The sequence below is a fragment of the Variovorax sp. V35 genome (genome assembly GCF_041154465.1).
GTDB lineage: Bacteria > Pseudomonadota > Gammaproteobacteria > Burkholderiales > Burkholderiaceae_C > Variovorax > Variovorax boronicumulans.
In genome coordinates, this window is sequence record NZ_AP028666.1 from 5,131,522 (window position 1) to 5,239,947 (window position 108,426).

General features: G+C 69.5%; 109 protein-coding genes and 1 pseudogene (1 of these 110 only partly in view). 69 read left to right on the top strand and 41 right to left on the bottom strand.

What is annotated here, in order from left to right:
* Positions 1–63 precede the first annotated feature (63 nt).
* Positions 64–936: a helix-turn-helix domain-containing protein gene (locus tag ACAM42_RS23540; protein ID WP_369629593.1), complete on the bottom strand. Its 873-nt coding sequence runs from the start codon at positions 934–936 to the stop codon at positions 64–66.
* A 92-nt stretch (positions 937–1,028) separates the two neighbouring features.
* On the opposite strand from ACAM42_RS23540, the gene ACAM42_RS23545 reads away from it, so the two are divergent.
* Positions 1,029–1,688, top strand: coding sequence for a glutathione S-transferase (locus tag ACAM42_RS23545; RefSeq protein WP_369629594.1), 660 nt, complete (start codon positions 1,029–1,031; stop codon positions 1,686–1,688).
* Here ACAM42_RS23545 and ACAM42_RS23550 read toward each other — a convergent pair whose 3' ends face one another.
* Together ACAM42_RS23550 and ACAM42_RS23555 are read right to left on the bottom strand one after the other, a co-directional pair.
* Positions 1,689–4,085: a PepSY domain-containing protein gene (locus tag ACAM42_RS23550; protein ID WP_369629595.1), complete on the bottom strand. Its 2,397-nt coding sequence runs from the start codon at positions 4,083–4,085 to the stop codon at positions 1,689–1,691. It lies immediately after the preceding gene.
* A 55-nt stretch (positions 4,086–4,140) separates the two neighbouring features.
* The gene (locus ACAM42_RS23555) at positions 4,141–6,261 is read right to left on the bottom strand and encodes a TonB-dependent siderophore receptor (RefSeq protein WP_369629596.1); all 2,121 of its coding nucleotides are present in this window, start codon (positions 6,259–6,261) and stop codon (positions 4,141–4,143) included.
* Positions 6,262–6,483: 222 nt separating this feature from the next.
* Here ACAM42_RS23555 and ACAM42_RS23560 point away from each other — a divergent pair, with 222 nt between their 5' ends.
* Positions 6,484–6,801, top strand: coding sequence for a hypothetical protein (locus tag ACAM42_RS23560; RefSeq protein WP_070062553.1), 318 nt, complete (start codon positions 6,484–6,486; stop codon positions 6,799–6,801).
* A 139-nt stretch (positions 6,802–6,940) separates the two neighbouring features.
* Entirely contained in the window at positions 6,941–7,306 is a 366-nt protein-coding gene (locus ACAM42_RS23565; protein ID WP_157755147.1) for a hypothetical protein, read from the top strand.
* 15 nt (positions 7,307–7,321) lie between these two features.
* On the opposite strand, the gene ACAM42_RS23570 is transcribed toward ACAM42_RS23565, so the two are convergent.
* A complete protein-coding gene (locus ACAM42_RS23570; RefSeq protein ID WP_369629597.1) occupies positions 7,322–8,224 on the bottom strand; it encodes a LysR family transcriptional regulator in 903 nt (300 codons plus the stop codon).
* Positions 8,225–8,352: 128 nt separating this feature from the next.
* Here ACAM42_RS23570 and ACAM42_RS23575 point away from each other — a divergent pair, with 128 nt between their 5' ends.
* Positions 8,353–9,684, top strand: coding sequence for an MFS transporter (locus ACAM42_RS23575; RefSeq protein WP_369629598.1), 1,332 nt, complete (start codon positions 8,353–8,355; stop codon positions 9,682–9,684).
* Between the two features lie 46 nt (positions 9,685–9,730).
* On the top strand, positions 9,731–10,834 hold the full coding sequence (locus ACAM42_RS23580) for a M14 family metallopeptidase (RefSeq protein ID WP_369629599.1): 1,104 nt from the start codon (positions 9,731–9,733) through the stop codon (positions 10,832–10,834).
* 16 nt (positions 10,835–10,850) lie between these two features.
* On the opposite strand, the gene ACAM42_RS23585 is transcribed toward ACAM42_RS23580, so the two are convergent.
* A complete protein-coding gene (locus tag ACAM42_RS23585) occupies positions 10,851–11,648 on the bottom strand; it encodes an enoyl-CoA hydratase/isomerase family protein (RefSeq protein WP_369629600.1) in 798 nt (265 codons plus the stop codon).
* A 77-nt stretch (positions 11,649–11,725) separates the two neighbouring features.
* Complete coding sequence (locus ACAM42_RS23590) at positions 11,726–12,160, bottom strand: hypothetical protein (protein ID WP_369629601.1); 435 nt, start codon at positions 12,158–12,160, stop codon at positions 11,726–11,728.
* Positions 12,161–12,296: 136 nt separating this feature from the next.
* Between ACAM42_RS23590 and ACAM42_RS23595 the strand changes: the two genes are divergently transcribed.
* A complete protein-coding gene (locus ACAM42_RS23595; protein WP_095948954.1) occupies positions 12,297–12,512 on the top strand; it encodes a hypothetical protein in 216 nt (71 codons plus the stop codon).
* Between the two features lie 26 nt (positions 12,513–12,538).
* Here ACAM42_RS23595 and ACAM42_RS23600 read toward each other — a convergent pair whose 3' ends face one another.
* A complete protein-coding gene (locus ACAM42_RS23600) occupies positions 12,539–13,456 on the bottom strand; it encodes a DUF808 domain-containing protein (protein ID WP_070062547.1) in 918 nt (305 codons plus the stop codon).
* 90 nt (positions 13,457–13,546) lie between these two features.
* A complete protein-coding gene (locus tag ACAM42_RS23605; protein WP_062477596.1) occupies positions 13,547–14,065 on the bottom strand; it encodes a GNAT family N-acetyltransferase in 519 nt (172 codons plus the stop codon).
* 86 nt (positions 14,066–14,151) lie between these two features.
* Between ACAM42_RS23605 and ACAM42_RS23610 the strand changes: the two genes are divergently transcribed.
* The 3 genes from ACAM42_RS23610 to ACAM42_RS23620 are packed head-to-tail and all read left to right on the top strand — an operon-like array spanning position 14,152 to position 14,871.
* Entirely contained in the window at positions 14,152–14,298 is a 147-nt protein-coding gene (locus ACAM42_RS23610) for a hypothetical protein (RefSeq protein WP_167395057.1), read from the top strand.
* Positions 14,299–14,302: 4 nt separating this feature from the next.
* Positions 14,303–14,590 carry a VF530 family DNA-binding protein gene (locus ACAM42_RS23615; protein ID WP_369629602.1) on the top strand — a complete coding sequence of 96 codons (288 nt, stop codon included), beginning with the start codon at positions 14,303–14,305 and terminating at the stop codon, positions 14,588–14,590.
* Positions 14,587–14,871, top strand: coding sequence for a 2Fe-2S iron-sulfur cluster-binding protein (locus ACAM42_RS23620; protein ID WP_369629603.1), 285 nt, complete (start codon positions 14,587–14,589; stop codon positions 14,869–14,871). The genes ACAM42_RS23615 and ACAM42_RS23620 overlap by 4 nt, the downstream gene beginning before the upstream one ends.
* Positions 14,872–14,874: 3 nt before the next feature.
* On the opposite strand, the gene ACAM42_RS23625 is transcribed toward ACAM42_RS23620, so the two are convergent.
* On the bottom strand, positions 14,875–16,071 hold the full coding sequence (locus ACAM42_RS23625; protein WP_369632800.1) for an MFS transporter: 1,197 nt from the start codon (positions 16,069–16,071) through the stop codon (positions 14,875–14,877).
* A gap of 128 nt (positions 16,072–16,199) precedes the next feature.
* Between ACAM42_RS23625 and ACAM42_RS23630 the strand changes: the two genes are divergently transcribed.
* On the top strand, positions 16,200–16,871 hold the full coding sequence (locus ACAM42_RS23630; protein ID WP_369629604.1) for an RluA family pseudouridine synthase: 672 nt from the start codon (positions 16,200–16,202) through the stop codon (positions 16,869–16,871).
* On the opposite strand, the gene ACAM42_RS23635 is transcribed toward ACAM42_RS23630, so the two are convergent.
* The 4 genes from ACAM42_RS23635 to ACAM42_RS23650 form a co-directional block, all read right to left on the bottom strand.
* A complete protein-coding gene (locus ACAM42_RS23635) occupies positions 16,858–17,298 on the bottom strand; it encodes a universal stress protein (protein ID WP_056579296.1) in 441 nt (146 codons plus the stop codon). The two genes, ACAM42_RS23630 and ACAM42_RS23635, sit on opposite strands and share 14 nt — an antisense overlap.
* A 130-nt stretch (positions 17,299–17,428) precedes the next feature.
* Positions 17,429–18,178 (bottom strand): 2OG-Fe dioxygenase family protein, encoded by a 750-nt coding sequence (locus ACAM42_RS23640; protein WP_062477608.1) that lies wholly within the window; start codon positions 18,176–18,178, stop codon positions 17,429–17,431.
* Entirely contained in the window at positions 18,175–18,459 is a 285-nt protein-coding gene (locus ACAM42_RS23645; protein ID WP_056579293.1) for a DUF427 domain-containing protein, read from the bottom strand. The genes ACAM42_RS23640 and ACAM42_RS23645 overlap by 4 nt, the downstream gene beginning before the upstream one ends.
* Positions 18,460–18,598: 139 nt before the next feature.
* Positions 18,599–19,525, bottom strand: a complete 927-nt coding sequence (locus tag ACAM42_RS23650; RefSeq protein ID WP_070062541.1) for a LysR family transcriptional regulator — start codon at positions 19,523–19,525, stop codon at positions 18,599–18,601.
* A 207-nt stretch (positions 19,526–19,732) separates the two neighbouring features.
* Here ACAM42_RS23650 and ACAM42_RS23655 point away from each other — a divergent pair, with 207 nt between their 5' ends.
* From ACAM42_RS23655 to ACAM42_RS23700, 10 genes are read left to right on the top strand one after another with little or no spacing between them, the layout of a single operon-like run.
* A complete protein-coding gene (locus ACAM42_RS23655) occupies positions 19,733–20,530 on the top strand; it encodes a 5-oxoprolinase subunit PxpA (RefSeq protein ID WP_369629605.1) in 798 nt (265 codons plus the stop codon).
* A gap of 43 nt (positions 20,531–20,573) precedes the next feature.
* On the top strand, positions 20,574–20,822 hold the full coding sequence (locus tag ACAM42_RS23660) for an acetyl-CoA carboxylase (RefSeq protein ID WP_369629606.1): 249 nt from the start codon (positions 20,574–20,576) through the stop codon (positions 20,820–20,822).
* A gap of 11 nt (positions 20,823–20,833) precedes the next feature.
* On the top strand, positions 20,834–22,228 hold the full coding sequence (locus ACAM42_RS23665; RefSeq protein WP_369629607.1) for an acetyl-CoA carboxylase biotin carboxylase subunit: 1,395 nt from the start codon (positions 20,834–20,836) through the stop codon (positions 22,226–22,228).
* The gene (locus tag ACAM42_RS23670; protein WP_369629608.1) at positions 22,225–23,124 is read left to right on the top strand and encodes an allophanate hydrolase subunit 1; all 900 of its coding nucleotides are present in this window, start codon (positions 22,225–22,227) and stop codon (positions 23,122–23,124) included. Before ACAM42_RS23665 ends, ACAM42_RS23670 begins: the two co-directional genes overlap by 4 nt.
* Positions 23,114–24,091 (top strand): biotin-dependent carboxyltransferase family protein, encoded by a 978-nt coding sequence (locus ACAM42_RS23675; protein ID WP_369629609.1) that lies wholly within the window; start codon positions 23,114–23,116, stop codon positions 24,089–24,091. Before ACAM42_RS23670 ends, ACAM42_RS23675 begins: the two co-directional genes overlap by 11 nt.
* A 52-nt stretch (positions 24,092–24,143) precedes the next feature.
* Positions 24,144–25,226: a TMAO reductase system periplasmic protein TorT gene (torT, locus tag ACAM42_RS23680; RefSeq protein ID WP_095948962.1), complete on the top strand. Its 1,083-nt coding sequence runs from the start codon at positions 24,144–24,146 to the stop codon at positions 25,224–25,226.
* Between the two features lie 7 nt (positions 25,227–25,233).
* Positions 25,234–26,742 carry a sugar ABC transporter ATP-binding protein gene (locus tag ACAM42_RS23685; RefSeq protein ID WP_369629610.1) on the top strand — a complete coding sequence of 503 codons (1,509 nt, stop codon included), beginning with the start codon at positions 25,234–25,236 and terminating at the stop codon, positions 26,740–26,742.
* Positions 26,739–27,785 carry an ABC transporter permease gene (locus tag ACAM42_RS23690; protein ID WP_369629611.1) on the top strand — a complete coding sequence of 349 codons (1,047 nt, stop codon included), beginning with the start codon at positions 26,739–26,741 and terminating at the stop codon, positions 27,783–27,785. Before ACAM42_RS23685 ends, ACAM42_RS23690 begins: the two co-directional genes overlap by 4 nt.
* A gap of 35 nt (positions 27,786–27,820) precedes the next feature.
* Positions 27,821–29,092: a 4-aminobutyrate--2-oxoglutarate transaminase gene (gene gabT / locus ACAM42_RS23695; protein ID WP_369629612.1), complete on the top strand. Its 1,272-nt coding sequence runs from the start codon at positions 27,821–27,823 to the stop codon at positions 29,090–29,092.
* Positions 29,093–29,104: 12 nt separating this feature from the next.
* Positions 29,105–30,568, top strand: a complete 1,464-nt coding sequence (locus tag ACAM42_RS23700) for an NAD-dependent succinate-semialdehyde dehydrogenase (RefSeq protein ID WP_369629613.1) — start codon at positions 29,105–29,107, stop codon at positions 30,566–30,568.
* Between the two features lie 4 nt (positions 30,569–30,572).
* On the opposite strand, the gene egtD is transcribed toward ACAM42_RS23700, so the two are convergent.
* Together egtD and egtB are read right to left on the bottom strand one after the other, a co-directional pair.
* A complete protein-coding gene (egtD, locus tag ACAM42_RS23705; protein WP_095747679.1) occupies positions 30,573–31,571 on the bottom strand; it encodes an L-histidine N(alpha)-methyltransferase in 999 nt (332 codons plus the stop codon).
* Positions 31,572–31,597: 26 nt separating this feature from the next.
* On the bottom strand, positions 31,598–32,863 hold the full coding sequence (gene egtB, locus ACAM42_RS23710; RefSeq protein WP_139705683.1) for an ergothioneine biosynthesis protein EgtB: 1,266 nt from the start codon (positions 32,861–32,863) through the stop codon (positions 31,598–31,600).
* Between the two features lie 138 nt (positions 32,864–33,001).
* Between egtB and ACAM42_RS23715 the strand changes: the two genes are divergently transcribed.
* Both ACAM42_RS23715 and ACAM42_RS23720 read left to right on the top strand, forming a co-directional pair.
* On the top strand, positions 33,002–34,348 hold the full coding sequence (locus tag ACAM42_RS23715) for an NAD(P)/FAD-dependent oxidoreductase (RefSeq protein WP_095747680.1): 1,347 nt from the start codon (positions 33,002–33,004) through the stop codon (positions 34,346–34,348).
* Positions 34,349–34,367: 19 nt separating this feature from the next.
* Positions 34,368–34,619, top strand: coding sequence for a hypothetical protein (locus ACAM42_RS23720; protein ID WP_070062528.1), 252 nt, complete (start codon positions 34,368–34,370; stop codon positions 34,617–34,619).
* Positions 34,620–34,658: 39 nt separating this feature from the next.
* Here the strand turns inward: ACAM42_RS23720 and ACAM42_RS23725 are convergent, their stop codons facing one another.
* The 3 genes from ACAM42_RS23725 to ACAM42_RS23735 form a co-directional block, all read right to left on the bottom strand.
* On the bottom strand, positions 34,659–36,584 hold the full coding sequence (locus ACAM42_RS23725) for a PhoX family phosphatase (RefSeq protein ID WP_369629614.1): 1,926 nt from the start codon (positions 36,582–36,584) through the stop codon (positions 34,659–34,661).
* A gap of 60 nt (positions 36,585–36,644) precedes the next feature.
* Positions 36,645–37,217: a thermonuclease family protein gene (locus ACAM42_RS23730; RefSeq protein ID WP_369629615.1), complete on the bottom strand. Its 573-nt coding sequence runs from the start codon at positions 37,215–37,217 to the stop codon at positions 36,645–36,647.
* A gap of 96 nt (positions 37,218–37,313) precedes the next feature.
* Positions 37,314–38,345 (bottom strand): LacI family DNA-binding transcriptional regulator, encoded by a 1,032-nt coding sequence (locus ACAM42_RS23735; protein ID WP_369629616.1) that lies wholly within the window; start codon positions 38,343–38,345, stop codon positions 37,314–37,316.
* A gap of 130 nt (positions 38,346–38,475) precedes the next feature.
* Here ACAM42_RS23735 and ACAM42_RS23740 point away from each other — a divergent pair, with 130 nt between their 5' ends.
* The 6 genes from ACAM42_RS23740 (at position 38,476) to ACAM42_RS23765 (ending at position 43,456) form a co-directional block, all read left to right on the top strand.
* A complete protein-coding gene (locus ACAM42_RS23740; RefSeq protein ID WP_369629617.1) occupies positions 38,476–39,342 on the top strand; it encodes a dioxygenase in 867 nt (288 codons plus the stop codon).
* A gap of 22 nt (positions 39,343–39,364) precedes the next feature.
* Entirely contained in the window at positions 39,365–40,132 is a 768-nt protein-coding gene (locus ACAM42_RS23745) for an SDR family NAD(P)-dependent oxidoreductase (RefSeq protein WP_095746212.1), read from the top strand.
* Positions 40,129–41,037 (top strand): 3-keto-5-aminohexanoate cleavage protein, encoded by a 909-nt coding sequence (locus ACAM42_RS23750; RefSeq protein WP_369629618.1) that lies wholly within the window; start codon positions 40,129–40,131, stop codon positions 41,035–41,037. Before ACAM42_RS23745 ends, ACAM42_RS23750 begins: the two co-directional genes overlap by 4 nt.
* Positions 41,034–42,029 carry a zinc-binding alcohol dehydrogenase family protein gene (locus tag ACAM42_RS23755; RefSeq protein WP_369629619.1) on the top strand — a complete coding sequence of 332 codons (996 nt, stop codon included), beginning with the start codon at positions 41,034–41,036 and terminating at the stop codon, positions 42,027–42,029. Before ACAM42_RS23750 ends, ACAM42_RS23755 begins: the two co-directional genes overlap by 4 nt.
* Before the next feature lie 18 nt (positions 42,030–42,047).
* Positions 42,048–42,404: a cupin domain-containing protein gene (locus ACAM42_RS23760; protein WP_062482150.1), complete on the top strand. Its 357-nt coding sequence runs from the start codon at positions 42,048–42,050 to the stop codon at positions 42,402–42,404.
* 62 nt (positions 42,405–42,466) lie between these two features.
* A complete protein-coding gene (locus tag ACAM42_RS23765) occupies positions 42,467–43,456 on the top strand; it encodes a Bug family tripartite tricarboxylate transporter substrate binding protein (RefSeq protein ID WP_369629620.1) in 990 nt (329 codons plus the stop codon).
* A gap of 18 nt (positions 43,457–43,474) precedes the next feature.
* On the opposite strand, the gene ACAM42_RS23770 is transcribed toward ACAM42_RS23765, so the two are convergent.
* The 7 genes from ACAM42_RS23770 to ACAM42_RS23800 form a co-directional block, all read right to left on the bottom strand.
* Complete coding sequence (locus ACAM42_RS23770) at positions 43,475–43,837, bottom strand: DUF3325 domain-containing protein (protein WP_369629621.1); 363 nt, start codon at positions 43,835–43,837, stop codon at positions 43,475–43,477.
* A complete protein-coding gene (locus tag ACAM42_RS23775; protein WP_369629622.1) occupies positions 43,834–45,459 on the bottom strand; it encodes a PepSY-associated TM helix domain-containing protein in 1,626 nt (541 codons plus the stop codon). The genes ACAM42_RS23770 and ACAM42_RS23775 overlap by 4 nt, the downstream gene beginning before the upstream one ends.
* Positions 45,456–45,758, bottom strand: coding sequence for a DUF3649 domain-containing protein (locus ACAM42_RS23780; RefSeq protein WP_095948980.1), 303 nt, complete (start codon positions 45,756–45,758; stop codon positions 45,456–45,458). The genes ACAM42_RS23775 and ACAM42_RS23780 overlap by 4 nt, the downstream gene beginning before the upstream one ends.
* Positions 45,759–45,849: 91 nt before the next feature.
* Positions 45,850–48,330, bottom strand: a complete 2,481-nt coding sequence (gene fhuE / locus ACAM42_RS23785) for a ferric-rhodotorulic acid/ferric-coprogen receptor FhuE (RefSeq protein WP_369629623.1) — start codon at positions 48,328–48,330, stop codon at positions 45,850–45,852.
* A gap of 70 nt (positions 48,331–48,400) precedes the next feature.
* Positions 48,401–49,447, bottom strand: a complete 1,047-nt coding sequence (locus ACAM42_RS23790; protein ID WP_369629624.1) for a FecR domain-containing protein — start codon at positions 49,445–49,447, stop codon at positions 48,401–48,403.
* A gap of 61 nt (positions 49,448–49,508) precedes the next feature.
* The gene (locus ACAM42_RS23795) at positions 49,509–50,012 is read right to left on the bottom strand and encodes a sigma-70 family RNA polymerase sigma factor (protein WP_070062515.1); all 504 of its coding nucleotides are present in this window, start codon (positions 50,010–50,012) and stop codon (positions 49,509–49,511) included.
* Between the two features lie 105 nt (positions 50,013–50,117).
* Entirely contained in the window at positions 50,118–50,867 is a 750-nt protein-coding gene (locus tag ACAM42_RS23800; RefSeq protein WP_369629625.1) for an SDR family oxidoreductase, read from the bottom strand.
* 102 nt (positions 50,868–50,969) lie between these two features.
* On the opposite strand from ACAM42_RS23800, the gene ACAM42_RS23805 reads away from it, so the two are divergent.
* Positions 50,970–51,875 (top strand): AraC family transcriptional regulator, encoded by a 906-nt coding sequence (locus tag ACAM42_RS23805; RefSeq protein ID WP_369629626.1) that lies wholly within the window; start codon positions 50,970–50,972, stop codon positions 51,873–51,875.
* A gap of 13 nt (positions 51,876–51,888) precedes the next feature.
* Here the strand turns inward: ACAM42_RS23805 and ACAM42_RS23810 are convergent, their stop codons facing one another.
* A complete protein-coding gene (locus tag ACAM42_RS23810; RefSeq protein WP_369629627.1) occupies positions 51,889–53,586 on the bottom strand; it encodes a long-chain fatty acid--CoA ligase in 1,698 nt (565 codons plus the stop codon).
* A 209-nt stretch (positions 53,587–53,795) separates the two neighbouring features.
* Here ACAM42_RS23810 and ACAM42_RS23815 point away from each other — a divergent pair, with 209 nt between their 5' ends.
* The 3 genes from ACAM42_RS23815 to ACAM42_RS23825 all read left to right on the top strand — a co-directional run bounded on the left by ACAM42_RS23815 (position 53,796) and on the right by ACAM42_RS23825 (position 55,935).
* Positions 53,796–54,356 (top strand): CHRD domain-containing protein, encoded by a 561-nt coding sequence (locus ACAM42_RS23815; protein WP_369629628.1) that lies wholly within the window; start codon positions 53,796–53,798, stop codon positions 54,354–54,356.
* 109 nt (positions 54,357–54,465) lie between these two features.
* Positions 54,466–54,906 carry an OsmC family protein gene (locus ACAM42_RS23820; RefSeq protein WP_062475918.1) on the top strand — a complete coding sequence of 147 codons (441 nt, stop codon included), beginning with the start codon at positions 54,466–54,468 and terminating at the stop codon, positions 54,904–54,906.
* Positions 54,907–54,948: 42 nt separating this feature from the next.
* Positions 54,949–55,935, top strand: a complete 987-nt coding sequence (locus tag ACAM42_RS23825) for a tripartite tricarboxylate transporter substrate binding protein (RefSeq protein ID WP_062475921.1) — start codon at positions 54,949–54,951, stop codon at positions 55,933–55,935.
* A gap of 13 nt (positions 55,936–55,948) precedes the next feature.
* Here the strand turns inward: ACAM42_RS23825 and ACAM42_RS23830 are convergent, their stop codons facing one another.
* Positions 55,949–56,677: a Crp/Fnr family transcriptional regulator gene (locus ACAM42_RS23830; protein WP_307696097.1), complete on the bottom strand. Its 729-nt coding sequence runs from the start codon at positions 56,675–56,677 to the stop codon at positions 55,949–55,951.
* Between the two features lie 142 nt (positions 56,678–56,819).
* Here ACAM42_RS23830 and ACAM42_RS23835 point away from each other — a divergent pair, with 142 nt between their 5' ends.
* From ACAM42_RS23835 to ACAM42_RS23875, 9 genes are all read left to right on the top strand, one after another.
* The gene (locus ACAM42_RS23835) at positions 56,820–57,320 is read left to right on the top strand and encodes an ester cyclase (RefSeq protein WP_223301409.1); all 501 of its coding nucleotides are present in this window, start codon (positions 56,820–56,822) and stop codon (positions 57,318–57,320) included.
* Entirely contained in the window at positions 57,317–58,090 is a 774-nt protein-coding gene (locus ACAM42_RS23840) for an SDR family NAD(P)-dependent oxidoreductase (RefSeq protein WP_369629629.1), read from the top strand. The genes ACAM42_RS23835 and ACAM42_RS23840 overlap by 4 nt, the downstream gene beginning before the upstream one ends.
* Positions 58,091–58,134: 44 nt before the next feature.
* Positions 58,135–59,208 (top strand): hypothetical protein, encoded by a 1,074-nt coding sequence (locus ACAM42_RS23845; RefSeq protein WP_369629630.1) that lies wholly within the window; start codon positions 58,135–58,137, stop codon positions 59,206–59,208.
* 47 nt (positions 59,209–59,255) lie between these two features.
* Positions 59,256–60,593, top strand: a complete 1,338-nt coding sequence (locus ACAM42_RS23850) for an MFS transporter (protein ID WP_369629631.1) — start codon at positions 59,256–59,258, stop codon at positions 60,591–60,593.
* Positions 60,594–60,681: 88 nt separating this feature from the next.
* Positions 60,682–61,440, top strand: coding sequence for a GntR family transcriptional regulator (locus tag ACAM42_RS23855; protein WP_159275933.1), 759 nt, complete (start codon positions 60,682–60,684; stop codon positions 61,438–61,440).
* Entirely contained in the window at positions 61,437–62,234 is a 798-nt protein-coding gene (locus ACAM42_RS23860; RefSeq protein ID WP_369629632.1) for a transporter substrate-binding domain-containing protein, read from the top strand. The genes ACAM42_RS23855 and ACAM42_RS23860 overlap by 4 nt, the downstream gene beginning before the upstream one ends.
* 15 nt (positions 62,235–62,249) lie before the next feature.
* Positions 62,250–62,912, top strand: coding sequence for an amino acid ABC transporter permease (locus ACAM42_RS23865; protein WP_062475944.1), 663 nt, complete (start codon positions 62,250–62,252; stop codon positions 62,910–62,912).
* Between the two features lie 18 nt (positions 62,913–62,930).
* Positions 62,931–63,584 carry an amino acid ABC transporter permease gene (locus ACAM42_RS23870; protein ID WP_354343738.1) on the top strand — a complete coding sequence of 218 codons (654 nt, stop codon included), beginning with the start codon at positions 62,931–62,933 and terminating at the stop codon, positions 63,582–63,584.
* The gene (locus tag ACAM42_RS23875; RefSeq protein ID WP_369629633.1) at positions 63,568–64,353 is read left to right on the top strand and encodes an amino acid ABC transporter ATP-binding protein; all 786 of its coding nucleotides are present in this window, start codon (positions 63,568–63,570) and stop codon (positions 64,351–64,353) included. The genes ACAM42_RS23870 and ACAM42_RS23875 overlap by 17 nt, the downstream gene beginning before the upstream one ends.
* 15 nt (positions 64,354–64,368) lie before the next feature.
* On the opposite strand, the gene ACAM42_RS23880 is transcribed toward ACAM42_RS23875, so the two are convergent.
* Together ACAM42_RS23880 and idi are read right to left on the bottom strand one after the other, a co-directional pair.
* A complete protein-coding gene (locus ACAM42_RS23880) occupies positions 64,369–64,695 on the bottom strand; it encodes a LysR family transcriptional regulator (protein WP_369629634.1) in 327 nt (108 codons plus the stop codon).
* Between the two features lie 397 nt (positions 64,696–65,092).
* Positions 65,093–65,638, bottom strand: coding sequence for an isopentenyl-diphosphate Delta-isomerase (idi, locus tag ACAM42_RS23885; RefSeq protein ID WP_369629635.1), 546 nt, complete (start codon positions 65,636–65,638; stop codon positions 65,093–65,095).
* A 523-nt stretch (positions 65,639–66,161) separates the two neighbouring features.
* On the opposite strand from idi, the gene ACAM42_RS23890 reads away from it, so the two are divergent.
* From ACAM42_RS23890 to ACAM42_RS23940, 11 genes are all read left to right on the top strand, one after another.
* Positions 66,162–66,659 carry an AAA family ATPase gene (locus ACAM42_RS23890; RefSeq protein WP_369629636.1) on the top strand — a complete coding sequence of 166 codons (498 nt, stop codon included), beginning with the start codon at positions 66,162–66,164 and terminating at the stop codon, positions 66,657–66,659.
* Positions 66,660–66,685: 26 nt separating this feature from the next.
* Positions 66,686–67,174: a GNAT family N-acetyltransferase gene (locus ACAM42_RS23895; protein ID WP_369629637.1), complete on the top strand. Its 489-nt coding sequence runs from the start codon at positions 66,686–66,688 to the stop codon at positions 67,172–67,174.
* A 72-nt stretch (positions 67,175–67,246) separates the two neighbouring features.
* Positions 67,247–67,828, top strand: a complete 582-nt coding sequence (locus ACAM42_RS23900) for a DUF1439 domain-containing protein (protein ID WP_369629638.1) — start codon at positions 67,247–67,249, stop codon at positions 67,826–67,828.
* Positions 67,825–68,832, top strand: a complete 1,008-nt coding sequence (locus ACAM42_RS23905) for a glycerophosphodiester phosphodiesterase (RefSeq protein WP_369629639.1) — start codon at positions 67,825–67,827, stop codon at positions 68,830–68,832. The genes ACAM42_RS23900 and ACAM42_RS23905 overlap by 4 nt, the downstream gene beginning before the upstream one ends.
* Complete coding sequence (locus tag ACAM42_RS23910; RefSeq protein ID WP_070062497.1) at positions 68,829–69,104, top strand: hypothetical protein; 276 nt, start codon at positions 68,829–68,831, stop codon at positions 69,102–69,104. The genes ACAM42_RS23905 and ACAM42_RS23910 overlap by 4 nt, the downstream gene beginning before the upstream one ends.
* Positions 69,105–69,144: 40 nt before the next feature.
* Positions 69,145–69,555 carry a hypothetical protein gene (locus ACAM42_RS23915; RefSeq protein ID WP_369629640.1) on the top strand — a complete coding sequence of 137 codons (411 nt, stop codon included), beginning with the start codon at positions 69,145–69,147 and terminating at the stop codon, positions 69,553–69,555.
* 77 nt (positions 69,556–69,632) lie between these two features.
* Entirely contained in the window at positions 69,633–71,132 is a 1,500-nt protein-coding gene (locus tag ACAM42_RS23920; RefSeq protein ID WP_369629641.1) for a TolC family protein, read from the top strand.
* 1 nt (position 71,133) lies between these two features.
* Positions 71,134–72,522: a multicopper oxidase family protein gene (locus ACAM42_RS23925; protein WP_095948997.1), complete on the top strand. Its 1,389-nt coding sequence runs from the start codon at positions 71,134–71,136 to the stop codon at positions 72,520–72,522.
* Positions 72,523–72,555: 33 nt separating this feature from the next.
* Positions 72,556–73,074, top strand: a complete 519-nt coding sequence (locus ACAM42_RS23930; protein ID WP_369629642.1) for a plastocyanin/azurin family copper-binding protein — start codon at positions 72,556–72,558, stop codon at positions 73,072–73,074.
* A 21-nt stretch (positions 73,075–73,095) separates the two neighbouring features.
* A complete protein-coding gene (locus ACAM42_RS23935) occupies positions 73,096–73,545 on the top strand; it encodes a DUF411 domain-containing protein (protein ID WP_369629643.1) in 450 nt (149 codons plus the stop codon).
* Positions 73,546–73,593: 48 nt separating this feature from the next.
* On the top strand, positions 73,594–73,884 hold the full coding sequence (locus tag ACAM42_RS23940; RefSeq protein WP_062475985.1) for a copper-binding protein: 291 nt from the start codon (positions 73,594–73,596) through the stop codon (positions 73,882–73,884).
* Between the two features lie 3 nt (positions 73,885–73,887).
* Here the strand turns inward: ACAM42_RS23940 and ACAM42_RS23945 are convergent, their stop codons facing one another.
* Positions 73,888–75,189: an NAD(P)/FAD-dependent oxidoreductase gene (locus ACAM42_RS23945; RefSeq protein ID WP_369629644.1), complete on the bottom strand. Its 1,302-nt coding sequence runs from the start codon at positions 75,187–75,189 to the stop codon at positions 73,888–73,890.
* 40 nt (positions 75,190–75,229) lie between these two features.
* Between ACAM42_RS23945 and ACAM42_RS23950 the strand changes: the two genes are divergently transcribed.
* The 3 genes and pseudogenes from ACAM42_RS23950 (at position 75,230) to pabB (ending at position 79,446) form a co-directional block, all read left to right on the top strand.
* On the top strand, positions 75,230–76,258 hold the full coding sequence (locus tag ACAM42_RS23950; RefSeq protein ID WP_369629645.1) for a P1 family peptidase: 1,029 nt from the start codon (positions 75,230–75,232) through the stop codon (positions 76,256–76,258).
* 27 nt (positions 76,259–76,285) lie between these two features.
* Positions 76,286–77,665 carry a TAXI family TRAP transporter solute-binding subunit gene (locus ACAM42_RS23955; RefSeq protein ID WP_062475995.1) on the top strand — a complete coding sequence of 460 codons (1,380 nt, stop codon included), beginning with the start codon at positions 76,286–76,288 and terminating at the stop codon, positions 77,663–77,665.
* Between the two features lie 24 nt (positions 77,666–77,689).
* Positions 77,690–79,446, top strand: a pseudogene (gene pabB, locus ACAM42_RS23960) (aminodeoxychorismate synthase component I).
* Positions 79,447–79,521: 75 nt separating this feature from the next.
* Here the strand turns inward: pabB and ettA are convergent.
* Positions 79,522–81,183: an energy-dependent translational throttle protein EttA gene (gene ettA, locus ACAM42_RS23965; protein WP_062475998.1), complete on the bottom strand. Its 1,662-nt coding sequence runs from the start codon at positions 81,181–81,183 to the stop codon at positions 79,522–79,524.
* Positions 81,184–81,477: 294 nt separating this feature from the next.
* On the opposite strand from ettA, the gene ACAM42_RS23970 reads away from it, so the two are divergent.
* Positions 81,478–83,271 carry a DEAD/DEAH box helicase gene (locus ACAM42_RS23970; RefSeq protein ID WP_369629646.1) on the top strand — a complete coding sequence of 598 codons (1,794 nt, stop codon included), beginning with the start codon at positions 81,478–81,480 and terminating at the stop codon, positions 83,269–83,271.
* 195 nt (positions 83,272–83,466) lie between these two features.
* On the opposite strand, the gene ACAM42_RS23975 is transcribed toward ACAM42_RS23970, so the two are convergent.
* A complete protein-coding gene (locus ACAM42_RS23975; protein WP_369629647.1) occupies positions 83,467–84,855 on the bottom strand; it encodes a hypothetical protein in 1,389 nt (462 codons plus the stop codon).
* Positions 84,856–84,985: 130 nt separating this feature from the next.
* On the opposite strand from ACAM42_RS23975, the gene ACAM42_RS23980 reads away from it, so the two are divergent.
* The gene (locus ACAM42_RS23980; RefSeq protein ID WP_369629648.1) at positions 84,986–86,035 is read left to right on the top strand and encodes an endonuclease/exonuclease/phosphatase family protein; all 1,050 of its coding nucleotides are present in this window, start codon (positions 84,986–84,988) and stop codon (positions 86,033–86,035) included.
* Between the two features lie 9 nt (positions 86,036–86,044).
* Here ACAM42_RS23980 and ACAM42_RS23985 read toward each other — a convergent pair whose 3' ends face one another.
* The 5 genes from ACAM42_RS23985 to ACAM42_RS24005 form a co-directional block, all read right to left on the bottom strand.
* Positions 86,045–87,244 carry a mandelate racemase/muconate lactonizing enzyme family protein gene (locus ACAM42_RS23985; protein ID WP_062476010.1) on the bottom strand — a complete coding sequence of 400 codons (1,200 nt, stop codon included), beginning with the start codon at positions 87,242–87,244 and terminating at the stop codon, positions 86,045–86,047.
* 86 nt (positions 87,245–87,330) lie between these two features.
* A complete protein-coding gene (locus tag ACAM42_RS23990) occupies positions 87,331–88,341 on the bottom strand; it encodes a TRAP transporter substrate-binding protein (protein WP_062476013.1) in 1,011 nt (336 codons plus the stop codon).
* Between the two features lie 61 nt (positions 88,342–88,402).
* On the bottom strand, positions 88,403–89,704 hold the full coding sequence (locus ACAM42_RS23995) for a TRAP transporter large permease (RefSeq protein WP_070062487.1): 1,302 nt from the start codon (positions 89,702–89,704) through the stop codon (positions 88,403–88,405).
* Positions 89,701–90,252 (bottom strand): TRAP transporter small permease, encoded by a 552-nt coding sequence (locus ACAM42_RS24000; protein WP_223301408.1) that lies wholly within the window; start codon positions 90,250–90,252, stop codon positions 89,701–89,703. Before ACAM42_RS24000 ends, ACAM42_RS23995 begins: the two co-directional genes overlap by 4 nt.
* A 54-nt stretch (positions 90,253–90,306) precedes the next feature.
* On the bottom strand, positions 90,307–91,056 hold the full coding sequence (locus ACAM42_RS24005; RefSeq protein ID WP_062476018.1) for a FadR/GntR family transcriptional regulator: 750 nt from the start codon (positions 91,054–91,056) through the stop codon (positions 90,307–90,309).
* A gap of 215 nt (positions 91,057–91,271) precedes the next feature.
* Here ACAM42_RS24005 and ACAM42_RS24010 point away from each other — a divergent pair, with 215 nt between their 5' ends.
* From ACAM42_RS24010 to ACAM42_RS24030, 5 genes are all read left to right on the top strand, one after another.
* Positions 91,272–93,011 carry an IlvD/Edd family dehydratase gene (locus ACAM42_RS24010; RefSeq protein ID WP_062476021.1) on the top strand — a complete coding sequence of 580 codons (1,740 nt, stop codon included), beginning with the start codon at positions 91,272–91,274 and terminating at the stop codon, positions 93,009–93,011.
* Between the two features lie 296 nt (positions 93,012–93,307).
* Positions 93,308–94,219, top strand: a complete 912-nt coding sequence (locus ACAM42_RS24015; protein WP_369629649.1) for a 2-dehydro-3-deoxygalactonokinase — start codon at positions 93,308–93,310, stop codon at positions 94,217–94,219.
* Positions 94,216–94,857, top strand: a complete 642-nt coding sequence (locus tag ACAM42_RS24020) for a 2-dehydro-3-deoxy-6-phosphogalactonate aldolase (RefSeq protein WP_070062485.1) — start codon at positions 94,216–94,218, stop codon at positions 94,855–94,857. Before ACAM42_RS24015 ends, ACAM42_RS24020 begins: the two co-directional genes overlap by 4 nt.
* Positions 94,858–94,901: 44 nt before the next feature.
* Positions 94,902–95,639, top strand: a complete 738-nt coding sequence (locus tag ACAM42_RS24025; protein WP_369629650.1) for an aldolase — start codon at positions 94,902–94,904, stop codon at positions 95,637–95,639.
* 113 nt (positions 95,640–95,752) lie between these two features.
* Complete coding sequence (locus ACAM42_RS24030; RefSeq protein ID WP_095746254.1) at positions 95,753–96,079, top strand: hypothetical protein; 327 nt, start codon at positions 95,753–95,755, stop codon at positions 96,077–96,079.
* A 6-nt stretch (positions 96,080–96,085) separates the two neighbouring features.
* Here ACAM42_RS24030 and ACAM42_RS24035 read toward each other — a convergent pair whose 3' ends face one another.
* The 4 genes from ACAM42_RS24035 to ACAM42_RS24050 all read right to left on the bottom strand — a co-directional run bounded on the left by ACAM42_RS24035 (position 96,086) and on the right by ACAM42_RS24050 (position 100,180).
* The gene (locus ACAM42_RS24035) at positions 96,086–96,793 is read right to left on the bottom strand and encodes an SDR family oxidoreductase (protein ID WP_369629651.1); all 708 of its coding nucleotides are present in this window, start codon (positions 96,791–96,793) and stop codon (positions 96,086–96,088) included.
* A gap of 38 nt (positions 96,794–96,831) precedes the next feature.
* The gene (locus ACAM42_RS24040) at positions 96,832–98,256 is read right to left on the bottom strand and encodes an MATE family efflux transporter (RefSeq protein ID WP_095746256.1); all 1,425 of its coding nucleotides are present in this window, start codon (positions 98,254–98,256) and stop codon (positions 96,832–96,834) included.
* A 15-nt stretch (positions 98,257–98,271) separates the two neighbouring features.
* The gene (locus tag ACAM42_RS24045; protein ID WP_369629652.1) at positions 98,272–99,615 is read right to left on the bottom strand and encodes an MFS transporter; all 1,344 of its coding nucleotides are present in this window, start codon (positions 99,613–99,615) and stop codon (positions 98,272–98,274) included.
* A gap of 109 nt (positions 99,616–99,724) precedes the next feature.
* A complete protein-coding gene (locus tag ACAM42_RS24050) occupies positions 99,725–100,180 on the bottom strand; it encodes a MarR family winged helix-turn-helix transcriptional regulator (RefSeq protein ID WP_139702871.1) in 456 nt (151 codons plus the stop codon).
* A gap of 75 nt (positions 100,181–100,255) precedes the next feature.
* On the opposite strand from ACAM42_RS24050, the gene ACAM42_RS24055 reads away from it, so the two are divergent.
* The 7 genes from ACAM42_RS24055 to ACAM42_RS24085 all read left to right on the top strand — a co-directional run.
* Positions 100,256–100,822: a PaaI family thioesterase gene (locus tag ACAM42_RS24055; RefSeq protein WP_369629653.1), complete on the top strand. Its 567-nt coding sequence runs from the start codon at positions 100,256–100,258 to the stop codon at positions 100,820–100,822.
* 225 nt (positions 100,823–101,047) lie between these two features.
* Positions 101,048–103,306, top strand: coding sequence for a hypothetical protein (locus ACAM42_RS24060; RefSeq protein WP_369629654.1), 2,259 nt, complete (start codon positions 101,048–101,050; stop codon positions 103,304–103,306).
* Positions 103,303–103,587 (top strand): hypothetical protein, encoded by a 285-nt coding sequence (locus ACAM42_RS24065; protein ID WP_369629655.1) that lies wholly within the window; start codon positions 103,303–103,305, stop codon positions 103,585–103,587. Before ACAM42_RS24060 ends, ACAM42_RS24065 begins: the two co-directional genes overlap by 4 nt.
* A gap of 283 nt (positions 103,588–103,870) precedes the next feature.
* Positions 103,871–104,932, top strand: a complete 1,062-nt coding sequence (locus tag ACAM42_RS24070; RefSeq protein ID WP_062480133.1) for a Fe(3+) ABC transporter substrate-binding protein — start codon at positions 103,871–103,873, stop codon at positions 104,930–104,932.
* Between the two features lie 35 nt (positions 104,933–104,967).
* Positions 104,968–106,653 carry an iron ABC transporter permease gene (locus ACAM42_RS24075; protein ID WP_070062476.1) on the top strand — a complete coding sequence of 562 codons (1,686 nt, stop codon included), beginning with the start codon at positions 104,968–104,970 and terminating at the stop codon, positions 106,651–106,653.
* Positions 106,650–107,333 carry an ABC transporter ATP-binding protein gene (locus tag ACAM42_RS24080; protein ID WP_369629656.1) on the top strand — a complete coding sequence of 228 codons (684 nt, stop codon included), beginning with the start codon at positions 106,650–106,652 and terminating at the stop codon, positions 107,331–107,333. The genes ACAM42_RS24075 and ACAM42_RS24080 overlap by 4 nt, the downstream gene beginning before the upstream one ends.
* 14 nt (positions 107,334–107,347) lie before the next feature.
* On the top strand, positions 107,348–108,426 hold the 5' portion of the coding sequence (locus tag ACAM42_RS24085; protein ID WP_369629657.1) for a hypothetical protein. Its footprint extends 178 nt past the window's final position; 1,079 of the gene's 1,257 nt are visible here — the first part of the coding sequence; it begins with the start codon at positions 107,348–107,350; its stop codon lies beyond the right edge, outside the window.

Consider the following 108,426-nt stretch of genomic DNA (forward strand, 5'->3'; position numbering starts at 1 on the left):
TGTCGTTGCTCCTTCGTTCGGTGAGGGTCCTTGGGCAGGACAAGCGGCCACGATAGGCCGGCCTCAGCGCGCCGTCTTGGAAGAAACCGAAACCCGGCGCCCGAGGAACTCGGTGGGCGTCACGCCGCACAGGGCGCGAAACTCGTTGACGAGGTGCGACTGGTCGTAGAACCCGTGGTCCAGCGCCATGTCGGCCCAGGCCGGCGCGCTGTGCAGGCGCAATGCGCGCAGGCAGGCATGCAGCCGCGCGAGCCGACCCCAGGCGCGCGGCGACAGCCCGACGTGCGCATGAAAGAGCTGCTGCAGCCGGCGCTCGCCCACGCCGACCGCCTGCGCCACCTCGCGCAATGCCTGGCGCCCGTCGGCAGCGGCGATGAGCCGCGCGGCGTGCATGGCGGCGGCCGGTGGCGTGCCGTCCCCGGCTTTCTGCAGGCGCTTCATCAGGGCCTGCTGCAGCAGTTGCGCGCGTGCGACATCGCCGTGCGCTTCGGCCATGCGTGCGAGCAGCGTCGTGCCTTCGCCGCCCCAGAGTTCGTCGAGGTGCACCGCGCGGCCTGCGATCTCGCCGGCTGGCACGCCGAGCAACGCCGCCGCCGCTCCGGGGCGCAGCGCCACCGACAAGCCCTCCACCGTGTCGCGCATCCGCACCACGGCGGGTGCGGCGAAAGCGCCGATGGCTTCGACCGCCTGTCCCGGCGCGTCATCGGCCGAGGGCGCATCGCCGAAGTTGAAGACCAGCCGGATCGCGCCGTCGGGCAGCACGCGCTCGCGCACCTCGTGGCCGGGCGCGAAGGTCTCGCGGTACATCAGCAGGTGCGAGACATGCGACCGCAGGGCCGGTGCGATCGGCAGCACCTGCAGCGTGCCGTCGGGCACGCCAGACTCCGGCCCGTGCAGCGGGTCGTCGTGGAGCCGGAGGAAAAGACGTTCGCCCATGGCGGTCGATTGTGAGGAAAAACCCGCCGCCGCGCGACCCGGCAGATACGGGCCGACAATCGGCCGGCTCCGCTTGTTCACCTGTCGTTCGCATGCCCGATTTCGCCCTCCCCGTGCTCTATTCGTTCCGCCGCTGTCCGTATGCGATGCGGGCCCGGCTCGCGCTGGTGGCGAGCGGGCAGCACTGCGAGTTGCGCGAGATCGAGCTGAAGCGAAAGCCCGCCGAGATGCTCTCGGCCTCGCCCAAGGGCACGGTGCCCGTGCTGGTGCTCGACGGCGGCGCGGCTGTGCTGGAACAAAGCCTGGACGTGATGCTGTGGGCGCTGCGCCGCCACGACCCGCTGCGCTGGCTGGCGCCGGAGCGCGGCACGCTCGACGACCTGCTCGCACTGATCGCCGCCTGCGACAACGGCTTCAAGCCGCTGCTCGACCGCTACAAGTACCCGGCGCGTTACCCCGCGTCGGAAGACTCGGCGCGCGACGAGGGCGCGCGCTTCCTGCAAGGGCTCGAAGACCGGCTCGCGATGTCGGCGCAACTGGCCGGTGCCCACGCCACGCTGGCCGATGCGGCGCTCATGCCCTTCGTGCGCCAGTTCGCGATGGTCGATGCGGCGTGGTTCGACACGCAGCCCTGGCCGCGCCTGCAGGCCTGGCTCGCGGGCTGGACCGCATCGGACATGTTCGCGCGCATCATGACCAAGTACGCGCCGTGGCAGGCGGGCGAACCGGGCGTGAGCTTTCCGCCCGCCTGATCAGTAGACGTCGCGGCGGTAACGGCCTTCGGCGATGAGCGCGTCCATGCCGCTCTCGCCCAGCACCTCGGTGAGCGCCGCATCCACGCCCGGCGCCATGCCTTCGAGGCTGCCGCACACGAAGACGATCGCGCCCTCTTCGTCCACCCACTGCTTCAGCGCCTCGCCAGCCTCGCGCAGGCGGTCCTGCACATACACGCGCTGCGCCTGGTCGCGCGAGTAGACGAAGTCCGCACGCGCGACCAGACCACCGGCCTGCCATGCCGCGACCTCGTCCGCGCCGAAGCCGTCGTGCGTCGCCTGCCGCTCGCCGAACACCAGCCAGTTGCGGCCGTGCCCGCGGCGTGCACGCTCGCGCAGCAGTGCGCGCAGGCCCGCAAAGCCCGAGCCGTTGCCGATGAAGATGCAGGGCCGCGCGTCGTCGGGCAGCGCGAAGCCGGGGTTGGCGACGAGGCGCAGCGCGAGTTCCGTGCCCATCGGCGCGCCGACCGTGAGCCACCCCGAGGCCACGCCCAGGCCGTTGTCGTGCCGTGCCTGGCGCACCAGCAGCTGGATGGCGCCGTCGGACGGAATCGACGCGACCGAATAGCTGCGCGGCGCGGGCGCCGGGGCGCCGTCGTCGTGCATCTGGCGCGGCACGATCTCGACCAGTGCGCCGGGCACCCAGTCCATCGCGCCACTGCCATCGACGCGCCGCAGCTCGATTTCGAACAGCGGATCGCCCTGGCTGCCCGCATTGAGCAGCCGCCGGCCGTCGAGCCGCCAGGCTTCCAAAGCCGGCGCGGTCGACACGGGCCACGCGGCATCGCGCACCCCGAAGGTCTCGCTCAACGCGTCGTGCCAACGCGCGAGCGCTGCCGGGTCTTCGCCGTCCACCTCGATCATGGGGAACAGCGGCTGCGCACCCTGGTTGTGCAGGTCGTGGTCGAGCTTGCGGCCGAAGCCGCAGAAGGTCGCGTAGTGACGGTCGCCCAGCGCGAGCAGGCCGTAGCGCAGATGGCGCAAGCCCGGGCCGCTCTGCCGCGCGAACGCACGGGCGAAGGCACGCGCGCTGTCGGGCGGCTCACCCTCGCCGAAGCTGCTGGCCACCCACAGCACCTGGCGGAAATGCAGCAGCGCATCGGCACTCAGCGCGGACACAGGCCGCACCACCGCCGCGACGCCGGCGGCCTGCAACGCGCCGGCCGTCTGCAGCGCGAGGCGCTCGGCATGGCCGGTCTGGCTCGCGAAGGCGACCAGCACCTGGCCCGCATCGCCCGCCGTGGCGGGCACGGCGGCCGCATCGAGCCGCGCGCGCTCGGCGCGCACGGCCTTCGCGGTGCGGCGGCGGCCGAGGTACATCATCCAGCCGCTGATCGCGAACAGCGCCAGCCCCAGGCTCGTGAGCATCATCACGATGCGCCCCGGCAGGCCCCAGTAGGTGCCCATGTGCAGCGGGTAGATGCTGTTCACGAAGCGGCCCAGGGGCGGCTTGTCGGCATAGCGTTCGTGGCGCAGCGTCTCGCCGGTCGCGGCCTGCAGGTACAGGCGGTTGCGCGCGCGCTCGTGCTCGGCATGCATGCGCAGGTAGACGGCCTCCACCTGTGTGCCGTTGCGCGCGGGCAGCCGCAGCGTCACCTGGGTCCAGTCGCCGCCCGTGGTGTCGACGAAGGCCTGCCAGACGCGCGCCAGGTCGAGCGTCACCGGGGCATCGGCCGGCGCGCGTTCGGCGCGCACCACGCGGCCCTCGCCGACCGCGCCGTCGACCGCCTTGCGCAAGCCGTCGAAGGCCCAGTACATGCCGGTGGTGGTCGACACCACGTAGGCCAGCAGCGCGACGGTGCCGACCACCGCATGCAGGTTCCACAGGAAGGCACGGCCGCGCAGCGCGAAGTCGATGCGCAGCCACTGGCGCCACGCGAAGGGCCGGCGTGGCCAGCGCAGGTACAGGCCCGACAGCGCCAGCAGCAGCAACAGGCCGGCCAGCGAGCCGGTGATGGGCTTGCCGTCGTCGCGCGGCAGCAGCAGCCAGCGGTGCAGCTCCTCGACGAACTCGAAGAAGTGCTCGCCCACCGGATCGGGCAGCAGCGCGCCGGTGGCGGGATCGGCGAAGCGCGTCTCGCCGCGCCGCTCGCCCGGCGGCGGCGCGAACCCGATGCGCGCGGCGCGCCCGGGCTCGGTCGACACGGCGACGGTCGCGATGCGCCGCCCGGGCATCTCGGCCTGCACGCGCGCAACGAGCGCAGGCGGTGCCAGTGCGGGCGCGGCCGAGGCCGCCGGGATCGGGTTCAGCAGGTCGGTGATCTCGGCGCGGAACGACAGCATCGCCCCGCTCAGGCCGATGACGACCAGCACGCTGCCCGCCGTGATGCCGATGAACCAATGGATCTGGAACCAGACGCGTCGCAGCAAAGCCATGAAAAACAGAAGAAAACGAGAAACAGGAAGCCCCGCCAAGGCGGGGCGCGCGGGTTCAAAGATCGATCTTGACCAGGGCCTTGATCGTACGCGGCGTGCCGACCGCCAGCCGCGTGCCGGCCGCCGACCAGTAGCGCTTGTCGCCCACGTTGTCGACGTTCAGCTGGAAGGTCGTGCGCTTGCCCATGAGCTGCGCCACGTAGCGCGCGCCGAGACCGAAGACCGTCGCACCGCCGATGAAGCCCTGGTTCAGGTCGTCGACAGGACGGCGCCCCGTGAAGTACGCCCCACCGTTGACCGACAGCCCCGGCACCGCCGCGATGTCGTACGAGAGGAAGGCGCTCGCCGTGGTGCGCGACGTGTTCTCGGGCCGCTTGCCGTCGTACTGCGCGTTGATGCGGCGGAACTCGGCATCGAGCCACTGGCCCGAGAGCTGCCACACCAGCGCGGGCGTGAGCCGCCCCTGCGCCGACACCTCGAGGCCGCGGTAGCGCTGGCGCCCGCTGGCCACGAAGGTGTTGGCGCTGTCGGTGTAGGCGCCGGGCCGCTCGATGTCGAACAGCGCACCCGACAGCAGCGTGCCGCTGCCGGTCAGCCAGCGCAGGCCGATTTCCTTCTGCCGGCTCAGGCCGGGCGGCATGCGCGTGTTCTGGTTGGCGGTGCCGGCGGGCGCCACCTCGCCCTCTTCCACGCCCTGCGAGTACGACACGTAGGCCATGAGGTCGGGCGTGAACTTGTAGCTCAGCGCCGCCAGCGGCGTGGTCTTGCGCACGCTGTAGTCCAGGGCCGGCAGCGTGGCGCTCGCGCCTTGCCAGCTCTGGTAGCGCGTGTGGCGCAGGCCGGCCACCAGCTGCCACTGCGGCGAGAAGGTGATGCGGTCGAGCGCGTACAGGCCGAGCTCCTCGCTGTCCTGCGCGCCCGAGGTGGGCCGCGACGGCATCGCGCTCAGCGCCAGCGCGCCGATGGGCACCGGGTTGTAGAGGTTCTGCAGCGTGGTCGCACCGCCGTAGTTGCGCTGGAACACGGGCGCCTGCGTCTTGTCGCTGCGCGCCGCGCCGAGCGTCAGCTCATGCTGCAGCGCGCCGGTGGCGAAGGCGCCGAACAGCTCGGCACGCAGCAGGTCGGAACGCTGCTCGAGGTGCTGCACGTTGCCCGTGAGACGGCCCAGGCCGGTGCGCACGTTGTAGGTGCCGAACTGCGCCAGGCGCCGGTCGCGCTCGGCCTCGGAATGGCCGGCTTCCACGCTGAGCGCCCAGTTGTCGCTCAAGGCGTAGTCGGCGCGCAGTTGCGTGTTGGTGACCTCGGCTTCGAACACGGCCCAGGGCGGCGCGATCAGCTTGTGCGGATCGGGCAGCGCCGGCAGCGCGATGACGCCGTTCACGGCCGCGAGCCGTGCGATGCCGGCCTGCTCGGTGATGCGCTTGCGGTAGTGCTCGATGTCGGCCTTCAGCGTGAGCCGCCGGTTCACGCGCCAGTCGAGCGCGGCCGAGACGAAGCTGCGCTTGCCGTCCACGCCGTCGATCGTCGAGCCCAGTGAGCCGCCAGCCGCGTTCAGGCGCAGCCCGAACTGGTCGTTCTCGCCGAACTGGCGGCCGATGTCGACCTGGCCCTGCAGCCCGCCCTGGTTGTCGACGCTCATCCCGAGCGTGGTCACGGGCGTGCGCCCCGCGCGCTTGGTGACGAAGTTGATCACCCCCGCCGGCGTGGTGAAGCCGTAGTACAGCGCCGACGCGCCCTTGAGCACCTCGACGCGCTCCTTGTTCTCCATCGGAATTTCCGACACGTTGGGGATCGCGAGCGCGCCGTTGAGGCGGTAGTTGGTGCGGTTCTCCACGGCGATGCCGCGGATGACGAGCTGGTCGAAGGTGTCGCCGCCGTTCTGCTGGCGCGTCACGCCGGCCGTGTTGCGCAGCACGTCGTACACGCCCGCCGCGCCCTGCAGCTCGATCACCTCGCGCGTCACGGTGTTGACCGTGGCCGGCACGTCCATCACGGACGCGCCCCGGAACGTGCCCGCCTCGACCGTCTCGGCCAGGAAGCCGTTGGCGCGCGAGGCCTCGACGTTGACGGTGCTCAACTCGCTTGCCCGCGATTCGGGGGCAGCGGACGCAGGCACGGATTGCGCCTGCGCTGCCTGTACGGCGGCGAGCGCGAGGCCCACACAAACTCTCTTCATTCAGATCCCTTGGATGTTCTTCTGGCGGCGCGCCTCCCGGCGGCCTGGTGACGCTTCCGGCGTGCGGAAGCGGGAGGGATTATGGATGAGAGGAGTTCTCATTTAACAACAGTTGCCGGACCCTGCCGATAGGATCGGACGCCAGAGCGTTCCATGTCGAAACGCCATCAAGGAGGAATTCATGACTGCCAGTGAAACATCGACCAGACGGGAGGCCCTGCGATGAAGACGGCCGGACGCCTGGCGCTCGGCGTGCTCGCCTGGGTCACCGTGGTCCCGCTGCTGGGACTTCTGTGCATGTGGCTGGGCCCGTCGGTCCTTGACTCGCCCGAAGCCTCGCGCGTCACCATGTATGCAGTCCAGGCCATCAACCTCGGCGCGGCCGCGCTGCTCTACTGGTATGCCGTGCCGAGCGTGCCGCACTGGGGCCGACGCGTGGCCTACTTCGTCGCCTTCGTGGTGCTGATGGTGGTCGCCAGCGCCCTCGTGGCCTTCGGCGTCAAACTGCTTTTCGTGGCGCTGGTGTTGTTCTGGCGTTGAGCTGGGGCCAGGGAAGCTTGGCCCGGCGGCTTGACGGGAATGAGCGGAAGCCTCATTTGAGAACAGTGTTTTGGCGCTCGCGCCCCTAGCATCGCCTCCAGAGCGTTCCATTTCGAAACGCCAATCAGGGAGGAAATTCATGACTGCCAACGAGCATTCGGCGCCGAAATCAATGCTGTACGAAGGCCACCCAATGAAAACGGCGGGCCGCCTCGCACTTGGCGTGCTCGCTTGGGCGGCCTCGATCCCGCTGACGGGATTCCTCGGTATCTGGCTGTACCAGTCGGTCCTTTTTCCTCCCGAGATCGCGATCTTCTTCGTCCGTCTATTCGCGGGAGTGCTGATCCTCGCGGCCGCGCTGATCTATTGGCGTTGCGTACCGAGCGCGCCGGATTGGGGGCGACGCATGATCTACCTCGTCGGCTTCGCGCTGCTACTGACAGGCGTCGGCTACCTGGCCGCCTACGCCGGCATCGCTCTCGTGGTGCTGCTGCTCTGGAGTTGAGCCGCCCCGCCTCCGCTACACCTTCATCGCCGCCGCCGACGCCCGCTGGATGCACTCGATGAAGTGCTGCGCCGCCGGCGTCGACGGTTGCCCGCGCCGGCGCACCACGCACACGTTCAGCACCGGCAGCGTCTCGCACACATCGACGCGCCGGATGCCGTGGCGCTTGAAGCTCAGCCCGGCCAGCGGCTCGACGAAGAGGCCGATCAGGTCCATGTGGCCCACCAGCGCGAGCGCCACGGTGACCGAGTGGCCCTGCAGCACGCGCGTGGGCGGCGACAGCCCGAGCGGGGTGAACAGCGGCGCCACGGCGTTGGTTCCGCCGTGGTCGTCGCCCGGCAGGACCCATTCGGCGGCATAAAGGTCGTTCAGCGAGCGCGCGTTGCGCAGCGGATGGCGCTCGCGCAGGCCGACGACCAGCTGCACCGGGAACAGCTCCAGCGCCTCGAACTGCGGATCGAGCGTGCCGGGCACGATGTGCGCCACCGCGAAGTCGAGATACCCGTCGCGCAGCCGCGCGAGCATCCACGGCAGCACGGCCTCGCTGAACTGCACGTCGACCGCCGGCAGGCGGGTGTGGAAGTCCTTGAAGGCGGCGGGCAGCACGGTGAGCGCGAACGAGGCGCTCACGGCCAGCGAGACGGAGCCGGTGGCGCCGTCGCGGATCTGCGCAATTTCGTCGCGGGCGCGTTCCATGTCGGCCAGCAGCAGCCGCGCGCGCGGCGCGAAGGCCAGGCCGAACTGCGTGAGCCGCACGCCTTTCACGCTGCGCTCCACCAGCGGCGCGCCGACCTCGCGCTCCAGCTCGCGCACGATCTTGGTCACGGCCGGCTGCGAAATGCCGAGCACGCGCGCGGCGGCGCGGATGCTGAGCTGCTCGACCACGGCCACGAAGGCATGCAACTGATTGGGTTTCATCTTTGGATTGACAACCAAAAGTTATCGTTGACGCCCAATTATTGTCTTTTCATGACAGCGGCGAGTCTCTAGCATCCGCCGCGGTTCGGGCCCACGCGGCCTGCGCCCCCGATACACACAGGAGACACATGAACACCCCCGCTTCCCAGCCCTCGCCCACATCGCCCTCGTCGCCGGCCCGCCGGCGCCAGACCATCGTGGCCACCACCATCGGCAACGGCCTGGAATTCTTCGACTTCACCGTCTACGGCTTTCTCGCGCTGGTGATCGGCAAGCTGTTCTTCCCCACCTTCAGTTCCTACGGCCAGCTGCTGCTGACGGTGGCGAGCTTCGGCGTCGGCTTCATCATGCGACCGCTGGGCGGCATCGTGATCGGCGCGTACGCCGACCGCGCAGGCCGCAAGAAGGCCATGACGCTCACGATCTTCCTGATGGCGCTGGGCTGCGCGCTGATCGCCTTCACGCCGACCTACGCGAGTATCGGCGTCGCGGCGCCGATCGTGATCGTGCTGGCGCGCCTGATCCAGGGCTTCTCGGCCGGCGGCGAGGTGGGCGCATCCACCACGCTGCTGGTGGAGCACGCCACGCCGGCCAACCGCGGCTACATGGCGAGCTGGCAGTTCGCGAGCCAGGGCCTGGGCGTGCTGATGGGTGCCGTGGTGGTCGGCGTGCTGACCATCTCGCTGTCCGCCGAAGCCATGCAGAGCTGGGGCTGGCGCGTGCCCTTCGTGCTCGGCATGCTGATCGCGCCGGTGGGCATGTACATCCGCCGCCACCTGGAGGAGTCGCTGCACATCGCGCCCGAAGACGCGAAGGCGCCGCGCGAGAGCAGCCTGAAGATCGTCTGCACGCAGCACGGCAGGACGGTGCTGGCCGCCATCCTCGCGCTGGTGGGCGGCACCACGGCGGCCTACGTGGTCACCTTCTACATGCCGACGTACGCGGTGCGCGAGCTGGGCCTCACGCCCTCGGTGGCGCTGTTCGGCGCGGCGCTCACGGGCCTGCTGTCGTTCGCGCTCGCGCCCTTCGTGGGCAAGTGGTCGGACATCGTGGGCCGCAAGACGCTCATCCTGTGGAGCCGCATCGTGATGGCGGTCCTGATCTACCCGGGCTTCCTGTGGCTCAACGCCTCGCCCACGCCTGGGGTGCTGTTCACCGTGCTCGGCGTGCTGAGCATCGGCCTGGTGGTGCAGACGGTGCCGGGCATCACGATGCTGCCGGAGATGTTTCCCAAGCGCGTGCGCGCCAGCGGCATGTCGCTGGTCTATAGCGTCGGCGTGGCGCTCTTCGGCGGCTTCGCGCCTTTCGTCAGCACCTGGCTGGTCAACGCCACCGGCAGCAAGCTGGCGCCGGCCTGGTACCTGGTGGGGATGACGCTGGTGTCGCTGCTGGGCCTGCTCTGGCTGCGCGACCACACGGGCCGCGACATCAATGCCGCCAACGCCCACGCGCCGGCCTGATACCGTCTTCCTCCTTCCCGCCTTCATGCACAGGAATCTTCCCGCCATGTCCCAGCCTGCCACCGCCGCCACCCGCCACTTCTCGGGCACGTACGTCGAAGCCCGCGCCAAGTTCCTCGAGGCCGCCGCCGCGCGCGGCGCCACCGTCGAGTCGTTCGTGCACCCGACGCACCGCGGCGCGCTCGGCGAAGAACTCGCCACCGACGTCGCGCTGATCGGCGCGGCCGACGCGAAAAAGGTGCTGCTCGTCACCTCGGGCACGCACGGCCCCGAGGGCTTCTGCGGCTCGGGCGCGCAGGTGGCCACGCTGAACGACGCCGACCTGCTCGCGCGCCTCGAACGCGCGGGCGTCGCGCTGCTGCTGGTGCACGCGGTGAACCCGCACGGCTTCTCGCACCTGCACCGCACCAACGAAGACAACATCGACCTGAACCGCAACCACATCGACTTCAGCGCGCCGCTGCCGGCGAACGCCGAGTACGCCGACGTGGAGCCGCTGGTGCTGCCCGCCAGCTGGCCGCCGACGCCGGCCGACGACGCGGCGGTGGCCGCCTACATCGCCACGCACGGCATGACCGCCTTCCGCGCGGCCGTCACGCGCGGCCAGTACACCTCGCCCGACGGCCTGTTCTACGGCGGCACCGCGCCATCGTGGAGCAACCGCACCATCCGCGCCATCCTGCGCGGCTATGCGGCCTCGGCCACGCACCTGGGCTGGATCGACGTGCACACGGGCCTGGGCCCCTACGGCCACGGCGAAAAGATCTACCCGGGCCGGAACACGCCCGAAGACCTCGCGCTGGCCCATGCCTGGTGGGGCGCCGACGTGTTCGCGCCCTTCGCGGGCGACTCGGCCTCGGCCGACGTGTCGGGCCCGGTGATCTCGACGGCGTACGACGAATGCCCGAACGCGCGCGTCGCGCCCATGGGCCTGGAGTTCGGCACGCTGCCCGACCTGGAAGTGCTCGACCGCCTGCGCGCCGACACCTGGCTGCGCCGCCATCCCGAGGCGCCCGAATCGCAGAAGCGCGAGATCCGCCGCCGCCTGCGCGACGCGTTCTACTGCGACAACGACGAGTGGAAGGGCATGGTGCTGGGCCAGACGCGCGTCGTGCTGCTGCAGACCTTGCAAGGGCTGAGCAAGGCCTGACCCGGCGGAGGTCGGCTCAGCCGAAGTTCGGCGCGCGCTTCTCGCGCAGCGAGGCCACGCCCTCGCGCACGTCGGCGCCCGCGAAGCCCATGAACTCCAGCGCCAGCGAGGCGTCGAAGGTCGGCCCGGCCTGGCGCAGCCAGTTGTTCAGCGCGTACTTGGTGAAGCGGATCGCGCTCTGGCTGCCGGCCGCGAGGCGGTCGGCGATCTCGTAGGCGCGCGGCAACAGGTCGGCCTCCTCCACCGCCAGCGACACCAGGCCGATGCGCTCGGCCTCCTCGCCGCTCACCGGCTCGCACAGCAGCAGGTGGTACTTGGCCTTGGCCATGCCGCACAACAGCGGCCACACGATGGCCGCATGGTCGCCCGCCGCCACGCCCAGGCGCGTGTGACCGTCGACGATCTTCGCGTTCTTGCTTGCAATGGAAATGTCGGCCAGCAGCCCTGCCACCAGCCCCGCGCCCACGGCCGGGCCGTGCATGGCGCTCACGATGGGCTTGTCGCAGTTGATGATGTTGTAGACCAGGTCGCGCGCTTCCTTCCACACGCGCTGGCGCACGGTGTCGTCGGTGGTCATGTCCTGCACCATGCCCAGGTCGCCGCCGCCCGAGAAGCCCATGCCCTCGCCGCGCAGCACGGCGCAGCGCACCGTGTCGTCGGCCGCCACGTCGCGCCAGATCTCCGCCAGCTCGCGGTGGCCGTCATGGCCGGCCGTGGGCAGCTTGCCGTTGGCGGCGCGCATCTGGATGTCGAGCACCGCGCCGTTCGCGCCGCGGCGCGTGAGGGCGAGGGTCTGGTAGCGGGAGTAGTCCATGCGTGTGTCTCCGCCCCGCACGCACGGCCATGGCGCGGGGACTTCGTTCGGTGAGAGGAAGGACGAAAGGCCGGGGCCTATTTTTGCGCGGCCAGCTCGCGGCAGCGCTTCACGTTCGCATCGAAACGCGGCGCCAGGCCCGGCTCGCAGGCATCGTCGGCGGGGTTCAGCCGGCACATGCCGACCACCGCGTAGTCCATGACGGCCGCCGTGCACATCGGGTAGGCGGCCAGCTCGGGGTTGGCCTTGGCCTTGAAGCCCCAGCGCTCGGAAAACTGCACCATGCGCGTCATCGCGCCGAGGAAGAAGCTGCGGTCCTTCGCGGCGATGGCCGCTTCCATGCGCGGCAGCTCCTCGTTGAGGTAGCCGACCGAGTCCAGCGGAAAGCCGGCGGGGTCGGGCAGCGGCTGCGCGAAGGCCGTGGCGGCCAGCAGGGCCAGCGAGGCGCCCACGCAGGCGCGTCGGAGCGGGAGGAAGAAGGCGGAACCGGTGGGCAGGTGGCGATGTGGCATGGCCTGCGATTCTGCAACGTTTGGAAGCATTTTTGCGCGCCGAGCGATGCGCGCACGCGACGTTTTGAGGCGACTGCCGGCCTCCCCGCGCAGCGCGGGACAATGGCCGCTTCCGTTTTCCCTTGCAAAGACCCCCATGGCCCGACGCCCCCAACGACAGCTGCGCACCATCGAGCGCGGCATCCTCTGCCTCCTGATCGGCGTCGCCGTGCTGCTGGGGCCGCGCTTCCTGCAGGGCACGCGCTGGTTCGACATGGTGGCCGGCGCGTACCTCGTCGGCTGGTTCGCGCTCGCGCTGGGGGTGGCGCTGGTCGGCGTCGGCCTGTTCCAGCGCGGCAAGCCGGACCGCTGAGGCCCGGCCGCAAGGTCAGCAGGCGCTCAGTGCGCCGCCGCCTTCTTGCCGCGCAGCTTGCCGACGAGTTCCACCACGGCCAGCACGACGGCGCCGGCCACGATGCCCACGACGGCGTTGACGCCCATCGAGCCCAGCGTGCCGAACACGCCGCCCGTGGCCTTGGCCCAGTCTTCGACCGCATGGCCGAACGCCGGCACGCCGTGCACCAGGATGCCGCCGCCCACGAGGAACATGGCGGCCGTGCCGGCCACCGACAGGCCCTTCATGAGCCAGGGCGCCGCCGCCAGGATGCCGCGGCCCAGGGCGCGCGCCGCCGCGCTGCTGCGCTGGCTCAGGTACAGGCCCGCGTCGTCCAGCTTCACGATGCCAGCCACGAGGCCGTAGACGCCCACCGTCATGATCAGCGCAATGCCGACCAGCACGCTGAGTTGCGTCGTGAACGGCTGGCCCTGCACGGTGCCCAGCGTGATGGCGATGATTTCCGCCGAGAGGATGAAGTCGGTGCGCACCGCGCCCTTGATCTTGTCTTTTTCGACCGCGACCACGTCGACCGTGGTGTCGGCCACGGCCTTCTGGTGACGCGCGGTGTCGGCCTCGTGCTCCTGCTTGTGCAGGAACTTGTGGACCAGCTTCTCGGCGCCCTCGAAGCACAGGAACGCACCGCCCACCATGAGCAGCGGCGTCACCAGCCAGGGCAGCCAGGTGCCGATGGCCAGTGCGGCCGGCACCAGGATGGCCTTGTTGACGAGGGAGCCCTTGCACACGGCCCACACCACCGGCAGCTCGCGCTCGGTGCGCACGCCGGTGACCTGCTGCGCGTTCAGCGCGAGGTCGTCGCCGAGCACCCCGGCGGTCTTCTTGGCAGCAACTTTGGTGAGGACGGAGACGTCATCGAGCACGGTGGCGATGTCGTCGAGCAGCAGGAGCAGGCTGGTGGCCATGGGCGAAAGTCAGGCTGTGGAAGAAGCGGCGAGCTTATCCGCAGCCGATGGCCGCGCCGGTGAAGACCGTACGCGGCATCCGGGGGTGGATCAGTCCACCGCCCGCTTCAGGCGGATTTCTTCGACGCGGACAGTGCCGAGCGCCGTGGTCTTGGCGGTCTTCATCTCGCGCTTGAAGCCGGCGAGTTCGTGGAAGCGCATGGCGCGGTCGTTGCGCAGCGGCACCCAGATGGTGACCGTGGTGCAGCCTTCTTCGGCCAGGCCTTCGCGGGCGGCGTCCCAGAGGGCCACGCCGGCGCCCTTGCCCCAGTGCTCGGGCTTGACGTAGATGGCCCAGATCTCGCCCGTGGTGGGCGGCGTCTTGGGGTCGCGCGAGCGGTCGAAGCCCACGAAACCGACGATCTCGCTGCCGTGCGTCACCACATGGACCTGGGGTTCGCTGAACTCGATGGCCTCGCGCCACTTGGCCTCGCGCGAGGCGGGGGCCAGCACGCGCAGGTCGTCTTCGGACAGGATGCCTTCGTAGGCAGCCTTGGCAGAGAGGGCATGGACTTCGGCGACGGCCTTGGCGTCGCGCATCGTGGCGGGGCGAACTTCGTAATCGGACATGAAAGCGGAAAAACGTGTGGAACCGGCTATTGTCGCCGCACCGCTAAACTCCTCCCGCATCCGCACGTATCAACTGGAGAAAGCACATGGCCAAGGGTCAGCAACGCACCAACAAGGAAGCGAAGAAACCGAAGAAGGACACCTCGCCGCCGAAGGCCCCCACCGGCGGCATCGAGCCCGTGCGCACCGTCACCACGGCGGTGATTCCGCGCGGCAAGCTCAAGAACAAGTGACCGAGTGACCGACGTCCCCGCGCCCGCCCCCAAGCCGGCGCAGCCGCGCAACCCGTTGCATGGCCTCACGCTGGAGGCCATCGTGACCGCGCTGGCCGATTACTACGGCTGGGAGCAGCTGGGGCACCTGGTGCCGATCCGCTGCTTCATCAGCGAGCCCAGCGTGGGTTCCAGCCTCAAGTTCCTGCGCAAGACCCCCTGGGCACGCGACAAGGTCGAGAGCCTGTACCTCTTCATGCTGCGCGAGCAACGCCGCGAACAGCAACAGCAGCAAGAACCTCCGACGCGATGAAGGTCCGTCTCGAACCGTCGGGCCTCGAATTCGAGGCCGAGGCGGGCGTCACGCTGCTGCATGCGGCGGAGGCGGCCGGCATCGAGCTGCCCAGTTCGTGCCGCAACGGCACCTGCCGCACCTGCATCTGCCAGCGCCTCTCAGGCGAGAGCCACCACCTCATCGAATGGCCGGGCCTGAGCTTCGACGAAAAGATCGACGGCTGGATTCTTCCGTGCGTGGCCGTGGCGCAGAGCGACCTCACGCTCGACGTGCCGCAGGCGCGCGCCCTCTTCGACTGACGATCAGGGCCGCGCCGAAGCCGGCGCCGCCACCACCAGCCGGTCGCGCTGCGCCAGCGACGGGAACAGGCGGAACCACGTCAGCGCCACCAGCATCGTTCCCACGCCGCCGAGCACCACCGAGCCGACCGGCCCCAGCAGCGCCGCGGTGGCGCCCGATTCGAACTCGCCGAGCTGGTTGCTCGCACCGATGAAGATCGAGTTGACCGCGCTCACCCGCCCGCGCATGGCGTCGGGCGTTTCCAGCTGCACCAGCGTCTGGCGGATCACGACGTTGACCATGTCGGCCCCGCCCGACACCGCGAGCGCAATGAGCGAGACGAGAAAGCTCTTCGACAGCCCGAACACCACCATGCAAAGCCCGAACGCCCCCACGGCCAGCAGCAGCGTGCGCCCCACGTTGCGCTCGACCGGCCGGCGCGTGAGCGCGATCGACATCACCAGTGCGCCCACCGCCGGTGCGCTGCGCAGCAGGCCCAGGCCCCAGGGGCCGGTGTGCAGGATGTCCTTGGCATAGATCGGCAGCAGCGCCACGGCGCCGCCCAGCAGCACGGCGAACAGGTCAAGCGACACGGCGCCCAGCACCGGCTTGCGCTTCCAGATGAAATTGACGCCCGCGAACACCGTGGCCAGCGTGACCGGCTCGCGCGCGGCCGGGGCGTGGTCGTAGCGCAGCCGCAGCACCAGCACGCAGGCCACTGCGAAGCACAGCACGCTCGCGCCGTACACCACCGCCATGCCCGCCACGAACAGCAGCCCGCCGAGCGCGGGGCCGCCGATGATCGCGCCCTGCATGCCGGCCGAGCTGAACGCCATCGCGCGCGACAGCAGCAGCGGCGGCACCAGCAGCGGCGTGAGCGCCTGCTGCGCCGGCATCTGGAAGGCGCGCACCGCGCCGAGCACCAGCGACAGCCCGAGCAGCAGCCCGCGCGTGTCGTTCTTGTGCAGCACCGCGAACAGCAGCGCCAGCGCCACGGTGCCCTGCACCGCGAAGCACACCGCCACGATGCGGCCGCGGTGGTGCCGGTCCACCACGTGGCCGGCCAGCAGCGCGAGCAGCAGCGCAGGCACGAACTGGTACAGGCCGACCAGCCCCAGGTCCCACGCGCTGCCGGTCAGCTCGTACATGTGCCAGCCGATGGCCACGAGCATCATCTGCGAGGCGGCGGTGCCGAACAGGCGCGCCACCCACAGCTGCATGAAGGGGCGCTCGCGCCTCAGGTCGGTGAACGTTGGAGACAAGGGAGGAGGAGCGGCGCCGGGCATATCGGTCGAGGATATCCGAGGCTTCTTCGGCCTTTCTGAGCCTCTCTACACTCGCTGTCCCCATGACCGCTTCGCCGCCCGACCTGCTTCCCGTTCACGAAGACGCCCACCTGCTGGTGCTCGACAAGCCCGCCGGCCTGCTGTGCGTGCCCGGGCGCGGCGAGGACAAGCAGGACTGCCTGAGCGCACGCGCCCAGCGCCAGTGGCCCGACGCGCTCATCGTGCACCGGCTCGACATGGGCACCAGCGGCCTCGTGGTGATGGCGCGCGGCCTGGAGATGCAGCGCGCCCTGAGCGCAGCCTTTGCCGACCGCGAGGTGCACAAGCGCTACGAAGCCGTGGTGGACGGCGTGATGCCGCAACGCGACGACTGGTCGCTCATCGACGCCCCGCTGATGGCCGACTGGCCGCGCCGGCCGCTGCAGAAGATCGATCCGGCGGGCAAGCCCAGCCTCACGCGCTGGCGCGCACTGGCCAGCGTGTCGCCGCCCGGCGGCCCTGCGGCCACGCACGTGCTGCTGGAGCCGCTCACCGGCCGTTCACACCAGCTGCGCGTTCACCTGCTGTCGATCGGGCACCCGATTTTGGGCGATGCGCTGTACGGCGATGCCGCGCTGCAGGCACGCGCGCCGCGCCTGCTGCTGCATGCCAGGGAACTGGGGTTCGTGCATCCCGCGACGCGGGAGCCGTTGCACTTCGAACGTGCGGCGGGCTTCGTGCTCAGCGGCCCTTGACGACGAGCACCGGCATGGTGGCGTCCTGCAGCACGCGCTGCGTCACGCTGCCCAGCAGCAGTTTCTCGATGCCGCTGCGGCCGTGCGAGCCCATCACGATCAGGTCGGCCGCGATGGCGATGGCGGTGTCCACGATGCCTTCGTGCACCACGTGGCCGTCGATCACGCGCTGGTCGCTGTGCAGGCCTTCGGCCGCCAGGGCGGCCACGCCGCGTGCGAGCGCCGCGTTGGCGCTGGCGGTGGCCGCGGCGAGGTATTCGTTCTGGCCGAGCGCGTAGTCCGCGCCCACGCCGATGAAGGGGTAGTTGTCGATCACGTGGATCAGCGTGATGCGGCTGCCGAAGGCCAGGGCGAGACCGCTGGCCTTGCTGACCGCGAGCATGGAAGTTTCGGAGCCGTCGATGGGGACCAGGATGTGATTGAACATGGCGGGACCTCGCTTAGCGTTCGCAGACAGACAGACTGACGGACCCGGTTCGCACCGGGTCGGGCCCCGAATTTAACCGCTATGCAGAACCCGCCCTGTAGGACTCCGACCAGCGAAGTCCGCAGGCGTCTCAATCCCCCTGGAAACCCTCAGACCGGCAGGTGACCACCAGCGTGTCGCGCCACCCATCGCCGCCCTCTTCCAGCGGCTGGATCGGCGTCGATTCGTGGATCACGCGCGCGTCGTCGAGCAGCAGCAGCGTCCACGGCTCGGTCATGGTGAAGCGCTCGCCGCGCCGGCCGTTGGCCTCGAACACGCGCGTCTCGCCGCCCTTGATGCCCTGGCGCCCGATCAGCACCACCGCCACCAGGTCGACACCGTCGCGGTGCGCGCCTTCGGGCGTCGGGCGGCCGATGCCGCCGGCGGTGTCGATGCGGAACTGGTGCGCTTCCACGAACCAGCGCTGCGGTGCGCCGCGCATGTCGCTGCTGACCTGGCCGAGCTGCTGCATCAGCCGCTGCCACACGGGCTGCGCCACCGTGGCCTCGAGCATCGGCGCAAACCAGCGCTGCATGCCGCCGTGCAGCGCGTTGTATTCCACCGGCTGCCAGTGCGCGCGGTGCGGCACCTGCGCCAGCGTGGCGTCGGCCTCGACCGTGAAGCAGGCGTGGCGCCGCGTGCGGTAACGCCCGCCGTCCTTCAGGTACTCGTCGGGCGGCAGGTCGTTCCAGTCGGCGTGCAGCGCTTCGAGCTGCGCCAGCGGCACGCCGAGCCAGTCGCACACACCCTGCGGGCTGAGCACCGCGTAGCCGTGTTCGCGCAGTGCCCCGGCCAGTTCGGCCGGCGGCGTGAACGGGGGAGCGAAGGCGGCGGTGCTCACTGGGCGCTGACCTTCACGTCCTTCCAGAACGCGACACGGTCACGGATTTCCTCGGCTTCGGGCTTCGGGTCGGGGTAGTACCAGGCGGCGTCGGCGTGCAGTTCGCCGTTGACCAGCAGCGAGTAGTAGTTCGCCGAGCCCTTCCACGGGCAGGTGGTCTTGTGGTTGCTGAAGGTGACCACGTCGCGGTTGAGCGAACTCATCGGGAAGTAGTGGTTGCCTTCGACGAGCACGGTGTCGTCGCTTTCGGCGATGGTGACGCCGTTCCAGGTTGCTTTCATGGGATCGATCTCCGGGGAGGTGCAAGGTGCCGATGCCGCATTGCGCGCTCGGGACAGCGGCTATTGTGACGCTGGCGCGACGTGCTTTCCTTGCGCCGGGTCATCCCGGCCCGATGCCGGCAGGGTTTCCCCCGCAACCTCAGCCGCGACCGCGCCCCGTGCGCCCCGACGCCGGCTCGAGAAACAGCTGCCGAAAATAGTTGCGGAACGCGGTCATCGCCGGCGAAAACTCCACGCCCTGCTTCCACCCCAGGCCGATGTTCATCGTGGGCACCGCGTCGCGCAGGTTGATGGTCTCGATGCGCTTGCCCTCCAGCGACCACGGGCGGTAGACCATGTCCGACAGCACCGTCACACCCAGCCCGTTGGCCACCGTGCTGCGCACCGCCTCCACCGAACTCGTGCGCAGCCGGATCTGCGGCTGGTGCGGCGTCTTGCTCCAGTACTTGAGCGCGGTGGCCGCGGCCTCGTCCACCGTGAGCATGATGTAGGGCTCGGCCGCCACGTCGGCCAGCGTCACCTCGGCCTTGTCCAGCAGCGGATGCTTGGCCGGCACCCACAGCCGGCGCTGCGAGCCGAAAAAAGTTTCGAGCGACAGCTCGCGCAGCACCACGTTCGACGTGAGCACCACGCCGATGTCGTAGCGCTGCGTGATCAGGCCTTCTTCGATGGCCTCGCGCGCCACCTCGTGCACCTTCACCGTCACCTGCGGATGCAGCTGTTCGAAGCGCTGCAGGTGGTGCGGCAGGAAGTAGCCCAGCACCGTGTAGCTCGCTGCGATGGTGAGCGAGCCCTCGACGTTCTCGCCCTCGTGCGGCATGCGCACCGCCTCGTCGGCCGCCGACAGCACCGCGTAGGCGTGGCTGAGAAAGCGGCGCCCGGCCTTGGTGAGTTCCACGCCGTGCGGGTGCCGCTCGAAGAGCTGCTGCCCCATCAGCTCCTCGAGCTCGCGGATGGCGGTGGTCACGGCCGACTGCGAGATGTTCAGCTGCAGCGCCGCGTGCGAGATGCGCCCCACCTCGGCCACCGCAGAGAAGTACTTGAGCTGGCGAAGGGTCAGGGACATGGCGCCGTCTTCCTAGGGTATTTACGGATACGCGCTGCCCGCCTCGGGCGAAAACCCGATACCGCGCGATCGCTTCCCTCCAGCGTAGCGCCCAATCCAGCCGCTTGCAGCATCTGTTTTTCAGATATCGGACCGCCTGAAAACAATGCTTTTCGGCCTTTCGACTGCTGGCTAACCTTCGCGCCAACCTGCACCGCCCCCTTGGCGATGCGCACCACACAAAGGCGGGACGACGTGACGAAGACAACGCGGATCGATCTGAATTCCGACATGGGCGAAGGCTTCGGCCCCTGGACCATCGGCGACGGCGTGGACGCGCAGCTCATGCCGCTGATCAGCTCGGCCAACATCGCGACCGGCTTCCATGCCGGCGACCCGAACATCATGCGCAGGATGGTGCTGCTGGCCCGCGAACATGGCGTAGGCATCGGCGCGCACCCGGGCTTTCGTGACCTCGTGGGCTTCGGGCGCCGCCACATCACCGCGCCGGCCGACGAGCTGGTGAACGACATGGTCTACCAGCTCGGCGCGCTGCGCGAGTTCGCGCGCCTGGCCGGCATGACGCTGCAGCACATCAAGCCGCACGGCGCGCTGTACATGCATGCGGCGCGCGACGAGGCGCTGTCGCGCGCCCTCGTCACCGCGCTGCAGCAGATCGAACCCACGCTGCGCCTGTTCTGCATGGAATCGTCCGTCACCTTCCAGGTGGCGCGCGAGCTGGGCCAGCCGGTGGTGCGCGAGTTCTATGCCGACCGCGACTACGACCTGAGCGGCTCCATCGTCTTCACGCGCCGCGTCGGCGCGCTCGACCCCGAGGTCGTGGCCGCCAAGGTGCTGCGCGCCTGCACCGAGGGTGTGGTGCGCACGGTCGAAGGAGAAGACGTCGCGATCGGCTTCGACTCGGTCTGCATCCACAGCGACACGCCCGGCGCGCTCGCGCTGGTGCAGGCCACGCGCCGCGCGCTGGCCGACCACGGCATCGAAGTTGCGGGCCTGGCGGCCTGAGCGTTTTCTTTCTTGTTTCTGATCTTGTTCCAGGAGTGCCCCGATGCCCGCTACCCATGACGTCCTGAGCCCGCTGCCGGGCACCTTCTACCGCCGCTCGGCGCCCGACGCGCCGCCGTTCAAGGCCGAAGGCGACACCGTGGTCGTGGGCGACGTGCTCGGCCTGGTCGAGGTGATGAAGCAGTTCAGCGAAGTCACGGCCGACGCCGCGGGCCGCCTGGCCAGCTTCGCCGTCGAGAACGGCGAGCCGGTCGATCCGGGCCAGCTGCTGGCCGTCATCGAAACGGCCTGAGGCAACCGCCCATGACCGCCGCATTCGACACACTGCTGGTCGCCAACCGGGGCGAGATCGCGGTGCGCATCATCCGCGCCGCCAAGGAACTGGGGCTGAAGACCGTCGCCGTCTACAGCGACGCCGACGCGCAGAGCCTCGCCGTGCGCATGGCTGACAAGGCCGTGCGCATCGGCCCGGCGCACGCCACCAAGAGCTACCTGAGCATCGACGCGATCCTGCAGGCCGCCGCCGACAGCGGCGCCGGCGCGGTGCATCCGGGCTACGGTTTTCTTTCGGAGAACGCCGCGTTCGCCGAGCGCGTCGAGGCCGCGGGCCTGGTGTTCGTGGGCCCGACGCCGCATGCGATCCGCACCATGGGCGACAAGGCCGCGGCGCGCGCCGCCGCCCTGCGCGCCGGCGTGCCGACCGTGCCCGGCAGCGCGGGCGTGGTGACCGACCCCGACACCGCCGTCGAAGTCGCGAAGGACATCGGCTACCCGATCATGATCAAGGCCTCGGCCGGCGGCGGCGGGCGCGGCATCCGCGTGGCGCACGACGAGGCCGAGCTGCGCCAGCAGTTCGCCACCGCCACCGCCGAAGCACAGGCGGCCTTCGGCAATGGCGAGGTGTACCTCGAACGCTTCATCCGCCAGGCGCGCCACATCGAGGTGCAGATCCTGGGCGACGGCGAGCGCGTGGTGCACTGCTTCGAGCGCGAATGCTCGCTGCAGCGGCGCCGCCAGAAGGTCTGGGAAGAAGCGCCCTCGGCCGCCATCAGCGAAGCCACGCGCGCCGCGCTGTGCGAATCGGCACTGCGGCTCGCACGCGCCGTGGCCTACCGCGGCGCGGGCACGCTCGAATACCTGTACGACGACGACACGCGCGAGTTCTTCTTCATCGAGATGAACACGCGCATCCAGGTCGAGCACCCGATCACCGAGATGGTCACCGGCGTCGACCTCGTGAAGGAGATGCTGCGCATCGCGCTGGGCCAACCGCTGCGCCTGCAGCAGGACGACATCCGCCTGACCGGCGCGGCCATCGAGGTGCGCATCAACGCCGAGAACGCGGCGAAGAACTTCATGCCCAGCCCTGGCCTCGTGTCGCAGCTCGTGGTGCCGGGCGGCCCGGGCGTGCGCTTCGACACCTTCCTGTTCCCCGGCTACACCGTGCCCGCGTACTACGACTCGCTGCTCGGCAAGCTCATCGTGCACGACACCGACCGCGCCAGCGCCCTGGCCCGCATGCGCCGTGCGCTCGACGAGTTGCAGGTAGAAGGCATCCATACGACGATCCCACTGCACCGCGCGCTGTGCGAGGACGCGGATGTCGCCAAGGCCGAGTTCCACACCGGTTTTCTCGAAACCTGGCTCGCGGCAAATCCACTCGCCGACGCGCCTCCCATGTTGAAGGTGGCCGCATGACCGCTGCAAGCACCCTCCCCCCGCAAGCCCGCTACAGCTTCGGCGGCGACGAGCACCTGTTCGTCGAGATCAGCGAAGAGATGTCGCTGCCCGCCTTCTTCAAGGGCATGGCGATCTGCAACGAACTGCGCCGCCGCGCGCTGCCCGGCGTGACCGAGATCTGCCCGGCCAACGCCGCGTACCTTGTGCGCTTCGACCCCGATGCGATCGCGCCCGACGCGCTGCTCGCCACGCTGAAAGAGATCGAAGCGGGCCTGGGCGATGCCGACCTGCAGATGCAGACGCGCATCGTCGAGATCCCGGTGCTCTACAACGACCCGTGGACGCACGAGACGCTGATGCGTTTTCGCGAACGCCACCAGGACCCGTCGAGCACCGACATCGAGTACGCCGCACGCATCAACGGCCACGCCTCGGTCGAGGCCTTCATCGAGGCGCACTCGTCGGCACCGTGGTTCGTGTCGATGGTCGGCTTCGTGGCCGGCCTGCCCTTCCTGTTCCAGATGGTCGAACGCCAGCGCCAGATCCAGGTGCCCAAGTACCTGAGCCCGCGCACCGACACGCCCAAGCTCACGCTGGGCCACGGCGGCTGCTTCAGCTGCATCTACTCGGTGCGCGGCGCGGGCGGCTACCAGATGTTCGGCGTCACGCCCGCGCCAATCTTCGACCCGGCCCAGCGGCTGTCGTACCTGAAGGACCTGATGGTGTTCTTCCAGCCCGGCGACATCGTCAAGTGGAAGCCCATCGACCGCGCCGAGTACGACCGTCAGGTGGCGCAGGTCGAGGCCGGTACCTACGCGCTGCGCATCGCGCCGGTGTCGTTCTCACTCAACGATTTCCTGGCCGACCCCGACGGCTACAACCAACAACTGCTGAAGGTGCTCCATGGCGATTGACGTGCTCAAGCCCGGCCTCGCGACCAGCGTGCAGGACGCCGGCCGCCCCGGCTACTACCACCTGGGCATTCCGCTGTCGGGCGCGCTCGACCAGCAAAGCCTGGTGCTCGCGAACCTGCTGGTGGGCAACGACGAAGGCGCGGCCGTCATCGAAAGCACGCTGCTCGGTCCCGAGCTGCAGTTCGACGCACCCGCGCTGGTGGCGGTGACCGGTGCCGACGCGAAGGTCAAGCTCAACGGCAACGAAGCGCCGCGCAACACCTCGTTCACGGTGCAGGCCGGCGACAAGCTGAGCTTCGATTTCATGAGGCTCGGCGCGCGCATGTGCATCGCCGTGGCCGGCGGCATCGACGTGCCGGTGGTGCTGGGCAGCCGCTCGACCTACGGCCTGGGCGCGTTCGGCGGCTTCAACGGCCGCAAGCTGCTGGCCGGCGACAAGCTCCCCGTGGGCACGCCTTCGGCCAGCGCCCGCGCGGGCCGCACGGTCGACGCCGCGCTGCTGCCGGTGCTCGAGAAGGAAGTGGCCCTGCGCGTGCTGCCGGGCATCTACTTCCACCGCCTGCAGGAGGTGTCGGTGCAAAGCTTCTTCGCCGACACCTGGACCGTCGGCTCCGAGGCCGACCGCATCGGCTACCGCTACAAGCACGGCACGCCGCTGAAGTTCCAGGAACGCACGCCGCCCTTCGGCGCGGGCGACGACCCGTCGAACATCGTCGATGCGGGCTACCCGTATGGCTCCATCCAGGTGCCGGGCGGGCGCGAGCCGATCATCCTGCACCGCGACGCGGTGTCGGGCGGCGGCTACGCCATGGTCGGCACGGTCATCAGCGCCGACATGGACCTCATCGCCCAGATGCAGCCCAACCACAAGGCGCGCTTCGTCGAGGTCGACATGGCGCAGGCGCTCGAAGCCCGCGCCGAACGCCGACGACGGCTCGATCGCCTGCGGGCCGCACTCGCGGCCTGACGCGCGCCCGTCCTTCCCTTTTTCTTCACCGCTGTCACCCAAGGAGTTCTTCATGAACAGCTCACCCCTGCGCGTTTCATTGATCGCCGCTTCGCTCGCCGCCGCCCTGGCGTGGCACGCCCCGGCCTCGGCCGCCGACTGGTTTCCCTACAAGGCCGAGGCCACTGAACCCGCCTTCTCGGCCGAGGGCACGAAGAAACCCATCGACTACACGCCGCTGGCCAAGGCGTCGAAGAAGTGGGACATCTGCGTGTCGTTCCCGCACATGAAGGACGCCTACTGGCTCGGCGTGGACTATGGCGTGATCGAAGAGGCGCGCCGCCTGGGCGTGAAGCTGCAGGTGGTCGACGCGGGCGGCTACACCAACCTGAGCAAGCAGGTCTCGCAGATCGAGGACTGCGTGGCGCGCGGCGCCAACGCGGTGGTCATCGGCGCGATCTCGGGCGACGGGCTCAACAACGTCATCAAGGCCACGGCCGCGAAGAAGGTGCCGGTGATCGACCTCGTGAACGGCATCAGCTCGCCCGACCTGTCGGCCAAGTCGCTGGTGTCGTTCTACACGATGGGCCAGTCGACCGGCGAGTACCTCGCGAAGAAGCACCCCGCGGGCTCGCCGCCGGTGAAGGTCGGCTGGTTCCCCGGCCCGGCCGGCGCGGGCTGGGTCGAGGCCGCGCACAAGGGCTTCATGGAAGCGATCAAGGGCAGCGCCGTGACGGTGCTCGACCCGAAGTACGGCGACACCGGCAAGGAGGCGCAAGCCAAGCTGGTCGAAGACGTGCTGCAGGGCAACCCCGACCTCGCCTACGTGGCCGGCACGGCAGTGACCGCCGAGGCCGCCACCGGCATCCTGCGCGCACGCAACCTCGACAAGAAGGTGCAGGTGCTCTCGTTCTACATGACGCCGGGCGTGTACGAAGGCATCCAGAAGGGCCGCATCGTGGCCGCGCCGGCCGACTCGATGGTGATCCAGGGCCGCATCGCGGTCGACCAGGCCGTGCGCCTGCTCGAGAACAAGGACGTGGTGAAGCACGTCGGCCCGAAGATCTTCGTGGTCGATGCCGGCAACATCAAGACCGTGAAGCAGGCCGACATCCTGCCGCCGACCGGCTTCAAGCCGGTATTCGAGGTCAAGTAGGCCGGCCATGGCTCCCGTGCTGCTGCAGACCCTCGGCCTGGGCAAACGCTACCCCGGCGTGCTCGCGCTCGATGCGATGGACTTCGAGCTGCGCGCCGGCGAGGTGCACGTGCTGTTCGGCGAGAACGGCGCCGGCAAGTCGACGCTGATCTCGCTGCTGGCCGGCGCCAATGTGCCGACGGCGGGCGAGATCCGCATGCACGGCGCGCCGGTGAAGTTCGCCAACGTGCACGACGCGCGGCGCCACGGCATCAGCGCGGTGTTCCAGGAGTTCTCGCTGATCCCCACGCTGTCGGTGGCGCAGAACCTGAGCCTGGGCGAGGAGCCGTCCCAGCGCGGCCTGCTCGACCGCGCGGCGGTGCGCGAACGCGCCCGCACGATGCTGGCCGACCTGGGCTTCGAGATCGATGTCGACGCGCCCGTGGCGGGCCTCACGCGCGCGCAGCAGCAGATGGTGGAGATCGCCAAGGGCCTGCGCGGCGAGGTGTCGGTGCTGATCCTCGACGAACCCACCGCCTCGCTCACCGACACCGAGACGCAACGCCTGTTCGAACTGGTGGCGCGGCTGAAGGCGCGCGGCGTGGGCATCGTCTACATCTCGCACCGCATGCAGGAGATCGCGCAGATCGCCGACCGCATCACGGTGCTGCGCGACGGCCGCAAGGTCACGACGGTGGACGCGCATGCGACCAGCGCCGACCGGCTCATCGAGCTGATGAGCGGGCGCGCCATCGACAACATCTACCCGCGCATCACGGCCAACCCCGGCGAGGTGGTGCTGCAGGTCGAAGGGCTGGCCTCGCCCAACGGCGTGCGCCACGCCAGCCTCACGGTGCGGCGCGGCGAAGTGGTCGGACTCGCGGGCCTCGTGGGCTGCGGCAAGTCGGAGCTGTTCCGCGCGATCTACGGGCTCGACCCCGTGAGCGAAGGCCGCGTGCTGTTCAAGGGCCAGCCGCGCACGGGCGCGACGGTGCGCCAGCTGCTCGACGACGGCCTCTTCTACCTGCCACCCGACCGCAAGGGCGAAGGGCTGGTGCTCGGCTTCACCTCGCGCGCCAACATCACCTTGCCGCTGGTGCACGGGCCGCTGCGCGGGCGTGGCGGCTGGCTGCGCAAGCGCCTCGGGCGCCGGCTTTCCACGACGGCCGCCGAGCGCGTCGAGCTCGCGCCGCGCAACCTCGAACGGCCCGTGGGGCTGCTCTCGGGCGGCAACCAGCAGAAGGTGCTGTTCGGCAAGGGCATGACGCGCGACGCCGTGCTCTACGTGTTCGACGAGCCCACGGTCGGTGTCGACGTGGGCACCCGCAGCGCGCTGTACGAGGTGATCCGCAAGCTCTGCGAAGGCGGCGCGGCGGTGGTCGTGATCTCGTCCGACCTGCCCGAGGTGCTGCACCTGAGCCACCGCGTGTACGTGATGTGCCGCGGCGAGATCGCCGGCGAGCTGCACGGCGACGCCATCCAGGAAACCGCCGTGCTCAACCTGTTTTTCGGCCCCAGCGAGAACCCCTCCTCATGACTTCGCCTTCCCTCACCGCCGCCCCGGCGGCCCCCACGCCCGGCCTCGTCGGGCGCGCCCTCGGCCTGCTGCGCAGCCTCTTCCTGCGCCTGGGCGTGCTGCCCTTCATGCTGGTGATCGCCTGCGTGGTGTTCGCCACGCTGTCCGACCAGTTCCTCACGGTGCAGAACCTCGTGAACCTGCTGCGCCAGTCGGTCTACCTCATCCTCGTGTCGCTGGGCCAGATGCTGGCGCTGGTCACCGGCGGCTTCGACCTCTCGGTGGGCACGGTGATGGCAATCACCTCGGTGGTCTCGGCGCTCGCCATGCAGGCGCTGGGCGCGGCCTTTCCCGACGCGGCCTGGATGGTGGTGCTCGTGGGCTGCGCCTGCGGGATGCTCGCCGGGCTGGTGGTGGGCCTGGTCAACGGCTTCGGCGTGGCGGTGATCGGCGTGTCGCCCTTCATCGTGACGCTGGGCGTGCAGTCGATCGGCTTCGGCTTTGCGCTGTTCCTCACGGGCGGCGTGCCGGTGTCGGGCATGCCGGCGCAGTTCAGCGAGCTGTTCGGCTTCGGCACCGTGCTCGGCGTGCCGGTGCCGATCCTGGTGACGGCCGTGTGCGTGGCCGGCATGGGCGTGCTCATGGGCCGCCTGCCGACCGGCACGCACCTGCTCGCGGTGGGCGGCAACGCCAAGGCCGCGGCGCTGTCGGGCATCGACACGCGCCGCGTGCTGCTCATGGCCTACCTGCTGTGCGCGGGCCTGGCGGCCGTGAGCGGCCTGCTGCTCACGGCGCGCGTGGAAACCGGCGAGGCCAACCTCGGCGGCACCGTGGCGCTCGAATCGATTGCGGCCTGCGTGATCGCCGGCGTGAGCCTGCGCGGCGGCATCGGCCGCGTGCCCAACGTGGTGATGGGCGCGATCTTCATCGGCCTGGTGCAGAACGGCATGAACCTGGCCAGCGTGGGTTCGTACCTGCAGATGGTGGTGCTGGGCGCCCTGCTGATCGTGGCCGTGGTCGCCGACCAGATTCGCCATCGCATGGTGGCGCCGGGCAGCCACTGAGCCTCAACCCAACACAAGCAACGAAGGAACCTCGCATGACAACCAAGACCAACGCCGCCATCGACGCGCGCCGCATCGCCGCCACGCCGCGCGGCGTCGGCATCGGCTTTCCCATTTACGCCGAGCGCGCGCTCAACGCCGAGCTGTGGGACGTCGAAGGCCGGCGCTACATCGACTTCGGCTCGGGCATCGCGGTGCTCAACACCGGCCACCGGCATCCGCGCGTGGTGGAGGCCATTCGCGCGCAGCTCGAGTGCTTCACCCACACGGCCTACCAGGTGGTGCCGTACGAAAGCGTGGTGTCGCTGGCCGAGCGCCTGAACCGCCTCACGCCCGGCACCCACGCCAAGAAGACCGCCTTCTTCACGACCGGCGCCGAAGCGGTCGAGAACGCCATCAAGATCGCGCGCGCCGCCACGCGCCGGCCCGGCGTGATCGCGCTGGGCGGCGGCTTTCACGGCCGCACCTTCATGGGCATGGCACTCACGGGCAAGGTGGTGCCGTACAAGACCGGCTTCGGGCCCTTTCCCGGCAGCATCTTCCACGTGCCCGCGCCGATCGCGCTGCACGGCGTGTCGGTGGACGATTCGCTGCGCGCCATCGACAAGCTGTTCAAGGCCGACATCGAGCCCGAGCAGGTGGCCGCCATCATCCTGGAGCCGGTGCAGGGCGAAGGCGGCTTCTACGCCGCGCCGCCCGCCTTCATGCGCGCGCTGCGCGAGATCTGCGACCGCCACGGCATCCTGCTGATCGCCGACGAGATCCAGACCGGCTTCGCGCGCACCGGCAAGTGGTTTGCCATGGACCATCACGACGTGGTGCCCGACCTCATGACGATGGCCAAGAGCCTGGCGGGCGGCACGCCGCTGTCGGCCGTGTGCGGGCGCGCCGAGATCATGGACGCGCCCGCCCCCGGCGGCCTCGGCGGCACCTACGCCGCCAATGCGCTGGCCATTGCGGCGGCACATGCGGTGCTCGACGTGATCGAGGACGAACGCCTGTGCGAGCGCGCGCAGGTGCTGGGCGACCGGCTCAAGGCGCGCCTCGAAGGCCTGCGCGCGAAGGTGCCGCAGATCGCGGACGTGCGCGGCCTGGGCGCGATGGTGGCGGTCGAGTTCGCCGGTGCCGATGGCGCGCCCGACCCCGAGTTCACGAAGCAGGTGCAAACCCGAGCGCGCGACGCGGGTTTGCTGCTGCTGACTTGCGGCGTGCACGCCAATGTGGTCCGCTTCCTGTTCCCCCTGACCATCGAAGACGCGGTGCTCGGCGAAGGCCTCGACATCCTCGCCGCCGCATTGCAAGCCTGAGACAAACCACCCATGCCACTGAAACTCCAAGACCCGACCCTGCTGCGCCAGCAGGCCTGCATCGCCGGCGCCTGGGTGAATGCCGACAACGGCACCACCGTCGCCGTCACCAACCCCGCCACCGGCGAGCAGATCGGCACCGTGCCCATGTGCGGCACCGAGGAAACCGTGCGCGCCATCGCCGCCGCCGAAAAGGCGCAGAAGGCCTGGGCCAAGGTGCCCGCCAAGGAACGCTCGGCCATCCTGCGCAAGCTCAACGACCTGATGCTGGCGAACGTGGACGACCTCGCGCTCATCATGACCGCCGAGCAGGGCAAGCCCCTGGCCGAAAGCCGCGGCGAGATCGCCTACGCCGCCTCGTTCATCGAGTGGTTCGCCGAAGAAGCGCGCCGCGTGTACGGCGACACCATTCCCGCGCCGCAGGCCGACCGCCGCATCCTGGCGCTGAAGCAGCCCGTGGGCGTCACCGCCGCCATCACGCCCTGGAACTTCCCCACCGCCATGCTCACGCGCAAGGCCGGGCCCGCGCTCGCGGCCGGTTGCGCCATGGTCGTGAAGCCGGCCACGCAGACGCCGTTCTCGGCGCTGGCCTTTGCCGTGCTGGCCGAACGCGCGGGCGTGCCCAAGGGCCTGCTGTCGGTGCTCACCGGCTCGGCCAGCCAGATCGGCGGCGAGATGACGCGCAGCCCCATCGTGCGCAAGCTCACCTTCACCGGCTCGACCGAGGTGGGCCGCACGCTCATGAAGCAGTCGGCCGACACGATCAAGAAGCTGTCGCTCGAACTGGGCGGCAACGCGCCCTTCATCGTGTTCGACGATGCCGATGTGGATGCCGCAGTCGAAGGCGCGATGGTCTCCAAGTACCGCAACACCGGGCAGACCTGCGTGTGCGCCAACCGCCTCTACGTGCAGCGCGGCGTGCTCGAGGCCTTCACGCAGAAGCTCGTGGCCAAGGTCAACGCGCTGAAGGTCGGCAACGGCACCGAGGCCGGCGTCAACCAGGGCCCGCTGATCGACGCCAAGGCGGTCGAGAAGATCGAGGAGCACGTGGCCGATGCCGTCGCCAAGGGCGGCACCGTGCTCGCGGGCGGCAAGCGCCATGCGCTGGGCGGCCTGTTCTACGAGCCGACCGTGATCGGCGGCGCCACGCCCGACATGCTGTTCGCGCGCGAGGAAACCTTCGGCCCGCTGGCGCCGATCTTCGCGTTCGACACCGAGGCCGAGGCCATCGCCGCGGCCAACGACACCGAGTTCGGCCTGGCCGCGTACTTCTACAGCCGCGACATCGGCCGCATCATGCGCGTGGCCGAGGCGCTCGAATCGGGCATCGTGGGCGTGAACACCGGTCTGGTGTCGACGGCCGAGGCGCCGTTCGGCGGCGTCAAGCAGTCGGGGCTGGGGCGCGAAGGTTCGAAGTACGGGCTCGACGACTTCCTCGAAGTGAAGTACGTCTGCCTGGCGGGGCTGGACAGCTAGCGCGTCAGCTCAGCAGCCAGTGCACGCTGAACAGCCGCTCGGGGTCGGTCCACACCGCCCCGACGCGGAAGCCCGCGCGCACCGCCAGGGCCTGCAGGCCCTCGACGGTGAACTTGTGCGAGTACTCGGTGTGCAGGGTCTCGCCTTCCTCGAACGAGAAGCGCTCGCCGCGCAGTTGCACGCTCTGCGCCCGCCGGCTCACGAGGTGCATCTCGATGCGCCGCATCGGCGCGTTGTAGAAGGCCGCGTGCGAGAAGCCGTCGAGATCGAAGTCGGCCGACAGCTCGGCGTTCGCGCGCCGCAGCAGGTTGAGGTTGAACGCCGCCGTCACGCCCTGCGCGTCGTTGTAGGCCGCATGCAGCCGGTCGGGGTCTTTCACCAGGTCGACGCCGATCAGCAGGCCGCCGCCGCGCAGCATGCGCGCCGCGAGCTGCAGGAACGCCAGCGCCTCGTCGGGCTCGAAGTTGCCGATGGTCGAGCCCGGAAAGAAGCCCACGCGCCGGCCCGCCCCGGCCAGGGGCGCGGGCAACACGAGCGGCATGGTGTAGTCGGCCGCGATGGGCTGCACCGCCAGCGCCGGGTAGTCGGCCTTCAGGCGCGCCGCCGCGGCTTCGAGGTGCTCGCCCGAGATGTCGATCGGCAGGTAGCGCTTGGGCGATTCGAGCGCGTCGAGCAGCAGCCGCACCTTGGTGAGCGAACCCGCGCCGAACTCGACGATCTCGGCGTTCGGCCCGATCTGCGCGGCGATCTCGCCGGCGCAGGCGCCCAGGATGCCCAGCTCGGTGCGCGTGGGGTAGTACTCGGGCAGCTCGCAGATGCGGTCGAACAGCTGCGAGCCCGCCACGTCGTAGAAGAACTTGGGCGAGATGTGGCGCGGCGTGCGCGCCAGGCCGGCCTGCATGGCGCGGCCGAACTCGGACCACGGGGCGGTGTCGGGCGGGGTCGCTGCCTCCTGTCGCTGCAGGTGGCTGGCGAGGGCGAACGGGGCGGTCGGATTGCGCATGGTGCTCGGCTCCATCGAGGTGTCGGTCAAAGGTCTTTCGCGAGCCGCAGCCCCGAGAACTGCCAGCGTGCCGCCGGCGGAAAGAAATTGCGGTAGCTGGGCCGCGTGTGGCCGGCCGGCGTGGCCACGCTGCCGCCGCGCAGCACCAGCTGGCCCACCATGAACTTGCCGTTGTATTCGGCCGCGATGCCGGGCAACGGACGAAAGCCCGGGTACGGGTCGTACGAGGAACGCGTCCATTGCCAGACATGGCCGCTCATCTGCGCGATGCCGGGCGCGTCGAAGGCGGCCTCCCATTCGAATTCGGTGGGCAGCCGCGCGCCGGCCCATTCGGCGTACGCGGCGGCCTCGTAGAAGCTCAGCTGGGACACGGGCGCGTCGGCCTCCATCGGCCGCACACCGTGCAGGCCGAACACCTGCCAGCCGCCGGGCGCGGCAGGGCCGCCGCCCGCGCCGAGGGTGGCGATGCGCGGGTCGTCGGCCTCGAGCCAGTAGGCGGGGTGGCGCCAGCCCTGGGCCTGCACCGTGGCCCAGCCGTCGGACAGCCACAGCTCGGGCCGCCGGTAGCCGCCGTCGGCGATGAACTGCGCGTAGTCGCCGCAGTTCACGAGCCGGTCGGCGATGGCATAGGGGCGCAGCAAGGCGGCGTGGCGCGGCGTCTCGTTGTCGAAGCAGAAGCCCTCGCCCGCATGCCCGACCTCGACCGTGCCGCCCGGCTGTTCCAGCCAGCGCACCTCGGCCGGCACGGCGGCCAGCCGCCGCGCGGGGCCGCTCGCGGGCTTGTACGCCGGCAGCAGCGGGTTGCACGACAGCGCATGCAGGATGTCGGTCAGCAGCAGCTCCTGGTGCTGCTGCTCGTGGTTCAGCCCGAGCGCGACGATGGCCTCGATGGCCGCCCAGTCGAGCGCCTCCGGCGCCGCCAGCAGCGCGAGCACCGCCTCGTCGACATGGCGGCGGTAGGCGTGCACCTCATCGAGCGACGGCCGCGTGAGCAGCCCACGCTGCGGCCGCGGGTGACGCGGCCCGAGCGCCTCGTAGTAGGAGTTGAAGAGGTAATGAAAACGCGCATCGAAGGGTTGGTACCCCGCCGCATGCGGCTGCAGCAGCACGGTCTCGAAGAACCACGTCGTGTGCGCCAGGTGCCACTTGGTCGGGCTGGCGTCGGGCATCGACTGGATGCACTGGTCCTCGGCGGACAGCGGCGCGGCCAGCGCCACGCTGGCGGCGCGCACCGTGCGGAATTGCTCGCGCAAGGCGCTCGCCACGGGGGCGATCGGCCGGGAAAACGTCATGGTGTCTCCAGTCGGGTGAGCCGGAAGTTTTAGCCCATTCGGGCGACAAAAGCACGTAGGACAAGACGCCGCCGCCGCGCCGCCACGGGAGCCCGTCCTGCGCCTGGACGCCCCGGCCCGCTGCGTATGATCCGGGCGATGCAAACCCCCTCTCCTTCGGCCAGGCCCCACGTTGTCATCATCGGCTGCGGTTTCGGCGGACTCGAGGCAGCGCGCAAGCTGCAGCGGGCCGACGTCGATGTGACGGTGATCGACAAGACCAACCACCACCTGTTCCAGCCCCTGCTGTACCAGGTGGCGACCGCCGGGCTCGCGGCGCCGTCGATCGCGGCGCCGGTGCGCGCCCTGTTCCGCAAGCAGGCCAACGTGACCACGCTGCTGGCCGAGGTGACGGGCATCGACCCGGCCGCGCGCACGGTGCAACTGGCCGATGGCAGCCAGGTGGCCTACGACCACCTGATCGTGGCGGCCGGCGCCACGCACAGCTATTTCGGGCACGACGAATGGGCGCCCGCCGCGCCGGGCCTGAAGACGCTGGCCGACGCCTTCGAAATCCGCCGCCGCGTGCTGATGTCCTTCGAGACGGCCGAGACCACCGCCGACCCCGAGCGCCGCCGCGCGCTGCTCACCTTCGTGGTGATCGGCGCCGGCCCGACCGGCGTCGAGATGGCCGGCACGCTGGCCGAGATCGCCAAGCACACGCTCGCGGGCGAGTTCCGCCGCATCGACCCCGGCAGCGCGCAGGTGCTGCTGGTCGAGGGCGGCCCGCGTGTGCTGCAGGCCATGCCCGAAAGCCTGAGCCAGAAGGCGCTCGAACAACTGGAACGGCTCGGCGTGGAGGTGCGGCTGAACGCGCGCGTCACCGCCATCGACAACGCCGGCCTCGAAGTGCAGACCGGCGGCGGCCCCGACGGCGCGCCGCTGCAGAGCTACCGCATTCCCAGCAGCTGCGTGGTGTGGGCGGCCGGTGTCGCGGCCTCGCCGCTGGGGCGGCTGCTCGGCAGCGCCACGGGCGTCGAGTGCGACCGCGCGGGCCGCATCAAGGTCGAGCCCGACCTGAGCCTGGCCGGCCATCCCGAGATCAGCGTGGTGGGCGACCTGGCCGCCGCGATGAGCCACGCGCCCGGCAAACCGCCCAAGCCGGTGCCCGGCGTGTCGCCCGGCGCCAAGCAGGCCGGCCGCGCGGCGGCGGCGAACATCCTGCGCCGCCTGGCGGGCCAGCCCACGGTGCCGTTCCGCTACGCCGACTACGGCAACCTGGCCACCATCGGCCGCAACTCGGCCGTGGTCGACCTGGGCACGCCCTTCGGCCCGCTGCGCTTCAGCGGCCGGCCCGCGTGGCTGTTCTGGCTGTTCGCGCACGCGTACTTCCTCATCGGTTTCCGCAACCGCGTCGTCGTGATGTGGGACTGGGCCAGCGCCTACTGGAGCTTCCAGCGCAACGCGCGCGTGGTGGCCGACGTGCAGGGCCGCAGCGAGTCGTAGACACCTCCCACGCCGCACGATGACGTTGCTCTGGTGGGTCGTCTTTCATGCGCTCGATGCGCTGTTCTGGCTCTGGATCCTGCGCTGGGGCGGCGCGGCCTGGCTCGAAGGCACCTTCCTCTCGGGCTTTCTCGTGAGCATCTTCGCGCCGCGCTGGGGCGCCGAGGGCCTGCGCATGTTCGCGCTGCTGATGCTGGTCGTGTGCGCGATCAGCTTCGTCTGGGGCCTGCTCATGCCCGAGATGCGCTGCTGGTACTCGGGCCACTGCTGAAGCCCCGAGGGCGCCCCGCGAGGCGCCCCCTTGGCTGCGTCAGCTGCCGATCACCCCGCCGTCGATCTTCGTGATGACCACGGTCGCCGAGCGCGGCCGGCCCGCGCCGTCGGGCCACTTCGACACCGCGAGCGGGCGCTCGGGGTCGCTGCGCTCGTTGGCCGGCTCGCCCGGGTGCTGGATGTTGATGAACAGCGTGCGCAGGTCAGGCGTGGCCGAGAGGCCGGTGATCTCGCAGCCGGCCGGGCCGAGCAGGAAGCGGCGGATCTCGCCCTTCGTCGGATCGCAGGCCAGCATCTGGTTGTTCGGCAGGTTCGTGTAGTCGCCCTTGCCCAGCGTGGAGGTCGACACGTCGGTCTGGATCCACAGCACGCCGCGCGCATCGACCATCAGGCCGTCGGGGCTGCCGAAGGCGTCGCCCTTGACGTTGCCCTGCGCTTCGTAGCGCGTCTGCTTCGGGTCGCCCGCGAGCACGAGGTGGTTCCACGCGAACTTCGTGGCGTCGAGGTCGCCGCTTTCCTTCCAGCGAATGATCTGGCCCATCGTGTTGTTGGAACGCGGGTTGGCCGCGTCCATGAAGGGCTGGCCCGGCGCGCCGCGGTTGCTGTTGTTGGTGAGCGTGCAGTAGACCTCCTTCGTCAGCGGATCGACGGTGGTCCACTCGGGGCGGTCCATCTTCGTGGCACCGAGGATGTCGCTGGCCTGGCGCGACTTGATGAGCACGTCGCCCTGCGTGGCGAAGCCCTTGTCGGCCACGAGCCCGCCCTTGCCTTGCTCCAGCGGCAGCCATTCACCCGTGCCGTCGACGTCGAAGCGGCCCACGTACAGCGTGCCGTGGTCGAGCAGGTCGCGGTTGGCGGCGGCGCCGCCGGGGCGGACCTTGTCGCGGCTCACGAACTTGTAGATGTACTCGAAGCGCGAGTCCTCGCCCATGTAGACCACGGCGCGGCCATCGTCGGTGAGTGCCACGGCGGCGCCTTCGTGCGCGGCGCGGCCCAGTGCGGTGCGCTTGCGCGGCGTCGAGCCCGGGTCTTGCGGATCGATCTCGACCACCCAGCCGTAGCGGTTCGATTCGTTCGGGTGCTTGGCCACGTCGAAGCGCTCTTCGTGCTCATGCCAGCGGTACTTGGCGCCGTTGCCCTTCTTGAGGCCCCAACGCTTCTGGTGCGCGTCGGGCGTGGCCGTGCCTTCGAAGTAGTCGGCGAAGTTTTCCTCGCAGGTCAGGTAGGTGCCCCACGGCGTCTGGCCGTTGGCGCAGTTGTTGAAGGTGCCGAGCACCTGCGTGCCCGAGGGATCGCCCGCGGTGCGCAGCATCGGGTGGCCGGCCGCGGGGCCGGTGAGCGTCATCGGCGTGAGCGCGGTGATGCGGCGCGCGAAACGCGAAGGCAGCACCTGCTGCCAGGCCGCGCCGTCGCGCTGCAGCTCGATCACCGACACGCCGTGCGCGTGCATCGACTTGCGCACCTTCGCGGCGCTCCAGGTCTTCATGCCGTCGGTGTGCAGCAGGCCGTCGTCCACGTACTCGTGGTTCAGCACCAGCAGGCCGCGGTTCGATCCGTCCAGCGGAAAGAAGGCCATGCCGTCGTGGTGCATGCCAGCCTGCAGCGCCTGGTCGTCGGCGGTGTCGGAAGCGTCGGTCTTGAAGGCGGGCATGCGGCCCGCGATGCCGGTGGGGTCGCCCCAGCGGTACAGCACCTGCGTGCGGTAGCCCTCGGGCACGACGACCTGGTCGACCGCCGCCATGGGCACGCTCTTGAAACCGATGGCGCGGCCCAGGCCGCTCACTGCGTTGCTGCTACCGCCGCTGCCCGTGCTGGCACAGCCGGCCAGCGGACCGAACAGGCCCGCCACGGCCGCCGCCAGGCCGCCGCGCACGAAGACCCGCCGCTGCGGATCGGACACGTCGTGGACGGTGGGATTGCCGGAGGGGTTCGAGTCCTCCATGCGCGCGAAGTCTTTGGCCATGTCCTGGGGGTCCGTGGGAATCGTGGGAGCCTGCGATGCTCCCGCGCGCCCATGAAGCCGTCATGACAGGGGTTCGAAGCGCACGTCGCCCCAGGGCCGCGAGCCGCCGTGGTTGTTGTTGCCGCGCGGCTGCTCCCGGCGTTCGCGGCGCCAGTCCCACGGCGGCGTCGGCGCGGTGTCGGCCCACAGGCCGATGTGCTGCGCACGCGCCGCGGCTTCGAGGCGGAACAGGTCGCCGCCGCGCTTCTTCGCGATGCCGTGGTAGTCGTACACCCAGGCCCAGCCCTCGGCCACCAGGCGGCGGCCGGCGTCTTCGCCGTTGCATCGCACGTCGGCCACGGTGCGGCCGTAGCGGTCGGTGTCGCGCTCGGTGATGACGGCCTTCTCGGCGTAGCACAGGCGGCTCAGCGCCTGGCGGCTGCGCTGGCCGTAGGGCTGCGCCTTCTCGGGCGCGTCGATGGCGGCGATGCGCACCTTGACCTGCTCGTAGGCGCCGCTGCGGCCGCAGCGCGCGGTGAGCGTGTCGCCGTCGCTCACGCCCACGACGAGGCAGGTGCGCGGCGACGCAGCGTGGGTCAGCAGCGGGAGGGAAAGGCCGAGGGAAAGGAGCAGGAAGACGGGACGAAAGCGCATGCAAGAAGGAAGCGGAACACGGGGCCGGGAATGGCCGACGATTCTCGGCGCGAAGTGCGCGCTTCGCCCTGCGGATGCATTTGTTTTCGTCTTCGTTCAGCGCGCGGCCGGCGCGGCCGTCGACTTGCGCACCACCAGCTCCGGGCGCAGCACCACGGTGGAGGCCGAGAGCGCCTGCCCATCGATTTCGGCGAACAGCATCTCGGCCGCGCGCCAGCCGAGTTCGCGGTGCGGCAGCCGGATGGTGGTGAGCGGCGGATCGACCATGTCGACCAGCGGCATGTCGTTGTGGCCGGTGATGGAGATGTCTTTCGGCACGCGCAGGCCGGCCTCGCGCAGCGCGTCGTAGGCGCCCAGTGCCACGAGGTCGTTGCAGCAGACCACGGCCTGCGGCGCGGCGCCGGCCGCGAGCATCTGCTTCATCGCGGCCGCGCCCGCTTCGCGGCTGTAGCTGGCGCACTCGACGATGCGCGCCGGTTTCATGCGGTGGTCGCGCAGCGCCTGCTCCACGCCCAGCAGGCGGCCCACGCCGGTGGGGATGGTCTGCGGCCCCGCCAGATGCGCGATGCGCTTGTGGCCCAGGCCCACGAGGTGATCGACCGCGAGCTTCATCGCCAGCCGGTCGTCGCTCACCACGGCGGGCAGGCGGCCGGTCTCGTCGGCGCGGTTGACCAGCACCGCGGTCATGCCCGCCTTGGCGACGAAGTCGACCAGCGGGTCGTCGCGCGTGGCGGTGGCCAGGATCACGCCGTCCACGCGCTGCGCCAGCATGCGCTCGAGCACCGGCCGCGCCAGCGCCGGGTCGACCACGTTGGTGACGAACACGAAGTAGCCGCGCGCGGCCGCGCTGGCCTCGATGCCCTGCAGGATCGGCGGGAACACCGCGTTCGTGATGTCGGGCACCAGCACGCCGATGGTGTGGGTGCGCCCCGTGCGCAGCGCCGAGGCCGCGCGGTTGGGCCGGTAGCCCAGGCGCTGCGCGGCTTCCTCGACCACGCGCAGCACCTCGTCGCTGATCAGCGAGCGCTTCTCGGGGCTGAGCGCGCGCGACACGGTCGACACATGCACCCCGGCGGCACGGGCGACGTCGCGGATGGTGACGGGGCTGGAAGGGGGATGGGTGCTCATTGGTGCAAACGATTGTTGGGCATCCGGTGCGCCACGGCTGGCGAATTCCCATTCTGGCATCTCGGATACCCGCCATTTTACTTTTTGGGAATCTGCCTTAAGATCATGCAAACGATTGCAAGGATTGCAGATGAACATTGCCACCTCCCCCGATTCGGTGCTCGGCTTTGCGCTCGACGCCATGCAACGCACCCCCGACCCGCGCCTGCGCACCGTGATGGACGCGCTCACGCGCCACCTGCACGCCTTCGTCCAGGAGGTGAAGCTGACCGAGGAGGAGTTCGAGCAGGCGCTCGAATTCATCGTCGCCATCGGCCACGCCACGGGCGAGACCAAGAACGAGGTGGTGCTGGCGGCCGACATCCTGGGCGTGTCGACCGTGGTGGCGCTGCAGAACAACCAGGACCCGCACGGCGAATCGCCGGCCGCCCTGCTGGGCCCCTTCTGGCGCGCCAACTCGCCGGCCTGCGCGGCGGGCGAAAGCATTGCGCGCTCGGGCACGCCCGGCACGCCGCTGGAGGTGACGGGCACGGTGCGCGACCTGGGCGGGCAACCGATGGCCGGCGTCACGGTCGACGTGTGGCAGGCCTCGCCGGTCGGGCTCTACGAGAACCAGGACCCGGAGCAGGACGACATGAACCTGCGCGGGCGCTTCACCACCGATGCCGAGGGCCGCTTTCATTTCCGCAGCGTGCGCCCCGCCGGCTACCCGGTGCCTACCGACGGGCCGTGCGGCGTGCTGCTGCGCGCGCAGCAACGCCACCCCAACCGGCCCGCGCACCTGCACTTCATGCTGAGCAAGCCGGGCCACAAGGTGCTGGTCACGCAGGTGTTCGCCGACGACGACGAGAACCTGGAGAGCGACCCGACCTTCGGCGTGACGCGCCAGCTCATCGGCCGCTTCGCGCTCGCGCCCGACGGCGGTAGCGCCACGCTGCAGTACGACTTCCAGCTCGAACCCGGCGAGATGAAGTTCCCCCGCCCACCGATCCCCTGATTCCGCAACTTCCCTTCATCCCATGAGCTTCGATCCCCAATCCCGACTCCACGGCAAGATCGCCGTCATCACCGGCGGCCTCGGCGCCATCGGCTACGCCACGGCCACGCGGCTGGCCGCGCTGGGCGCCACCTGCGTGCTGCTGCACCGCGGTGGCGACGACAACGCCGCCGCGCGCGCCGCCGCCCTGCCCTCGGACAGCGGCCAGCGCCACGGCGCGATCCGCGCCGACATCGTCGATACGCCGAGCCTGCAGGCCGCCGCCGCCGAGGTGAAGGCCGCGCACGGGCGCTGCGACATCCTGGTCAACAGCGCGGGCCACACGCAGCCCGTGCCGGCCGGCGACCTCGACGCGCTGACCGACGAACTCATCGACGACCTGCTGCGCGCCAACTTCCGCGGCGTGTTCGCCACCATCCGCGCCTTCGCGCCGATGCTCAAGGCCACCGGCGACGGGCTGGTGGTCAACATCTCGTCCATCGCCGGCTTCACGGGCGTGGGCAGCAACCTCGCGTACGTCGCGGCCAAGGCCGGGCTCGACGTGGTGGGCGACGCGCTGGCCAAGGCGCTGGCGCCGGCGGTGCGCGTGGTGTCGGTGTCGCCAGGCGCGGTCGAGTCGGGCTTCGTGCCCGGACGCGGCGCGGAGTTCGCCGACAAGATGGCCAGCACCACGCCGCTGGGGCGCATCGGCAAACCCGACGACGTGGCGGCCACCGTGGAAGCGCTGGCCACCACGCTGCGCTTCGTCACCGGCACGCGCATCGTGGTCGACGGAGGGCGCCACCTGTGAACAACGCCAAGACGCTCATCACCTGCGCCGTCACGGGCAACCTCGTGAGGCCCGAGCAGACGCCGCACCTGCCGATCACGCCGGTGCAGATCGCCGACGAATGCCTGGCCGCCGCCGAAGCCGGCGCGGCGCAGGTGCACATCCACGTGCGCCACCCCGAGACGGGCAAGCCCTCGATGGAGGTCGATCTGTACCGCGAGGTGGTCGATCGCATCCGCCGCGAGAACCGCGAGCTGATCGTGAACCTCACGACCGGGCTGGGCGGGCGCTTCATTCCCAGCGAGAACGACCCGAAGATCGCCGCGCCCGGCACCACGCTGCTGCCGCCCGAGAAGCGCGTGGAGCACATCGCGCTGATCCGGCCCGACGTGTGCTCGCTCGACCTCAACACCATGAACTCCGGCCCCGACGTGGTGATCAACACACCGAAGAACGTGCGCCGCATGGCGAAGGTGATGCGCGAGGCCGGCGTGAAGCCCGAGCTGGAGATCTTCGACTCGGGCGACATCCACCTGGCGCTGGACCTCATCGCCGACGGCACGCTCGACGGGCCCGCCATGTGGACCTTCGTGCTCGGCGTGAAGTACGGCTTCGCGCCCACGCCCGAGACGCTGCTCTATGCGCGCAACCTGCTGCCGCGCGGCGCCTTCTGGAGCGCCTTCGGCATCGGCCGCACGGAGTTCCCGATCGTCGCGCAGTCGTGGCTGCTGGGCGGCCACGTGCGCGTGGGCATGGAAGACAACATCTACCTCGAGAAGGGCGTGCTGGCCGAAAGCAACGCGCAGCTCGTGGCGAAGGCGCGCGACATCCTGCGCAGCCTGGGCGGCGACGTCGCCAACCCGCGCGAGGCCCGCGCGATGCTGGGGCTGGCCGACACCCGCACCGTTCAGGGAGCTGCACGATGAGCGCCATCCTTCATGAACCGCGCGCCCTGCGCGTGAACGGCAAGGCCGCCAACCTCGAGGCGCTGCACCTGGAGGCCGCGCCGCAGCCCGAACCCGTGGCGCCGCCCGGCCATGCCGTGGTGCACGTGATGGCCGCCGCCGTGAACCCGAGCGACGTGAAGGCCGCGCTGGGCCTCATGCCGCAGGCCGCCTGGCCGCGCACGCCGGGGCGCGACTTCGCGGGCACCGTGGTGAGCGGCCCTTCGGAATGGATCGGCCGCGAGGTCTACGGCTCGGGCGGCGACGTCGGCATCACGCGCGACGGCTCGCATGCGCGCTACCTCGTGCTGCCCGAGGCGGCCCTGCGCGCCAAGCCGAAGGGCATCTCGATGGACGAGGCCGGCGCGGTGGGCGTGCCCTTCGTCACGGCCTACGAGGGCTTCCGGCGCAGCGGCATGCCGCAGGCGGGCCAGACGGTGCTGGTGCTGGGCGCCAACGGCAAGGTCGGGCAGGCGGCGGTGCAGCTGGCCGCGCAGGCCGGCGCGCGCGTGATCGCGGTGCAGCGCGGCCCCGGGCCCTTCGCGGGGTTCGCGAGCGCGCCGGTCGACGTGGTCGACGCGCGCCACCACGCCGACGTGGGCGCGCAGGTGCGCGAGCTCACCGACGGGCGCGGCGCGCACATCGTCTACAACACCGTGGGCAGCGCCTACTTCGAGGCCGCCAACAAGGCGATGGCCAAGGGGGCCACGCAGATCTTCATCGCCACGCACGACCGCGCGGTGCCCTTCGACATCTTCGCGTTCTACCGCGGCATGCACACCTACGTGGGCATCGACTCGCTGGCGATGGACTGCGTGGCCTCCACCGCGCAACTCGACGCGATGCGCGAAGGCTTCGAGCGCGGCACGCTGAAACCCTTTCCCGTGGCACGCCACTTCGCGCTCGACGAAGCGATCGATGCCTACCGGCTGGTGCTGTCGGGCAGCACCGACCGCGTCGTGCTGCGCCCCTGACCCCCGAGGACACCCACCATGCATGTGACCCGTTTCAGCGAGGCGCCGCACTACGAGGCGCCCAACCACTTCGACATGCGCTGCCTGCGCCTGCAAGGCAAGGAGGCCGGCCCCTCGACGCAGATGTGGATGGGCATGAGCCAGATCCTGCCCGGCGGCCGCACCGGGCTGGACGGCTCGCCGATGGAAAAGCTCTACCTCGTGCTCGAGGGCGAGCTGCACGTCGTCGGTGAACTCGACGGCGCGCACCAGGAAGACGTGCTGCTGCCCTACGACAGCTGCCGCTTCGCGCCCGGCGAGAAGCGCCAGCTCGAGAACCGCGGCAACCGCCCGGTGCTGGTGGCGCTGGTGATGGCGAACGCACCGCCCGCCTGACGCGCTCCTTTCCCAGTCAGTCATTCATCGCTCGCACCAACAAATCAACGGAGACAAGACGCATGAAGAAGACACTCCCCTGGAGCCGCCGACAGGCGCTCACGATCGCTGCGGCACTCGCGGCCTGCACGCTCGGCGGCGCGCATGCACAAGGCGCCTGGCCGGGCACGCAACCGGTCAAGCTGGTCGTGCCCTTCACGGCGGGCAGCGGCACCGACATCGTCGCGCGCCTGGTCGCCGAGAAGCTCGGGCCCGCGCTGGGCACCAGCGTGATCGTCGACAACCGCCCCGGCGCGGGCGGCACGCTGGGCGCGGCCATCACCGCCAAGGCGCCGGCCGACGGCTACACGCTGCTGGTGCATTCGGCCGGCCACCTCGTGAACCCGTGGATCTACAAGGGCCTGTCGTACGACACGCTGAAGGACTTCACGGGCGTCACGCCGATGGCCAGCCTGCCCAACGTGCTGGTGACCGCGCCTTCGCACTTCGCCGACGTGAAAGACCTCGTGGCCAAGGCGAAGGCCAAACCCGGCGGGCTGAACTACGGCTCCGCGGGCAACGGCTCCGCCACGCACATGAACGCGGAGGTGTTCCGCCTCGCGGCCGGCGTCGATGCGCAGCATGTGCCCTTTCGCGGCACGCCCGAAGCCATGACCGAGGTGATGGCCGGGCGCGTCGACTGGTTCTTCGCGCCGATGGTGTCGACGCTGCCGCTGATCAAGAGCGGCAAGCTCAAGGCGCTGGCCGTGGGCACCGCCGGTCGCTCGTCCGCCCTGCCCGATGCACCCACCACCGTGGAGGCCGGCGTGCCGGGCTCGGCCTACCTGTTCTGGGTGGGCCTGTTCGCGCCCGCCAGGACGCCGCAGCCCGTGGTGGAGCGGCTGCAGGCCGAGGTCGCGAAGATCATGGTCTCGCCCGAACTGAAGGAACGGCTGGAGAAGCTCGGCGCCGAGCCCTTCACCATGCCCTCCGCGCAGTTCAACAAGTTCATCGCCGACGAGACCGCGAAGGCGCAGCAGGTGGTCAAGGCCGCAGCCATCAAGGTGGACTGACGGCGGGCGCCGCGCGACTCAGCGCAGCAGCGCCACCAGCACCGGCGCCAGCCCCGCACCACCGGCCACGGCGGCAGCGCCGGCGCCCCACGCCACGGCGCGTGGGCGGTACGGCAACAGCAAGGCCACCGGCAACGCACCCGCCGACAGGAAGCCCAGCCACGCGACCGTCCCGACCGTCGGGCCCCACGCCATCACGCAGGGCACGACGGCGGCGACGAGCAGCAACGCGCCGATCACGCGCAAGCCCGTGCGCCGGCGCGCGGGCACTTCGCGTCCGCGCGTCAGCTGTTCGTGGTGCCGGTCCATGGCAAAGCTCAGGCACGACATGCCCGCATACGCCAGCGCAAGGCCAAGCAACGAAGCCCATGCCGTCGTCATCGCGCCGCCTTTCGCCGCAGATGACGCAGCGCGCCCAGCGCCGCAAGGCCGAAGGCCACCACGCCCAGTTCGACCCCAAGGCTTTCCCAATCACTGCGCAGCAACTGCGCCAGCAAGTGATCGCCCGTGGTCACGAAGTTGAGCAGCGGCAGCAGCAGGCACAGCGCGGCCAGCGCACCGAGCTGCTCGCGCCACGCGCGCGCCGGCGAGCGCACGAAGGCATGCACCAGCGCCAGCGCCCACAGCGCGAAGAAGACCTGCAGTTCGCGGTCCGCGCGGTGCCCGATGCCCACCGGCACCAGCCGGTTGGCCCACAGGTAGCCCACGCAGGCGATCGCCAGGCCGGCGATGGCCGCGACGTTCAGCGCCTCGACCAGCCGGTAGACCCGCGCCGTCACGCCGCCGAACTCGCCCAGATGCTTCTGCCGGCGCTTCACGATGAACAGCACGGCGCCCGAACCCATCATCGCGGTGCCCGCGAGCCCGCATAAAAAGTAGAGCCACTTCATCGGCCAGCCGCCGAAGGTCACCATGTGCAGCCCGCCCATGGCCGACTGCGCAAGCATGGCTGCGCCGCCATCCGCGGCGCCCGGCAGACGCACGCGCTGCACCTCGCCGGTGGCGGCCGAGAACTGCACCATGCCGGTGGTGGCGCTGAGCCGGCGCGCGGATTCGTCGTCGCCGTTCCATCCGTACACGCCGATGCGCGCAGCCGCGTCGCCCGGGTGGTCGATGACGACCGCGCGCACCGGCTGGCCCATGCGCTCCTGGCCGCGTGCCGCGAAGGGTTCGAGCACGGGCACGGGCATCGCGCGGCCGGTGGCGGCGGGCTTGTCGCTGTCGCCCAGTTCGGAGACGAAACGCACCTGCGCCTGCGGGCCCGTGCCGTAGTGCAAGACCTTGGGGGCCGGCATGAAGCTGGTGCCCGAGATCACGAGGCCTGTGTAGGCGATCATGAACTGGAAGGGCAAGGTCAGCACCGCCACCGCGTTGTGCGCGTCGAGCCAGCTGCGCTGGCCTTTCTTGGGCCGGAAGGTGAAGAAGTCCTTGAAGATGCGCTTGTGCGTGATGACGCCCGACACCAGCGCCACCAGCATCGCCATCGCGGCGATGCCGACGATCCACAGGCCGACGGTGCCGGCGTGCAGCTCGTAGTGGAAGTCGACGAAGTGGTGGCCGCCGAGCGTGGCGCGCGCCGCGTGACCGCCGTCTTCCTTCAGCGGCTTGCCGGTGGCGGGGTCGAGCGCGACGCCCGCGTACTGGCGGTTGGCGTCGAACCAGAACACGCGCAGCTCGCCACCGCCTTGCGCGTCCGAAGGCCACAGCTCCCACATCGAGGCGCCCGGGTGGTGCTCGGCCATGTAGGCCATGCCCCAGGCCAGGCGCTGCGCGCGGTCGGCCGTGGGCTCGCCCTTCTCCTTCTTGGCTGCAGCGGCGGCTTCCTCGGCGTGGTGCTCCGGCGTCATCCAGTGGGTGATGGGCTCGTCGAACACGGCCAGCGTGCCGGTGAGGAACACCGCGAACAGCAGCCACGAGAACCACAGGCCGCACCAGGTGTGCAGCCAGGCCTGGGCCTGGCGGAAGCCGCCCTGCGACGGCGCCTTGGTTGTCTTCGTGCTCATGCGCCGCCTCCCGCGCCGCGCAAGGCCAGGCCGAGCCCGGCCAGCACCACGGCCGGCAGCAGCAGGCCGGCCCAGGCGCGCGGCAGCGACACGGGCGCAAAGGCCCAGATCACGGCGACGGTGTAGACCGCGAAGCTGAACTGCATGCCCCCGAGCGCGGCCTCGGCGGGGCCGGCCGGCAGCACGGCGGCCAGGAAGACGGCGGCGGCCGAGGCCAGCGCGTAGCCGCCGAACACGGCGGCCGCGACGCGGGACAGCAGCCGCAGGGCGGGAGAAAAGGAGGAGGTGCGGGTGTTCATCGGGGACCGGAAAACGGGGCGCGGACATGCGCCCCTCCCCTACATGACAAACGAGAACGAAAAAAGGGTCATGCCCCCCGCTCTTTCCCGCTCAGAACGCGTAGCTCAGCGTCGCCACCGCGTTGCGCGGCGTGCCGAAGTAGGCCTGCCCGTCGATGTTGCTGTAGTACTTCTTGTCGAACAGGTTCTCGATGTTCAGCTGCAGCGCCAGCTTGGGCGTGAAGGCGTAGCGCGCCATCAGGCTCACGACCGCGCGCGAGCCCTGCTGGTAGCGCAGGTCGACATCGCCCACGCTGTACGCGTAGTAGGTGCGGTTCTGCCAGTTGACGCCGCCGCCCAAAGTGAGCCGGTGCCACGCGCCGGGCAGCCGGTAGGTGGTGAAGAGCGTGGCCTGCGTGGTCGGCATGGCGGTGTTGATGCGGTTGCCGTTGCCTTCGCGGCCCAGCGTGCGCGCGATGCCCGCGTTCAGCTGCCAGCCCGGGGCCAGTTCGCCCGACACCTGCAGCTCGATGCCCTTGCTGGTCACGCCGCGCGCGCCGTAGTAGGCGCCTTCGCTCGAGTTGGGCACGAGCTTGGTGCCGTCACGTTGCGCCACGTTCTCCTGCTCGGCGCGGAAGACGGCGATGGAGGTGTTGAGCTTGCCGTTCAGGTGCTCGCCCTTGAGGCCGATCTCGTAGCTCTTGCCGGTCACCGGGTCGAGGTACGCGCCGCTGGCATCGCGGTAGCTCTGCGGCTGGAAGATGTCGGTGTAGCTCGCGTACACCGAGTAGTTCTCGCCCAGGTCGTACACCAGGCCCGCGTAGGGCGTGAACACCTCGTGCTTGCGCGTGGCCGGGGCGTCGGCGGTCAGGCGCGTGGAGCGCCAGCTGTTCTGGCGCCCGCCCACGATGAGCTTGAGCGAATCGGCCAGCGACAGGCGCGCGGCGCCGTAGTAGCCGGTCTGGCGCGTCTTGGTGATGGCCGAGACCTTCAGCGGGTCCCAGCCCGGCTCGGGGTACGACGCGGCGTTCCAGTCGTAGAAGTTGCCGGTGTCGGGCAGCGGGCTGGTGCGCGGATGGCTCGCCTCCACATAGCGCGACTGGCTGTTGCTGACGCCCACCACGAGTTCGTGCGTGCGCCCCAGCAACTTGAACGGGCCGGTGGCCTGCAGGTCGAGGCTGTTCTGGCGGAACTGGTGCTCGAAGTAGCCGGGCAGCGAGCCCAGGCCGGTGCCGGTGAGGCGGTCGAGGTCGCCGTACAGGTACAGCAGCTTGGCGTTCTGCTTGCTCTGCCGATGCGAGCCGTTGGCCTTGAGCTTCCAGCCGTTGTCGAACTGGTGCGTGAGGTTCGCGAAGGCGGTGGTGGTGGTCGTGTCCCAGTGGGTCCACGGCGTGCCGACGGTCTTGGAGCGGTCCCAGCGCGTGGCCGTGCCGTCGCTGAAGGTCAGCGGCAGGCCGCCCCAGGTCGACGAGGTGGGCCGCGTGGCCTGCGACTCGATGCCCACGCTCAGCGTGGTGTTCGGCGTGAGGTCGGCATCGACCACGCCGTACAGCACGTGCTTGCGGCCGTGGTACATGTCGATGAAGGAATCGCGGTCTTCCGTCATGCCGATGAGGCGGGCGCGCACGCGGCCGTCTTTCGTCACCGGGGTCTGCAGGTCGACCGTGCCGCGGCGCAGGTTCCACGAACCCAGCGCGAGCGATGCGTTGCCGGCGAACACCTTGCTGTCGGCGTGCTTGCGCACCAGGTTCACCGAGGCCGAGGGGTTGCCCGCGCCGGTGAGCAGCCCCGTCGAGCCGCGCACGACCTCGATGCGGTCGTACAGCACCGGGTCGTTGGTGGAAGCGCCGAAGAAATCGGTGGTGACGGTGGTCGGCACGCCGTCGTACTGGTAGTTGTCGATGTAGAAACCGCGCGCGTACAGGTCGGTGCGGTCGCTGTCGGAGCTCACCGAGAACACGCCGGGCACGCTCTGCATGGCCTGGCCGAGCGACAGCAGGTTCTGGTCCTCGATCTGCTGGCGCGTGATGACGGTGACCGACTGCGGCGTCTCGCGCGGCGAGAGCGCGAGCCCCGTGGCCGCCGCCGTGGCGCGCGTGGTGTAGGCGCCGGTGCCCTCGGTGATGCCGCTACGGTCGGCCTCGGCCGTGACGGTGACGGGCGAGAGCGTGTCGATGCCGCCCTGCCCTGCAACAGGCACGCCGGCCTCGCGGCGGTGCAGCGTGTAGCTGCCGTCGGTGCGCGCCACCACCTGCAGGCCGCTGCCCGCAAGCAGGCGCTCGATGGCTTCGCGCGCGGTGTAGCGGCCCGCCACCGCGGGGCTGCTTCGCCCCTGCGTGAGCGCGGGGTCGAACGACAGCGCGATGCCGTTGCCGGCCGCGAAGGCGGCCAGCGTGCGGCCCAGCGGGCCGGCGGGAATGTCGTACGCGCGGGACGCCGCGGCGTCGAGCGAGGACGACGACGCCTGCGCGAAAGCCGGCCCTCCTGCGCCGGCCAGGCCGCCGAGGGCGAGCGCCACCAGGGCATGGCGAAGGACGGTGTTCAGGCGGCGCTCTGCGAACGGGCGCAAGGCGGACGGGCGGGATGCGGACATGGAGACGGGCCTTTCGGTTGGGCAACGGTGGGTTCTTCACCCTCCTTGCCAGCCGAAACGAAAAAAAGTCTCACCCCCGGATCGAAATATTTTTCGAAGCGCCCGCCGCGCCTTCTTCAGATGCCGCACGCGGCACCAGCGTGACCCAGTAGCCGCGCAGGCGCGTGGCCGCATCCACCGGGTAGGTCGACACCAGCATGCGCAGCACGCCGTCGGTGTCGGCCAGTGGAAAGGCGCCCGAGACGCGCAGCTCGGCCACCGCCGCGTCGCACTGCAGCAGCCCGGGGCGGTAGCGCGACAGCTCGGCGGCGAAGTCGGCCAGCCGCATGCCGTCGGCCAGCAGCATGCCCTGCGTCCAGGCCAGCACCGAGGCGTCCGCCGGACGGAAGTCGTCGATGCCGTCGGCCGTGAAGCGGGCCTGCTGCCCCGCCGGCAGCACGCGCGCGGCGGCGCGCTCGGGCGTGATGCGCACCGCGCCTTCGAGCACGGCGATGTGGGTGGCGCCGCCCGCCTCCTTGCGCACGCTGAAGCGCGTGCCCAGGGCCTCCAGCGTGCCGCCGGCGCTGGCCACGCGGAACGGGCGGTGCGCGGCGGCGGGGTCGGGCGCGGTGGCGATGAAGATCTCGCCCGCCTGCAGCACCACGCGGCGCTGCGTGCCGTCGAAGTGCACATCGACCGCGCTGGCGGTGTTGAGCGTGAGGCGGCTGCCGTCGGCCAGCCGCAGTTCGCGGCGCTCGCCGGTGGCGGTGCGGTGCCCGGCCATCCAGCCGCGCTCGCCGGCCGTCTCGACCACCTGCCAGCCGAGCCAGCCGGCGGGCACGGCCGCCAGCAGCGCGGCCAGCCGACCGAGGGTGGCGCGGCGGTTGTTCGCGTTGCCGCGCGCGGGCCGCGCGAGCGACGACATCGCCAGCGCCGGCGGCAGGCCGCCGAGCTTGTTCATCAGCTGCTCGGCGCGCGCCCAGGCGCGGGCGTGGTCGGGGTGGCTCTGGCGCCAGCGCTCGCAGGCGCGGCGGTCTTCGTCGGTGACGGCGCTGTCGTGCAGCCGCATCAGCCATTCGGCGGCTTCGTCGAGCACGCGAGGCGCAAGTGCTGACGTTTCGAAATTCATCGCGCTCATCAGAATGCCTTCGTGCTTCGCACTTCGGCGCGAGCTTGCTTGGGGCGGCCCGGCGCGGCGCTCATGCCATCACCGCCAGGCAGCCCCGGAAGCCCTGCTGCATGTAGCGCTTGACCGTGACCAGCGACACGCCCAGCTCGCGCGCGATGTCCTCGTACTTCATGCCGTCGAGCTGCGACAGCAGGAAGGCCCGTCGTGCGAGCGGCTTGAGGGCGTCGAGCATCGCGTCGATCTCGTGCAGCGTCTGCAGGATCACCAGCCGCTGCTCGGGCGACGGCGCCTCGGGCTCGGGCATGACGGCCAGCGCCTCGAGGTAGGCCCGCTCCAGCGCCTGGCGCTGGTACCAGTTCACGAGGATGTTCTTGGCCACGCTCGTGAGGTAGGCGCGTGGCTGCACGATGACCTCGGGGTTGCGCGCCGTCAGCAGCCGCGCGAAGGTGTCCTGCGCCAGGTCGGCCGCGTCGCACGAGTTGCCGAGCTTCTTGCGCAGCCACGACTGCAGCCAGCCGTGGTGGTCGCTGTAGAGGGTGTGGACTTGCTGGAAGGCGGCTTCGGCAGCGGACATGGCGGGCGGCACGGCGGCGGGGGCTCCGCCTACAAATAAGAATTATTCTCATTTTAAGCAAAAAGGCCGCAGTGCCGCCCTGGCCGCGCTTGCGGACAGCGTGGCTCAGGCCGGCCGGGCTGCCGCGAGCGCCACCGCGTCCGCGCCCGCCGGATAGCGCAGCGTCGCATCCGAGTCGTTCGCGGCGCGCCAGACGGCCTCGGCCACGTCGGCGGCCGTGGTCACGGCCGTGGGGTTGCCCAGCGCCGCGAAGACGCCCTGCGCCAGCGGCGCGTAGTCCGGCGGGATCAGGCCTTGCATGCGCTGCGCCCCGTTCTCGGTGAACCGCGTGCCGGGCCCGTAACCCGGCTCGACCAGCTTCACGCGCACGTCGAACGCCGCCAGCTCGAACGCGAGCGAAGCGGTGAAGCCCTCGATGGCGGTCTTGCTCGCGGTGTACGCGGCCACCAGCGGCATCGGCGCGAGCGTGACGGACGAGGTGACGTTGACCAGCAGCCCCGAGCGCCGCGCCCGGAACTGCGGCAGCACGGCCTGCGCCATGGCCATCATGCCGAAGGTGTTGGTCTCGAACACCTCGCGCACGGTGGCCATGGGCGTGGCCTCGAAGGCGCCGAAGAGACCGACGCCGGCGTTGTTCACGAGCACGTCGATCGGGCCCGCGTTCTCGATGGCGGCGGCGATGCTGTCGGGCCGCGTCACGTCGAGCGGCAGCACGCGCAGGTTCGGCGCGTCGGGAAAGAGATCGTCGCGCGGCGTGCGCATGGTGGCGACGACGCGCCAGCCCTGGGCGTGGAAGTGGCGCGCGGTGGCCAGGCCGTAGCCGGAGGAGCAGCCGGTGATGAATGCGGTTTTCAATGGGATTCCTTGGAAGTGGGTGATGAAGAGCCCCAACGATAGGGACGACCGACCGGACTTGCTACCATCGAACGTCGCCATTTCTTTTGCAGGAGTCCAGCCATGGCCGATCCCCTGGCCGAGGTCATCGCGCTGCTTCGCCCGCGCGCCGTGTATTCCAAGGTGATCGCGGGCGCCGGCGCCTGGGCCGTGCGCTACACGGCCTTCGGCCAGCCCAGCTTCTGCACCATGCTCGAGGGCGAGTGCATCCTGGCGGTCGACGGCCAGCCGCCGCTGGCGCTGGCCGCCGGCGACTTCCTGCTGATGCCGGCCACGCCCGGCTTCACGCTGTCGGGGCGCACGCCGGCGCCGCCGGTGTTCCTCGACCCGCATGAACAGGCTGCGCGCGAGGACGCACACGGCGAGGTTCGCCACGGCGACCGGAACGGCCCGCCCGACGTGCGCATGCTCGGCGGTTACTTCGCCTTCGACTCACCCGACGCCGCCCTGATGGTGTCGCTGCTGCCTTCGGTGCTGCACATGCGCGGCGTCGCGCGGCTGTCGCTGCTGGTGCAGCTCGTGCGCGAAGAGTCCCTGGCGCAGCGGCCGGGGCGCGACCTCGTGCTCGGGCGGCTGGTCGAGGTGCTGCTGATCGAGGCGCTGCGCTCGGCGCCCGGCGAAGGCGCGCCGCCGGGGCTGCTGCGCGCGCTGGCGGACAGCCGGCTCGCCGCCGCCGTGCGGCACATGCACGCGGACCCCGCGCGCTCATGGACGGTGGAAGAACTCGCCGGCAAGGCCGCGCTCTCGCGCTCGGCCTTCTTCGAGCGTTTCTCGCGCGCCGTGGGCCTGCCGCCGATGGAATACCTGCTGGCGTGGCGCATGGCGATCGCCAAGGACCTGCTGCGCCGCGGCGGCTGTGCGCCGGCGGAGGTGGCCGCGCGCGTCGGCTACAGCTCGGCCAGCACTTTCAGCACGGCCTTCAGCCGCCATGTGGGCCAGGCGCCGGGGCGCTACGCGCGCCAGCTGTAGCCCACAGCGACGATCAGGCCGCGGTGCCTTCCTTCTCCTGCAGCAACCGCCACATCACCTTGCCGCTGCCGCTCTTGGGCAGCGCATCGACGAACGCCACCTTGCGCGGAATCTTGTAGACCGCCATGTTCTCGCGGCACCAATCGATGATCTGCTGCTCGGTCGTGTCCTTGTGCGTGGCGCGCAGCACCACCACGGCCTTGACCGATTCACCGCGGTAGTCGTCCTTGGTCGAGATGACGCAGGCCTCCTGGATCGCGGGGTGGCGGAACATCAGCAGCTCGACCTCGGCCGGCCACACCTTGAAGCCGCTCGCGTTGATCATGCGTTTGAGGCGGTCGGTGATGAAGAAGTAGCCCTCCTCGTCCATGCGGCCCATGTCGCCCGAGCGGAAGAAGCGCTTGCCCTCGAACTCGACAAAAGCGGACTTGGTGGCGTCGGGGCGCTTCCAGTAGCCCTGGAACACCTCGGGGCCGTGGATGATGATCTCGCCCGACTCGCCGATGGGCATCTCCTGCAGCGTGTCGGGGTCGACCACGCGCGCGTCGGTGCTCATGAACGGAATGCCCAGGCACTGCTGCTTGGGGTGGTCCGAGGGGTTGGTGTGCGAGGGCGCGGCGGTCTCGGTGAGGCCGTAGCCTTCCTGGTACTTCAGGCCGTACTGCTCGAGCAGGCGCTGCGCCACGGCCTGCGGCATGGCGGCGCCGCCGCCGCCGATGTGGGTCATGCTCGTGAGGTCGTAGCTCGCGAAGTTGGGGCTGGCCATGAGGTCGATGACCATGGTGGGGATGTTGGTCCAGCTCGTGACCTTCCAGCGCGAGATGAGCCGGCCCGCCACGTCACGGTCCCAGCGCGGCATGATGACCAGCGTGGCCGCCGCGAGGATCGAGGTGTGCATCATGCTCACCACGCCGGTGATGTGGAACATCGGCACCACGGCCAGCACCACCGCCTCCGACGTCGCCTGGCCCCAGAGCTGGCCGGCCATCGCGTTGTGCATGAGGCTCGAATGGTGGTGCACGCAACCCTTGGGCAGGCCGGTGGTGCCGCTGGTGTAGGGCAGCAGCGCCATGTCGTTGGCGCCCACCACGTGCGCGGGCGCCGCGTGGCCGGCCGCGAGCGCATCGGTCCACGCCATGACCTGGCCGTCGGCCAGCGCGGGCAGCGGGTGGCGCGTGCCGAGCCAGTCGGCCCAGGCCGGCGCGGGGGCGTCGTCGCCGGTCACGCCGGCATCGAAGGCGTCGGTGAACTGGCTCACGATGAGGTGCGACAGGCGCTGCTCGGGCGGCAGTGCGTCGCTGGCCTTGGCCAGCTCGGCCGCGAGGTCGCCGGTGGTGATCGCCACCTTGGCGTCGGGGTCGACGATGTAGTGCTTGAGCTCTTCGGCCCGGTTCATCGGGTTGACCGGCACCACGACGGCGTTGGCGCGCAGGATGGCGAAATGCGCGATCACCAGCTGCGGGCAGTTCTGCATGTTCAGCACCACGCGGTCGCCGCGCTGCACGCCCAGCGCATGCAGCGTGCCGGCCAGCCGCTCGACCTGGTCGGCCACGTCGCGGTAGCTCAGCACGCGGCCGAAGAAGACCAGCGCGGCCTTGTCGGGGTAGCGCGCCGCCGAGGTGGCCAGGTTGTGCCACAGCGAGGTCGCGGGGACGGTGATCGAATGCGGGAGGCGCTTGGGCCAGAACTTGTAATGCGGGCGTGGTTGCATGGTCTGTGAACAGGCGAAGGAGGAAGAAGGAGAGGGAAAAGAAAGCGGTGCGACAAAGGCGCAATGCGCCAGCCTAAGCCGCACCGGCCGCCGCTCCCATCGGGGAAGCCCCCGGGGCGTCACCTTGGCGACGCCCATTCTTCGTACGTCGCGCATGCACAGGCGCATCGGCTATCGTGCAGGCTCCGCTTCACCCGTACCTGTCTGCCATGCCTGACCCCGCCCGCACTCCCCTGCGCCGCCGCATCGCCCTCTTCGGTGCCGCACTGGCCGCCCTGGCCGCGGCAGGCTGCTCGCGGGTCCCCCGGTTCGGCATGTCGGCCCCCGCGACGGACTCGCCGTCCAAGGAACCGCCGACATGGTTCGTGGCCGACTGCTGGCTCGGGACCGAGGACGTGGTCCCGCCGCACAAGGGCAAGGCCGGCGGCTCGGCGGCCGGTACGCTGACGCTGGCCACCGGGGTGTTCGAATGGCGCGTGAACGCCGCACGCCTGAGCGGCCCGGCGACGGTCGTCGGCTTCTACGGCCCCGCCGCCACGGGCAGCAACGGCCCGCTGGCGATCCAGCTGCCGCTGCCCAGCGAGGGGGAGCCGCGCAACGACGGCACCGGCGCCGGTTACGAGCGGACCGGCACGAGCCGGCTGACGTCCGCCCAGATGGCCGACCTGATGGCCGGCCTCTGGTATGTCAGCGTGTCGACCAAGGCCTGGCCGGGCGGCGAGGTCCGGGGCCAGCTCAAGCGCAGCACCTGGGGCGTGCACGGCGGCTGACGTCGGCCCCCGATGCGATGCGCTCTGCGACTACAGACAGGCGCGGATTTCGGAGCGATACCTGCGGTTCTCCCTCCGATCCACCCTCCACCTGACTGAAGGAATGTCCATGGCAGCAGACAAGCACGCAAGCGTTCACTGGGAAGGCGCCGGCAAGACCGGCAAGGGCCTGGTCAGCACCGAGACCGGCGCCCTCAAGGACTATCCCTACGGCTTCGCCAGCCGCTTCGAAGACGACCGGCGCGGCACCAACCCCGAGGAAATCGTCGGCGCGGCCCATGCGGCCTGCCTGACGATGGCCTTCGCCTTCGCGCTGGAAGCGGCAGGCCTGACCGCGACGCGCATCGACACCAAGGCCGCCGTGCGGCTGGCCAAGGACGGCGCCGGTTTCAAGATCGATCGCATCCAGCTCGAACTGGACGCGGCCGTGCCGAACCTCGACGAAGCGAAGTTCCAGGAAATCGCCGCCGCCGCCAAGGCCGGTTGCCCGCTGTCGAAGGCGCTGGCGAGCGTGCCCGAGATCACGCTGAAGGCCACGCTGGCCAGCTGACCGCGCTGCTTATGATCGTCTCCACAAAAAAGGAGACGGATCATGAGCAAGCCCACCCGGACCGCATCGGCGGTCCTTTCTTTCGCCCTCGGCGCGTTCGGTGCGTTCGGCACCACGGCGGCCCTGGCCGCCTACCCCGACAAGCCGATCAAGGTCGTCATCGGCTTCCCGGCCGGCGGCCCGCTCGACCAGCATGCGCGCCTGTTGACCGACAAGCTGCAGGCCGTGCTCGGCCAGCCACTGATCGTCGACTACAAGCCCGGCGCGGGCGGCTCGGTCGGTGCCGATTTCGTCGCCAAGAGCCCGGCCGACGGCTACACGCTGGTGCTGGCCAACACCGGCGTGGCGGTGATCAACGGCGCGCTCTACAGCAAGTTGCCCTACAACACGCAGCGCGACTTCGTGCCGATCGCGCGCACCGCGATGCAGCCACTCGCGCTCCTGGTCACGCCCAAGCTGCCGGTGCAGAACCTCAAGCAGTTCATCGACTACGCCAAGGCACGGCCGGGCCAGGTCAACTACGGCTCGGCGGGCAACGGCGGCATCAGCCACCTCGTGCCCGAGATGTTCAAGACCGCGACCGGCCTCTTCATGGTGCACATCCCCTACCGCGGCAGCGCGCCGGCCTTCACCGACCTGATGGGTGGGCAGGTGCAGTTCATGGCCGAATCGATTCCGCAGGCCGCCAACTATCACAAGCAGGGCAAGGTGCGCGCGCTGGCCGTGACCAGCCGCGAGCGCAACCCCGCGCTGCCCGACGTGCCGACCGTCATCGAGTCGGGCGTCAAGGGCTTCGAGGTGGTGGGCTTCTACGGCTTCCTTGCGCCGAAGGACACGCCCAAGGACGTGGTCGCCAAGCTCAGCGATGCGTTCAGGCAGGTGCTGACCAGCCCCGAGGTGCGCGAGCGCATGGTGAGCCAGGGTGCGGACCCGGCCTACCTGGGCAGCGAGGACTTCGCACGCTTCCTCGCGACGGAAACGCCGCGCTGGGACAAGGCGGTGAAGGCCTCGGGCGCGCGGATGGACTGAACCCCGCCAGCGTTCAGCGCGGCGTGGCCGCGTGCCGCTCCAGCTGCGCGCGGTCGAGCAGCTCGATGCTGCGGTAGCGCACGCGCAGCGTGCCGTCTTCCTCCCACAGCTTGAGCTGGCGGTTCACGCTCTGGCGCGACACGCCGAGCATGAACGACAGGTCTTCCTGCGACACGCCCAGCAGCGTGCCGCCCCCTTCCTCCGTCGGCGCGACCGCGCGCGCGTCCAGCGTGAGCAGCCGGTGCGCCAGCCGCACGGGCAGCGGCATCAGGATCACGTCGTCGATCCAGGCCAGCGCCTGGCGCAGCCGCAGGCACACGAGCCGGGTGAAGGCCATGTGCACATCGGGATGGTCGGCCACCAGCCGGTGGAAGTCGGCCGCCGCGACCACGGCCATCTCGGTGGTGTCGACCGCGCAGGTGTCGTAGACGCGCTCGCGCCCCACCAGCAGCGAGACCTCGCCGAACCAGTGGCCCGGCTCGAGCATCGCGATCACCGCCTCGCGCCCGCCCGGCGCGACCACGCTCACGCGCAACGAGCCGCTGACCACGCCGAACAGCGCGTCGGGCGACGATCCCTTGTGGAACAGCGATTCGCCGCGCACCAGCGTGCGCCGGTGCGCCACCGCGAGCAGGCGCTGCTGCACGTCGTCGGCCAGCCGCATGTCGCTGTTGTGCACGGGCGAAGGCTGCGCGTCCGGCTCGGCGGGGCTGGCGCTGGAAGAAGGGGAAGAGCGTGGCATCGCGGGTTTGTCCGGGGCCTCGATTGCCAACACCGGACAGTCTGGCGTCGAGGGGCTGTCGATAGTACGCAGGCCACCCGGGTCGACGCATTCGCGGCAACCCGATGTCCCCTGTCACCCCTGTCGCATGGAGCACACCCCGATGACCACACTGACCGACCTGCAAGCCCGCCGCGAGCGCCTCGTGCTCGACCATTTCGCCGACGAGACGCGGCAGGATTTCGACGCGGTGCTGGGCACCTTCCCGCACCCGCACTACGAGCTGATTCCCAGCGGCGAGGTGCACGACGGCATCGCCGACGTGCGCCAGTACTACACCGACACGCGCCGCGCCTTCCCCGACCAGCGCCACGAGATCATCCAGCTGCGCCATGCCGACGATTCGGTGATCGTGGAGTTCTGGCTGCTCGGCACGCACCGCGGTCCGCTCAAGGGCCTGCCGCCGACGGGCAACAGCTTTCGCTGCCGCATGAACGCCTTCTTCATCTTCGAGGGCGACCGGCTGGTGTGCGAGCGCGTGTACTTCGACACGCTGACGATGCTGCGCCAGCTGCTCGTGGGCGTGCCCCCGGAGATGGTGGGCGGGCTGGTTGCCGGCCTGCTCGGCCAAACCGCCCCGCGGGCCGAGGCCGCCACGGCATGACCGGCACGCCCGCCCGGCCACTCGAAGGACGCCATGCGATCGTGACCGGCGGCGCGCGCGGCATCGGTCTGGCCATCGCGCGGCGCTGCCTCGCGAACGGCGCGAGCGTCGCGCTGTGGGATGTCGAGGCTGCGACGCTGGCGGATGCAATGGCGCAACTGGCGCCGCTGGGCACCGTGGTCACATCGTTGGTCGACGTGCGCGACGAAGACCAGATCGCCTGTGCGGCTTCGCAGTCGCAGGAGCGTTTCGGCCGCGTCGACGTGCTCGTCAACAACGCGGGCGTGCTCGGGCCGACGGTGCCCGCGTGGGAGCACACGCCCGCGCAATGGCGCCACGTGCTCGACATCAACCTCACGGGCGCCTGGCTGTGCTGCCGCGCCGTCGCGCCGCTGATGCTCGCGCAGCGGCGCGGGCGCATCGTCAACATCGCCTCGGTCGCGGGCAAGGAAGGCAACGGCTTCAACGCCGCCTACTCGGCCTCGAAGGCCGGGCTCATCGCGCTGACCAAGTCGCTCGGCAAGGAGCTGGCCTCGTCGGGCGTGCTGGTGAACTGCATCACGCCGTCGGCGGCCGACACGGCCGTCTTCGCGGACGTGCCCGCCGAGCACCGCGAACAGCTGCGCACCGCCCTGCTCTCGCGCGTGCCGATGGGGCGCTTTGTCGACGTCGACGAGGTGGCGGCGATGGCCGCGTGGCTGGCTTCGGACGAGTGCTCGTTCAGCACCGGAGCGGTGTTCGATATCTCCGGAGGGCGCTCGATGTACTGAGCGACGAAGCAAGCAGCCCACGCATCCAGACACAGGAGACCCCCATGACCCGAGACCCCGACCCCACCGGCTTCGCGCAGATCACCGAACTCGACGGCACGCGCCACGCCGCCATGCCGCAAGACCGCCTGCGCGCCATCCGCCACGGCGCCGAAGCCCTGCGCGAGCGGCTGCTCGATGCGCCGCCCGTGCACTTCGCGCGCAGCTTCAACCTGCTGCGCATTCCGTACCCCGCGTGGTTCGCCTTCACCGGCGTGTACTCGCAGCAGCTGCTCAAGCCGCACATGGTGCATCTGCTGGCGCGCACCGTGCTCGTCCAGTACGACGACTTCGAGGGCCGGCTGCGCACGCTGCTCTTCACGCCGGCCGACTTCGAAGCCGGAAACGCAACGCCCTACTTCAAGCGCCTGAGCGACCAGACGCCCAAGTTCCTGCACAAGGCCATCGCGCCGGTCTACCAGACCGTGCTTCAGGCGCTCGCCAGCTGCGGCGTGGCGCCCGAACAGATCGACCACATCACCTACGACCACCTGCACACGCAGGACGTGCGCCGCTGGCTCGGCAGCGCCAACGCACCGGGCCTGCTGCCGAACGCGAAGCTGCTGGTGCACCGCCAGGAGCTCGCGAACGTGCAGGGCCTGCTGCCGGTGCAGGCCGAGTGGTACTGCCCGCACGGCCTGGACGGGGTTCCGCCCGAACGCATCGCCGCCTTCGACGGCAGCCTGCAGCTCGGTCCCGGCGTCGCGCTGGTGCACACGCCGGGGCACACCGAAGGCAACCACTCGCTGGTGTACCGCACGGGCGACGGCCTGCGCGTGAGCAGCGAGAACGGCGTGGCGGCCGACAGCTGGGCGCCGCTGCAGTCGCGCCACAACGGCATCCGCCGCTATGCGCAGGCCACGGGCGCCGAGGTGATCCTCAACGGCAACACGCAGGAAAGCAGCAACGACCAGTACCTGTCGATGGTGCTCGAGAAGACGCTCGCGGGCACCTCGGCGCTGCACGGCTTCAGCAACGTCGTGCCGTCGGCCGAGTGCTCGCCGCACTGGCTGTTTCCGGGCGCGCCGACCAGCCACCTGTGGGGCGAAACCAGCTTCGGCGCGCTCGTGCCGGCCTGATCCGCCCGGCGCACGCACCACAGCCAACAAGAAAAGGAGACACACCGATGAACACCGCCACCCTCGACGCCGCCGCCGGCGCGCGCACGCCGGCCTCGGCCGATGCGCGCGACGACGCCGCGCTCTTTCGCAAGATCACCTGGCGCCTGATGCCGCTGCTGTGCGCCTGCTACGTGCTGAACTACCTGGACCGCACCAACGTCGGCTACGCGCAGCTGCAGATGAAGGACCAGCTGGGCTTCAGCGACGCGGTGTTCGGTCTGGGGGCCGGCATCTTCTTTCTGGGCTACGCGGTGTTCGAGATCCCGAGCAACCTGATGCTCGCGAAGATCGGCGTGCGCGCCACGCTGCTGCGCATCATGGGCCTGTGGGGCCTGGCTTCGGCGGCGATGATGTTCGCCACCACGCCCACGCAGTTCTACGTGCTGCGCTTTCTCATCGGCGTGTTCGAGGCCGGCTTTGCGCCGGGCGTGCTGTTCTACCTGACGCTGTGGTTCCCCTCGCGCCGCCGCGCGCAGGCCACCGCGCTGTTCTTCATGGCCTTCGGCGCGGCGCCCATCGTCGCGGGGCCGATCGCCGGGCTCACGATGACCTACCTGGACGGCGTGCTGGCGCTGCGCGGCTGGCAATGGCTGTTCCTGCTCGAAGGGCTGCCGAGCGTGCTGCTGGGCGTCATCGCCTTCCGCACGCTGTCGAACAGCCCGGCGCAGGCGCCGTGGCTTTCAGCGGCCGAGAAGCAGCGCGTGGCCCACCTGCTGGCCGAGGACCAGGCCGCGCACGGCGGCGCCGGGCGCCACACCTTCGGCGCGGCGATGCGCGACGGGCGCGTGTGGCTGATCGGCTTCATGTCCTTCCTGATCATCCTGGGCATCTACGCGCTGTCGTTCTGGCAACCGACGATCCTGAAGTCGATGGGGCTCAGCGTGCTGCAGATCGGCTTCTATTCGGTGATTCCCGCCGTTGCGGGCATCGCGGCCAACATCGTCGTGGGGCGCCACTCCGACCGGCACCAGGAGCGCCGCTGGCACTTCGCGCTGGGCGCGCTCGCGGGCGCGGCCGGGCTGGCGCTGACCACGCTCTTCATGCAGAGCCCCATCGCCGCCGTGCTGTGCCTGGCGCTGGCGTCGATGGGCATTTCGAGCGCCTTCACCGTGCTGTGGGCGATTCCCGGCAGCTTCATGTCCAGGAGCGCGGCGGCGGCGGGCATTGCGCTCATCAGCACCATCGGCGGCAGCGCGGGGCTGGTGGCGCCGATGATGGTGGGCGCGCTCAAGACGCTCACGGGCGGCTTCACGGCCAGCCTGTATGTGCTGAGCGGCGCGCTGGTGCTGTCGGCGCTGCTCATGCTGCTGGCCCTGCCCCGCAGCGCGCTCGGCAAACGGTAGCGCGCACCGCCGGCGCACCACGGCCGGCCCATTTCGGTGCACACGGCTTGCATACCAGTTGGCACGGAAGCTGCTGATATGCAGGCCCATGGCCATCTCCGCATCCGAAATCAGTGCACGCATCGTCGAAGCGGTGATGGCGCAGAAGCTCGCGCCCGGCGCGCGCCTGGGCGAGCAGCCGCTGGCGATGCTGTTCGACTGCAGCCGCACCATCGTGCGCGAGGCGCTCACGCGGCTGGCCGCGCGCGGCATCGTCACGGTGAGCGCGCGGCGCGGCTGGTTCGTCATCGAGCCCTCGCAGGACGAGGCGCGCGAAGCCTTCGAGGCGCGGCGCGTGATCGAGCTCGGCCTCATCCGCAGTACGGACAAGATCGACAAGGCCGCCCTGCGCCAGCTGAAGGCGCACCTGCAGCGTGAAAAGGCCGCACTGAAAGAGAGCGACGTCGGCCACCGCAGCTTCCTGCTGGGCGACTTCCATGTGTGCCTGGCCGAGTGCCTGGGCAACACGCTGCTGGCCGACACGCTGCGCGACTTCACCGCGCGCACCACGCTGATCGCCATGCTCTACCAGAGCACGCACGACGCGGTGCAGTCGTGCGAAGACCACGTGCAGATCGTCGCGGCGCTGGAGCGCGGCGACCACGCCGCCGCCGAGGCGCTGATGGCCGAACACATCGGCACGGTGCAGTCGGCGCTGCGCGTCCAGGCGCCCGCCGACCCGCTCGCGCAGCTGCGCGATGCGCTGGCACCGCTGAACAACACCCCCGCGCCGAAGCGCCGCCGCAAGGCCGCGCCCGCCGACGACGCCACCACCGATTCATCGACCTACCTAGGAGCCCTGCTATGACCTCTTTCGCCACCCGCCGCCTCGCCCTCGCGCTGGCCAGCGTCGCCCTGCTGGCCGCCACCGGCGCCGCCCAGGCGCAGAACGCGCTCGACAACGTGCTCAAGGCCAGGACCATCAAGATCGCCGTGCCCACCGACTACCCGCCGTACGGCTCGGTCGACCGCAACATGCAGCCGCAGGGCCTGGACGTGGAGATGGCGCAGCTCGTCGCCGCCAAGCTCGGCGTGAAGGTCGAGCTGGTGCCGGTGACGAGCGCCAACCGCATTCCCTACCTGCAGACGCGCAAGGCCGACCTCGTGATCTCCACGCTCGGCAAGAACGTCGAGCGCGAGAAGGTGATCGACTTCAGCGCGGCCTACGCGCCCTTCTTCCAGGCCGTGTATGCGGCCAAGAGCATGAAGCTCACGAGCTTTGCCGACATGGCCGGCAAGACCGTCGCCGTGACGCGCGGCGCCATGGAAGACCAGGAACTGAACAAGGTGGCGCCGCCGAACGTCGACTACCGCCGCTTCGAGGACAACAACGCGACGATCGCCGCCTTCGTGGCCGGCCAGACGCAGACCCTCGCCACCAGCGCGGCGGTGGCCGGCGACATGCTCGCGAAGAACCCGAAGGTGAGCGCCGAGTACAAGCTGCTGCTGAAAGACAGCCCCTGCTTCATCGGCATCGCGAAGGGCGAGACCGCATTGAAGACCCGGGTCAACGAGATCATTGCCGCCGCCAAGAAGGACGGCACGCTCGACGCGATGTCCAAGAAGTGGCTCGGCAAGGTCGCCGGCGACCTGCCGGTCTGAGCTGAAGGCGCGGCCATGGGCATTGAATTCGACTTCGGCGCGGTGCTCGCCGAGTGGCCGCTGCTGCTGCGCGGCGTGGCGTGGACGCTGGGCCTCACGGCCGTGGGTACCGTGCTCGGCCTGGCCGTGGGCACGCTGTGCGCGTGGGCCCGCTCGGGCGGGCCGGCGTGGCTGCGCGCGCTCGTGGGTGCTTACGTGGAGCTGATCCGCAACACGCCCTTCATCGTGCAGCTGTTCTTCATCTTCTTCGGGCTGCCGGCCGCGGGCGTGAAGCTCTCGCCCGAGGTGGCATCGGTGATCGCGATGGTAATGAACCTGGGCGCGTACTCCACCGAGATCATCCGCGCCGGCATCGAGGCCACGCCCAAGGGGCAGATCGAGGCGGCCGTGAGCCTGGCGCTCAGCAAGGCGCAGGTGTTCCTGCGCGTGGTGCTGCCGCCGGCGCTCAAGAAGGTGTGGCCCGCGATGGTGAGCCAGATCGTCATCGTGATGCTGGGCTCGGCGGTGTGCGGGCAGATCTCGACCGAGGAGCTGAGCTATGCGGCCAACCTGATCCAGAGCCGCAACTTCCGCGCCTTCGAATCCTTCATCGTCGCCACGCTCATCTACCTGGCGCTGGCCGTGGCGCTGCGCCGCCTGCTCCAGTGGGCGGGGCCGCGCTTCTTCTTCGGCCGCTGAACGCGAGGCCCTTGCACCATGGTCGATTTTTCTCTGTGGGACATCCTGCGCAACCTGCTGATGGCGCTGCGCTGGACCGTCGTGCTCTCGCTCATCGCCTTCGTCGGCGGCGGGCTCGTGGGCGCGCTGCTGCTGTTCGCGCGGCTGCGCGGCGGCAAGGCGGCGCAGCGGGCCGTAGGCCTGTACGTGCAGCTGTTCCAGGGCACGCCGCTGCTGATGCAGCTGTTTCTCGCCTACTTCGGCATCGCGCTGTTCGGCATCGACGTGTCGGCGTGGACCGCCGCGAGCGTGGCGCTCACGCTGTACACCAGCGCCTTTCTCACCGAGATCTGGCGCGGCTGCGTGGCCTCGATCCCCAAGGGCCAGTGGGAGGCCTCTGGCAGCCTGGCGCTGAGCTTCGGCGAGCAGATGCGCCACGTGATCCTGCCGCAGGCCGTGAAGATCGCCATCGCGCCGACGGTCGGTTTCCTGGTGCAGGTGATCAAGGGCACGGCGCTGGCGTCGGTGATCGGCTTTGTCGAGCTCACCAAGGCCGGCAGCATGATCTCGAACGCCACCTTCCAGCCCTTCGTGGTGTTCAGCTGCGTCGCCCTGCTTTACTTCGTGCTGTGCTTCCCCGTGAGCCTGTACGCCAAGACCCTCGAGAGGAAGACCCATGGCCGCCGTGCTTGAACCAACACCACAACCCGAAGCCGCACCGTTCGCCGCGCCCATCGTGCGCATCACGGCGCTGCGCAAGTCCTACGGCACGAACGAGGTGCTCAAGGGCATCGACCTCGATGTGAAGCGCGGCGAGGTGATCGCCATCATCGGCAAGAGCGGCTCGGGCAAGAGCACGCTCCTGCGCTGCATCAACGGGCTCGAGGTGTTCCAGGAAGGTGCGCTCACGGTCGACGGCAAGCCGCTCCTGCACGAGAGCGCGATGGCCATGCGCACGCTGCGCCAGCGCGTGGGCATGATCTTCCAGGGCTTCAACCTGTTCCCGCATCTCACGGTCGGCAAGAACGTGATGCTGGCGCCCACGCTGGTGAAAAAGCGATCGTCGATGGAAGCCGCCTCGCAGGCGCGCAAGCTGCTCGAACGCGTGGGCCTGGCCGAGAAGTTCGATGCGATGCCCGAGCAACTGTCGGGCGGCCAGCAGCAGCGCGTGGCCATTGCGCGCGCGCTCGCGATGGAACCGGCGGTGCTGCTGTGCGACGAGATCACCTCGGCGCTCGACCCCGAGCTGGTGGGCGAGGTGCTGCGCGTGGTGGAGTCGCTGGCCGACGAAGGCATGACGCTGTTGATGGTCACGCACGAGATGAGCTTTGCGCGCAAGGTCAGCGACCGCGTGATCTTCATGCACCAGGGGCGCGTGCACGAGATGGGCCCGCCGGCGGAGCTGTTCGGCGCGCCGCAGACGCCGGAGCTGAAGCAGTTTCTTTCGTCGCTGCACGACTGACCCGGCCCTGGCGGGCTACAGGCGCTGCTGCGATTCGTCGATGCCGCACAGCAGGCCGGCGGCCTGCGGCGGCAGCGGCCGCCCACCGCGCCGCTCGACCTCTTCGCCGGCCTGCAACACGACCTGCACCTGCTGGAACAGTTCGCAGCCGGCCGCGGTCAGCTGCACGCCCTGCTGGCTGCGCGCGAACAGCGCGTGCCCGAGGATGCCTTCGAGCTCCCTCACGCGGGCCGTGATGGCCGGCTGGCTGACGAAGAGGTGGCGGGCCGCCGCGTTGACGGAGCCCAGCGTCGCGGCCCAGTGAAAGGCCTCCAGCTGCCGGAAGGTGATGCGCAACACCACGGCCACCTCTCAGCCGGGGGCTGTCGTGGACGGGCACAGGGACACCTCGGCCTGTTCGCTCTTCTGCTTCATGTCTGCCTTCTTTCAAAGCAATTCAATCGCATCGAATGGCAAAAAAGGCCACGCAACGGGGAACTCTAATTGCGTGAATTCCCATGACCACGGACAAAAAACCACGGATTCAATCAATTCAACAGAGGTGATTCCTTCTCATCAAATCCTTGAATTACCCGACCCTCAGGCTTGTAAGGCATCGCCGAGAGCGAATTGACAATTTAGTGCAATAAATGTTCTCGTTGAAGAGAAATTTTCTTATATAGAACTTTGGAATTACATGCGATGGGACAAAAAAACCACGGCAACCGGTGGGCCTTGCGAGCCCGTGGCGAAGCGCGCCTCACCCCGCCGCCAACGCGCGTTCCCGCCAGGACCCCAGGCCTTCCGGCCCGAAGCGTTCGGCGATGCGGTGCAGCCAGATGGTGAAGTGCGCCGGGGCGCGCGCCAGTTCGCGGTGCAGGTCGGGCAACGCCAGCCATCGCCATGCGCGCACCTCGCTGGGGTCGGGTTGCGGCAGGTCGCGCGCGATGCCGACGAACACGTGGTCGTACTCGTGCTCGACCAGCTCCGCGGACACCGCCTCCCGGTAGAGAAAGGCCGCCACCGGCTGCAGCGCGCACCGCAGGCCCAGCTCTTCGTGCAGCCGCCGCACGGCGGCTGCGCCCGTTGCCTCGCTGGGGCGCGGATGCCCGCAGCAGCTGTTGCTCCACAGGCCGGGCGAGTGGTACTTGCCCAGCGCGCGCTGCTGCAGCAGCACCTGTCCATGCGTGTCGAACAGGAAGATCGAGAACGCCCGGTGCAGGACGCCCTCGCGGTGGGCGCTCATCTTCTCGACCGCGTGCAGGGGGCGGTCTTCGGCGTCGACGGCGATCAGGAATTCGTCCATGAGGCGCTCCAAAGTGCGGGCCGGGGAGCCTCACGGCCCACCGATTTCCGTGGCTTTCGTCCTTGAAAAAATCGGCTCGCTTCTTTAGCACGTATTTTTTGACAGCCCTCAATAAGAAATTCAAATTAGTTCTTAATAATTACATCGACGCAGAATATAGAAAATGGAATAAATGCAAATAATTACACAGATAACAAAAATATCGAATTGGATTCACGAATGAGCGCAATCTGCCCAACAGGAATTTCCGGTGCATTTCAAACCGTGGTTCCTGGTTCACGCCGCAGCCCGGTCAATGACGTGCGATCGGCAAAGGCGTGATCGCCGCCGCTTCCCCGCGCGCCCCGCGCCGGGTTACCCTCGAGCCCATGGCCTGCCTTCGCACCGCATCGATCATTCGCCCGCTCTCGCGAGAGCGGGTCGGCTAGCGCACGGTTCGAAACCACGCCATGCAACCCGCCCCAGGAGGCGGGTTTTTCTTGTCCGTCTCCCGGGGTTTGTTCCCCCACCCGCAGGAGACCGAATGACATCGACACCACCCCCACCGCCCGTGCTCCACATGGTCTGCGGCAAGATCGGCGCCGGAAAATCCACGCTGACCCGGCGCCTGGCGCAGGCGCCCGCCACCGTGTGCATCAGCGAGGACACCTGGCTCGCCGCGCTCTACCCCGGCGAAATCCACCCACTGCCCGACTACGTGCGCGCCGCGGGCCGGCTCAAGCAGGCGATGGGCGAGCACGTCTGCGCGCTGCTGGGCGCCGGCGTGTCGGTGGTGCTCGACTTTCCGGCCAACACGGTGAGCCACCGCGCCTGGGCGCGCGGCCTCTTCGAGCAGGCCGGCGCGGCGCACCAGCTGCACTTTCTCGACGTGCCGGACGAGGTCTGCAAGACGCGGCTGCGGGCGCGCAACGCGGCGGGCGAGCACCCGTTCGAGACCTCCGACGCGCAGTTCGACCTGATCACCCGCCACTTCGTGCCGCCCACGGCCGAGGAAGGCTTCCACGTGATCCGGCACGCCTGACACCGGTGCCGGTAAGCTGCGCGCCGATGCACATCGAACCCGCCCTGTCCACCGAAGCGCCCGCCGTCGCGGCCGTGTTGACCGAAGCCGCGCAATGGCTCGCCGAGGGCGGACGCCCGCTCTGGAGCGCCGCCGACACCGGCCTCCAACGCATCCAGCGCGACACCGACGCCGGCCGCTACGTGGTGGCGAAAGAGAACGGCGACTGGGCCGGCGTGATGCGCCTCGATCTGGAAGACCCGTCGTTCTGGCCCGAGATCGCGCCCGGCAGCGCGCTGTTCGTGCACAAGCTGGCCGTGCGCCGCGCCTGGGCGGGCCGGGGCGTGTCGCGCGCGCTGCTGGGCCATGCGTGCGACCACGCCCGCGCGCTCGGGCGCCCCTGGTTGCGGCTGGACTGCGTGGCCGACCGCACCGCGCTGCGCACGCTGTACGAAGGCTTCGGCTTCGCGCTGCACAGCTGCATCGACCTGCGCGGCGGGACGTTTGCGCGCTACGAACTGCGCGTCGACGGCTGACCGTCCGACACGCCGACGCGCCCCTTCGGCGCTGGCGGGAACCTCATCGCCTGTGGCAAGCTCGCACGCTCCATGACCGACCGAACCCCGCCCTCTCATTTCCGCCGTCGGGTGCTGCGTGCGCTGCTGGGCGCCGCCGCCCTGCCCGCACCGTTCGCGGCGCTGGCCGGCTTCAATTTCTTCACCAACGAGTACACCGCCACGCGCGAGGAGCTGCAGTCGCAGATCGCCAAGCGCTTTCCGGTGGCCGAGCGCTATGCCGAGATCTTCATGGTCGGGCTGCGCGACCCGCAACTGGGCCTGGACGGGCGCGCCAACCGCGCCGCCATCACGGCCACGCTGACCATCGCCAGCCCGCTGCTGGCGGCCTCGCCGGTGCAGGGCGTGGTGTCGGTGAGCAGCGCGCTGCGCTACGACGCGGCGGCACGCGCGCTGCGGCTCGATCAGCCCAAGGCTGAGCGCCTCGAGCTGCAGGGCGTGGAGGGCCGCGACGCCGAGCGCCTGCAGAAGGTCGGCGCGGTGGTCGCACAGGAACTGCTGCAGGGCCAGATCCTGCGCAGCTTCACGGCCGACGAACTCACGGTCGGCCGCAAGACCTACGAGGTCGGCGACATCACGGTGCAAGACAACGGCATCAAAGTGCAACTCAAATGAAACATCGCGCCGTCCTTCTTGTCCTGATCGCCGCTGCGCTCGTCGGCGCCGGCTGCGCCGCCATCGCCCCGAAGGCGAAACAGCATTTCGACCTGCAGGCCCACCGCGGCGGACGCGGCCTGGCGCCCGAGAACACGCTGGCCGCGTTCTCCAACGCGATGGACCTGGGCGTGACCACGCTCGAACTCGACATCGGGCTCACGGCCGACGGCGTGGTGGTGGTGTCGCACGACACGGCGCTCAACGCCGACCACACGCGCGACGCGCGCGGCGCCTGGCTCACGGCCAAGCCCGCCCCTTCCGTGCGCTCGCTCACGCTGGCGCAGCTGCAGACCTACGACGTGGGCCGCCTCAACCCCGAGAGCAACTACGGCAAGCAGTTCGCGCTGCAACAGCCGCGCGACGGCGAGCGCATTCCCACGCTGGCCGCGCTGTTCGCGCAGGTGCAGGCGCGCGGCGCCGATGCCGCGCGGGTGCACTTCAACATCGAGACCAAGATCGACCCGACCAAGCCCGACGAAACCGCCGCGCCCGAGCCCATGGTGCGCGCGCTGCTGGCCGAGATCGACAAGGCGAAGATGGCCGACCGCGTGACCATCCAGAGCTTCGACTGGCGCACGCTCGCGCTGGTCGGCCAGCTCGCGCCGCAGCTGTCGCGCGCCTACCTCACCACGCCCCGCACGTTGAAGGACAGCCGCTGGACCGCCGGCCTTGACGCCGCCGGCTTCGCCTCGGTGCCGCAGCTCGTGAAGGCCGCGGCCGGTGCATCGGCCGGGCCGCTGATCTGGTCGCCGGCGCACGCCGACCTGGGCGCCCCCGCCATCCGCGAGGCGCAGAAGCTCGGCATGAAGGTCGTGCCCTGGACCGTGAACCAGCGCGCCGACATGGTGCGGCTCATGGACGCGGGCGCCGATGGCCTGATCACCGACTACCCCGACGTGCTGCGCGACCTGATGCGCGAACGCGGGCTGGCACTGCCACCACCAGCGAAGGCCACCTCATGAGCACTGTGACGCAACTCGACACCATCGCCTCGGGCATCGCCGCGCTGCAAGGCGGCGGCGGCTCGGTCGCCACGCTCTCCACGGCCGCGCGCGCCAGCACCGAGCTGCTCGGCGCCCTGCCGCCGCGCTACGGCGAGGTGCTGCTGAACCTGCTGGACCGCCTCGAATCGAGTGCGCTGTTCAGCGAGGAAAGCTGCTCGTTCAGCCAGAAAGACCTGCTCGACAACCTGCAGGTGTGGGTCGACAAGGCCCGCGGCCAGCTGGTGTCTTGAGGCGCTGACGCCCCGCCCCGGTTTATCATCGCGCCCAACCATGCGCACCCTGCTGCTCGCCCTCATGATCGCCCTGCTGCCCATCCGCGGCTGGCTCGGCGACGCCATGGCGCTCGAGATGGTGCGGCATTCGCTGCCCGCCGCCGAGGCGGTGGTGGCCGCGGCAAACGGCATCGCCGAATCGCACTGCCATGACGCCACCATGGAGGCCGACACCGGCCACGACATGGCGGCCATGCACGGCACCAGCGGCGACACGCAACAGTCCCACGGCACCGACCACGCGAACTGCGGCACCTGTGTCGCCTGCCAGGTCTGCCACACGGTGGCGCTCGGCGGCATGCCGCTGGTCGACACCCCGCATGCGGCGCCCCAGGCGCCGCCGGCCGCACACGCGGCCCGCTTTGCCAGCGCCGAGCCCGTCCTGGGCTTCAAGCCGCCCATTTCCTGATCTTCCTGCCCGTAGTCCGTCCGCAGTGAGCCTTTGCCGGCTCGCAGCGTTCGCCGTATTGCCCATGGAGATCGCTCGTGAATTCCCTTGCTCGCCGGCCGTATGCCGGCATCCCCTGCTATCGAACAGATAGCCCGCCCCTCGGGCGAAAAAGTCACCTTTTATTCCTCAGAACCGCCGCCGCGCTGGCCGCTGCGCTGGTGCTCGCCGGCTGCGCCAGCCTGTCGCCCGACGGCGGCGCCGGCGACGTGCAGGCGCTGGTCGACGGCAACCCGCTCATGGCCGGCGCCGCGGCTCAACGCAAGCCGGACGATGCCTCGCAGCAAAGCGTCGACGCGCTGCTGGCCAAGCCGCTGGACGCCGAAGCCGCCGTGCGCATCGCACTCGTCAACAGCCCGCGCGTGCAGGACGCCTTTGCCACGCTGCAACTGAGCGACGCCGACCGCGTGCAGGCCGCGAGCCTGCCGAACCCGGTGCTGTCCTTCAGCCGACTGGCGCAGGGCAGCGAGCGCGAGTTCGAGCGCATGCTGACTTTCAACGTGGTGGGCCTCCTCACGCTGCCGTGGCAGGCGCGATGGGCCGGCCAGCGGCACGAGGCCGCCAAGCTGCAGGCCGCGCAAAGCGTGCTGCTGCTGGCCGCCGACACCCGCCGCGCCTGGGTGCGCGCGGTGGCCGCGCAGCAGAGCGTGAGCTACCTGCGCGATGCGAAGGACGCCACCGAGGCCGGCGCCGAACTGGCGCACCGCATGGCCCAGGTCGGCAACTGGAGCGCGCTGCAGCGCACGCGCGAACAGCTGCTGCTGGCCGACGCGTCCGCGCAGCTCGCACGCGCCGAACAGGCGGCCGTCGCCAGCCGCGAACAGCTCACGCGCCTGCTGGGCCTGAGCGGCGCGCGCACCGGCTACACCCTGCCCGACCGCCTGCCGCCGCTGCCGAAAGCCGCGCCCGAGCTCGGCGACGTGCAGGCCCTGGCGCTGCGCGACCGGCTCGACGTGCGCTCGGCGCGGGCGCAGAACACGGCCGTGGCCGGTTCGCTCGGCCTGACGCACGCCACCCGCATGATCAATGCGATGGAGCTGGGCGTGGTGCGCAACACCACCTTCGAGAACGACGCCGATCGCTCGAAATCGACCACGCGCGGCTTCGAGCTCGAGCTGCCGATTCCGATCTTCGACTGGGGCCAGGCCCGCAGCGGCCGCGCCGAGGCGCAGTACCTGCAGTCGGCCGCGCGCGTGCGCGACGTGGGCGTGCTCGCGGCCAGCGAGGCGCGCGAAGCCTGGCAGGGCTGGAACACCGCCTACGCCCTGGCGCGCCGCTACCGCGACGAGGTGCTGCCGCTGCGCAAGCAGGTCAACGAGGAGATGGTGCTGCGCTACAACGGCATGCTCGCCAGCGTGTGGGAGCTGCTCGGCGAAACGCGCGCCAGCATGCTCGCCGTGAACGCCGGCATGGAGGCCCAGCGCGATTTCTGGCTGGCCGACACCGATCTGCAGCTGGTGCTCACGGGCAGTTCGCCCGGCGGCATGACGGCCCTGCAAACTGCCGCCACCAACGAACCTGCGGCGGGAGGCCACTGACATGAACCGTCGCAACTTCTTTGCGGGCGCCGCCACGGCCGTGGCCGCCACCACCGTGAGCCGCGTGAGCATGGCCGCGCTGCCCGAGCCGGTGACGCAGGCATCGACCGCCACCGCGCCACCGCTGGTGCCGCCCAACGGCCGGCCCTACAACCCCGTCGTCACGCTCAACGGCTGGACGCTGCCCTGGCGCATGAACGCCGGCGTCAAGGAATTCCACCTCGTCGCCGAACCCGTCGTGCGCGAGATGGCGCCCGGCTTCAAGGTCAACATGTGGGGCTACAACGGCCAGTCGCCGGGCCCGACCATCGAGGTGGTCGAGGGCGACCGCGTGCGCATCTTCGTGACCAACAAGCTGCCCGAGCACACGACCGTGCACTGGCACGGCCAGCGCCTGCCCAACGGCATGGACGGCGTGGGCGGCATCACGCAGCCGCACATCCCGCCGGGCAAGACCTTCGTCTACGAGTTCACGGCGCGCCGCCCCGGCACCTTCATGTACCACCCGCACGCCGACGAGATGGTGCAGATGGCGATGGGGATGATGGGCTTCTGGGTCACGCACCCGAAGGCGGAGCATCCGCTGATCGAGAAGGTCGACCGCGACTTCTGCTTCCTGCTCGGCAGCTTCGACGTGGAGCCCGGCAGCGCCACGCCCAAGGTCAACACCATGACCGACTTCAACATCTGGAGCTTCAACAGCCGCGTGTTCCCGGCCATCGACACGCTCAACGTGCGCAAAGGCGACCGCGTGCGCATCCGCGCGGGCAACCTCACGATGACCAACCACCCGATCCACATCCACGGCCACGAGTTCGAGGTGACCGGCACCGACGGCGGCCCCGTGCCGCGCACCGCGCGCTGGCCCGAGGTGTCGGTCGACGTGGCGGTGGGCCAGATGCGGCAGATGGAGTTCATTGCCGACGAGGAAGGCGACTGGGCGCTGCACTGCCACAAGGCGCACCACACGATGGGCCCGATGGGCCACGACGTGCCGACCATGATCGGCGTGGACCACAAGGGCGTGGCCGAAAAAATCAAGAAGCTCGTGCCCGACTACATGGTGATGGGCGACAAGGGCATGGCCGACATGGGCGAGATGGAAATGCCCATTCCCGAGAACACCGTGCCCATGATGACCGGCACCGGCCCCTTCGGCTCGGCCGAGATGGGCGGCATGTTCACGCTGCTGAAGGTGCGGCGCGACCAGAAGCCGGGCGACTACCGCGACCCGGGCTGGTTCAAGCACCCGGCCGGCACGGTCGCGCGCGAGGTGTCGGCCAGCGGTGCGCCCGTGGCGCCGCGCAAGACGGGCGCCGCGCCCGCCAGCCCCGACAGCGGCAGCGCCACCGTGCGCAAGCCCTCGGGCCATGGGGCCCACAACCACTGATCGCATCGATCCAACTTTTTTGAGATTCCATTCATGAACACCCGTTTCTCCACCCTCGTCGCCGGCCTCGCACTCGCAGCCGTCACCACGCTCGCCACGGCCCACGAAAGCCACGCACCCAAAACTGGCACCGCTGCCGCCTCGCTCGCGCCCGAGCAGAAAGCCTGGGGCATCGCCGGCAAGGCCAGCGCCGTGAAGCGCACGATCGACATCGCGATGGCCGACGACATGACCTTCACGCCCTCGGTCCTCGAGGTGCGTGAAGGCGACACCATCCGCCTGCGGCTGAAGAACCGCGGCAAGGACCTGCACGAGCTCGTGCTTGGCACCACCGCCGTCATCGAGGACCATGCCGCCATGATGAAGAAGCACCCCGGCATGGAGCACGACGAGCCCTGGATGGCGCATGTGCAGCCGGGCAAGACCGGCGAACTGATCTGGACCTTCAACCGCGCCGGCGACTTCGACTTCGCCTGCCTCGTGAAGGACCACTACGAACTCGGCATGGCCGGCCGCGTGCGCGTGCGGGCCGCTGCCGCGCCCGCACGATGACCCACTGAAAGGAACCCCACCATGCAACGACGAACCCTCCTGAAACTCGCCGCCGCCACCGCGTCCCTGCCGCTCGCCGCGCAGGCCGCCGCGCCGATGGTCGAGATCTGGAAAGACCCGAACTGCGGCTGCTGCCAGGACTGGGTCAAGCACCTCAACAAGAACGGCTTTGCCACGCGCGTGCACGACGAGGGCAACGGCCCCGCGCGCGAGCGGCTCGGTATTCCAGTCAAGCTGGGTTCGTGCCACACCGGCCGCGTCGGCGGCTACGCCATCGAAGGCCACGTGCCGGCGCGCGAGATGCAGCGCCTGCTGAAGGAAAAGCCCAAGGCCATCGGCCTGGCCGTGCCCGGCATGCCCATCGGCTCGCCCGGCATGGACGGCCCGGCCTACGGCGACCGGCGCGACGCCTACGACGTGCTGCTGGTGCTGGCCGACGGCAGCACGCGCGTCTTCCAGAGCTACCGCTGAGCCCCTCTTCACCCTTCATCCCATCCAAACAAGGAAGGAACACCGACCATGAAAAAAGTCCTCACCGCCCTCTCCACCCTCGTGCTCGCCGCCGCGGCGTTCGCGCAGGCCGCGCTGCCCCAGGTCGACGGCGAAGTCCGCAAGGTCGACACCGACGCCAAGAAGATCACCCTGCGCCACGGCGACATCCCGAACCTCGAGATGACCGGCATGACCATGGTGTTCCGCGTGAGCGACCCGGCGCTGCTCGCCAAGGTGAAGGCCGGCGACAAGGTGAAGTTCACCGTCGACAAGGTCGACGGCGCACTCACCGTGCTGTCGATCACGCCGGCGAACTGAACCTCAGGACCTGAAGCGCCCCGGATCGAAGGGCGCCAGCGGTATCTCCGGCGCAACGCCCGCCAGCAGTTGCACCGCCAGCCGCCCGGTTCGCGCCGAGCCGCACAGGCCGACGTGGCCATGCCCGAAGGCCAGCACGATGTCGCCGCTGGCCGCCGACGGGCCGATGCACGGCAGTCCGTCGGGCAGGCTCGGGCGGTGTCCGAGCCAGTGCGCCACCGAAGACGCACCGGGCGCGGGCGGTGCCAGCGACGGGAACATCGATTGCAGATGCGCGTGCAGGATCTCGGCGCGGCGCCAGTCGGGCGCCGCTTCGAGGCCCGCGATCTCCACCTGGCCGGCCGCGCGCAGGCCGCCGTCCATCCAGTGCGCGATGAGTTTGCCGTCGGCCACCATGGTCGGCGTGCGCGGGCCGGCCGTGGCGCCATCGATCACCACGTGGTAGCCGCGCTCGGACTCCAGCGGCACCGCCGAGCCTGCCGCCGCGGCCAGCGGGCCCGAGCGCGCGCCGGCGCAGATGGCAGCACCATCGCAGGCGATCTCGCCGGCCTCGGTGCGCACGGCGCGCAGCCGGCCGCCCTCGATGCGAAAGCCGGTGGCCCGAGCGGCGACGCGTTCGGCGCCCGCAGCGAGCGCATGGTGCGCCAGGGCCGCCACGTAGGCGCCCGGATTGCGACAGTGGCCGGCTTCGGGCACGAAGATGCCGAGCGTGTAGCGCGCGGCCAGATCGGGCTCGCGGCGGTGCAGTTCGTCCGCCGGCCATTCTTCCCACTGGACACCGGCGCGCCGGCGCACGCGCCAGCCCAGCGCGTCGCCGTCGAACTCGGCGCGCGAACGGTAGGCATGCAGCAGCCCGCGCCGCTCGATGAGCTGCGGCACGCCGGCCTCGGCGGCCAGTTGCGCATGCAGCGCGGGCGCATCGGCCAGCAGCGTGCGCAATGCGTCGGCGGTGCGCTGCACGCGCGCCTCGGTCCAGCCCGAGGCCAGGTAGCGCAACAGCCACGGCAGCGCGCGCGGCAGGTGGCGCCAGCGCAACGCCAGCGGCCCGAGCGGGTCGGCCAGCCAGCCCGGCACCTTGCGCCAGGCCCCCGGCAGCGCGGGCGGCACCACGGAGTGCGACGACAGCCAGCCGGCGTTGCCGTAGCTCGTGGCCTGCGGGCCACCCGGCTCGCCGGGCTCCACCAGCGTCACGCGCAGGCCCGCGCGCAGAGCCTCGATGGCGGTGGCACAGCCCACCGCGCCCGCGCCGATCACCACCACGTGGCGGCTGCCGCCCTCGGGGGAGAAACTTCTTGCAACTGTCATTGTGGGGATCGTAAAGGTCGCGGTCCCATAATCGGCCGCCATGTCCGCTGCGTCTTCTTCCCCCTCTTCTCGCGCCGGTGCCATCACCGACGTCGCCGGCATCGAAGTCGGCCATTTTTCCGACACCCGCCGCCCCACCGGCTGCACCGTGATCATTGCGCGCGACGGCGCCGTGGCCGGTGTCGATGTGCGCGGCGCTGCGCCCGGCACGCGCGAAACCGACCTGCTCTCGCCCGGCAACCTCGTGCAGGAAGTGCACGCCGTCATGCTCGCGGGCGGCAGCGCCTGGGGCCTGGCCGCCGCCGAGGGCGCGATGCGCTGGCTCGAAGAGCGCGGCGTCGGCATGGACGTGCGCTTCGGCACCCTGCCCATCGTGCCGGCCGCCGTGCTGTTCGACCTGCCGATGGGCGACGCGCGCATCCGCCCCGACGCAGCCGCAGGCTACGCCGCCTGCGAAGCCGCCTCGACCGACGCGCCCGCCGAAGGCAACGTGGGCGCGGGCACCGGCGCACTGGTGGGCAAGCTCTTCGGCGTGCACCGCGCGATGAAGGGCGGCATCGGCACCGCCTCGGTCACCGTCGGCGGCGTCACGGTGGGCGCACTCATCGCGGTCAATTCGCTGGGCGACGTGATCGACCCCGACACCGCCCTGCCCGTGGCCGGCGCGCGCACCGAGGACGGCGCCGCCCTGCTCGACACGCGCCGCGCGCTGCTGCGCGGCGACCTGCCCAAGCCGCTGCTGGCGGGCACCAACACCACCATCGGCGTGATCGCCACCGACGCGGTGCTGACCAAGGTGCAGGCCAACCGGCTGGCCATGGTGGCGCACGACGGCCTGGCGCGCGCCATCAACCCGGTGCACACCATGAGCGACGGCGACACGCTGTTCGCACTGGCCACCGGCCGCGTGCCGCTCGAAGGCGACGCGCCCGGCATGACCGTGCTGAGCACCATGGCCGCCGAGGCCACCGCCATCGCCACCGTGCGCGCGGTGCGCGCGGCGCGCGCGGTGACCGTGGGCGAGCTGCACATTCCCTGCGCCGCCGACCTGGCCGCACCGCGCAGCTGACCCGCGCAACGCACGACGAGGCACCCCATGGCGTTTCCCCGCACCCTGAAGCTGATCCTGCTGTCGATCCGCGACCTGATCGCCTCGGCCGGCCCGATCGTGTTCATCGTCATCGGCCTGCTGATTGCGGCCTACTGGTGGCTGCAGCCGCAGCCGCCCAAGCACGTGACGCTGGCCACCGGCCCCACGGGCAGCGCCTATGCGCAGTTCGGCAAGCGCTACGCCGACGCCTTGAAGCACAGCGGCATCACCGTCGAACTCAAGGCCACCTCGGGCTCGACCGAGAACCTGCAACTGCTGCGCACCGGCGGCGCCGACGTGGCCTTCGTGCGCGGCGGAAGCGCCGACCCGGTGGCCGACGAAGAGGCCGGCCTGCGCTCGCTGGGCGCGCTGTTCTTCGAGCCCATCTGGCTCTTCTACCGCACCGACACCGCGCAGAAGATCGATCGCAAGACCGGCACGCTGACCTCGCTCACGCAGCTGCGCGGCCTGCGCGTGAACGTCGACCTGCCGGGCAGCGGGCTGCCCGAAATCATGGAGCGGCTGCTCAAGGCCAACCGGCTCGGGCCCGACGACCTGCTGCTGTCGAACCTCGAGCAGGCCGCCGCGGCCGAGGCGCTGCAGGCCGGGCTGCTCGACGCCATCGTGCTGTTCTCGGCGCCGCAGTCGCCGCAGGTGCAGCGGCTGCTGCGCGCCGGCGACATCCAGCTCATGGACTTCGGCCAGGCCGAGGCCTACACGCGGCGCTTTCCGTTCCTCTCGGCCGTGTCGCTGCCGCGCGGCGTGGTCGACCTGTCGAAAGACCTGCCGCTGCACGACGTGTCGCTGCTGGCCGCCACCACCTCGCTGCTGTCGCGCGACGAGACCCACCCGGCCCTGCGCCAGCTGTTCGCGCAGGCCGCGCAGACCGTGCACAGCGACGCCGGCTGGTTCAATCGCGCGCGCGATTTCCCCAACACCCGCACCAGCGAACTGCCCGTGAGCCCCGAGGGCGACCGCGCGATCAACGGCACGCCGCCGTTCTGGCAGCGCTACCTGCCGTTCTGGGCCAGCAACCTGGTCGAGCGCATGTGGCTGGTGCTGGGCGGCGTGCTGGTGCTGATGCTGCCGCTGAGCCGCGTGATCCCGCCGCTGTACCAGTTCCGCGTGCGCCGCCGCGTGTTCCGCTGGTACGCGCGGCTGCGCGACATCGAGGCCAAGGTGGACGGGCGCCAGAGCCAGGCCGAACGCGACAAGCTGCTGGAAGAACTCGACGACCTCGACCGCGTCGTCAACAAGGTGGCCGTGCCGCTGTCGTACGCCGACGAGCTCTATGCGCTGCGCAACAACATCTACGCGGTGCGCAAGCGGGCGCTCGCGGGATCGGCGGGCGCAGCAGCCGCCGCGCCGGTCCGCGCGGCCACCTGACAAGAAGGCCCGGGCGCGCGCTTGCTGTCCACGCTGATCGATTTCGCCGACCCGCGCACCGACGGGGCGACCCGGCTGCGCGCTGCCTTCGGCGCGCCCGTGCGCGTGCTCGTCGCCCATGCGCCGCACGAGGTGCGCCCCGTGCTGGAGGCCGTCGAGGCGCTGGCCCGCGAAGGCCGCTGGTGCGTCGGCCACCTGCGCTACGAGGCCGCCGCGGCGTTCGATCCGGCGTTCGAGGTGCATGCGCCCGACGGGCCACTGGCCTGGTTCGGCGTGCACGACGCAGCATTGCCGTGGCCCGACGCGCCGGTGCCCGCCGTGGCGCCCGTCGCATGGACAGCCGACCTCTCGCGTGAAGCCTTCGACCGCAACATGCAGGCGATCCACCGCGCCATCGCCGACGGCGTGCTGTACCAGCTCAACTACACGGCGCCGCTGCGCGCCACTTTCGACGGCGACGCGCAGGCCTGGTTCCATGCGCTGCGGCAGGCGCAGCCCAATGGCTACGGCGCCTTCATCGACACCGGCGACGAGCAGGTGCTGTCGGTGTCGCCCGAGCTGTTCTTCGACCGCGACGGCGACCGCATCCTCGTGCGCCCCATGAAGGGCACCGCACCACGCGGCGCCACGCCCACCGAGGACGCGGCCCACGCGCTGCGGCTGCGCACCGTGCCCAAGGAGCGCGCCGAGAACGTGATGATCGTGGACCTGATCCGCAACGACCTCTCGCGCGTGGCCCAGCCCTTCTCGGTGCGCGTGCCGCGCCTCTTCCATACCGAGGCGCTGCCCACCGTGTGGCAGATGACCTCCGACGTGGAGGCCCGGCTGCGCGAAGGCACGACGCTGGCCGACCTGTTCGCGGCGCTGTTCCCCTGCGGTTCCATCACCGGCGCGCCGAAGGTGAGCGCCATGCGCATGATCCGCGCGCTGGAGCCCGACGCGCGCGGCGTGTACTGCGGTGCCGTGGGCGTGGTGCGGCCCGGCGGGCACGCGACCTTCAACGTGCCGATCCGCACCGTCACGCTGCGCGGCAACGCCGCCCGCTGCGGCATCGGCAGCGGCATCACGGCCGACGCGCAGGCGGATGCGGAGTGGGACGAGTGGCGGCACAAGCGCGCCTTTCTCGGCGCGGCGGTATCTTCGCAACCATGACGTCCTTCGAACTGCTCGAAACCCTGGCGCTAGCCGATGGCGTACTGCGCGATGCGCCTGCGCACCTGGCCCGCATGCATCGGGCGGCTGCGCACTTCGGCTATCCGTGGCACGAAGCGCAAGTGACGGACCGCCTGGACCAGTTGCGCACCACGCATGCCGCAGGCACATGGCGCGTGCGCCTGCTGCTCGACGCGCAAGGGCAACCGCGCGCCGAAGCCTTCGCCATGGACACCCCGCCGCCGCGCGTGCGCCTGCAGCTGGCTGCGCGCGCCTTCGACGAGGCCGACAGCGAGTTCTCGCGCTTCAAGACCACGCGCCGCGCGCACTACGAGGCCTTTGCGCCCACCGAGCCGGGCGTGTTCGACACGCTGCTGTGGAACCGCGATGGCGAGATCACCGAATGCACGCGCGGCAACATCGCGCTGCGGCTCGACGGCCGCTGGGTCACGCCGCCGCTGCACTGCGGCCTGCTCGACGGCATCGGCCGCACGCGCCGGCTGCGCGACGGGCAACTGACCGAAGCGGTCGTGCGCGTGGGCGAGCTGCCGCGCGTCGAAGCGCTGGCCTTCGTCAACAGCCTGCGCGGCTGGCTCGACGCGGACCTCGTCGGCCACGGCGTTCCCTGAACGACAAAGCGCGCGGCCCCTTGCGGAACCGCGCGCTCTGGTCGTCGAAGCGGCCGAAGCCGCCTGCGTCCTGTCTTACTTGAGGGCCTTGTAGCGCATGCGCTTGGGTTTTGCGCCTTCTTCTCCCAGGCGCTTCTTCTTGTCGGCTTCGTACTCCTGGTAGTTGCCGTCGAAGAAGGTCCACTGGCTGTCGCCTTCGGCGGCCAGGATGTGCGTGGCGATGCGGTCGAGGAACCAGCGGTCGTGGCTGATGACCATCACGGTGCCGGCGAACTCGAGCAGCGCGTCTTCCAGGGCGCGCAGGGTTTCCACGTCCAGGTCGTTCGAAGGTTCGTCCAGCAGCAGCACGTTGCCGCCTGCGATCAGCGTCTTGGCCAGGTGCAGACGGCCGCGTTCACCGCCCGACAGCGTGCCGACCTTCTTCTGCTGGTCGGCGCCGTTGAAGTTGAAGCGGCCCGCGTACGCGCGGCTGGCCATCTGGAACTTGCCGACGTTGATGATGTCCAGGCCGTTCGAGATGTCTTCCCACACGGTCTTGTCGGACGCCAGCTCGTCGCGGTGCTGGTCGACGAAGGCCATCTTCACGGTCTGGCCGATGACGACCTCGCCCGTGTCCGGCTTTTCCTTGCCCGCGAGCAGCTTGAACAGCGTCGACTTGCCGGCGCCGTTCGGGCCGATGATGCCGACGATGGCGCCCGGCGGCACGGTGAAGCTCAGGTTGTCGATCAGCATGCGGTCGCCGAAGGACTTGCTGACGCCGTGGAACTCGAACACCTGCTGGCCCAGCCGCTCGGCCACAGGAATGAAGATTTCCTGCGTTTCGTTGCGCTTCTGGTATTCCATGTCGCTCAGCTCTTCGAAGCGGGCCAGGCGCGATTTGCTCTTGGCCTGGCGTGCCTTCGGGTTCTGGCGCGACCACTCGAGTTCCTTCTTCAGGGCCTTGGCGTGGGCTTCTTCGCTCTTTTGCTCCTGCGCCAGGCGTTCGCCCTTCTGCTCGAGCCAGGTGCTGTAGTTGCCCTTCCAGGGAATGCCGCGACCGCGGTCCATTTCCAGGATCCACTCGGCGGCGTTGTCCAGGAAGTAGCGATCGTGGGTGATGGCCACCACGGTGCCCGTGAAGCGCTGCAGGAACACTTCGAGCCACTCGACCGATTCGGCGTCCAGGTGGTTGGTCGGTTCGTCGAGCAGCAGCATGTCGGGCTTGGACAGCAGCAGGCGGCACAGCGCCACGCGGCGCTTTTCACCGCCCGACAGCAGGCCGATCTTGGCGTCCCACGGCGGCAGGCGCAGCGCGTCGGCGGCAATTTCCAGCTGGTGCTCGGAATCGGTGCCGGCGGTGGCGATGATGGCTTCGAGCTGGGCCTGCTCGGCCGCCAGCGCATCGAAGTCGGCGTCTTCGGCACCGTAGGCGATGTACACCTCTTCGAGGCGGGCCTTGGCCGCGAACACCGCGCCCATGGACTCCTCGACCGATTCGCGCACCGTGTGCTCGGCGTTGAGCTTGGGTTCCTGCTCCAGGTAGCCGATCGTCATCCCCGGCATGGGCAGGGCCTCGCCCTCGAATTCCTTGTCCACACCCGCCATGATCTTGAGCAGCGTGGACTTGCCCGAGCCGTTCAGGCCGAGCACGCCGATCTTGGCGCCGGGGAAGAAAGAGAGCGAAATGTCCTTCAAGAGCTGCCGCTTGGGCGGCACGGTCTTGCTGACGCGGTTCATCGAATAGACGTATTGAGCCATCTGTGAATGATTACCTTGGGTAGCTTGGGATTTGCGTAAAAGCACGGTCGTCCGGACAGTGATCCGGGCGCGGCGAACCCATGATTATCGACTCATGCGACAATAGTCCTCGTTGCCGGGTCCAGTTGCCCGCAAACCGGCTCTCTGCCGGGGACGAAGAAAACCCCAAATCACCGCGGGTCTTCCGGCTCCCACCCCTGACCTTCATCTGCCTTGACTGGCTCGGCGTCACCCCAAAACGACGCCTGGCGGGCCGATGCCACTGCGCCGTGTATGGCGCTTGTTGTTTCCACAATGAATTTTGACGAACTGAAGCTGGCTCCCGCCATCTTGAAGGCTGTGCACGAGCACGGCTACGACACCCCCACCCCCATCCAGGCGCAAGCCATTCCCGTGGTCCTCGACGGCCACGACCTGCTGGGCGGCGCCCAGACCGGCACCGGCAAGACCGCGGCCTTCACCCTGCCGATGCTGCACAAGCTCACCATGAGCCGCAGCGCCACCAACAAGTTCGGCGGCATCGGCATCCGTGCCCTCGTGCTGACCCCCACGCGCGAACTCGCGGCCCAGGTCGAAGAGTCGGTGCGCACCTACGGCAAGTACCTGCAGCTCGACTCCACCGTGATCTTCGGCGGCGTGGGCATGAACCCGCAGATCAGCAAGCTCAAGAAGGGCGTCGACATCCTCGTGGCCACCCCCGGCCGCCTGCTCGACCTGCAGCAACAAGGCATGCTCGACCTGAGCCAGGTCCAGATGCTGATCCTGGACGAAGCCGACCGCATGCTGGACATGGGCTTCATCCACGACGTGAAGAAGATCCTGGCCCTGGTGCCCAAGGAAAAGCAGAGCCTGCTGTTCTCGGCCACCTTCAGCGACGAGATCCGCGACCTCGCCGGTTCGCTGCTCAAGAACCCGCAGAGCATCCAGGTCACGCCGCGCAACACCACGGTGCAGCGCATCACGCAGGTGATCCACCCCGTGGGCCGCGGCAAGAAGAAGGCGCTGCTCGCGCACATCATCAACGAGAACAAGTGGAGCCAGGTGCTCGTGTTCACGCGTACCAAGTTCGGCGCCAACAGCGTGGCCGAGTTCCTCACCAAGAACGGCATCGAGGCGATGGCGCTGCACGGCAACAAGAGCCAGAGCGCCCGCACGCAGGCGCTGGCCGGCTTCAAGAGCGGCGACATCCGCGCCCTGGTGGCCACCGACATCGCCGCGCGCGGCATCGACATCGACGAGCTGCCGCACGTCGTGAACTACGAAATCCCGAACGTCAGCGAAGACTACGTGCACCGCATCGGCCGCACCGGCCGCGCCGGTTCGAGCGGCGAGGCCGTGAGCTTCGTGTGCCTGGATGAAGAAGGCTTCATGCAGGAAATCGAACGCTTCACGAAGCAGACGATCCCGGTGCAGAAGGTCGAGGGCTTCGGTCCTGAAGAAGGCGAACGCGCCGAGCCGATCGCCATGGGTCGCCAGACGATCTGGGGCGGCGCCGGCCGTCCGCCGAGCCGCGAAGTCATGCAGGCAGCCGCCAAGGCCGCACGCACCGAAATGATGTCGCGCATCCGCGAGAACAAGGCCGGCCAGGGTGGCGGCAACGGCGGTGGCGGCGGCAATGGCGGCGGTCAACGCCGTGGTGGCGGCCAGGGCGGCGGCGGTCAAGGCCGCAATGCCAACGGTGGCGGCCAGAGCCAGGGCCCGCGCGGCCAGGGCGCAGCCCGTCCCGCACAGGGCCGCGGCCCGCAGCAAGGCCAGCCGCGCGCACCACAGCAGCCCCATCACCACGCACCGCACGAAGAGCGCCAACCGCGCCATCACGGCAACAGCCACAGCCCGACGCAGGCCAACCAGGTCGCGCACCTGCGTGCCGAAGCCGTCGCAGGCGGCGGCGCCGGCCAGCCGGACCCGTTGCGCACGAGCGTCGACCACATGGGTGGTCGCGGTCGCGGCGGTCGCCCGGGCGGCGGTGGCGGCTACGGCGGCAACCGGTCGGGTGGCGGTGGCCGCTCGGGTGGCGGCGGTGGCGGCTACGGCGGTGGCGGTGGTGGCCGCTCCGGTGGCGGCGGCGGTCGTTCGTTCGGTCGCTGACAAGACACCGCGGGTGGCACGCCACCCGGAAATTGAAAAGGGCACCTCGGTGCCCTTTTCTTTTGAGCTCCCGCAGGAGCAGCCGTCAGCGCGGCGGCGCCGCCTGCATCCGGGCCACGGGAACCAGCGCGCCGGCGCAGGCCACGGCCAGACCAAGGCTGTGCAGCAGCGTGCGCCGATGCGCCGCGGCTGCGTTCACTGTTCGACTGCAGTGATCTTCTTGATGCCTTCTGACGGCGGCTTGGCTGCGGCCTCCCGAAGCTGCAGGGCGTAGCCGTAGTCGGTCAGATAGACGTAGGTGTCGGTCCGTTCGAGCGAATCGGGCTGCATGCGGCACTCCAGGCGCCTGGCGTCGCCACTCAGGGCAGGATGAAGCTCGGCAGCCGCGCCCACGCCGACGACCTTGCAGACCGTCGTGTAGTCGTAGGTCACTCCGCCGATCATGCTGAACAAGCTCAGTTTCTTCGTCTCATAGCGCAACTCCGAGCCCACGGCCATGCGTTGCCAGTCGCCCGTCAACGTGAGATCGGTCATGGCCTGGCTGATCGTGTCGGAGCCAGGAAGAAAGTTGACGAAACTGCTCAAGTCGACCAGGCCCAGGAATGAAGCGGTCTGCGACCGCGTGCCGTCCGCGGGGCCTGTGCCGGTCTTCGTCCGGGTTCGGAACATGGAAGCTGTCGCGTCCGGCGCAATCTGGAGCTCATTGCGGGTCGGCGTCGTCTTCCCGTCGCGGGTCCATGTGCCTTCGAGCACGACGCGCTTCAGGCGCTTGGGCGCCGGTGGAAGCCCCAACTGGGAAACAGCCTTCATCACCGCCGGGCTCGGCGGCGTCAGGCCTGCGGGATCAGGCAGCGCCTTGGCGCGAGAAGTGAAGGCAGGCAACGCCTGCCCTGCCGAAGCACCGCTGCAGGCCGCCTTGAAGAGCGCCTTGTAGTCCGCATTCGTGTCGCCGCCGACCGTGTACGACTTCGCCCTTTCACCTTCAACCCGGCCGTCCGTGACGCGGCCGCGCTCGTCGATGTCGAAGCCGCTCACCTGGGCATAGGACTGCGATTGGCACGCGAGCCTGAAGCGCTCGCGCTTCTGCCCAAAGGGTGCCCGGTAAGGCAGATCGAAGTCCATGCGCGGATAGTCGAACGCGCCCCAGAAGAGCAAGGCGCCCTCGGAGGTCTCGACGCTTGCGATGTCGATGAGCGTGAATGTGCCGTCTGCGCGGCGTTGCACCTCGCGCCAATCGGGCGGGGTCGCGCGGCATGCGCGTTCGACCGCCGGCTGCGCTTTCAGGGCCAATGCCTGGCGCTCGTCCAGTTCCTTGCGCACGCCATACCGCCGGCCGGTCACCGGATAGCTGCGGCCGGTGCGCAGATCGGAGTAGAGCAACCACGCCTGGGGCGCATTGCACGCGACAGTGAAGTTGCGCGTCTCGGGCCCATCTTCCAGGGCAAAGGACACATGGTCCTCGACGCGCAGCAGGCTGTGTTCGACAAGGCTGCCGCCGAAGGACATCGACGGATGGCTCCTGGACGCGCAGCCCGCAACGAGCAGCGCCGCCACAGCGCAGGTGGTGATATGGATGAGCTTCATGCATTCCGCGCTGGGCGGCTCCCCGGTTTCGTTGTTGTTTCTTGCGGCCGGCCTCGCCATCGAATGACATGGACGACATGGCGGGCGCACCTCAGCTTGAAATCCTAACCCGGGACACAATCGCGTTTCCATGCCATACATCCCGCCCAACTACGCCACGCTCTTCGTCGCCACCTGCAACCTTCTCAACCTCGCGAACCCCAACCGCGTGTACTACGAGAACCAGGACGCCTACAACGAGCGTGAATACGAACGCAAGATCGACTGGATCGGCGAGCGCATCCACGCGCTCAATGCCGACGTGCTCGCGGTGCAGGAGGTCTGGGACGAGGCCGCGCTGAAGGCCGCCATCGGGCGCAGCGGGCTGCGCTACGACTTCGTCTCGGTGCCGGGCGCCGAGAACTCGCCGCCGCCCGGCAGCCCGCCGGGCACGCCCGGGCGGCCGGGCGCACAGGGCACGCCGCGCGTCGGCATCGTCACGCGGCTGCAGGTGGACAGCGTGCAGTCCTTCGTCGACTTTCCCGCGGGCTTCGGTGTCGAGGTGCCGGGCATCGGCCCGCACACGCGCTTCGAGCGCCCGCCCCTGCTGGCCACCGTGCGGATGAAGCACGGCCAGCAGGTGCATGTGCTGACGGTGCACCTGAAGTCCAAGCGCCCCAAGTTTCTGCAGGACGCGCAAGGCAACCACCTCGAAGACCGCGACGACCGCAAGATCGGTGCGATGGCCTCGCTGCGCTCCTTGCTGATGCGCGGCGCCGAGGCCGCGGCCCTGCGCTGCATCGTCATCGACCTGCTGCAGGGCACCAACGTGCCGCTGGTGGTGATGGGCGACTTCAACGACAACCCGCACAGCGTGACCACGCAGCTGGTGGCCGCCACGTCCGAGGTGGCCTACGACAAGGCCGCGCGCGACGTGGCGCTGTTCAACGCCTACGAGATGCAGGGCGAGTCGGCGCTGAAGAAGGACGTGGCCTATTCGCACATCCACCAGGGCTTTCCGGACGTGCTCGACCAGATCCTGGTGAGCGAGGAGTTCGTCGCCACCAGCCGCCACAGCCTGGGCGACGTGCGCCGCGTCGACTACTTCAACGACCACCTGCACGAAGGCCGCGACCGCTCGCGCTCGGACCACGGCTTCGTGCGCGCCCTGCTGCGGCTGCGCACCGACGACAACCGCTGACGAACGGCGCTACGCCGCCTTCGACACCCGCACGATCGCGTCGGCGCGCTTGTGCAGGTCGGGCAGCAGTTCCAGGCCGAGGCCGGGCTTGTCGTTGAGGCTGATCATGCCGTTCTCGACCTTCGGCAACTCGGTGACGAGTTCCTTGTACCAGCCGGTGAAGAAGGCGCGCACGCTCTCCTGGATGAGCGCATTGGGCGCATGCAGGCTCAGGTGCGTGGACGCGGCCCAGACCACCGGCCCGGTGCAGTCGTGCGGCGCCACGGGCAGCTGCCAGGCGTCGGCCATGGCGGCGATCTTGCGCGCCTCGGTGAGGCCGCCGCACCAGCTCAGGTCGAGCATCGCGACCCCGGCCACGCCGGTCTGCAGGTAGTCCTTGAAGCCCCACTTGTAGCTCAGCGTCTCGCTGGCGCAGACGAGCGCCTGGCAGTCCTTCGCGTACTGCTTGAGCAGGTCCAGGCTGTCCATGCGGATCGCGTCTTCGTGCCAGAAGGTGTCGAACTCCTGCAGCGCGCGCGCGATCTTCTGCGCCATCGGCAGCCGCCACAGGCTGTGGAACTCGACCATGATGTCCATCTTGCCGCCCACCGCCTGGCGGATCTTGCGGAAGGGCTCGAGCGCGGTGTCGAGATCGGCGTTGCTGATGTACTGCCCGTGGCTCTTCTCCGCCGCCGGGTCGAAGGGCCAGATCTTCATGGCCGTGATGCCTTCGGACAGCAGCGACTCGGCCAGTTCGTCGGCGTGGTGCAGGAAGCCCTGCAGGTCTTCGTACGGCCCGTTGTTGTTGGCCAGGCCCCAGTTCGAGCTGGTCTGGTTGGTGGCGCTGCGGATGTACTGGTAGCCCGCACAAGTGTTGTAGATGCGGATCGCATCGCGGCTCTTGCCGCCCAGCGCCGTGTGCACCGGCATGTTGGCGGCCTTGCCGAACAGGTCCCACAGCGCGATGTCGACGGCCGAGTTGCCGCGCGTTTCCACGCCCGACCCGCGCCAGCCGAGGTAGCCCGTGATGTCGCGGTTGCGCGCTTCGATCTGCAGCGGGTCGGTGCCCAGCAGTTTCAGCGCCGCCCATTCGTGCAGGTAGGCCTCGACCGCTTCGGCGCCCATGAAGGTCTCGCCGAGGCCGACCAGGCCCTCGTCGGTGTGCAGGCGCACCCACAGGATGTTGGGAAACTCGCCGAGGCGAATGGTTTCGAGCTGCGTGATTTTCATGAGAAGGATTCCGCAAAAAGAAAAAGCCGCAGCGGCGGGTGCCGCGCGGCTCTTGCACACATTCAGCGCATGGCCGAAAGCCTCGGTCAGCCCCCGCGCGCCTTCTTCAGCGCGTCGGTGACCACGCCCACGGCTTCCGTGCCGATGTTGGGCACGTTCTTGTCGTACACGGGCTTGACCTTCTCCAGCATGCGCTTCTGTTCGGCCGCCGAGACTTCGTTCACCGTCATGGTCTTGCGCAGGCTGGCGAGCGACTTCTCGTTGAGCGCGCGGTTGGCTTCGCGCTGGACCTTCTGGCCTTCCTTCGCGGCCTCGCGCAGCACCGCCTGCTCCTGCGGGTTGAGCTGGTCCCAGAGCTTCTTGCTGTAGAGGATGAGGAAGGGCGTGTAGGCGTGGCGCGTCACGCTCAGGTACTTCTGGACCTCGCTGAACTTGGAGGTCTCGATGGTCACGAAGGGGTTCTCCTGGCCGTCGATGGTGCGGGTCTCCAGCGCGGTGAACACCTCGCCGAAGGCCATGGGCACGGCGTTGGCGCCCAGGGTCTTGAACGAGTCCAGGAAGATGTTGTTCTGCATCACGCGCAGCTTCACGCCTTCGAAGTCCTCGGCCTTGGCCACGGGCTTCTTGCTGTTGGTGAGGTTGCGGAAGCCGTTCTCCCAGTAGGCCAGGTTCACGAGGCCGGCGGCTTCGAGCTTCTTGTTGAAGTACTCGCCCGCGGGGCCGTCGAGCACCGCGTCGGCCTCCTTCTCGTTGGCGAACAGGAACGGCAGGTCGAAGGCGCCGAGTTCCTTCACGATGCCCACCAGCGGCGAGCTCGAGGTGCACACCATTTCCTGCGTGCCGGCACGCAGCGCCTGCGTGGCCGGCAGGTCGCCGCCCGCGGCGCCGCCCCAGAAGGCCGTGATCTTCATCTTGCCGCCGGTCTTGGCCGCCAGCACTTCCTGCATCTTCTTCACGCCCACGCCCACGGGGTGGTCTTCGTTCACGCCGTTGGTGAACTTGATCGTGCGTTCGGCAAATTGCGCGAGGGCGCCGGTCGACGCCAGCAGGCCGCCGGCCACGAGGGCGGCGGTCATCAGGGTTCTGCGAAACAACATGCTTGTCTCCTTCGATTCGAGGGGTTGGTTGAACGAACTGACTGACAGGAAAAAGGAAAAACTAGCGCCCCATCCACCACTGGAGCGGCACGGTCACGAGCTGCGGGAAGAACACCAGCGTGAACAGCACCACCAGGTGGGCGATGAAGAAGGGCATCACGCCCTTGAAGGCATCGTCCATCGAGATGCGCGCCACGCCGCTCACCACGTTGAGCACCGTGCCCACGGGCGGCGTGATCAGGCCGATGGCGTTGTTCATGATGAACAGCACGCCGAAGTACACCGGGTCGATGCCGGCCTTGAGCACCACCGGCATCAGCACCGGCGTGAGGATGAGCACGGTGGGCGTGAAGTCCAGCGCGGTGCCCACGATGACGATCAGTACCATCATCACGAACATCAGCAGCGTCTTGTTGTCCAGGAAAGGCTCCAGCAGCGACACCACCTCGGTCGGGATGTTGGCCACCGTGATGAGCCAGGCGCTCACCATCGCGGCAGCCACGAGGAACATCACCACCGCGGTGGTCTTGCCGGCCGCCAGCGTGAGGCGGTACAGGTCTTTGACCTTGAGTTCGCCATAGATGAAGAGACCCACCACGAGCGAATAGACGGCCGCGACCACGGCGGCTTCGGTCGGCGTGAAGACGCCGAACTTCATGCCGCCGATGATGATGATCGGCAGCGCCAGCGCCAGGCTGCCCTGCGCCGTGACCTTCAGCCGCTCGCCCCAGGGCACGCGCGGCGAGGACTTCACGTTGTCCTTCCGGGCCACGATCCACCAGGCCACGCCCACCGCGAGCCCCATCAGGATGCCGGGCACGATGCCCGCGAGGAACAGCTTGGTGATCGACACGTTGCCCGCCACGCCGAACACGATGAGCCCGATCGACGGCGGGATCACCGGCGCGATGATGCCGCCCGCGGCGATGAGACCGGCCGAGCGGTTCATCTGGTAGCCGGCGGCCTTCATCATCGGGATGAGGAGCGCGGCCAGCGCGGCCGTGTCGGCCACGGCCGAACCCGACAGCGAGGCCATGATGATCGCGGCCAGCACCGCCACATAGCCCATGCCGCCGCGGTAGTGGCCGACCCAGGCCATCGCCAGGTTCACGATGCGCCGGCTGAGCCCGCCCGCATTCATGAACTCGCCGGCGAGCAGGAAGAACGGCACCGCGAGCAGCGGGAAGTTGTCGGCACCGTCGACGAAGCGCTGCGCGATGATCTGGCTGTCGAAGGCCGGCAGGCCGCCGGTGTAGGCCAGCCAGCCCATCAGCGAGACGCCGCACACCAGCAACGAATACGAGATCGGAATGCCCAGTGCCATGGCGCCGAGCAGGGAGACGATGAAGATCGTGACAGTCATTGCGCCACCTTCCCGTGTGCGGCGGCGTCGAGCACCTGTTCTTCGGATTCCATGATCTGGATCAGCTCCTGGTCGGGCACCCGGCCCCTGAACAATCGCCAGAGCTTGTCGATGTTGAAGAGGGCCATCACCACCGACACCACGTAGCCGATGCCGTAGACCCAGATCATCGAGATGCCGACCACGGGCGAGATGTTGGTCACCTGCAGCTCGTGCATCTCGTAGGTGCCCATGAAGAAGAGCACGTTGCAGAACAGCATGAGCGACTGGCTCAGGAAGAAGCAGACCTTCTTGCCCATGAGCGGCAGGTGCTTGATGAGCGTGTCGACGCCCAGGTGCGCGCCGTCGCGCATCGCCACCATGGCGCCGATGTAGGTGAGCCAGATGAAGCAGTAGCGCGACATCTCGTCCGACACCGAAATGCCCGAGTTGAAACCGTAGCGCAGCACCACGTTGCCGAACACCATGACGACCATCGCCACCATGCACACGACGACGAGGAACTCCAGCAGGCGAAAAAATCCGTCGATAGCCCTTTGCATCAGCATCTGCGTCTCCTGACTTTCCAGTGTTGTTATGGGATGTCTGCGCGGCCGCCGCGTCTAGAGCGGGAAGGCCTTCAGCTGCGTCGCCGGGCGGCTGATGCGCGGAATCTTCTTGCGCGAGGCCAGCACCGTCTCGATGTCGTGGCGCGCACCGTCGATGAGCACCAGCACGGCTTTTTCGGCGGCGGCCGGATCGCGTGCGATGACGGCGTCGAGCACCGCGCGGTGCAGCGGCAGCGAACTCGCGGGCCCGTTCTTGCGGGTGGTCGAAATCTCGAAGCTGGTGCGCAGCAGCGCGCCCAGCGCACGGCTCATCTGCACCAGCATGCGGTTGTGGCTGGAGCGGATGAGGCCCTGGTGAAAGCGCAGGTCGGGCGTGATGTAGTCACCGCCGAACTCGATGGCGCGCTTCATGCCCGCATAGGCGTCTTCCATGTCGGCGATGTCTTCGGCGGTGGCGCGCTGGGCGGCCAGCGCCACCGCGGCGGGTTCGACCACGCGGCGCAGGTCCTGCAGATCGCGCAGGAACTCGGCCGACAGGCCCGCCTGCGTCTGCCACACGATGACGTCGGCGTCGAACCAGTTCCACTGGTCGGGCGGCTGCACGCGCGTGCCCACCTTGGGGCCGCTGGTCACGAGGCCCTTGGCGATCAGCGACTTGATCGATTCGCGCACCACGGTCCGGCTCACGCCGAGCTCTTCGCACAAGAGCGGCTCCGGCGGAATCGACGCGCCGGGCGCATAGCGGCCCGCGACGATGTCGCTGCCGATGCGGTCGACCGTGTTGCCGTGAACGTTCTTGATCATGCCTGCCTGTGGGTGTGTGGTTCTGGTGGTGTCCGGTGCCTGTTTGCCTGCCCGTATCGGGGCCGGATTCAGGCAGCTCCTGCCTGTGCCGGCCACTCGAAAACCCTGAATGCGCGACAGCTCGTCACGCTTATCATATGATGATTGAAACGGGCGTCCCGCAGGAAAAACCCTGAGGATTTCCGCAAAGCATCAACGACGAAGAGACACATCCCATGAGCAACGCCCCGAAGAAAAAGCCCGCCAGCGAACTGCGCAGCCAGCAGTGGTTCGGACGCCACGACCGCGACGGTTTCATCTACCGCAGCTGGATGAAGGGCAAGGGCGTGCCGCACGACCAGTTCGACGGCCGCCCGGTCATCGGCATCTGCAACACCTTCAGCGAACTCACGCCTTGCAACTCGCACTTCCGCACGCTCGCCGAGCAGGTGAAGATCGGCGTGTACGAGGCGGGCGGCTTCCCGCTCGAGTTCCCGGTGATGTCGCTCGGCGAGACGCTCTTGCGTCCCACCGCCATGCTGTACCGCAACCTCGCGAGCATGGACGTCGAAGAAAGCATCCGCGGCAACCCGCTCGATGGCGTGGTGCTGCTCATGGGCTGCGACAAGACCACGCCCGCGCTGATGATGGGCGCGGCCAGCGTCGACCTGCCGACCATCGGCGTCTCGGGCGGCCCGATGCTCTCGGGCAAATGGCGAGGCCAGGAACTGGGCTCGGGCACCGGCGTGTGGCAGATGAGCGAGCAGGTGCGCGCCGGCACGCTCAAGCTGCAAGACTTCTTCGAGGCCGAGAGCTGCATGCACCGCAGCCACGGCCACTGCATGACGATGGGCACCGCCAGCACCATGGCCAGCATGGTCGAGTCGCTGGGCATCGGCCTGCCGGGCAACGCGGCCTACCCTGCCGTCGACGGCCGGCGCAACGTGCTCGCACGGCAGGCGGGCCGGCGCATCGTCGACATGGTGCATGAAGACCTCAATATGTCGAAGATCCTCACGCGCCAGGCGATCGAGAACGCGATCAAGGTCAACGCGGCCATCGGCGGCTCGACCAACTTCGTGATCCACCTGCTGGCCATTGCGGGCCGCATGGGCGTCGAGCTCACGCTCGACGACTTCGACCGCCTCGCCGCCGACCTGCCCTGCCTCGTGAACCTGCAGCCCTCGGGCCAGTTCCTGATGGAAGACTTCTGCTACGCGGGTGGCCTGCCGGTGGTCATCAAGGAAATCGCCGACCACCTGCACAAGGACATCCTCACCGTCACCGGCCAGAGCGTGTGGGAGAACGTGAAGGACGCCGAGAACTACAACCCGCAGGTCATCCGCACCCAGGCCGAGCCCTTCAAGGACAAGGCCGGCATCTGCGTGCTGCGCGGCAACCTCGCGCCCAACGGCGCCATCATCAAGCCCAGCGCGGCCACGCCCGAGCTGCTGGTGCACAAGGGCCGCGCGGTGGTGTTCGAAAGCGCCGACGACCTGCACAAGCGCATCGACGACGAGAACCTGGACATCGACGAGCACTGCATCATGGTGCTCAAGAACTGCGGCCCCAAAGGCTACCCCGGCATGGCCGAGGCGGGCAACATGCCGCTGCCGCCGAAGGTGCTGCGCAAGGGCATCACCGACATGGTCCGCATCAGCGATGCGCGCATGAGCGGCACGGCCTACGGCACCGTCGTCCTGCACACCGCGCCAGAAGCGGCTGCGGGCGGCCCGCTGGCACTGGTGCAGGACGGCGACATCGTCGAGCTCGACGTGCCGAACCGCAAGCTGCACCTGCATGTGAGCGACGAGGAACTGGCGAAGCGCCGCGCGAAGTGGGTGGCGCCCAAGGCCCCGCTCGATTCGGGGTACTGGAAGCTGTACGTCGACACGGTGCTGCAGGCCGACCAGGGAGCGGACCTGGCCTTTCTGCGTGGTCGCCGTGGGGCTTTTGTGCCGCGAGACAATCACTGATTTGGAGAGATCCAGGGCACGCTCCCGCCGACGGGGTACCTTGCTCCGCGAATGTCCCCGCCCTTCGGGCTCCTCCTTGATTTCGCTGCGCAAGGCACCCCGTCGACGTGAGCGGGTTCAGAGCAGTTGTTGATCGGCCAGCACCACGACAGCGCCTCTCGTGCACAGGGCACTGGGTGCTTCCCGCAGCGAAATCAAGGAGGAGGGCGAAGCCCGGGGGACATCCGCGGAGGGAAGTACCCGGTGTCCTGGGCACGCGCCCCGAACCGACTCTCGAAACGCAACAGACGACAGACATGACAAGACTCATCGCCATCGACTGGGGCACAAGCTCGCTACGCGGTGCATTGCTCGACCCGAGCGGGCAGGTCATCGAAGAGCGCAGCGACGCCCGCGGCATCCTCACCGTGCCCGAGGGCGGCTTTCCTGCCGTGTTCGAATCGCTGTTCGGCGACTGGATGCGCCTGGAAGACACGCGCTGCCTGATCTCCGGCATGGCCGGCAGCAAGCAGGGTTGGGTCGAAGCGCCCTACTGCCCCTGCCCCGCAGGCCGCGTCGAAGTAGGCCGCAGCATCATCGCCACAGACGCCATCCCCGGCGCGCGCATCGCCATCGTTCCCGGCCTCAGCGACGAGCACGCCGGCGTGCCCGACGTGATGCGCGGCGAAGAGGTGCAGATCCTCGGCGCCATGACGATCACCGGCCTGGACGACGGCGTCTTCGTGCTGCCCGGCACCCACAACAAATGGGCCACGGTCAAGAAAGGCCGCGTCGCGGGCTTTCGCACCTACATGACGGGCGAGTTCTACGCGCTGCTGAGCCAGCACTCGATCCTGGGGCGCACGCTCGACGCGACCGCGCCGCTCGACGAAGCCGCGTTCCTCGAAGGCGTGACGCGCTCCGAGAACGGCCACGGCCTGCTGCACAACGCCTTCGGCACCCGCACGCTCGCGCTGTTCGAACGCATGCCGAAAGAAGAGCTGTCGAGCTACCTGTCGGGCCTGCTCATCGGCGAAGAGCTGCGCACGCAATCGGTACAGGCTGTCGGCGAGGTCGTGCTGATCGGCTCTTCCACCCTCACCCAGCGCTACACCCTGGCCCTGCGCGCCACCGGCGTCGCCACGCGCACGCTCGGCGCCGAAGCCACCTGGGCCGGACTGCACACGCTGTCCGGCTTTCTCGACACCGACAGGACACCCGCCCCATGACCACGCCCCTCGATAAATTCAACGCCGCGATGCAGGCCCTGCCACTCGTGGCCATCCTGCGCGGCCTCTCGCCCGCCGAAGCCGCCGACGTGGGCGACGCCATCGTCGAGCCCGGCTTCCGGCTGCTCGAAGTGCCGCTCAATTCGCCGCAGCCGCTGGAGAGCATCGCGCTGATGCGCCAGCGCTTTCCGAACGCGCTGGTCGGCGCGGGCACCGTGCTCGACGCGAAGCAGGTGCGCGAGGTGCATGCGGCCGGCGGCGAGCTGATCGTGTCGCCCAACTTCAACGCCGACGTCATCGCCGAGGCCGCGCGCCTGGGCATGGCCTGCCTGCCCGGCGTGATGACGCCGACCGAGGCCTTCGGCGCGCTCGCGGCCGGCGCCACGGGCCTCAAGCTGTTCCCGGCCGAGCTGGCCTCGCCCGCCGTGGTCAAGGCCCTGCTCGCGGTGCTGCCCGCCGGCACGCCCGTGATGCCCGTGGGCGGCATCGCGCCCGACAACATGGGCGCGTGGCGCGCGGCTGGCGCCGCCGGCTTCGGCATCGGCTCGTCGCTCTACAAGCCCGGCAAGACCGCCGCCGCCGTGCGCGAAGACGCGCAGCGCTTCGTGGCGGCCTGGGCCGGGCTGGTCCGCGCCTGATCCGACAAGACCCATCCACCACAAGAAAGAAGGAGGCCCTCGCGATGTCCGCCGATTCCGAATACGCCAGCCCCGCCGTGCGCCAGTTGCGCGAAGACCTCGCGCTCGCATTGCGCGCCGCGGCCCACCACGGGCTGTCCGAAGGTGTGTGCAACCATTTCAGCGTGTTGCTGCCGGGCGCGCAGGACCGCTACCTCATCAACCCGCGCGGGTTGCACTGGAGCGAGATCGGTCCTGACGACATCGTGCTGATCGACGTGCACGGCGAAGTGCTCGCGGGCCGCCACTGCGTGGAGCCCACCGCCCTCTTCATCCACGGCGCAGTGCACCGGCTCACGGGCCACGCCGTGGTGCTGCATTGCCACATGCCCTACGCGACGGCGCTGACGCTCACGGTCGACCGCGCGCTCGACCCCACCGCCAGCCAGAACGCCATGCGCTACATGAACCGCATCGCCATCGACGCCGAGTACAACGGCCTGGCACTGGACGACGCCGAGGGCGAGCGCATCGCGCGCGCCATGGCCGGCAAGGACGTGGCCTTTCTCGCGAACCACGGCGTGATCGTGGCGGGCGGCACCATCGCGCATGCCTACGACGACCTGTACTACCTGGAGCGCGCCTGCCTGCACCAGGTGATTGCGCAATCGACCGGGCGCCCGCTGGTGCCGGTCAACGCCAAGCTGGCCGCGCATGTGGCGGCGCAGATCCAGGGCGAGAGGGAACAGTCCGACCTGTTCTTCGAAGCCCTGCGACGCATGCTGCCGGCCCCGAAACGCTGAAAAAGCGTGAGCGCAGCGGCTTACAGCTCTTCATGCGATTTCGCTTCCGGCTTACAAGAACTTCACATAATGGCGCGACGATGAGGCATCGCAATCACTCCCCAGGAGTCGCCATGAAAAAGCTGACATTCGCCTTCGGTGCTGCCGCCCTGCTGTCGCTGGCCGCCCTCACCGCGCCGGCCCATGCCCAGGCCGGCGGCCCGTTCATCCAGGCCCAGGTGTACGTGACACCCGCGCCACCGCCGCGCCATCACTACTACGCCCCGCCGCCGCCTCCGCGCCACTACCACCCGGGCTACTACGACGGCCCGCGCCGCCACGGTTACTACGACCATGGTCGCCGCGATTGGGAAGGCCGTCGCCACGGCCGCCGGGACAACGACGGCGACGGTGTGCCCAACCGTTACGACCGCCGCCCGAACAACCCCTACCGCTATTGACGCACGTCAGACCGGCGGGCTCGCATACGCGGGCCGCTCGGTCGACAGGCTCTGCTTGAGCTGGCGCGTGACCTCGTCGGCCAGCACCTCCGGCAGCCCCGCTTCCACGCCTGCCAGTGCCTGTCGCGCCGCGTCGTCGGGCGAGGTCTTGGGGCCAGGCAGGCGCGCCGCCATGTCGGTGTCCATGAGCGCCACGTGCAGGCTCGTGACCTGCGTGCCCTGCCCCGCCAGTTCGTTGCGCAAACCGTTGCTCAGCGACCAGGCCGCCGACTTGGTCGCGCTGTAGGTCGCCACGCCGGGGAACGTCGTCCAGGCCAGGGCTGACAGCACGTTGAGGACCGCACCCCCGCCGTTCGACGCGAGCACGGGCGCAAAGGCCTGCGTGAGCGCCCAGGGGCCGAAGAAGTTGGTCTCGAACTCGGCGCGCGCCGCGGCCACCGCATCGGCCGATCCCAGGAAGCTCGATCCGCGCGAGATGCCCGCGTTGTTGACCAGCAGCGTCACGTCGCCGCAGGCGCGCACCGCGGCTTCGATCTGCGCGGGCTGCGTGACGTCGAGCGCCACGGGCACGACGCCCGCGAGCGTGATGCTCTTCGGGTCGCGCGCGGCCCCGTAGACCTTGCGCGCGCCGGCCGCGAGCGCCGCCTTGGCGAACGCCAGGCCGAGCCCCCGGTTGGCGCCGGTGATGAAGACGACGGAATCCTTGATCTGCATGACGAGCCTTTCGTTGATGAAGAGATAGCGAGAGCGCTTCAGGCCTGCGCCACGCGGCGCAGCAGCCCCTGCGTCGTGCGCGGCCAGCCCACGCGGCCGAACCACGCACCGCCCGCGATGGCCGAGGCGATGACGATGCCGTACACCACCAGCGCAACGCCCTGCGCCGCGAACACGCCGGTGAGGCCGCCGCCCCAGCGCAGCGCCAGCCAGCCGCCCGTGCCCGCCACGGCGAGCCGCGCGATGTTGCCGAGCACCGGCCACAGCAGCCGGCCCGCGCCCTGCGAGGCGAAGTACAGCACCAGCCCGACGCCAAAGAAACCGTACAGCGGCCCCACCACGCGCAGGTAGTGTGCGCCGGTCTCGAGCATCACGGGGTCGTGGCCGAACAGCATCAGCCACGGACGCGGGAACAGCGCGGCGGCCAGCCCGATGACCTCGGCCATGCCGAAGGCCAGCGCCGCACCGGCCCACGTGGCACGCAGCGCGCGCTCGCGCAGCCCTGCGCCCATGCAGGTGCCGACCATCGCGACCAGCGGCGCACCCAGGCCGAACACCAGCGGCACCAGCAGGTACTCGAGCCGCGACGCGGTGCCGTAGCCGGCCAGCGCGCCCGCGCCGAAATGCCCGGTGAGCGCGGTGGCGATGCCGATCGACAGGTTGGTCGCCACGGTCGACACCGTGCCCACCAGCCCGATGCGCAGGATGTCGCGGAACAGCGGCCAGCGCATCTGGAACGCCGCCAGCGTGGGGCGCAGCAGGCTGCGCGGCGAGCGCAGGTAGGCGATGAGCGCGAGCGAGCCCAGTAGGTAGTACAGCAGCAGCGCCAGCGCCCCGCCCGCAATGCCCATGCCGCCCCACGGCCCGATGCCGAAGATCAAGAGCGGCGATGCCGGAATGAGGAATACCACGCCCACCACCGTCACGTTGGCCGGCACCGCCATGTTGCCGGTGCCGCGAATGATGGCGGACAGCGAGTTGAAGAGCCACACCAGCACCGCGCCCGCGAACACCCAGTTCGAGTACGTGAGCGCGGCTTCCAGCGCGGCGCCGGTGCCGCCCATCACGCCGTAGAGCCAGCGCCCGCCCAGCAGCAGCGCGAGCGTGAAGCACAGGCCGAAGCCGATCGCGATGACCACCGCATGCCACACCAGCGCATCGGCGTCACCCCGGCGGCGCGCGCCCAGCGCACGCGCGATCGACGAGGCGATGCCGCCGCCCATCGCGCCGCTGGAGGTCATCTGCATCAGCATGACGATGGGGAACACCAGCGCCATGCCGGCGAGCGCGTCGGTGCCGAGCTTGCCGACGAAGTAGGTTTCGATGAGCCCGACGGAGGCCTGCGCCAGCATCACGAGCACATTGGGCGCGGCCAGCCGCAGCAGCGTGGGGATGATGGGCGCCTCGAGCAGGCGGCGCGTGCGCGGGTCGAGGTCGCCGTTCGCTTGTTGGGGGGTGGTCATGCGGGTCTCCGGCAGTCAGGCGCGCGCGGCGGCGTTGGTGGTGGCCGCGGCCGGTGCAGCGGCGGTCTTGGCGGGACGGCGGATCGCCATCACGATCAGCGCAGCGAACAGGCAGGCCGCGCCGGCCGTGTACAGCGCCGGCGTGTAGGTCAGCAGCAGCGTGCGCGCAAAGCCCGCGCCGTAGGCCGCGGTGGCCGCGCCCAGCTGGTGGGCGGCGAAGATCCAGCCGAACACCAGCCCGACCTTCGCGGGGCCGAAGGCGGCGCCCGCGAGCTTGACGGTCGGCGGCACGGTGGCGATCCAGTCCAGGCCGTAGAACATCGCGAACAGGCCCAGGCCGTAGAACATCGCGAACAGGCCCAGGCCGTAGATCGTGAATTCCGAATGCGGCAACCAGAACAGCGACAGCCCGCGCAGGCCGTAGTACCAGAAGAGCAGCTTGCGGTTGTCGTAGCGGTCGGAGAGCCAGCCCGACAGGATGGTGCCGACGAAGTCGAAGGCACCCATCATCGCGAGCACCGAGGCAGCGGGCACGGCGCTCATGCCGTAGTCGCCGCACAGCGAGATGAAGTGCGTCTGCACCAGGCCGTTGGTGCTCAGGCCGCAGATGAAGAAGGTGCCGGCCAGGATCAGGAAGGTGCGGTTGGTCGCCACCTCGCGCAGCACGCGAAACGGCGTGGCGAAGTTCATCGTGAAGGCGGGCGCCGGTGCCGGCTGCGTGCCGGGCGCTTCACCATAAGGCAGCAGGCCGATGTCCGACGGCCGGTTGCGCACCAGGCACAGCGCGAGCAGCGCGATCACCACGCTGCCGACCACGATCGGCACGATGGCCGAGTGCCAGCCCCAGTGCTCGATCATCCAGGCCGCCAGCGGCAGGAAGGCCAGCTGGCCGGTGGCCGCGCTGGCCGTGAGCATGCCCACGACCAGGCCGCGCCGCGCAACGAACCAGCGGTTGGCCACCACGGCGCCCAGCACCAGCGCCGTCATGCCCGTGCCCAGGCCGAGCATCAGGCTCCACAGCACGAACAGCTGCCACAGCTGCGAGGCCGTGGTGACCAGCGCCATGCCCAGCCCGACCAGCGTGAGGCCGGCGCACATCACCGCGCGCAGGCCGTAGCGCTCCATCAGCACCGCGGCGAACGGGCCCATGAGGCCGAACAGCGCAAAGCGCAGTGCGAGCGCGGACGAGATCTGCTCGGTGCTCCAGCCGAACTCCTCGCCGAGCGGCTTCATCATCGCGCCCGGCAGGCCGAGCGCGGCCGACATGGTGAGCATGGTCAGGAAGGTGACGGCGGCGACGATCCAGCCGTAGTGGATGCCGCGGCGCTGCAGCCATGCGGAGACGTGGGTGGCGAACATGGGACCTCTGGAACTGTTGGAATGGGTCGGGGGAGAAACGAAGAGACAGGAACTCCGGCCGCGCGGCTTCAGGGGCGCGGAACGCGTTCGTTGAAAGGGGATGGGAGCGTCAGTCCTGCACGTCGACCGGCTCGCCCGTGCCCAGCAGCGCGAGCGACTCGTCGATGAGCGCATGCAACGCCAGCACGCGCTCCACGCCCAGCAGCGCATTGAGCTTGAGCTGCGCCGTCTTCCAGTGCTGCTGCGCTTCGCGCCACTTGGCCTCGCCGGCGTCCGTGAGCGACACCAGCCGGCTGCGCGCATCCGCGCCCGCCACTTGCGCCACCCAGCCCGCGGTAATGAGCGGCTGCAGGTTGCGGCTCAGCGTGGACGCGGTCATCTTCAGCTCGCCCGCCAGGTCGACCGGGCGCATCGGGCCCAGGCGCTTGAGGTGCGACAGCAGCGAGTACTGCGTGGTCTTGAGGCCGCTGCGCGACACCTCGGCGTCGTAGTGCTGCGTCAGGCGGCGCATCAGCTGGCGCGTCTTGAAGCTGGTGCAGCCGCGGGGTTGGGTGGGAGTGTCCATGGGGTATTATTGTATGTGCAACTATTGCATATGCAATCAACCCCTCCCCGCAAAGCCCCCAGCAGGAACACAGGCATGACGCAGCAAGCTTTCACCGACACCCCTTCCCATCTGCTCGACGCATGGATCGCCGAAGAACGGCAGATCGCCGAGCGCCTCGAGAACGGCCCCGGCCCCGGGCTCGCGCGCCCCGAGCAGGTCGCGGGCAAGACCGGCCTGGAGGTCATGCAGGCCATGCTCAACGGCGAGATTCCCTACGCCGCCATCGCCAAGACGCTGGACTTCACCATCGTCTCGGTCAGCCGGGGCATCGCCATCTTCCAGGGCACGCCGCTGCCGCAGCACCTGAACCCGCTGGGCACCATCCATGGTGGCTGGGTCGCCACGATGCTCGACTCGGCCCTGGGCTGCTCGGTCCACACCATGATGCCGCCCGGTCGCGCGTACACGACGGCCGAACTCAGCGTGAACTACGTCAAGGGCCTCACGCCGAAGGTGCAGCGCGTGCGCGCCGAGGGCAAGGTGATCCACTGCGGCAAGCAGCTCGCGACCGCCGAGGCGCGGCTGGTCGGGGCGGACGGCACGCTGTATGCGCATGCGACGACGACGTGCCTGGTGTTCGAGGTGCCGGCGGGGCGGTGAGGCAAGGCCCCCGTCCTCGTTGAACCGCAGGGCGCCCCGCCCTCCTCTGAAGGCCGACATATGTCGGCCTTTTTCGTTGGGGCGTTCGGCGAGAAAGTCGTCATCGCCAACCAAGGAAAAGACTGCCATGGCCGCCATGGGCTGGCCGGCGGCGGAACCCTCCGTCGCCGAACCCGAAGGCACCGCCTGCGTTCGCGCGAGGCAGCCCGCAGAGGACCCAACCAGATGACAACGACACTTACCGAAAAGACTTTTGCCGAGCTGTTCACCTATGCGGGCGGTACGAACGGCTCTCGCGTCAACGCCCAAGGATTCATCGAGCCCTGCGCCACGCCGCGCTTCGACTTCGATCCGATCACGAAGGTGGCGAAGGGGCTGCTCATTGAAAACGCGCGAATCAACCAATTGGCGTTTTCGTCGCGATTTGAAAACGCGGTCTGGGCGAAGACGAGCGTCACCGCCGTGCCTGGCGCAGCCCAGGCGCCGAACGGACGTTGGGATGCTTGCAAGCTGACCTTGCTCAACGGCGGGATCGCGTCCGTGGGCCGCGCGTCGCAGACGACTGCCAAAGCGGCGGCCGCAATCACCTACGCCTTTTCTTTCTATGCGAAGGCCGCAGGCTCCTCGAATGGATGGACCTTTGCTTCCGGCGCGACAACAGGCGAAAGAATCAGCTTCGCCTTCGACCTGTCGGCCTTGACCATCTCTCTCTTCACCATCTCTGTCTTTACGGAGGTGTCGAAACGGATCGTCGATGTCGGCGGTGGGTGGCGCAGGGTCGAGATCGTCTTCACGACAGACGCATCCGCGGCGCTGACCGCGGCCGTCTACCCCGGCGCAGCGGCTGCCGGCACCGGCCCCGGCGACGGCGTCGCCGGCATCTACATCTGGGGTGCGCAGCTCGAAGTGGGTGCGTTTGCCAGCTCCTACATCCCCAGTTGGGATGGGGTCACGGCACGGGCCTCGATCGGCAGCTACTACGACGCCAAAGGCATCCTGCGCTATGCGGCGGCAGGCGTTGCGCGCAACAGCTACGAGCCATCGAATCTGGCGTTGCCGCCTGTGCTGATGGTGGAAGAGCAGCGCACCAATATCCTGCTCAAGAGCAGCGACATGCACTTGGTTCCATGGTTCTTTGCCGGCGCAGTCTCACGTGCGACCGGCAAGTTGGCCCCCGACGGGACATTGCGAGCCGTCGAGGTCTCCGGAACACCTACCGGATCATTGGGCCAGTCGGCGGCTGCTACATCGACGGTGATGACGTTCTCCGTCTATCTGAAGAACGTATCGAGGAACGCTCCAGTGTCGCTACAGCTGCGCAATACGACCACAGCGGCGCAGTTCACTTTCGGCTATGCCACGCTTCATGGCGGCAGTCCTTCTATCTCGGGCAATGGGTGGGAAATGCGGTCGGTAGGCGGCGGATGGTTCCGCTGCGCATTCACCCAGTCTACGGGGATCACCGTCGGCGATACGCTTGCCATCTACCCATTTCATGTCGGCGACGGCACCGACCACGGTGCATTTCAGATCTGGGGCGCCCAGCTCGAAACGGGCGCCTTTGCTACAAGCTACGTTCCGAGCGTCGAGACCTTTACCGGACGTGCTTCCATCGGGACCTACTTCGATTCGACCGGCGCAATGAAGACCGCTGTGGCCGGCGCAGCGCGGATGACTTACAACCCCGCCGACCCGACCATTGCGCCTTGGCTGATGCAGGAGGCGGAGGGCGCGAACCTGTTCACCGAAAGCGAGTTCCGCAACGGTGTTTCGGATGCGCCAACCCGCAATGGTGTGACGGCCACGACGGTAGATTGGCTCGGATTCACAACAGGGCTTGCATTCCAAGCACCGACCGGCCCATACAACTACGCGGTCAAGGCGGCCACCCTTGCCGCGTCGACGACTTACGTGGTTTCAGCCTTTGTGAAAATGGATGATGGCCTTCCGCCTGTTCTCGGTCTGGGGGCAGGTGCGGATTTGGCGATGGTGATCGCCAACGGTGCTGTTGGAACAGGAGCCACATCGGTAGTGCACGTCGGCAATGGTGTGTACAAGGTCTCTGGCTGGGCGACAACTGGCGCAGCACCCGCCGGTGGCGCTGGAATCTACAAGTACGCCGCCAACAGTGCACGGACCTTCAAGGTCACCGGATACCAGCTCGAACAGGCCTCGTTCGCGTCAAGCTACGTTCCGACCACGACGGCCCCTGTGACCCGCCTTGCTGACGCGGCAACCTCGGTCGCCGCGACCCGCCAAGCGGACACCGCGACCTCAGCGGCCACGACGCGCGCAGGCGACAACGTCCGTGTCGATACGAGCAAGGGCTGGTGCAATGCAACCGAGGGCACGTCTTCATGGAGTTCGGTCGCCCGCTCATGGGGCCCGCAGAGTCTCGGACCCTGGTTGAGATCGGAGCCACGTCCTCGAACCGTCTTGGCATCGGCTTCAACCCTACCGGCACCGCACACGCTGTCTCGGTGACCAACGGCGTCGTCGGGCCCAGCACCTCGACAGCCAACCTTGCTGGCACGCCGGAGGGCGGCACAGTGAAGGCCTCGATCAGCTACGGTGTCGACGGAGTTCGCTTCGGGTGCAACGGTCAAACGCTGAGGAAGGTCGCGCTGGCGGCAGTCTCACCCTTTGCCTTCCTCGGGATCGGGAATCTCTGCTACGGGGGCAACCAGCCCTTCTTTCATGTGCGCGCACTGCGCTACCAGCCGCAGAAGCTCACTGACGCGGAGGTGGTGGCGCTGACGGCATAGGAAAGAGCCCCGCGCCTGCCCTTGTTTCCTGGGACGCCATTCCGTTTCAGCGGGCGTGACGGAATGGCAGTCGCGTTGTCGCGTCACTGGCCGTCAAGTTCTTGCGGAGCCCTTCACCTTGACGGCCTAAAGCCCCCGGCCGAGCGCTCCGCAGTAAACCCTCAACCCGTAAGCCAAAGGAAAACCCACCCCGCCCCGTCAGTGATAATTGTTCGCATCAGCGACGCACCCGCCGTCGCCGATGCCTTTCCTAGAACACCTCACCGCACCTGGAGGATCCTTCATGACCGACCGTTCCGGCCCCCAGGGCCGCGTGGCGCACGCCCTCCTCGGCGTTTCTGCCGCCTGGCTCGCCCTCACCGCCCTGCCCGCGCACGCCGCCAATGACGAGCTCACGCTCTACACGACGCGCGAGCCGGCGCTGATCCAGCCGCTGATCTCGGCGTTCAGCGCGCAGAGCAAGATCAAGGTCAACACGGTGTTCGTGAAGGACGGCCTGCTGGAACGCGTGAAGGCCGAAGGCGCGCGCTCGCCGGCCGACGTGCTGATGACGGTGGACATCGGCAACCTCGTCGACCTCGTCGAAGGCGGCGTGACGCAGCCGGTGAAGTCGGCCGCGCTCGAGTCGGCCATTCCGGCCAACCTGCGCGGCGCCGACGGCCAGTGGTTCGCGCTCTCGCTGCGCGCGCGCGTGCTGTACGCCGACAAGAACCAGCCGCTGACCAGCTTCCGCTACGAAGACCTGGCCAACCCGAAGTACAAGGGCAAGGTCTGCATCCGCGCCGGCCAGCATCCCTACAACACGGCCCTGGTGGCCGCGATGATCGCGCACGACGGCGAGGCCAAGACCGAGCAGTGGCTGCGCGGCGTCAAGGGCAACCTGGCGCGCAAGGCCACCGGCGGCGACCGCGACGTGGCGCGCGACATCCTCGGCGGCATCTGCGACATCGGCGTGGCCAACTCGTACTACGTGGGCCAGATGAAGAGCGCCAAGGAAGGCACCGACGCGCGCAAGTGGGGCGACGCCATCAAGGTGATCCGCCCGACCTTCGCCAGCGCCAAGAGCGGCGGCACGCACGTGAACATCAGCGGCGCGGCCGTGGCCAAGAACGCGCCGCAGCGCGCCAACGCGGTCAAGCTGCTCGAGTTCCTGGTGTCGGAACCGGCCCAGGCGCTGTATGCCGACGCCAACTACGAGTACCCGGTGCGCAAGGGCGTGGCCCTCGACCCGATCATCGGCCAGTCCATCGGCGAGCTGAAGGTCGACCCGCTGCCGCTGACCGAGATTGCCAAATACCGCAAGCAGGCCAGCGCCCTCGTCGACAAGGTCGGCTTCGACCAGTGACCTTGCATGGCCGGGCACACCTTGCCGGCAACTGAATGCTGATTTCGCGGCGCCAGCCGCCGGGCCTGCGCGCCGCGGGCCCGGCATGGCGCTGCGCGTCGTTCCTGATCGCGCTCGGCGTGCTCGCGCCGGTGCTCACGCTGGCCTGGCTCGCGTTCGGCTCGGGCGTCGGCCACTGGGGGCCGCTGTTCGCGCACGTGCTGCCGCAGGCGGCGCTCAACACGGCGCTGCTGCTCGCGGGCGTCGGCACCCTCGTCCTCGTGATCGGCACCGGCTGCGCCTGGCTGGTCACGGCGCATGACTTTCCCGGCCGCGGCGTGCTCAACTGGGCGCTGCTGCTGCCGCTGGCGATGCCGACCTACATCGTCGCCTTCGCCTACCTCGACCTGTTGCATCCGATCGGCCCCGTGCAGGGCGCGATCCGCTGGATGCTGGGCTTCGACAGCCCGCGCCAGTTCCGCCTGCCCGACCTGCGCTCGATGCCGGGCGCGATCTTCGTGCTGGGCTTCGTGCTCTATCCGTACGTCTACATGACGGCGCGCGCGATGTTCATGACCCAGCCGGCGCACCTGCTGGAAGCGGCGCGCACGCTCGGCGAGAACCGGCGCGGCGCCTTCTTTCGCGTGGCGCTGCCGCTGGCACGGCCGGCGCTGGCCGTGGGCCTGAGCCTGGCGCTGCTCGAGACGCTCAACGACATCGGCGCCTCCGAATTCCTCGGCGTGAACACGCTGACGGTGGCGGTCTACACCACCTGGATCACGCGCTCCGACCTGGCCGGCGCCGCGCAGATCGCCTGCGCGATGCTGTTCGTGGTGGTGGCGCTGGTCTGGCTCGAACGCAACGGCCGTCAGCACCAGCGCTTCGGTTCCGCGCAGCGCATGCGCGCGGTGCAGCCCCGGCGCCTGCACGGCGGCGCGGCCTGGGCGGCGACCGCGACGGCAGCGCTGCCGGTGCTGATCGGCTTTGTCGCACCCGCGCTGTACCTGGTCTGGGAAAGCGGCAAGCGGCTGCACCAGGGCGGCGGCATTTCGCAGGGCCTGGTGGCCAGCCTGGGCAACACGCTGGCGCTGGCGGCCGGCGTGACGGTGGTGGCCGTGGCGGCGGGGCTGGTCGTGGCCTGGGCCTCGCGCAGCCAGGGCACGAGCCTCAACCGCGCCCGCTGGCAGGCGCGCGTGGCCACGCTGGGCTACGCGGTGCCGGGCACGGTGCTCGCCATCGGACTGCTGACGCCGGCGCTGGCCTTCGACGCGGCGCTGGCCGGCGCGATGGGCTGGCAGGGCTTGCCGCTGATGGGCGCGGGCATCGTGCTGGTCATGGCTTGCGCGATCCGTTTTCTTGCGATGCCCGTGGGCGGCATCGAGGCCGGGCTGGCGCGCATTCCGCCGGCCATCGAGCAGGCCTCGCGCCTGCTCGGCGAAACCACCGGCGGCACGCTGCGCCGCGTGCACCTTCCGCTGCTGCAGCCTGCCATCGCGGCGGGCGCGCTGCTGGTCTTCGTCGACGCCATGAAAGAGCTGCCGGCCACGCTGCTGCTGCGCCCGGCCAACTTCGACACCCTCGCCACCTGGCTCTACGCCGAGGCCGCGCGCGGCACCTACGAAGAAGGCGCGATCGCCGCGCTGGCCATCGTGGTCGCCGGCCTGCTGCCGGTGGTGCTGCTGGCGCGCAACCAGCTCGGCACGACACCGGCGGTGACACCTCCCGACACGGACCCCGCATGAGTTCCCCGCTTCATCTCGACTCGCTCCAGCTCGCGTACGACACGCCGCGCGGCCCGCACACGGTGGTCGACGGCTTTTCGCTGGACCTGCCCGCGGGCGAGATCGCCTGCCTGTTCGGCCCCTCGGGCTGCGGCAAGACCACGGTGCTGCGCGCCATCGCCGGCTTCGAGCCCGTGCGCGCCGGCACCATCCGCCTCGGCGACGCGCTGCTGTCGTCGCCCCAGAAGCACCTGCCGCCCGAGCAGCGGCGCGTGGGCATGATGTTCCAGGAGTACGCGCTGTTCCCGCACCTGTCGGCCGCCAGGAACGTGGCCTTCGGCCTGCGCCGCCTGGGCCGCGCAGCGCAGCAGGTGCGCGTGGCCGAGATGCTCGCGCTGGTCGGCCTGGCCGAGGCCGGTGAGCGCTACCCGCACGAGCTGTCGGGCGGCCAGCAGCAGCGCATCGCGCTGGCCCGCGCGCTGGCGCCCTCGCCCGCCTTGCTGCTGCTGGACGAACCGTTTTCCAACCTCGACGGCGGCACGCGCGAACGCCTGACCGCCGAGGTGCGTGGCATCCTGAAGAAGGCCGGCCAGACCGCGATCCTGGTCACGCACAACGAGGCCGAGGCGCATGCGATGGCCGACCGCATCGGCGTGATGCACAACGGGCGGATCACGCACTGGCTGGAGACGGCCTCGTAGAGGGAGGCACTCCGATGCACAAGGCGACCCGACTCCTCCTCGCATGGGCGACGTTGCTCGGGTCGGCGATGCCGGCCCTGGCGGAAGTCCGCACGGTCTACCAAGGCACCCTCGGCACCAGCGAGGTCGTGCTCGAAATGAATGCTTCTGGCGGTGGGCGGTATTTCTATCGCCGCCACGGTGTCGACATTCCGCTCTCAGGGCCGGTGACGAAGCTCGTGGAAGCCCTCCCGATCCAGGGCGAGGCGATGTACCGGGCGGCACAAGGCGGCAACGCGCCGTTGTTCGAGGACGCGCAGACCCGACAGCCGGGTCCGACATGGCGCGGCCAGGTGATCGACGGCACCTTTGCCGGAAGTTGGAGCGACGGCCCCGGCAAGCAGAACGTCGCGTTCGAGCTTCGGCAAGTTCGCCAGTACGACCCGGACCAGAATCCCGGCGCAACCGCACCAGTGACGCGCGCCATCCCGCCAGGCAACACCACCGGCGCGGCTTCGGACGCACCGGTTTCCATCGAGACGGCACCCTACGACCACCTGAAGCTGCAGACATCGCTCAAGCAAGGCGCGGAGCACGTCAGCGGCCCCATGGCATGGCGCATGGTCATCGATCCGCGCACGCGCTTCTCTTACCCGCAGCTCACCCGGCACCCGAATGCGCGCGTGGTCGAGAAAGTCAACGCCATCCTCGCGCGCAGGCATGGGCAACTCAACCTCGCCGCGCTCGAATGCAAGGCCACCCTCTACACCGAGACGCATCCGGCGGCCGGCTCGCTGGGAAACTACGACGCGGAATCGGTGCGCGTCACCTTTCTCAGCCCGACGCTGATGAGCGTCGTCGAATCGGGAAGCGCCGACTGCGGCGGCGCCCATCCCCACAACCACTACGCGCCCTACACACTCGACCTGGTCCGTGGCGAGTACCTCGACTTCGAACGCCTGTTCCGCGCGTTCACCAGGACGCCGGACGGGTTCGTGCCGAGCCAGACGCTCATGGCGCTGATCGGGAAGAAGCTGAAGGCAGAGGGACGTGGGCCCGAATCCGCAGCCGCCGCAGACCCGCAGCACTACACGGGTTGCGACGAGGTGTGGCC

Excerpts from the sequence above, each read along its gene's own strand:
- ACAM42_RS23565 (WP_157755147.1), top strand. The coding sequence starts at position 6,941 with ATGACTGCCAACGAGCATTCGGCGCCGAAATCAATGCTGTACGAAGGC.
- ACAM42_RS23650 (WP_070062541.1), bottom strand. The coding sequence starts at position 19,525 with ATGTCCCTGACCCTTCGCCAGCTCAAGTACTTCTCTGCGGTGGCCGAG.
- ACAM42_RS24040 (WP_095746256.1), bottom strand. The coding sequence starts at position 98,256 with ATGACCACCCCCCAACAAGCGAACGGCGACCTCGACCCGCGCACGCGC.
- ACAM42_RS23545 (WP_369629594.1), top strand. The coding sequence starts at position 1,029 with ATGCCCGATTTCGCCCTCCCCGTGCTCTATTCGTTCCGCCGCTGTCCG.
- ACAM42_RS23910 (WP_070062497.1), top strand. The coding sequence starts at position 68,829 with ATGAGCACTGTGACGCAACTCGACACCATCGCCTCGGGCATCGCCGCG.
- ACAM42_RS23725 (WP_369629614.1), bottom strand. The coding sequence starts at position 36,584 with ATGGCCAAAGACTTCGCGCGCATGGAGGACTCGAACCCCTCCGGCAAT.
- ACAM42_RS23905 (WP_369629639.1), top strand. The coding sequence starts at position 67,825 with ATGAAACATCGCGCCGTCCTTCTTGTCCTGATCGCCGCTGCGCTCGTC.
- fhuE (WP_369629623.1), bottom strand. The coding sequence starts at position 48,330 with ATGTCCGCATCCCGCCCGTCCGCCTTGCGCCCGTTCGCAGAGCGCCGC.
- ACAM42_RS23895 (WP_369629637.1), top strand. The coding sequence starts at position 66,686 with ATGCACATCGAACCCGCCCTGTCCACCGAAGCGCCCGCCGTCGCGGCC.
- ACAM42_RS23610 (WP_167395057.1), top strand. The coding sequence starts at position 14,152 with ATGGCCAAGGGTCAGCAACGCACCAACAAGGAAGCGAAGAAACCGAAG.
- ACAM42_RS23715 (WP_095747680.1), top strand. The coding sequence starts at position 33,002 with ATGCAAACCCCCTCTCCTTCGGCCAGGCCCCACGTTGTCATCATCGGC.
- ACAM42_RS23945 (WP_369629644.1), bottom strand. The coding sequence starts at position 75,189 with ATGACAGTTGCAAGAAGTTTCTCCCCCGAGGGCGGCAGCCGCCACGTG.
- ACAM42_RS24075 (WP_070062476.1), top strand. The coding sequence starts at position 104,968 with ATGCTGATTTCGCGGCGCCAGCCGCCGGGCCTGCGCGCCGCGGGCCCG.
- ACAM42_RS23790 (WP_369629624.1), bottom strand. The coding sequence starts at position 49,447 with ATGAGCGCGATGAATTTCGAAACGTCAGCACTTGCGCCTCGCGTGCTC.
- ACAM42_RS24020 (WP_070062485.1), top strand. The coding sequence starts at position 94,216 with ATGACCACGCCCCTCGATAAATTCAACGCCGCGATGCAGGCCCTGCCA.
- ACAM42_RS23925 (WP_095948997.1), top strand. The coding sequence starts at position 71,134 with ATGAACCGTCGCAACTTCTTTGCGGGCGCCGCCACGGCCGTGGCCGCC.
- ACAM42_RS23795 (WP_070062515.1), bottom strand. The coding sequence starts at position 50,012 with ATGTCCGCTGCCGAAGCCGCCTTCCAGCAAGTCCACACCCTCTACAGC.
- idi (WP_369629635.1), bottom strand. The coding sequence starts at position 65,638 with ATGGACGAATTCCTGATCGCCGTCGACGCCGAAGACCGCCCCCTGCAC.
- ACAM42_RS23630 (WP_369629604.1), top strand. The coding sequence starts at position 16,200 with ATGACCGCTTCGCCGCCCGACCTGCTTCCCGTTCACGAAGACGCCCAC.
- ACAM42_RS23815 (WP_369629628.1), top strand. The coding sequence starts at position 53,796 with ATGCCTGACCCCGCCCGCACTCCCCTGCGCCGCCGCATCGCCCTCTTC.
- ACAM42_RS23685 (WP_369629610.1), top strand. The coding sequence starts at position 25,234 with ATGGCTCCCGTGCTGCTGCAGACCCTCGGCCTGGGCAAACGCTACCCC.
- ACAM42_RS23745 (WP_095746212.1), top strand. The coding sequence starts at position 39,365 with ATGAGCTTCGATCCCCAATCCCGACTCCACGGCAAGATCGCCGTCATC.
- ACAM42_RS23670 (WP_369629608.1), top strand. The coding sequence starts at position 22,225 with ATGACCGCTGCAAGCACCCTCCCCCCGCAAGCCCGCTACAGCTTCGGC.
- ACAM42_RS23585 (WP_369629600.1), bottom strand. The coding sequence starts at position 11,648 with ATGGACTACTCCCGCTACCAGACCCTCGCCCTCACGCGCCGCGGCGCG.
- ACAM42_RS23780 (WP_095948980.1), bottom strand. The coding sequence starts at position 45,758 with ATGAACACCCGCACCTCCTCCTTTTCTCCCGCCCTGCGGCTGCTGTCC.
- ACAM42_RS23605 (WP_062477596.1), bottom strand. The coding sequence starts at position 14,065 with ATGTCCGATTACGAAGTTCGCCCCGCCACGATGCGCGACGCCAAGGCC.
- ACAM42_RS24055 (WP_369629653.1), top strand. The coding sequence starts at position 100,256 with ATGACGCAGCAAGCTTTCACCGACACCCCTTCCCATCTGCTCGACGCA.
- ACAM42_RS23825 (WP_062475921.1), top strand. The coding sequence starts at position 54,949 with ATGAGCAAGCCCACCCGGACCGCATCGGCGGTCCTTTCTTTCGCCCTC.
- ACAM42_RS24060 (WP_369629654.1), top strand. The coding sequence starts at position 101,048 with ATGACAACGACACTTACCGAAAAGACTTTTGCCGAGCTGTTCACCTAT.
- ACAM42_RS23675 (WP_369629609.1), top strand. The coding sequence starts at position 23,114 with ATGGCGATTGACGTGCTCAAGCCCGGCCTCGCGACCAGCGTGCAGGAC.
- ACAM42_RS23570 (WP_369629597.1), bottom strand. The coding sequence starts at position 8,224 with ATGAAACCCAATCAGTTGCATGCCTTCGTGGCCGTGGTCGAGCAGCTC.
- ACAM42_RS23940 (WP_062475985.1), top strand. The coding sequence starts at position 73,594 with ATGAAAAAAGTCCTCACCGCCCTCTCCACCCTCGTGCTCGCCGCCGCG.
- ACAM42_RS23735 (WP_369629616.1), bottom strand. The coding sequence starts at position 38,345 with ATGAGCACCCATCCCCCTTCCAGCCCCGTCACCATCCGCGACGTCGCC.
- ACAM42_RS23855 (WP_159275933.1), top strand. The coding sequence starts at position 60,682 with ATGGCCATCTCCGCATCCGAAATCAGTGCACGCATCGTCGAAGCGGTG.
- ACAM42_RS23955 (WP_062475995.1), top strand. The coding sequence starts at position 76,286 with ATGGCGTTTCCCCGCACCCTGAAGCTGATCCTGCTGTCGATCCGCGAC.
- ACAM42_RS23865 (WP_062475944.1), top strand. The coding sequence starts at position 62,250 with ATGGGCATTGAATTCGACTTCGGCGCGGTGCTCGCCGAGTGGCCGCTG.
- ACAM42_RS23990 (WP_062476013.1), bottom strand. The coding sequence starts at position 88,341 with ATGTTGTTTCGCAGAACCCTGATGACCGCCGCCCTCGTGGCCGGCGGC.
- ACAM42_RS23700 (WP_369629613.1), top strand. The coding sequence starts at position 29,105 with ATGCCACTGAAACTCCAAGACCCGACCCTGCTGCGCCAGCAGGCCTGC.
- egtB (WP_139705683.1), bottom strand. The coding sequence starts at position 32,863 with ATGACGTTTTCCCGGCCGATCGCCCCCGTGGCGAGCGCCTTGCGCGAG.
- ACAM42_RS23555 (WP_369629596.1), bottom strand. The coding sequence starts at position 6,261 with ATGAAGAGAGTTTGTGTGGGCCTCGCGCTCGCCGCCGTACAGGCAGCG.
- ACAM42_RS24050 (WP_139702871.1), bottom strand. The coding sequence starts at position 100,180 with ATGGACACTCCCACCCAACCCCGCGGCTGCACCAGCTTCAAGACGCGC.
- ACAM42_RS24000 (WP_223301408.1), bottom strand. The coding sequence starts at position 90,252 with ATGCTGATGCAAAGGGCTATCGACGGATTTTTTCGCCTGCTGGAGTTC.
- ACAM42_RS23975 (WP_369629647.1), bottom strand. The coding sequence starts at position 84,855 with ATGAAGCTCATCCATATCACCACCTGCGCTGTGGCGGCGCTGCTCGTT.
- ACAM42_RS23870 (WP_354343738.1), top strand. The coding sequence starts at position 62,931 with ATGGTCGATTTTTCTCTGTGGGACATCCTGCGCAACCTGCTGATGGCG.
- ACAM42_RS23935 (WP_369629643.1), top strand. The coding sequence starts at position 73,096 with ATGCAACGACGAACCCTCCTGAAACTCGCCGCCGCCACCGCGTCCCTG.
- ACAM42_RS23860 (WP_369629632.1), top strand. The coding sequence starts at position 61,437 with ATGACCTCTTTCGCCACCCGCCGCCTCGCCCTCGCGCTGGCCAGCGTC.
- egtD (WP_095747679.1), bottom strand. The coding sequence starts at position 31,571 with ATGCGCAATCCGACCGCCCCGTTCGCCCTCGCCAGCCACCTGCAGCGA.
- ACAM42_RS23810 (WP_369629627.1), bottom strand. The coding sequence starts at position 53,586 with ATGCAACCACGCCCGCATTACAAGTTCTGGCCCAAGCGCCTCCCGCAT.
- ACAM42_RS23775 (WP_369629622.1), bottom strand. The coding sequence starts at position 45,459 with ATGAGCACGAAGACAACCAAGGCGCCGTCGCAGGGCGGCTTCCGCCAG.
- ACAM42_RS23730 (WP_369629615.1), bottom strand. The coding sequence starts at position 37,217 with ATGCGCTTTCGTCCCGTCTTCCTGCTCCTTTCCCTCGGCCTTTCCCTC.
- ACAM42_RS23560 (WP_070062553.1), top strand. The coding sequence starts at position 6,484 with ATGAAGACGGCCGGACGCCTGGCGCTCGGCGTGCTCGCCTGGGTCACC.
- ACAM42_RS23830 (WP_307696097.1), bottom strand. The coding sequence starts at position 56,677 with ATGCCACGCTCTTCCCCTTCTTCCAGCGCCAGCCCCGCCGAGCCGGAC.
- ACAM42_RS23760 (WP_062482150.1), top strand. The coding sequence starts at position 42,048 with ATGCATGTGACCCGTTTCAGCGAGGCGCCGCACTACGAGGCGCCCAAC.
- ACAM42_RS23930 (WP_369629642.1), top strand. The coding sequence starts at position 72,556 with ATGAACACCCGTTTCTCCACCCTCGTCGCCGGCCTCGCACTCGCAGCC.
- ACAM42_RS24025 (WP_369629650.1), top strand. The coding sequence starts at position 94,902 with ATGTCCGCCGATTCCGAATACGCCAGCCCCGCCGTGCGCCAGTTGCGC.
- ACAM42_RS23765 (WP_369629620.1), top strand. The coding sequence starts at position 42,467 with ATGAAGAAGACACTCCCCTGGAGCCGCCGACAGGCGCTCACGATCGCT.
- ACAM42_RS23770 (WP_369629621.1), bottom strand. The coding sequence starts at position 43,837 with ATGACGACGGCATGGGCTTCGTTGCTTGGCCTTGCGCTGGCGTATGCG.
- ACAM42_RS23635 (WP_056579296.1), bottom strand. The coding sequence starts at position 17,298 with ATGTTCAATCACATCCTGGTCCCCATCGACGGCTCCGAAACTTCCATG.
- gabT (WP_369629612.1), top strand. The coding sequence starts at position 27,821 with ATGACAACCAAGACCAACGCCGCCATCGACGCGCGCCGCATCGCCGCC.
- ACAM42_RS23550 (WP_369629595.1), bottom strand. The coding sequence starts at position 4,085 with ATGGCTTTGCTGCGACGCGTCTGGTTCCAGATCCATTGGTTCATCGGC.
- ACAM42_RS23740 (WP_369629617.1), top strand. The coding sequence starts at position 38,476 with ATGAACATTGCCACCTCCCCCGATTCGGTGCTCGGCTTTGCGCTCGAC.
- ACAM42_RS23805 (WP_369629626.1), top strand. The coding sequence starts at position 50,970 with ATGGCCGATCCCCTGGCCGAGGTCATCGCGCTGCTTCGCCCGCGCGCC.
- ACAM42_RS23890 (WP_369629636.1), top strand. The coding sequence starts at position 66,162 with ATGACATCGACACCACCCCCACCGCCCGTGCTCCACATGGTCTGCGGC.
- ACAM42_RS24035 (WP_369629651.1), bottom strand. The coding sequence starts at position 96,793 with ATGCAGATCAAGGATTCCGTCGTCTTCATCACCGGCGCCAACCGGGGG.
- ACAM42_RS23835 (WP_223301409.1), top strand. The coding sequence starts at position 56,820 with ATGACCACACTGACCGACCTGCAAGCCCGCCGCGAGCGCCTCGTGCTC.
- ACAM42_RS23720 (WP_070062528.1), top strand. The coding sequence starts at position 34,368 with ATGACGTTGCTCTGGTGGGTCGTCTTTCATGCGCTCGATGCGCTGTTC.
- ACAM42_RS24010 (WP_062476021.1), top strand. The coding sequence starts at position 91,272 with ATGAGCAACGCCCCGAAGAAAAAGCCCGCCAGCGAACTGCGCAGCCAG.
- ACAM42_RS23590 (WP_369629601.1), bottom strand. The coding sequence starts at position 12,160 with ATGCCACATCGCCACCTGCCCACCGGTTCCGCCTTCTTCCTCCCGCTC.
- ACAM42_RS23690 (WP_369629611.1), top strand. The coding sequence starts at position 26,739 with ATGACTTCGCCTTCCCTCACCGCCGCCCCGGCGGCCCCCACGCCCGGC.
- ACAM42_RS23660 (WP_369629606.1), top strand. The coding sequence starts at position 20,574 with ATGCCCGCTACCCATGACGTCCTGAGCCCGCTGCCGGGCACCTTCTAC.
- ACAM42_RS24005 (WP_062476018.1), bottom strand. The coding sequence starts at position 91,056 with ATGATCAAGAACGTTCACGGCAACACGGTCGACCGCATCGGCAGCGAC.
- torT (WP_095948962.1), top strand. The coding sequence starts at position 24,144 with ATGAACAGCTCACCCCTGCGCGTTTCATTGATCGCCGCTTCGCTCGCC.
- ACAM42_RS23985 (WP_062476010.1), bottom strand. The coding sequence starts at position 87,244 with ATGAAAATCACGCAGCTCGAAACCATTCGCCTCGGCGAGTTTCCCAAC.
- ettA (WP_062475998.1), bottom strand. The coding sequence starts at position 81,183 with ATGGCTCAATACGTCTATTCGATGAACCGCGTCAGCAAGACCGTGCCG.
- ACAM42_RS23595 (WP_095948954.1), top strand. The coding sequence starts at position 12,297 with ATGGCCCGACGCCCCCAACGACAGCTGCGCACCATCGAGCGCGGCATC.
- ACAM42_RS24080 (WP_369629656.1), top strand. The coding sequence starts at position 106,650 with ATGAGTTCCCCGCTTCATCTCGACTCGCTCCAGCTCGCGTACGACACG.
- ACAM42_RS23620 (WP_369629603.1), top strand. The coding sequence starts at position 14,587 with ATGAAGGTCCGTCTCGAACCGTCGGGCCTCGAATTCGAGGCCGAGGCG.
- ACAM42_RS24030 (WP_095746254.1), top strand. The coding sequence starts at position 95,753 with ATGAAAAAGCTGACATTCGCCTTCGGTGCTGCCGCCCTGCTGTCGCTG.
- ACAM42_RS23575 (WP_369629598.1), top strand. The coding sequence starts at position 8,353 with ATGAACACCCCCGCTTCCCAGCCCTCGCCCACATCGCCCTCGTCGCCG.
- ACAM42_RS23755 (WP_369629619.1), top strand. The coding sequence starts at position 41,034 with ATGAGCGCCATCCTTCATGAACCGCGCGCCCTGCGCGTGAACGGCAAG.
- ACAM42_RS23875 (WP_369629633.1), top strand. The coding sequence starts at position 63,568 with ATGGCCGCCGTGCTTGAACCAACACCACAACCCGAAGCCGCACCGTTC.
- ACAM42_RS23840 (WP_369629629.1), top strand. The coding sequence starts at position 57,317 with ATGACCGGCACGCCCGCCCGGCCACTCGAAGGACGCCATGCGATCGTG.
- ACAM42_RS24045 (WP_369629652.1), bottom strand. The coding sequence starts at position 99,615 with ATGTTCGCCACCCACGTCTCCGCATGGCTGCAGCGCCGCGGCATCCAC.
- ACAM42_RS23655 (WP_369629605.1), top strand. The coding sequence starts at position 19,733 with ATGCGCACCACACAAAGGCGGGACGACGTGACGAAGACAACGCGGATC.
- ACAM42_RS23645 (WP_056579293.1), bottom strand. The coding sequence starts at position 18,459 with ATGAAAGCAACCTGGAACGGCGTCACCATCGCCGAAAGCGACGACACC.
- ACAM42_RS23540 (WP_369629593.1), bottom strand. The coding sequence starts at position 936 with ATGGGCGAACGTCTTTTCCTCCGGCTCCACGACGACCCGCTGCACGGG.
- ACAM42_RS23950 (WP_369629645.1), top strand. The coding sequence starts at position 75,230 with ATGTCCGCTGCGTCTTCTTCCCCCTCTTCTCGCGCCGGTGCCATCACC.
- ACAM42_RS23580 (WP_369629599.1), top strand. The coding sequence starts at position 9,731 with ATGTCCCAGCCTGCCACCGCCGCCACCCGCCACTTCTCGGGCACGTAC.
- ACAM42_RS23915 (WP_369629640.1), top strand. The coding sequence starts at position 69,145 with ATGCGCACCCTGCTGCTCGCCCTCATGATCGCCCTGCTGCCCATCCGC.
- ACAM42_RS23995 (WP_070062487.1), bottom strand. The coding sequence starts at position 89,704 with ATGACTGTCACGATCTTCATCGTCTCCCTGCTCGGCGCCATGGCACTG.
- ACAM42_RS24070 (WP_062480133.1), top strand. The coding sequence starts at position 103,871 with ATGACCGACCGTTCCGGCCCCCAGGGCCGCGTGGCGCACGCCCTCCTC.
- ACAM42_RS23665 (WP_369629607.1), top strand. The coding sequence starts at position 20,834 with ATGACCGCCGCATTCGACACACTGCTGGTCGCCAACCGGGGCGAGATC.
- ACAM42_RS23900 (WP_369629638.1), top strand. The coding sequence starts at position 67,247 with ATGACCGACCGAACCCCGCCCTCTCATTTCCGCCGTCGGGTGCTGCGT.
- ACAM42_RS23845 (WP_369629630.1), top strand. The coding sequence starts at position 58,135 with ATGACCCGAGACCCCGACCCCACCGGCTTCGCGCAGATCACCGAACTC.
- ACAM42_RS23850 (WP_369629631.1), top strand. The coding sequence starts at position 59,256 with ATGAACACCGCCACCCTCGACGCCGCCGCCGGCGCGCGCACGCCGGCC.
- ACAM42_RS23600 (WP_070062547.1), bottom strand. The coding sequence starts at position 13,456 with ATGGCCACCAGCCTGCTCCTGCTGCTCGACGACATCGCCACCGTGCTC.
- ACAM42_RS23820 (WP_062475918.1), top strand. The coding sequence starts at position 54,466 with ATGGCAGCAGACAAGCACGCAAGCGTTCACTGGGAAGGCGCCGGCAAG.
- ACAM42_RS23625 (WP_369632800.1), bottom strand. The coding sequence starts at position 16,071 with ATGCAGCTGTGGGTGGCGCGCCTGTTCGGCACCGCCGCCTCGCAGATG.
- ACAM42_RS23980 (WP_369629648.1), top strand. The coding sequence starts at position 84,986 with ATGCCATACATCCCGCCCAACTACGCCACGCTCTTCGTCGCCACCTGC.
- ACAM42_RS23970 (WP_369629646.1), top strand. The coding sequence starts at position 81,478 with ATGAATTTTGACGAACTGAAGCTGGCTCCCGCCATCTTGAAGGCTGTG.
- ACAM42_RS24015 (WP_369629649.1), top strand. The coding sequence starts at position 93,308 with ATGACAAGACTCATCGCCATCGACTGGGGCACAAGCTCGCTACGCGGT.